This window comes from Pseudomonas sp. 910_23, from assembly GCF_052850795.1.
In genome coordinates this window covers 1-114,295 of the sequence record NZ_VXCZ01000009.1, presented here as the reverse complement: position 1 = coordinate 114,295, position 114,295 = coordinate 1, and the positions used below count along the sequence as shown (strand labels likewise).

114 protein-coding genes, 4 tRNA genes and 2 pseudogenes (1 of these 120 cut by a window edge) are annotated in these 114,295 nt (G+C 58.9%); 45 read left to right on the top strand and 75 right to left on the bottom strand.

The annotated features are described in order from the left end of the window. The 3 genes from mpl to FW800_RS13295 form a co-directional block, all read right to left on the bottom strand. Nucleotides 1–822, bottom strand: the 5' portion of a protein-coding gene (gene mpl, locus FW800_RS13305) for a UDP-N-acetylmuramate:L-alanyl-gamma-D-glutamyl-meso-diaminopimelate ligase (RefSeq protein ID WP_446437784.1). It extends 528 nt beyond the left edge of the window; 822 of the gene's 1,350 nt are visible here — the first part of the coding sequence; the start codon lies at nt 820–822; its stop codon lies beyond the left edge, outside the window. Nucleotides 823–931: 109 nt separating this feature from the next. Then, nucleotides 932–1,630: a hypothetical protein gene (locus tag FW800_RS13300; RefSeq protein ID WP_228309020.1), complete on the bottom strand. Its 699-nt coding sequence runs from the start codon at nt 1,628–1,630 to the stop codon at nt 932–934. A 651-nt stretch (nt 1,631–2,281) separates the two neighbouring features. Continuing rightward, a complete protein-coding gene (locus FW800_RS13295) occupies nt 2,282–4,192 on the bottom strand; it encodes a sigma-54-dependent Fis family transcriptional regulator (RefSeq protein ID WP_148853995.1) in 1,911 nt (636 codons plus the stop codon). A gap of 271 nt (nt 4,193–4,463) precedes the next feature. Between FW800_RS13295 and exaC the strand changes: the two genes are divergently transcribed. From exaC to FW800_RS13250, 9 genes are all read left to right on the top strand, one after another. Further along, complete coding sequence (exaC, locus tag FW800_RS13290; RefSeq protein ID WP_446437783.1) at nt 4,464–5,984, top strand: acetaldehyde dehydrogenase ExaC; 1,521 nt, start codon at nt 4,464–4,466, stop codon at nt 5,982–5,984. 207 nt (nt 5,985–6,191) lie between these two features. Beyond that, a complete protein-coding gene (eat, locus tag FW800_RS13285; RefSeq protein WP_103734866.1) occupies nt 6,192–7,625 on the top strand; it encodes an ethanolamine permease in 1,434 nt (477 codons plus the stop codon). 52 nt (nt 7,626–7,677) lie between these two features. Next, complete coding sequence (locus tag FW800_RS13280; protein ID WP_005791801.1) at nt 7,678–9,072, top strand: ethanolamine ammonia-lyase subunit EutB; 1,395 nt, start codon at nt 7,678–7,680, stop codon at nt 9,070–9,072. After that, nucleotides 9,069–9,905, top strand: coding sequence for an ethanolamine ammonia-lyase subunit EutC (gene eutC, locus FW800_RS13275; protein WP_032879275.1), 837 nt, complete (start codon nt 9,069–9,071; stop codon nt 9,903–9,905). Before FW800_RS13280 ends, eutC begins: the two co-directional genes overlap by 4 nt. A gap of 89 nt (nt 9,906–9,994) precedes the next feature. Further along, complete coding sequence (locus FW800_RS13270) at nt 9,995–10,453, top strand: GNAT family N-acetyltransferase (protein ID WP_446437782.1); 459 nt, start codon at nt 9,995–9,997, stop codon at nt 10,451–10,453. Between the two features lie 308 nt (nt 10,454–10,761). Then, the gene (locus FW800_RS13265; protein ID WP_003194521.1) at nt 10,762–11,418 is read left to right on the top strand and encodes a DedA family protein; all 657 of its coding nucleotides are present in this window, start codon (nt 10,762–10,764) and stop codon (nt 11,416–11,418) included. 6 nt (nt 11,419–11,424) lie between these two features. Next, nucleotides 11,425–12,240 carry a M90 family metallopeptidase gene (locus FW800_RS13260; RefSeq protein WP_005791808.1) on the top strand — a complete coding sequence of 272 codons (816 nt, stop codon included), beginning with the start codon at nt 11,425–11,427 and terminating at the stop codon, nt 12,238–12,240. 109 nt (nt 12,241–12,349) lie between these two features. Continuing rightward, nucleotides 12,350–12,877 carry an inorganic diphosphatase gene (gene ppa / locus FW800_RS13255; RefSeq protein ID WP_446437781.1) on the top strand — a complete coding sequence of 176 codons (528 nt, stop codon included), beginning with the start codon at nt 12,350–12,352 and terminating at the stop codon, nt 12,875–12,877. A 213-nt stretch (nt 12,878–13,090) separates the two neighbouring features. Then, entirely contained in the window at nt 13,091–13,864 is a 774-nt protein-coding gene (locus FW800_RS13250) for a LexA family transcriptional regulator (protein WP_005791812.1), read from the top strand. Between the two features lie 299 nt (nt 13,865–14,163). Here FW800_RS13250 and FW800_RS13245 read toward each other — a convergent pair whose 3' ends face one another. Then, on the bottom strand, nt 14,164–14,400 hold the full coding sequence (locus FW800_RS13245) for a hypothetical protein (RefSeq protein ID WP_078822426.1): 237 nt from the start codon (nt 14,398–14,400) through the stop codon (nt 14,164–14,166). 506 nt (nt 14,401–14,906) lie between these two features. Here FW800_RS13245 and ycaC point away from each other — a divergent pair. Further along, nucleotides 14,907–15,539: an isochorismate family cysteine hydrolase YcaC gene (gene ycaC / locus FW800_RS13240; protein WP_003194533.1), complete on the top strand. Its 633-nt coding sequence runs from the start codon at nt 14,907–14,909 to the stop codon at nt 15,537–15,539. 60 nt (nt 15,540–15,599) lie between these two features. On the opposite strand, the gene FW800_RS13235 is transcribed toward ycaC, so the two are convergent. Next, nucleotides 15,600–16,631 (bottom strand): PDDEXK nuclease domain-containing protein, encoded by a 1,032-nt coding sequence (locus FW800_RS13235; RefSeq protein WP_446437780.1) that lies wholly within the window; start codon nt 16,629–16,631, stop codon nt 15,600–15,602. Nucleotides 16,632–16,814: 183 nt separating this feature from the next. On the opposite strand from FW800_RS13235, the gene FW800_RS13230 reads away from it, so the two are divergent. The 9 genes and pseudogenes from FW800_RS13230 to FW800_RS13190 all read left to right on the top strand — a co-directional run bounded on the left by FW800_RS13230 (nt 16,815) and on the right by FW800_RS13190 (nt 28,762). Next, nucleotides 16,815–17,459: an NAD(P)H-dependent oxidoreductase gene (locus tag FW800_RS13230; RefSeq protein WP_216090362.1), complete on the top strand. Its 645-nt coding sequence runs from the start codon at nt 16,815–16,817 to the stop codon at nt 17,457–17,459. Then, complete coding sequence (locus tag FW800_RS13225) at nt 17,398–17,778, top strand: MerR family transcriptional regulator (protein ID WP_103734871.1); 381 nt, start codon at nt 17,398–17,400, stop codon at nt 17,776–17,778. The genes FW800_RS13230 and FW800_RS13225 overlap by 62 nt, the downstream gene beginning before the upstream one ends. Before the next feature lie 135 nt (nt 17,779–17,913). Beyond that, nucleotides 17,914–22,544: pseudogene (locus tag FW800_RS13220) on the top strand (RHS repeat-associated core domain-containing protein). Then, the gene (locus FW800_RS13215; protein WP_446437779.1) at nt 22,541–22,873 is read left to right on the top strand and encodes a hypothetical protein; all 333 of its coding nucleotides are present in this window, start codon (nt 22,541–22,543) and stop codon (nt 22,871–22,873) included. The pseudogene FW800_RS13220 and the gene FW800_RS13215 overlap by 4 nt, the downstream one beginning before the upstream one ends. Nucleotides 22,874–23,400: 527 nt before the next feature. Beyond that, nucleotides 23,401–23,505 (top strand): annotated as a pseudogene (locus FW800_RS13210) (hypothetical protein); the annotation flags it as partial. 74 nt (nt 23,506–23,579) lie between these two features. After that, nucleotides 23,580–23,822, top strand: a complete 243-nt coding sequence (locus tag FW800_RS13205) for an exodeoxyribonuclease VII small subunit (RefSeq protein ID WP_446437778.1) — start codon at nt 23,580–23,582, stop codon at nt 23,820–23,822. After that, a complete protein-coding gene (gene ispA / locus FW800_RS13200) occupies nt 23,819–24,706 on the top strand; it encodes a (2E,6E)-farnesyl diphosphate synthase (protein ID WP_446437777.1) in 888 nt (295 codons plus the stop codon). The genes FW800_RS13205 and ispA overlap by 4 nt, the downstream gene beginning before the upstream one ends. Nucleotides 24,707–24,816: 110 nt before the next feature. Next, complete coding sequence (gene dxs / locus FW800_RS13195; protein ID WP_148853989.1) at nt 24,817–26,715, top strand: 1-deoxy-D-xylulose-5-phosphate synthase; 1,899 nt, start codon at nt 24,817–24,819, stop codon at nt 26,713–26,715. A gap of 172 nt (nt 26,716–26,887) precedes the next feature. Further along, complete coding sequence (locus FW800_RS13190) at nt 26,888–28,762, top strand: TonB-dependent receptor domain-containing protein (RefSeq protein WP_446437776.1); 1,875 nt, start codon at nt 26,888–26,890, stop codon at nt 28,760–28,762. Between the two features lie 90 nt (nt 28,763–28,852). Here FW800_RS13190 and FW800_RS13185 read toward each other — a convergent pair whose 3' ends face one another. From FW800_RS13185 to nrdR, 11 genes are all read right to left on the bottom strand, one after another. Then, nucleotides 28,853–29,638 (bottom strand): cobalamin-binding protein, encoded by a 786-nt coding sequence (locus FW800_RS13185; protein WP_032879255.1) that lies wholly within the window; start codon nt 29,636–29,638, stop codon nt 28,853–28,855. Beyond that, nucleotides 29,635–30,054: a nuclear FMR1 interacting 1 family protein gene (locus tag FW800_RS13180; RefSeq protein WP_032879254.1), complete on the bottom strand. Its 420-nt coding sequence runs from the start codon at nt 30,052–30,054 to the stop codon at nt 29,635–29,637. The genes FW800_RS13185 and FW800_RS13180 overlap by 4 nt, the downstream gene beginning before the upstream one ends. After that, complete coding sequence (ribA, locus tag FW800_RS13175) at nt 30,051–30,668, bottom strand: GTP cyclohydrolase II (RefSeq protein ID WP_005791841.1); 618 nt, start codon at nt 30,666–30,668, stop codon at nt 30,051–30,053. The genes FW800_RS13180 and ribA overlap by 4 nt, the downstream gene beginning before the upstream one ends. Nucleotides 30,669–30,788: 120 nt before the next feature. Beyond that, the gene (locus tag FW800_RS13170; protein ID WP_446437775.1) at nt 30,789–31,523 is read right to left on the bottom strand and encodes a substrate-binding periplasmic protein; all 735 of its coding nucleotides are present in this window, start codon (nt 31,521–31,523) and stop codon (nt 30,789–30,791) included. Nucleotides 31,524–31,577: 54 nt separating this feature from the next. Then, on the bottom strand, nt 31,578–32,543 hold the full coding sequence (gene thiL / locus FW800_RS13165; RefSeq protein ID WP_446437774.1) for a thiamine-phosphate kinase: 966 nt from the start codon (nt 32,541–32,543) through the stop codon (nt 31,578–31,580). Nucleotides 32,544–32,561: 18 nt separating this feature from the next. Further along, nucleotides 32,562–33,062 (bottom strand): transcription antitermination factor NusB, encoded by a 501-nt coding sequence (gene nusB / locus FW800_RS13160; protein WP_005791846.1) that lies wholly within the window; start codon nt 33,060–33,062, stop codon nt 32,562–32,564. After that, nucleotides 33,059–33,535: a 6,7-dimethyl-8-ribityllumazine synthase gene (gene ribH / locus FW800_RS13155; RefSeq protein WP_003194576.1), complete on the bottom strand. Its 477-nt coding sequence runs from the start codon at nt 33,533–33,535 to the stop codon at nt 33,059–33,061. The genes nusB and ribH overlap by 4 nt, the downstream gene beginning before the upstream one ends. An 88-nt stretch (nt 33,536–33,623) precedes the next feature. Continuing rightward, entirely contained in the window at nt 33,624–34,715 is a 1,092-nt protein-coding gene (gene ribBA, locus FW800_RS13150) for a bifunctional 3,4-dihydroxy-2-butanone-4-phosphate synthase/GTP cyclohydrolase II (RefSeq protein ID WP_446437773.1), read from the bottom strand. Nucleotides 34,716–34,730: 15 nt separating this feature from the next. Then, a complete protein-coding gene (locus FW800_RS13145; protein ID WP_005791849.1) occupies nt 34,731–35,393 on the bottom strand; it encodes a riboflavin synthase in 663 nt (220 codons plus the stop codon). A gap of 48 nt (nt 35,394–35,441) precedes the next feature. Then, complete coding sequence (gene ribD, locus FW800_RS13140; RefSeq protein ID WP_032879247.1) at nt 35,442–36,569, bottom strand: bifunctional diaminohydroxyphosphoribosylaminopyrimidine deaminase/5-amino-6-(5-phosphoribosylamino)uracil reductase RibD; 1,128 nt, start codon at nt 36,567–36,569, stop codon at nt 35,442–35,444. After that, nucleotides 36,566–37,030, bottom strand: coding sequence for a transcriptional regulator NrdR (gene nrdR / locus FW800_RS13135; RefSeq protein WP_019818855.1), 465 nt, complete (start codon nt 37,028–37,030; stop codon nt 36,566–36,568). Before nrdR ends, ribD begins: the two co-directional genes overlap by 4 nt. Before the next feature lie 140 nt (nt 37,031–37,170). Between nrdR and FW800_RS13130 the strand changes: the two genes are divergently transcribed. From FW800_RS13130 to trxA, 4 genes are all read left to right on the top strand, one after another. Further along, entirely contained in the window at nt 37,171–37,626 is a 456-nt protein-coding gene (locus tag FW800_RS13130; protein ID WP_005791855.1) for a YbaY family lipoprotein, read from the top strand. Beyond that, the gene (locus FW800_RS13125; RefSeq protein WP_078822446.1) at nt 37,623–38,276 is read left to right on the top strand and encodes a class I SAM-dependent methyltransferase; all 654 of its coding nucleotides are present in this window, start codon (nt 37,623–37,625) and stop codon (nt 38,274–38,276) included. Before FW800_RS13130 ends, FW800_RS13125 begins: the two co-directional genes overlap by 4 nt. A gap of 509 nt (nt 38,277–38,785) precedes the next feature. Then, the gene (locus FW800_RS13120; protein ID WP_446437772.1) at nt 38,786–39,538 is read left to right on the top strand and encodes an Abi family protein; all 753 of its coding nucleotides are present in this window, start codon (nt 38,786–38,788) and stop codon (nt 39,536–39,538) included. Nucleotides 39,539–39,611: 73 nt separating this feature from the next. After that, nucleotides 39,612–40,484: a thioredoxin gene (gene trxA, locus FW800_RS13115; RefSeq protein WP_005791858.1), complete on the top strand. Its 873-nt coding sequence runs from the start codon at nt 39,612–39,614 to the stop codon at nt 40,482–40,484. Here trxA and FW800_RS13110 read toward each other — a convergent pair. Further along, complete coding sequence (locus FW800_RS13110) at nt 40,481–40,822, bottom strand: hypothetical protein (protein WP_446437771.1); 342 nt, start codon at nt 40,820–40,822, stop codon at nt 40,481–40,483. The two genes, trxA and FW800_RS13110, sit on opposite strands and share 4 nt — an antisense overlap. Before the next feature lie 128 nt (nt 40,823–40,950). On the opposite strand from FW800_RS13110, the gene FW800_RS13105 reads away from it, so the two are divergent. The 5 genes from FW800_RS13105 to FW800_RS13085 all read left to right on the top strand — a co-directional run bounded on the left by FW800_RS13105 (nt 40,951) and on the right by FW800_RS13085 (nt 45,005). Continuing rightward, nucleotides 40,951–41,550 carry a DUF2796 domain-containing protein gene (locus tag FW800_RS13105; protein ID WP_446437770.1) on the top strand — a complete coding sequence of 200 codons (600 nt, stop codon included), beginning with the start codon at nt 40,951–40,953 and terminating at the stop codon, nt 41,548–41,550. 151 nt (nt 41,551–41,701) lie between these two features. Continuing rightward, nucleotides 41,702–42,412, top strand: coding sequence for an ABC transporter ATP-binding protein (locus tag FW800_RS13100; protein WP_446437769.1), 711 nt, complete (start codon nt 41,702–41,704; stop codon nt 42,410–42,412). Nucleotide 42,413: 1 nt separating this feature from the next. Further along, nucleotides 42,414–43,679 (top strand): ABC transporter permease, encoded by a 1,266-nt coding sequence (locus FW800_RS13095; protein WP_446437768.1) that lies wholly within the window; start codon nt 42,414–42,416, stop codon nt 43,677–43,679. A gap of 11 nt (nt 43,680–43,690) precedes the next feature. Next, nucleotides 43,691–44,212 (top strand): DUF3299 domain-containing protein, encoded by a 522-nt coding sequence (locus FW800_RS13090; RefSeq protein ID WP_032803732.1) that lies wholly within the window; start codon nt 43,691–43,693, stop codon nt 44,210–44,212. Between the two features lie 94 nt (nt 44,213–44,306). Further along, complete coding sequence (locus FW800_RS13085) at nt 44,307–45,005, top strand: OmpW/AlkL family protein (protein ID WP_005791869.1); 699 nt, start codon at nt 44,307–44,309, stop codon at nt 45,003–45,005. Nucleotides 45,006–45,130: 125 nt separating this feature from the next. Here FW800_RS13085 and FW800_RS13080 read toward each other — a convergent pair whose 3' ends face one another. Further along, nucleotides 45,131–46,015 carry a sugar nucleotide-binding protein gene (locus tag FW800_RS13080; RefSeq protein WP_032879234.1) on the bottom strand — a complete coding sequence of 295 codons (885 nt, stop codon included), beginning with the start codon at nt 46,013–46,015 and terminating at the stop codon, nt 45,131–45,133. 167 nt (nt 46,016–46,182) lie between these two features. Between FW800_RS13080 and FW800_RS13075 the strand changes: the two genes are divergently transcribed. Continuing rightward, entirely contained in the window at nt 46,183–50,430 is a 4,248-nt protein-coding gene (locus tag FW800_RS13075; protein WP_446437767.1) for an Lhr family helicase, read from the top strand. Nucleotides 50,431–50,537: 107 nt separating this feature from the next. On the opposite strand, the gene FW800_RS13070 is transcribed toward FW800_RS13075, so the two are convergent. Next, nucleotides 50,538–52,616 carry a mechanosensitive ion channel family protein gene (locus FW800_RS13070; RefSeq protein ID WP_032879232.1) on the bottom strand — a complete coding sequence of 693 codons (2,079 nt, stop codon included), beginning with the start codon at nt 52,614–52,616 and terminating at the stop codon, nt 50,538–50,540. Nucleotides 52,617–52,885: 269 nt separating this feature from the next. Here FW800_RS13070 and FW800_RS13065 point away from each other — a divergent pair, with 269 nt between their 5' ends. From FW800_RS13065 to FW800_RS13050, 4 genes are read left to right on the top strand one after another with little or no spacing between them, the layout of a single operon-like run. Beyond that, on the top strand, nt 52,886–53,812 hold the full coding sequence (locus tag FW800_RS13065; RefSeq protein WP_446437766.1) for a DUF72 domain-containing protein: 927 nt from the start codon (nt 52,886–52,888) through the stop codon (nt 53,810–53,812). Beyond that, the gene (locus FW800_RS13060) at nt 53,809–54,585 is read left to right on the top strand and encodes an endonuclease/exonuclease/phosphatase family protein (RefSeq protein ID WP_032879229.1); all 777 of its coding nucleotides are present in this window, start codon (nt 53,809–53,811) and stop codon (nt 54,583–54,585) included. The genes FW800_RS13065 and FW800_RS13060 overlap by 4 nt, the downstream gene beginning before the upstream one ends. After that, nucleotides 54,582–55,844 carry a cardiolipin synthase ClsB gene (gene clsB / locus FW800_RS13055; RefSeq protein ID WP_446437765.1) on the top strand — a complete coding sequence of 421 codons (1,263 nt, stop codon included), beginning with the start codon at nt 54,582–54,584 and terminating at the stop codon, nt 55,842–55,844. The genes FW800_RS13060 and clsB overlap by 4 nt, the downstream gene beginning before the upstream one ends. Then, on the top strand, nt 55,834–56,790 hold the full coding sequence (locus tag FW800_RS13050) for a lysylphosphatidylglycerol synthase domain-containing protein (protein ID WP_005791882.1): 957 nt from the start codon (nt 55,834–55,836) through the stop codon (nt 56,788–56,790). The genes clsB and FW800_RS13050 overlap by 11 nt, the downstream gene beginning before the upstream one ends. A gap of 3 nt (nt 56,791–56,793) precedes the next feature. Here FW800_RS13050 and FW800_RS13045 read toward each other — a convergent pair whose 3' ends face one another. The 3 genes from FW800_RS13045 to FW800_RS13035 all read right to left on the bottom strand — a co-directional run bounded on the left by FW800_RS13045 (nt 56,794) and on the right by FW800_RS13035 (nt 59,791). After that, nucleotides 56,794–57,549 carry an alpha/beta hydrolase family protein gene (locus FW800_RS13045; protein ID WP_446437764.1) on the bottom strand — a complete coding sequence of 252 codons (756 nt, stop codon included), beginning with the start codon at nt 57,547–57,549 and terminating at the stop codon, nt 56,794–56,796. Further along, nucleotides 57,539–58,648, bottom strand: coding sequence for a DUF3182 family protein (locus FW800_RS13040; protein ID WP_446437763.1), 1,110 nt, complete (start codon nt 58,646–58,648; stop codon nt 57,539–57,541). The genes FW800_RS13045 and FW800_RS13040 overlap by 11 nt, the downstream gene beginning before the upstream one ends. Before the next feature lie 171 nt (nt 58,649–58,819). Continuing rightward, entirely contained in the window at nt 58,820–59,791 is a 972-nt protein-coding gene (locus FW800_RS13035; protein ID WP_446437762.1) for a GlxA family transcriptional regulator, read from the bottom strand. 96 nt (nt 59,792–59,887) lie between these two features. Between FW800_RS13035 and FW800_RS13030 the strand changes: the two genes are divergently transcribed. Continuing rightward, nucleotides 59,888–60,451, top strand: coding sequence for a cysteine hydrolase family protein (locus tag FW800_RS13030; protein WP_078822456.1), 564 nt, complete (start codon nt 59,888–59,890; stop codon nt 60,449–60,451). 21 nt (nt 60,452–60,472) lie between these two features. Here the strand turns inward: FW800_RS13030 and tam are convergent, their stop codons facing one another. Further along, complete coding sequence (tam, locus tag FW800_RS13025) at nt 60,473–61,234, bottom strand: trans-aconitate 2-methyltransferase (protein WP_446437761.1); 762 nt, start codon at nt 61,232–61,234, stop codon at nt 60,473–60,475. 86 nt (nt 61,235–61,320) lie between these two features. Beyond that, on the bottom strand, nt 61,321–62,790 hold the full coding sequence (locus FW800_RS13020) for an aminotransferase-like domain-containing protein (protein WP_078822458.1): 1,470 nt from the start codon (nt 62,788–62,790) through the stop codon (nt 61,321–61,323). Between the two features lie 316 nt (nt 62,791–63,106). Between FW800_RS13020 and FW800_RS13015 the strand changes: the two genes are divergently transcribed. The 10 genes from FW800_RS13015 (at nt 63,107) to FW800_RS12970 (ending at nt 73,662) form a co-directional block, all read left to right on the top strand. Then, nucleotides 63,107–64,114, top strand: a complete 1,008-nt coding sequence (locus FW800_RS13015; protein ID WP_446437760.1) for an SGNH/GDSL hydrolase family protein — start codon at nt 63,107–63,109, stop codon at nt 64,112–64,114. Between the two features lie 119 nt (nt 64,115–64,233). Beyond that, nucleotides 64,234–66,438 carry an iron-containing redox enzyme family protein gene (locus FW800_RS13010; protein ID WP_446437759.1) on the top strand — a complete coding sequence of 735 codons (2,205 nt, stop codon included), beginning with the start codon at nt 64,234–64,236 and terminating at the stop codon, nt 66,436–66,438. A gap of 17 nt (nt 66,439–66,455) precedes the next feature. Further along, on the top strand, nt 66,456–67,499 hold the full coding sequence (locus tag FW800_RS13005; RefSeq protein WP_446437758.1) for an inosamine-phosphate amidinotransferase 1: 1,044 nt from the start codon (nt 66,456–66,458) through the stop codon (nt 67,497–67,499). Nucleotides 67,500–67,512: 13 nt separating this feature from the next. Then, a complete protein-coding gene (locus FW800_RS13000; RefSeq protein WP_032881200.1) occupies nt 67,513–68,136 on the top strand; it encodes a LysE family translocator in 624 nt (207 codons plus the stop codon). Nucleotides 68,137–68,225: 89 nt separating this feature from the next. Further along, complete coding sequence (locus FW800_RS12995) at nt 68,226–70,067, top strand: carbamoyltransferase family protein (RefSeq protein WP_005791895.1); 1,842 nt, start codon at nt 68,226–68,228, stop codon at nt 70,065–70,067. Between the two features lie 31 nt (nt 70,068–70,098). Next, a complete protein-coding gene (locus tag FW800_RS12990; RefSeq protein WP_005791897.1) occupies nt 70,099–70,242 on the top strand; it encodes a hypothetical protein in 144 nt (47 codons plus the stop codon). 26 nt (nt 70,243–70,268) lie between these two features. Next, on the top strand, nt 70,269–71,588 hold the full coding sequence (locus tag FW800_RS12985; protein ID WP_446437757.1) for an aspartate aminotransferase family protein: 1,320 nt from the start codon (nt 70,269–70,271) through the stop codon (nt 71,586–71,588). Nucleotides 71,589–71,654: 66 nt separating this feature from the next. Next, on the top strand, nt 71,655–72,257 hold the full coding sequence (locus FW800_RS12980; RefSeq protein ID WP_005791900.1) for a formyltransferase family protein: 603 nt from the start codon (nt 71,655–71,657) through the stop codon (nt 72,255–72,257). 77 nt (nt 72,258–72,334) lie between these two features. Continuing rightward, nucleotides 72,335–72,964, top strand: coding sequence for a LysE family translocator (locus FW800_RS12975; protein WP_446437756.1), 630 nt, complete (start codon nt 72,335–72,337; stop codon nt 72,962–72,964). Between the two features lie 86 nt (nt 72,965–73,050). Further along, nucleotides 73,051–73,662: a LysE family translocator gene (locus FW800_RS12970; protein ID WP_032879215.1), complete on the top strand. Its 612-nt coding sequence runs from the start codon at nt 73,051–73,053 to the stop codon at nt 73,660–73,662. A gap of 105 nt (nt 73,663–73,767) precedes the next feature. Here FW800_RS12970 and FW800_RS12965 read toward each other — a convergent pair whose 3' ends face one another. Further along, nucleotides 73,768–74,283, bottom strand: a complete 516-nt coding sequence (locus FW800_RS12965; protein WP_005791904.1) for a single-stranded DNA-binding protein — start codon at nt 74,281–74,283, stop codon at nt 73,768–73,770. Nucleotides 74,284–74,292: 9 nt separating this feature from the next. Beyond that, nucleotides 74,293–75,687, bottom strand: a complete 1,395-nt coding sequence (locus tag FW800_RS12960; protein WP_005791905.1) for an MFS transporter — start codon at nt 75,685–75,687, stop codon at nt 74,293–74,295. A gap of 178 nt (nt 75,688–75,865) precedes the next feature. On the opposite strand from FW800_RS12960, the gene uvrA reads away from it, so the two are divergent. Then, a complete protein-coding gene (uvrA, locus tag FW800_RS12955; protein WP_032879214.1) occupies nt 75,866–78,700 on the top strand; it encodes an excinuclease ABC subunit UvrA in 2,835 nt (944 codons plus the stop codon). Nucleotides 78,701–78,766: 66 nt separating this feature from the next. On the opposite strand, the gene bfr is transcribed toward uvrA, so the two are convergent. The 49 genes from bfr to birA all read right to left on the bottom strand — a co-directional run bounded on the left by bfr (nt 78,767) and on the right by birA (nt 114,190). After that, nucleotides 78,767–79,231: a bacterioferritin gene (gene bfr, locus FW800_RS12950; protein ID WP_032879213.1), complete on the bottom strand. Its 465-nt coding sequence runs from the start codon at nt 79,229–79,231 to the stop codon at nt 78,767–78,769. A 155-nt stretch (nt 79,232–79,386) separates the two neighbouring features. After that, entirely contained in the window at nt 79,387–80,835 is a 1,449-nt protein-coding gene (locus tag FW800_RS12945) for a catalase (protein ID WP_078822462.1), read from the bottom strand. 237 nt (nt 80,836–81,072) lie between these two features. Further along, nucleotides 81,073–81,459 (bottom strand): 50S ribosomal protein L17, encoded by a 387-nt coding sequence (rplQ, locus tag FW800_RS12940; protein ID WP_003176402.1) that lies wholly within the window; start codon nt 81,457–81,459, stop codon nt 81,073–81,075. Nucleotides 81,460–81,500: 41 nt separating this feature from the next. Continuing rightward, on the bottom strand, nt 81,501–82,502 hold the full coding sequence (locus FW800_RS12935) for a DNA-directed RNA polymerase subunit alpha (protein ID WP_003176403.1): 1,002 nt from the start codon (nt 82,500–82,502) through the stop codon (nt 81,501–81,503). Nucleotides 82,503–82,524: 22 nt separating this feature from the next. Then, entirely contained in the window at nt 82,525–83,145 is a 621-nt protein-coding gene (gene rpsD / locus FW800_RS12930; protein WP_003176404.1) for a 30S ribosomal protein S4, read from the bottom strand. 18 nt (nt 83,146–83,163) lie between these two features. Further along, complete coding sequence (gene rpsK, locus FW800_RS12925; RefSeq protein ID WP_002555466.1) at nt 83,164–83,553, bottom strand: 30S ribosomal protein S11; 390 nt, start codon at nt 83,551–83,553, stop codon at nt 83,164–83,166. Between the two features lie 30 nt (nt 83,554–83,583). Beyond that, nucleotides 83,584–83,940, bottom strand: a complete 357-nt coding sequence (gene rpsM / locus FW800_RS12920) for a 30S ribosomal protein S13 (protein ID WP_003194635.1) — start codon at nt 83,938–83,940, stop codon at nt 83,584–83,586. A 129-nt stretch (nt 83,941–84,069) separates the two neighbouring features. Continuing rightward, a complete protein-coding gene (rpmJ, locus tag FW800_RS12915) occupies nt 84,070–84,186 on the bottom strand; it encodes a 50S ribosomal protein L36 (RefSeq protein WP_002555468.1) in 117 nt (38 codons plus the stop codon). A 28-nt stretch (nt 84,187–84,214) separates the two neighbouring features. Beyond that, nucleotides 84,215–85,543 carry a preprotein translocase subunit SecY gene (gene secY / locus FW800_RS12910; protein WP_003194637.1) on the bottom strand — a complete coding sequence of 443 codons (1,329 nt, stop codon included), beginning with the start codon at nt 85,541–85,543 and terminating at the stop codon, nt 84,215–84,217. Then, nucleotides 85,544–85,981 (bottom strand): 50S ribosomal protein L15, encoded by a 438-nt coding sequence (rplO, locus tag FW800_RS12905; RefSeq protein ID WP_003176407.1) that lies wholly within the window; start codon nt 85,979–85,981, stop codon nt 85,544–85,546. Between the two features lie 3 nt (nt 85,982–85,984). After that, on the bottom strand, nt 85,985–86,161 hold the full coding sequence (rpmD, locus tag FW800_RS12900) for a 50S ribosomal protein L30 (protein ID WP_003176408.1): 177 nt from the start codon (nt 86,159–86,161) through the stop codon (nt 85,985–85,987). Nucleotides 86,162–86,163: 2 nt separating this feature from the next. Further along, nucleotides 86,164–86,664, bottom strand: a complete 501-nt coding sequence (gene rpsE / locus FW800_RS12895) for a 30S ribosomal protein S5 (RefSeq protein WP_003176409.1) — start codon at nt 86,662–86,664, stop codon at nt 86,164–86,166. Nucleotides 86,665–86,667: 3 nt separating this feature from the next. Next, nucleotides 86,668–87,018 carry a 50S ribosomal protein L18 gene (gene rplR, locus FW800_RS12890; protein WP_003186037.1) on the bottom strand — a complete coding sequence of 117 codons (351 nt, stop codon included), beginning with the start codon at nt 87,016–87,018 and terminating at the stop codon, nt 86,668–86,670. Nucleotides 87,019–87,028: 10 nt separating this feature from the next. Beyond that, the gene (gene rplF, locus FW800_RS12885; RefSeq protein WP_003194640.1) at nt 87,029–87,562 is read right to left on the bottom strand and encodes a 50S ribosomal protein L6; all 534 of its coding nucleotides are present in this window, start codon (nt 87,560–87,562) and stop codon (nt 87,029–87,031) included. A gap of 12 nt (nt 87,563–87,574) precedes the next feature. Further along, entirely contained in the window at nt 87,575–87,967 is a 393-nt protein-coding gene (gene rpsH / locus FW800_RS12880; protein WP_003176413.1) for a 30S ribosomal protein S8, read from the bottom strand. A gap of 208 nt (nt 87,968–88,175) precedes the next feature. Further along, nucleotides 88,176–88,481, bottom strand: a complete 306-nt coding sequence (gene rpsN, locus FW800_RS12875) for a 30S ribosomal protein S14 (RefSeq protein ID WP_003176414.1) — start codon at nt 88,479–88,481, stop codon at nt 88,176–88,178. 13 nt (nt 88,482–88,494) lie between these two features. Beyond that, on the bottom strand, nt 88,495–89,034 hold the full coding sequence (rplE, locus tag FW800_RS12870; RefSeq protein WP_003194642.1) for a 50S ribosomal protein L5: 540 nt from the start codon (nt 89,032–89,034) through the stop codon (nt 88,495–88,497). 22 nt (nt 89,035–89,056) lie between these two features. Continuing rightward, nucleotides 89,057–89,371, bottom strand: a complete 315-nt coding sequence (rplX, locus tag FW800_RS12865; protein WP_003176416.1) for a 50S ribosomal protein L24 — start codon at nt 89,369–89,371, stop codon at nt 89,057–89,059. An 11-nt stretch (nt 89,372–89,382) separates the two neighbouring features. Continuing rightward, a complete protein-coding gene (gene rplN, locus FW800_RS12860) occupies nt 89,383–89,751 on the bottom strand; it encodes a 50S ribosomal protein L14 (protein WP_002555479.1) in 369 nt (122 codons plus the stop codon). 23 nt (nt 89,752–89,774) lie between these two features. Then, nucleotides 89,775–90,041 (bottom strand): 30S ribosomal protein S17, encoded by a 267-nt coding sequence (gene rpsQ, locus FW800_RS12855; protein ID WP_003176419.1) that lies wholly within the window; start codon nt 90,039–90,041, stop codon nt 89,775–89,777. Between the two features lie 2 nt (nt 90,042–90,043). Continuing rightward, a complete protein-coding gene (rpmC, locus tag FW800_RS12850; protein ID WP_002555481.1) occupies nt 90,044–90,235 on the bottom strand; it encodes a 50S ribosomal protein L29 in 192 nt (63 codons plus the stop codon). Next, nucleotides 90,235–90,648 (bottom strand): 50S ribosomal protein L16, encoded by a 414-nt coding sequence (gene rplP, locus FW800_RS12845; RefSeq protein ID WP_003176421.1) that lies wholly within the window; start codon nt 90,646–90,648, stop codon nt 90,235–90,237. Before rplP ends, rpmC begins: the two co-directional genes overlap by 1 nt. 12 nt (nt 90,649–90,660) lie before the next feature. Then, nucleotides 90,661–91,347 carry a 30S ribosomal protein S3 gene (gene rpsC, locus FW800_RS12840; RefSeq protein WP_003176422.1) on the bottom strand — a complete coding sequence of 229 codons (687 nt, stop codon included), beginning with the start codon at nt 91,345–91,347 and terminating at the stop codon, nt 90,661–90,663. 13 nt (nt 91,348–91,360) lie between these two features. After that, on the bottom strand, nt 91,361–91,693 hold the full coding sequence (gene rplV, locus FW800_RS12835; RefSeq protein ID WP_003103908.1) for a 50S ribosomal protein L22: 333 nt from the start codon (nt 91,691–91,693) through the stop codon (nt 91,361–91,363). Between the two features lie 11 nt (nt 91,694–91,704). After that, nucleotides 91,705–91,980: a 30S ribosomal protein S19 gene (rpsS, locus tag FW800_RS12830; RefSeq protein WP_002555486.1), complete on the bottom strand. Its 276-nt coding sequence runs from the start codon at nt 91,978–91,980 to the stop codon at nt 91,705–91,707. A 16-nt stretch (nt 91,981–91,996) separates the two neighbouring features. Further along, nucleotides 91,997–92,821: a 50S ribosomal protein L2 gene (gene rplB / locus FW800_RS12825; protein ID WP_003186055.1), complete on the bottom strand. Its 825-nt coding sequence runs from the start codon at nt 92,819–92,821 to the stop codon at nt 91,997–91,999. Between the two features lie 14 nt (nt 92,822–92,835). Continuing rightward, nucleotides 92,836–93,135 (bottom strand): 50S ribosomal protein L23, encoded by a 300-nt coding sequence (gene rplW, locus FW800_RS12820; protein WP_002555488.1) that lies wholly within the window; start codon nt 93,133–93,135, stop codon nt 92,836–92,838. Beyond that, a complete protein-coding gene (gene rplD / locus FW800_RS12815; RefSeq protein WP_003176424.1) occupies nt 93,132–93,734 on the bottom strand; it encodes a 50S ribosomal protein L4 in 603 nt (200 codons plus the stop codon). The genes rplW and rplD overlap by 4 nt, the downstream gene beginning before the upstream one ends. Nucleotides 93,735–93,746: 12 nt before the next feature. Beyond that, complete coding sequence (gene rplC, locus FW800_RS12810) at nt 93,747–94,382, bottom strand: 50S ribosomal protein L3 (RefSeq protein WP_003194649.1); 636 nt, start codon at nt 94,380–94,382, stop codon at nt 93,747–93,749. Nucleotides 94,383–94,463: 81 nt separating this feature from the next. Continuing rightward, the gene (gene rpsJ, locus FW800_RS12805) at nt 94,464–94,775 is read right to left on the bottom strand and encodes a 30S ribosomal protein S10 (protein WP_003186070.1); all 312 of its coding nucleotides are present in this window, start codon (nt 94,773–94,775) and stop codon (nt 94,464–94,466) included. A gap of 157 nt (nt 94,776–94,932) precedes the next feature. Next, nucleotides 94,933–96,126: an elongation factor Tu gene (gene tuf, locus FW800_RS12800; RefSeq protein ID WP_005791980.1), complete on the bottom strand. Its 1,194-nt coding sequence runs from the start codon at nt 96,124–96,126 to the stop codon at nt 94,933–94,935. Between the two features lie 30 nt (nt 96,127–96,156). Next, nucleotides 96,157–98,262 (bottom strand): elongation factor G, encoded by a 2,106-nt coding sequence (gene fusA, locus FW800_RS12795; RefSeq protein ID WP_005791981.1) that lies wholly within the window; start codon nt 98,260–98,262, stop codon nt 96,157–96,159. 30 nt (nt 98,263–98,292) lie between these two features. Next, nucleotides 98,293–98,763: a 30S ribosomal protein S7 gene (gene rpsG / locus FW800_RS12790; protein WP_002555493.1), complete on the bottom strand. Its 471-nt coding sequence runs from the start codon at nt 98,761–98,763 to the stop codon at nt 98,293–98,295. Nucleotides 98,764–98,881: 118 nt separating this feature from the next. Next, on the bottom strand, nt 98,882–99,253 hold the full coding sequence (gene rpsL / locus FW800_RS12785) for a 30S ribosomal protein S12 (RefSeq protein WP_002555494.1): 372 nt from the start codon (nt 99,251–99,253) through the stop codon (nt 98,882–98,884). Nucleotides 99,254–99,469: 216 nt separating this feature from the next. Then, nucleotides 99,470–103,669, bottom strand: coding sequence for a DNA-directed RNA polymerase subunit beta' (gene rpoC / locus FW800_RS12780; RefSeq protein ID WP_005791982.1), 4,200 nt, complete (start codon nt 103,667–103,669; stop codon nt 99,470–99,472). Between the two features lie 64 nt (nt 103,670–103,733). Further along, nucleotides 103,734–107,807 carry a DNA-directed RNA polymerase subunit beta gene (gene rpoB, locus FW800_RS12775; RefSeq protein ID WP_019819139.1) on the bottom strand — a complete coding sequence of 1,358 codons (4,074 nt, stop codon included), beginning with the start codon at nt 107,805–107,807 and terminating at the stop codon, nt 103,734–103,736. 219 nt (nt 107,808–108,026) lie between these two features. Further along, the gene (gene rplL, locus FW800_RS12770) at nt 108,027–108,392 is read right to left on the bottom strand and encodes a 50S ribosomal protein L7/L12 (protein ID WP_005791984.1); all 366 of its coding nucleotides are present in this window, start codon (nt 108,390–108,392) and stop codon (nt 108,027–108,029) included. A gap of 78 nt (nt 108,393–108,470) precedes the next feature. Continuing rightward, complete coding sequence (gene rplJ, locus FW800_RS12765) at nt 108,471–108,971, bottom strand: 50S ribosomal protein L10 (protein WP_003232405.1); 501 nt, start codon at nt 108,969–108,971, stop codon at nt 108,471–108,473. A gap of 199 nt (nt 108,972–109,170) precedes the next feature. Continuing rightward, nucleotides 109,171–109,866, bottom strand: a complete 696-nt coding sequence (gene rplA, locus FW800_RS12760) for a 50S ribosomal protein L1 (RefSeq protein WP_003176434.1) — start codon at nt 109,864–109,866, stop codon at nt 109,171–109,173. Next, nucleotides 109,866–110,297 carry a 50S ribosomal protein L11 gene (rplK, locus tag FW800_RS12755; RefSeq protein WP_003176435.1) on the bottom strand — a complete coding sequence of 144 codons (432 nt, stop codon included), beginning with the start codon at nt 110,295–110,297 and terminating at the stop codon, nt 109,866–109,868. The genes rplA and rplK overlap by 1 nt, the downstream gene beginning before the upstream one ends. 117 nt (nt 110,298–110,414) lie before the next feature. Then, nucleotides 110,415–110,948 (bottom strand): transcription termination/antitermination protein NusG, encoded by a 534-nt coding sequence (nusG, locus tag FW800_RS12750; RefSeq protein WP_003176436.1) that lies wholly within the window; start codon nt 110,946–110,948, stop codon nt 110,415–110,417. Between the two features lie 9 nt (nt 110,949–110,957). Continuing rightward, nucleotides 110,958–111,326, bottom strand: coding sequence for a preprotein translocase subunit SecE (gene secE, locus FW800_RS12745; RefSeq protein ID WP_005791990.1), 369 nt, complete (start codon nt 111,324–111,326; stop codon nt 110,958–110,960). Between the two features lie 45 nt (nt 111,327–111,371). Then, nucleotides 111,372–111,447 (bottom strand) — tRNA-Trp (locus tag FW800_RS12740). A gap of 163 nt (nt 111,448–111,610) precedes the next feature. Further along, a tRNA-Thr gene (locus FW800_RS12735) sits at nt 111,611–111,686 on the bottom strand. Nucleotides 111,687–111,712: 26 nt separating this feature from the next. Further along, a tRNA-Gly gene (locus FW800_RS12730) sits at nt 111,713–111,786 on the bottom strand. Between the two features lie 24 nt (nt 111,787–111,810). Next, nucleotides 111,811–111,895, bottom strand: a tRNA-Tyr gene (locus FW800_RS12725). Between the two features lie 142 nt (nt 111,896–112,037). Beyond that, nucleotides 112,038–112,484, bottom strand: a complete 447-nt coding sequence (locus FW800_RS12720) for a hypothetical protein (RefSeq protein ID WP_446437755.1) — start codon at nt 112,482–112,484, stop codon at nt 112,038–112,040. A 7-nt stretch (nt 112,485–112,491) separates the two neighbouring features. Further along, nucleotides 112,492–113,241, bottom strand: coding sequence for a pantothenate kinase (locus FW800_RS12715; RefSeq protein WP_078822464.1), 750 nt, complete (start codon nt 113,239–113,241; stop codon nt 112,492–112,494). After that, nucleotides 113,231–114,190, bottom strand: a complete 960-nt coding sequence (gene birA, locus FW800_RS12710) for a bifunctional biotin--[acetyl-CoA-carboxylase] ligase/biotin operon repressor BirA (RefSeq protein WP_032879211.1) — start codon at nt 114,188–114,190, stop codon at nt 113,231–113,233. Before birA ends, FW800_RS12715 begins: the two co-directional genes overlap by 11 nt. Nucleotides 114,191–114,295: the final 105 nt, after the last annotated feature.

Below are 114,295 nucleotides of genomic sequence, written 5' to 3'. Positions count from 1 at the left end.
ATCCCACTCCACGACGCCTTGGGCTTGGCCTTCGAACAGCACTTCAAACCGGGAGCCGTCTTCGCTGAGCAACTTGACCTGCCATTGCCCGTCCACACCGGTGGTCTGCACCGGCGTCCAGCAGCCCATGTCGATCACGCGCTGCAACGCCGGTTCAGTGGTCGGGTGGATGACCAGGCCTTCACTCGGGATGGTACGCACCAAGTGATGAAACTGCCGCTCAATAGCCGCCAGATCGGGAAAGATGTCCGCGTGATCAAACTCCAGATTATTCAGGATCGCTGTGCGCGGACGGTAGTGGACGAACTTGGAGCGCTTGTCGAAAAACGCGCTGTCGTATTCATCGGCTTCGATCACGAAAAACGGCGTATCGCCCAGGCGCGCCGACACCGAGAAATTCTGCGGCACGCCGCCGATCAGGAAGCCCGGGCTCATGCCCGCATGTTCCAGCACCCAGGCGAGCATACTGCTGGTGGTGGTCTTGCCGTGAGTGCCGGCCACCGCCAATACCCAACGACCTTGCAACACATGATCAGCCAGCCATTGAGGGCCTGAGACGTAAGGCAAACCTTTATTGAGCACGTACTCGACCGCTGGGTTGCCGCGGGACATGGCGTTGCCAATCACTACCAGATCCGGCACCGGGTCGAATTGCGAGGGGTCGTAACCTTGGGTCAGCTCGATACCTTGCGCCTGCAGCTGCGTGCTCATGGGCGGATAAACATTGGCATCGGAGCCCGTAACGTGATGGCCCAGCTCTTTGGCCAGAACCGCCATCGAACCCATGAACGTACCGCAGATACCCAGAATATGAATGTGCATAGTCGACCTCGTAAACATCGAGGCAGGTTAGCGTAGGGTGGGAAAGTTCGCACGCTTTAGCTGAGGGCGAAACGCCCGCCGGTAGGATCCGACGGGCAAAAGGGATGTCTTAAACCGTGGTGCCAGCTTTTTTAAGCTCAGCGTCTTTCAAGGTCATGATTCGTTCGGCCGCTTTTTCCATCGCGTCATACCGACGCTCTATTACGCCTAAGCGTCCCCCGGTACTGGGAGATGTTGACGACTCGATGTGAGGTTTGAAAATAACGCCGTTGTCCTCAGCCACTTGCCTCATATGGGTTTCTGAAACGCTCAGTAACTGCTCTAGGTTAGTCAAGCGTGCCCCACGCTCCTTGGGCCAGGCGTCGCCAATGGCAAGCCGGTCTGCGGTGCTGCCCGACGCCAGCGTCATGACGACATTGGCAAACTCCAGCACCACTTTCTCTACCCGATCCAGATGGCGCGTGGCTCCCGGCGCAGGCTCATCGGGTGCGGGTGGCGCAACGGTTTGCGGCATGGGCTTCTGATCGGGCTGTGCAACGCCGGGCAAATGCGGTGGCGGTGGCGCCACTGGCGACGGCACGTATTGGCCCTTGATCGCTTCCCCCGCGGCCACGGACCCGGCATACGCCCCCACATTGATCGGCGCGCTGACCATACCATTGACACCTGCATTGATGAACGCGTCCTTGACCGTCTTGCTGGTAGAGGGTGATGTAGAAATAACGCCCGCTTTGACCAGCCTGTCGGCATCCAACAGTCGCTGGGTGACATCGGCCATGCTGACCTTGGGTGAATCGTCCTGTTTCACAGGGGCGGTCCCACCGCGGGGGGGCGTCTGAGGCCCCTTGGTCAGCACGTCCTTGAGTCTACCTGCGGTTGACTGGCTTGAACTGCCCGCGGTCGCACTGGCACCAGGGGTATCGTGGCTTGTCGTCGGCTTTTTCCCACCCGCCGTGGTTTGGGGCCGGGTGGGCGAGGGACTGACCGGAGCAGGCGGCACTCTGGGCGATGGCGTGGGCGGCACGTGAGGCGTGGGGCGGGATCCTCCCCCGAACCGCCGTCCAAAAATTCCACGCTTGATGCGCACCTTCGGCGTTTGATCAGTCTCCTGCGCAGACAACTGCGTGCCAGGCTCAGGCTGAGTGGGGTCCATCGGTTCGCCCCAGCCCGCGGTTAAGGGTTGCGGTTGGGACGTGAGCGTAACGTCAAGTTGAACAGGGAGTTGTAGCACAGGAGTCGTTATTGGACTTGTAATGTTCATGTGTTGTCACCCTAGAAGTTTCAAACAACTGTGATTAAGGGCACGTGATGCTCTGCCCTTATTCCATCAGTGCTTAAAACAACGTGCAGCGTTCCGGGGCGACGTGAGTACATGGCGCGATAAAAAACCTTAAAGCCTGTGCGACAAAACTTGAGCCATCGGCAATAACTGAGTTATTCCGACAGGTGTCGCACTCCCTTAATGGGTGGAGTCCCTTGAGATTCCATGTTTGCGTAACTTGCGGTACAACGTATTGCGACTGACCCCCAACTGTTCAGCCACATGGCTCATATGCCAGCGCTGCTGCGCCAACGCACCGAGTAATGCCTGACGCTCAGCGCTTTCCAGTGGCAAGGCGTACGGCGCATCCACCCTCGCCCCCAGCGGCTGCGCCTGACGAATCAATGCCGGCAAGTCGTCAAGCCCGACTCGGCCGTCCTCACAGAGCGCCACCACCGTGCGCAACACCGTACGCAACTGTCGCAGGTTGCCGGGCCAGGGGAATGCCAACAAAGCCTGGCGCGCCGACTCGTCTAGCATCACCTGTTCGGTGCCGGCCTCTTGGGCCAAGAGGAAGTCCAACAATTGCGCCTTGTCAGTGCGTTCGCGCAACGGCGGCAGGGCGACTTCCAAGCCGCTCAAGCGGTAATACAGGTCTTCGCGAAAGCTGCCATCGGCCACACGCTCCAACAAATTACGGTGCGTCGCGCTGATGATGCGCAGGTTCACGGCTTGAGGTTCGCCGCCGATAGGCACCACCAGGCGATCCTCCAGCACCCTTAACAAGCGGGTTTGCAGCGCCAGTGGCATATCGCCGATTTCGTCGAGAAACAGCGTACCGCCGTCGGCCTGTTGCAGCTTGCCGCGCATGCCTTCTTTAAGGGCGCCGGTGAAACTGCCGGCGCGATAGCCAAACAACTCGCACTCGATCAGATTTTCCGGAATGGCCGCACAGTTCAGCGCGACAAAGGCCTTGTCGCCTCGCTGGCTGGCCTGGTGCACGGCCTTGGCGAAAGCCTCTTTACCGCAGCCGGTTTCGCCGTTGATCAGCAAGGGCACGTCGCGTTCGAATACTCGCGAGGCCTTGCGCAGCTCATTTTGCAACGCCGGATCGCCCAGGCAAATACCCAGTGGGCGTGGCGCCTGCGGCTTGACGACCGGGGCCGGCGTACTGCGGGGCTGGCCTCGCAGCGCTGCAAATAGAGGCCGACCATCGCGGGTACGCAGCGGCCAACTGGCCGTGGCATTCGCGCTGGCCCGCCCTAGCAACTGATCCAGGGAACAGTCGAAAAACGCGTCCACCGGCTGACCCACCAAGCCGCCGCGTAGCTGCCCCAACAGGTTCAGGGCGCTCTGGTTCACCGCACAAATGCGCCCTTCGCCATCGAACGCCAGCAAGCCTTCACTGAACAACCCGACCGACTCGGCCTGCAGGTGAAAACGCAGCAGCCAATGGTGTTCGAAGTGGCGCAGGAAGTAGCAACTTTCGATCATCTTGGCCGACAGGTTCACCAGCGCCATGGTGTGGAACTGGCTCTGGCGCGACACGGCTTCGCGGGCCGAGGACACATCCAGCACCGCCAGCAATTCACCGTGAGGGTCGAACACCGGGCTCGCCGAACACGTCAGCCCGGTATGGCGGCCGCGAAAATGCTCGTCACGGTGGATGGTCAGGGATTGACGCTCCACCAGGCAGGTGCCGATGCCATTGGTGCCTTCGCAAGCTTCACTCCAGTCGGCGCCCAGCCACAGCCCGGCGCGTTCGAAAATCTTGCGCTCGGACGGCGCGGTGACACAGTTGAGGATCACCCCCCGGGCATCGGTGAGCAGCACCGCATGACCGGCCCCCGAGAGTTGCTGGTGCAGGCTGTTCATTTCGTTGCCAGCGATATGCAGCACCTGGCGCAGGCGTTCGCGGCTTTCCAGCAGGCGGCCATGCTCAAGGACGGTGGGCGCAACGGTCAGCGCGGGGTCGAGGTGGTAGTCCTCAACGCAACGCAGCCAGGAACGGGCGATGGAGGGATCGCTACCCGGCCCTTGAAGCGGCTCTTGCCCCCGGGTGACGGTGAGAACCTGCTGGGCATGGCGACTGAAATGATCGTTGTGCATGTTCTTATTATTCTCCCTGCGTGAGAGCGCCCAGCATCCACCAGCCATCCGGCCATTGCAATCCCGGGCCGACCCATCGGTCACAGGCTGTACCGTTTGCGGTACAAACTGTCACCCCTCCTGTATCGCCCCGGCCACATTCATGCCTTGTAAACAAAACCAAACCCTTGATTTACCTGGCCCGCACGCACTGGCCCAACCTTTGCTCTACGCTTTATAACGCGCTTGCAGCGCTGTACTCCGATAAACATAAAAGCAGGAGATGCCCACCATGCGTTATGCACACCCCGGTACCGAAGGCGCCATCGTTTCGTTCAAGGCCAAGTACGGCAACTACATCGGCGGCGAGTTCGTTGCGCCGGTCGATGGCAACTACTTCTCCAACACCTCGCCGGTCAACGGCAAACCTATCGCCGACTTCCCGCGCTCCACCGCCAAAGACATCGACAAGGCTCTGGACGCCGCCCACGCCGCCGCTGCCGCCTGGGGCAAAACCAGCGCCCAGGACCGCTCGCTGGTACTGCTGAAAATCGCCGACCGTATCGAGCAGAACCTCGAACTGCTGGCTATCACCGAAACCTGGGACAACGGCAAGGCCGTGCGTGAAACCCTCAATGCCGACATCCCCCTGGCCGCCGACCACTTCCGCTACTTCGCAGGCTGCATTCGCGCCCAGGAAGGCAGCAGCGCCGAAATCAACGAACTCACTGCCGCCTATCACTTTCACGAACCACTGGGCGTGGTCGGCCAGATCATCCCGTGGAACTTCCCGCTGCTGATGGCCGCCTGGAAACTCGCCCCGGCCCTGGCCGCCGGCAACTGCGTGGTGCTCAAGCCCGCCGAGCAAACCCCGCTGGGCATCAGCGTACTGATGGAACTGATCGGCGACCTGTTGCCGCCAGGCGTACTGAACGTGGTGCATGGTTTCGGCAAGGAAGCCGGCGAAGCCCTGGCGACCAGCAAACGTATCGCCAAGATAGCCTTCACCGGCTCTACCCCGGTGGGCTCGCACATCATGCATGCGGCGGCCGAGAACATCATTCCGTCTACCGTTGAGCTGGGAGGCAAGTCGCCGAATATCTTCTTCGCCGACATCATGAAAGCGGAACCTGCATTCATCGAAAAAGCTGCCGAAGGCCTGGTGCTGGCGTTCTTCAACCAAGGCGAAGTGTGCACCTGCCCATCCCGCGCCCTGGTGGAGGAGTCGATCTACGACGACTTCATGAAAGTGGTGATGAAGAAGGTCGAGTCGATCAAGCGTGGCGATCCGCTGGACACCGACACCATGGTCGGCGCCCAAGCGTCCGAGCAGCAATTTGACAAGATCCTGTCCTATCTGGAAATCGCCAAGGGCGAAGGCGCGCAACTGCTGACCGGCGGCAAGGTTGAAAAGCTCACTGGCGATCTGGCCACCGGCTATTACATCCAGCCGACCCTGCTCAAGGGCACCAACGACATGCGTGTGTTCCAGGAGGAAATCTTCGGCCCGGTGGTGAGCATCACCACTTTCAAGGACGAAGCCGAAGCCCTGGCGATTGCCAACGATACCGAGTTCGGCCTGGGCGCCGGCCTGTGGACCCGCGACATCAACCGCGCCTACCGCATGGGCCGCGCGATCAAGGCCGGTCGCGTGTGGACCAACTGCTACCACCTGTACCCGGCGCACGCCGCGTTTGGCGGTTACAAGAAGTCTGGCGTAGGACGCGAAACCCACAAGATGATGTTGGATCACTACCAGCAGACCAAGAACCTGCTGGTGAGCTACGACATTAATCCGTTGGGCTTTTTCTAACCCCACCCCCCCTCCCACCTTTGAAATGCAATCAAGGGTGGGAGGGGGCTTGCTCCCGATCGGGGAGTGTCAGTGCAAGTATGAGTCACTGACCCACTGCTATCGGGAGCAAGCCCCCTCCCACATTTGGATCTTCATAAGTACTTGCGATGCGCATTCGGCACACACCGGCCGAGTTGAAAACAATAAGAATGGAAGGTACTTCCCATGCCCAGCGAACCCACGAGTTCTTCGGTCGACTTCGAAAAAGTCGGCACCGATTACTTTCAACAACGAGAATTGAAAAAAGGCGCTGCCGGCTGGGTGCTGTTAGTCGGCCTTGGCGTCGCCTACGTCATCTCCGGCGACTACGCAGGCTGGAACTTCGGCCTGGCCCAGGGTGGCTGGGGCGGCATGTTCCTCGCCACATTGCTCATGGCTACCATGTACCTGTGCATGTGCTTCTCCCTGGCCGAACTGTCTTCGATGATCCCCACCGCCGGCGGTGGCTACGGTTTTGCCCGCAGCGCCTTTGGCCCTTGGGGCGGGTTCCTCACCGGCACCGCGATCCTGATCGAGTACGCCATCGCCCCCGCCGCAATTGCGGTGTTTATCGGCGCTTACTGCGAGTCGCTGTTCGGCATTGGCGGCTGGATGATCTACCTGGCGTTCTACATCATCTTTATCGGCATCCATATTTTTGGTGTCGGCGAAGCCTTGAAGCTGATGTTTGTCATCACCGCCGTCGCCGCGATCGCTTTGGGCGTATTCCTGGTGTCGATGGTGCCGCACTTCAACGTCGCCAACCTGCTGGATATTCCGGTGACCGAGGCCAAGGGCGCCAGCAGCTTCCTGCCGTTCGGCTATGTGGGTGTGTGGGCGGCGATCCCCTATGCGATCTGGTTTTTCCTCGCGGTAGAGGGCGTACCCCTGGCCGCTGAAGAAACCAAGAACCCCAAGCGCGACCTGCCCCGTGGGCTGATCGGCGCGATTGTGGTGCTGACCAGTTTTGCCCTGTTGATCCTGGTGATCGCGCCGGGCGGTGCAGGCACGTATGCGCTGATCAAATCCGGTAACCCGTTGGTGGAAGCCCTGGCGCTGTCCTATGGCGGTTCGACCTGGATGGGCAGCTTCGTCAACCTGATTGGCCTGGCCGGTTTGATCGCAAGCTTTTTCTCGATTATCTACGCCTACTCGCGGCAGATTTTTGCCTTGTCGCGCGCTGGCTACCTGCCGCGCAAATTGTCCGAGACCAACAAGAGCAAGGCGCCAGTACTGGCATTGGTGATTCCCGGGATTATCGGTTTCGGCCTGTCGCTGACCGGCCAGGGCGATTTGCTGATATTGGTGGCGGTGTTTGGCGCAACGATTTCCTACGTGCTGATGATGGCTGCGCACATCACCCTGCGCATCCGCCGCCCTAAAATGGAGCGCCCGTACCGCACGCCGGGCGGCATCTTCACCTCGGGCGTGGCGCTGGTACTGGCCTGCGTGGCCGTGGTAGCAGGCTTTTTGGTTGACCCACGCGTGGTGATTGGCGCGGCGGTCATCTATGGAGTATTAATTGCTTACTTTGCTTTCTACAGCCGGCATCACTTGGTAGCAGGCACGCCCGAAGAAGAATTCGCGGCGATCCAGGCCGCAGAGGCCGCCCTGCACTAAGTGCCGTAAACCTCGGCGCGGGCGCCTGCTCGCGTCGTCAAGGAGACACTGTATGGCAAGTTTTTCCCACGCGGTGGGTGCACACACCTATCGCTTCGACAGCCTCAAGGATCTGATGGCCAAAGCCAGCCCGGCGCGCTCCGGCGACTTCCTGGCCGGTGTCGCTGCGCAAAATGATGGCGAACGGGTCGCCGCCCAGATGGCGCTAGCAAATACACCCCTGAAGCACTTCCTCGAAGAAGTGCTGATTCCCTATGAAAGCGACGAAGTCACCCGGCTGATCATCGACACCCACGACAAACAGGCCTTTGCCACGGTGAGCCACCTCACCGTCGGTGGCCTGCGCGACTGGCTGCTCAGTGACGCGGCTGATGAACAATCCCTACGCGCACTGGCGCCGGGGCTGACACCGGAAATGGCGGCAGCCGTGTCCAAAATCATGCGCGTACAGGACCTGGTGCTGGTGGCACAGAAGATCCGCGTGGTCACCCAGTTTCGCGGCACCATGGGCCTGCGCGGGCGCTTGTCCACGCGCTTGCAGCCTAACCACCCCACCGACGAACCAGCAGGCATTGCCGCGAGTATTCTCGACGGCCTGCTCTACGGCAACGGCGACGCCATGATCGGCATCAACCCGGCCACCGACAGCATCGCCTCGATCTGCGCCATGCTGGAAATGCTCGACGCGATCATCCAGCGCTACGAAATCCCCACCCAGGCCTGCGTACTCACCCACGTCACCACCTCCATCGAGGCGATCAACCGTGGCGTGCCGCTGGACCTGGTGTTCCAGTCGATCGCCGGCACCGAGGCCGCCAACGCCAGTTTCGGCATCAGCCTGAGTGTGCTGCAGGAAGGTTACGAGGCTGGCCTGAGTCTCAAGCGCGGCACTCTGGGGCAAAACCTGATGTATTTCGAAACCGGCCAGGGCAGTGCGCTGTCGGCCAATGCGCACTTTGGCGTCGACCAGCAAACCTGTGAAACCCGTGCCTACGCCGTGGCCCGGCACTTCAAGCCGTTCCTGGTCAATACCGTGGTCGGTTTTATCGGCCCGGAGTACCTGTACAACGGCAAGCAGATCATCCGCGCCGGTCTGGAAGACCACTTCTGCGGCAAGCTGCTCGGCGTACCCATGGGTTGTGATATCTGCTACACCAACCACGCCGAAGCCGACCAGGACGACATGGACACCCTGCTGACCCTGCTCGGCGTTGCCGGCATCAACTTCATCATGGGCATCCCCGGCTCCGACGACATCATGCTCAACTACCAGACCACCTCGTTCCACGACGCCTTGTACGCCCGGCAAACATTGGGTTTAAAACCGGCGCCGGAGTTTGAACAGTGGCTGGCGAAAATGGGCATCTTCACGCAAGAAGGCGGCAAAGTGCGCTTCGGCAACAGCCTGCCACCGGCGTTTCGCCACGCTCTGGCGCAACTGGGATGAAGGAGCCGACCGTGCAACCAGAATTGCCTGACAACCCGTGGCTGGAATTACGCCGCCTGACCCCGGCGCGCATCGCCCTGGGCCGCACCGGCACCAGCATTCCTACCAGTGCCCAGCTGGACTTCCAGTTTGCCCACGCCCAGGCGCGGGATGCGGTGCACCTGCCCTTCGACCATGCCGGGCTCAGCGGCCAATTGGCCGAACGTGGCCGCGACAGCCTGTTGCTGCGCAGCGCCGCCACGGACCGGCATATGTACCTGCAACGCCCGGACCTTGGGCGACGCTTGAGCGATGAGTCGGCCCAAACCTTGCGCGACTACGCTTCGGCGCATCCGGGTGGCGTGGATTTGGCCATCGTGGTGGCCGATGGCCTGTCGGCATTGGCGGTGCATAAGCATACGGCTCCGTTTCTGACGCGCCTGGAGGAACAGACCCACGCCGAAGGCTGGTCCTTGTCACCGGTGATACTGGTGGAACAAGGCCGCGTGGCAGTGGCCGATGAAATCGGGCAATTACTCGGCGCCAAAATGGTGGTGATCCTGATCGGCGAACGGCCGGGGCTCAGCTCGCCGGACAGCCTGGGCCTGTATTTCACCTACAACCCCAAGGTGGGCCTCACCGATGCGTATCGCAATTGCATCTCCAATGTGCGGCTGGAAGGCTTGAGCTATGGCATGGCGGCCCATCGCCTGCTGTACTTGATGCGCGAGGCGTGTCGCCGGCAACTGTCGGGGGTCAACCTCAAGGATGAGGCACAGGTTCAGACGCTTGAATCCGACGACCCGGACTTGATGAAGGGCAATTTCCTGCTCAGCCCACCGAGTGACCGATAGCGGCACGATTGCGCTTTTTTGCCGCATTAGGCAGCATCAAGTCACGGCCGCTCGCGTGGTCATACCCCATTTGGAAGTTGAGGCCTGGCATGCGGATTACTCAAGCGACCCTGGAACACCTGGACCTGTTGACCCCGTTGTTCGTCAAATACCGCGAGTTCTACGGGGCCCTGCCATTCCCGGACTCATCCCGGGCCTTCCTGGAAAAGCGCCTGCGACGCAAGGAATCGGTGATCTACCTGGCCCTGGCCGATGATGATGACAAGCGACTGCTGGGCTTTTGCCAGCTGTATCCGAGCTTTTCCTCGTTGTCGCTGAAACGGGTGTGGATCCTCAATGACATCTATGTAGCCGAGGATGCCCGCCGGCAACTGGTGGCGGACAACCTGATGCGCACGGCCAAGAAGATGGCCAAGGAAACCCAGGCCGTACGATTGCGGGTATCCACCAGCAGCGACAATGAAGTGGCGCAGAAGACCTATGAGTCCATAGGCTTTCGTGAAGACACCGAGTTCAAGAACTACGTGCTGCCGATCAACGAAGGCTGACCCCTAATCCCCCAAACACTGTAGATCTCTTGTGGGAGGGGGCTTGCTCCCGATGGCGGGGTGTCAGTTAACGAATTTGTCCCTGACCCACCGCAATCGGGAGCAAGCCCCCTCCCACAAAAAACCAGGCCCAACCGCTTCACACTTTCACGACACTCCCCGCTACAAAAGCCACACGCTTTTCACCATTCAATCCGTATAATGCGGACCTCTCAAGGTTGTAAGAACCACGACATACACTTGTAGCCTTATTACCCGTCGTCCCCGCACTGGCCCGCTGAGCCGGGCCATTCACACAGGTGCCATCCATGGATTTCAACCCGCTTGACCTTATCCTGCATCTCGACGTTTACCTCGACATGCTGGTAACCAACTACGGTCCGTGGATCTACGCCATTCTGTTCCTGGTGATTTTTTGCGAGACCGGCCTGGTGGTCATGCCATTCCTGCCGGGTGATTCGTTGCTGTTTATCGCTGGCGCCGTAGCGGCTGGCGGCGGTATGGACCCAGTGCTGCTGGCCGGCCTGCTGATGCTGGCGGCGATCCTCGGCGACAGCACCAACTACGTCATAGGACGAACGGCTGGCGAACGCTTGTTCAGCAACCCCAACTCGAAGATCTTCCGCCGCGACTACCTGCAAAAGACCCACGACTTCTACGACAAGCACGGTGGCAAGACCGTGACCCTGGCGCGCTTTCTGCCGATCCTGCGCACTTTCGCGCCGTTCGTCGCCGGCGTGGCCAAAATGCCCTATCCGCGCTTCTTCGGGTTCAGCGTACTCGGCACCATCCTCTGGGTCGGTGGCCTGGTGACCCTGGGCTACTTCTTCGGCAACGTGCCCTTCATCAAGAAAAACCTGTCGCTGCTAGTGGTGTTCATCATTCTGTTGTCCCTGGTGCCAATGATCATTGGCGTGGTGCGCAGCCGCTTTGGCCGCACGTCCTCCGAAGCCAACCCACACTGATTGCCCATGTGGTCCCTAAGCGCCTGGCGTCGCCGGCGCCTGCTGGCCAAGCACCCGATTGCCGATGACACCTGGCAACGGGTGCGCCACCACCTGACCTTCCTCGACGGCATCAGCGCCGAGCAAGACCAGTGGCTGCGCGAAGCCTGCGTGATCTTCCTCGCCGAAAAACACCTCACCGCCCTGCCCGGCGTCGACCTGCACCAGGAACAACGCCTGCTGCTCGCCGCCCAGGCGCAATTGCCGCTGATGAACCTGGGCGACCTCGACTGGTATCAGGGCTTTCATGAAATCGTGCTGTACCCCGACGACTTCCTCAGCCCGCAGCGCCATCGCGATGCCAGCGGCGTGGAGCACGAGTGGGACGGCGAACACAGCGGCGAAGCCTGGCAACAAGGCCCGGTGATCCTCGCCTGGCCTGGGGTGCTCGCCAGTGGCCAATGGGAAGGCTACAACCTGGTCATCCATGAACTGGCGCACAAACTCGACATGCTCAACGGCGACGCCAACGGCCTGCCACCGCTGCACCACGATATGCGCGTGCAGGAATGGGCCAGCGTGATGCAAAGCGCCTTCGACGACCTCAATCGCCAACTGGACGCCAACCCGGAGGCCGACACCGAGATCGACCCATACGCTGCGGAAAACCCAGCCGAATTCTTTGCCGTCACCAGCGAGTACTTTTTCAGCGCACCGGATTTACTGGTCAACCGTTATCCACAGGTGTACGCCCAACTCAGCCGCTTCTACCGCCAGGACCCACTGGCGCGCCTGACCCAACTGCAAGCCGGCGACCCACGTTATCAGCCGCAAGGCGAATGACCGTACGACGCTTGGCGCATGGCATCGGCGTCAGAATATGCCTATAATCGCCGCCACTTTTAGGCCAATCCGGCCATGTCATATGGCCAACTAACGGGGGCAACGCCCAATGAGCTACAGCAAGATTCCGGCTGGCAAAGACCTGCCGAACGACATCTACGTCGCCATCGAAATTCCGGCCAACCACGCGCCGATCAAATACGAAATCGACAAAGACAGCGACTGCCTGTTCGTTGACCGTTTCATGGCCACCCCGATGTTCTACCCGGCCAACTACGGTTTCATCCCCAACACCCTGGCTGACGACGGCGACCCCCTCGACGTGCTGGTCGTGACCCCTTACCCGGTTACCCCAGGCTCGGTTATCCGCGCCCGTCCAGTCGGCATCCTGAACATGACCGACGACGGCGGCGGCGATGCCAAAGTCATCGCAGTGCCACACGACAAGCTGTCCCAGCTGTACGTGGACGTGAAGGAATACACCGACCTGCCGCCACTGCTGCTGGAACAGATCAAGCACTTCTTCGAGAACTACAAAGACCTCGAAAAAGGCAAATGGGTGAAGATCGACGGTTGGGGCAACGCAGAAGCCGCGCGCACCGAGATCATGAAGTCGGTTGCCGCCTACAAAGGCTGATACCCGCGCCTGATTGCTTCGGCAAATAAGAAAGCCCCGTTAGTTCGGGGCTTTTTTATGGGCAAAATTAAACATCAAGTTCAATGTTTATTTTATGCTGTTTATCTAAGTTGCACACCTGAAAGATCGAGCCACAACTAAGCCAAATCCTACATATGCAATTCAACGCATGGTTTATTTGATTGGTTTTTCCCGCCAGTAAACTCTGCGTTTATGAATACATCAGGTGATCGTTTAAAAGCGCTACTCCGGGAAGTTAATCTTTCCGCCTCCGACTTCGCCAAGAACCGCGGCGTCACGCCTCAACACGTGAACAACTGGTTCAAACGCGGCGTTCCCATGGGCCGACTCAACGAGATAGCAGAACTGCTGTGCGTCTCAAGTCGCTGGTTAAGCGACGGCCGAGGCCCCAAACACCCGCCCGCCAACTACCTGCTGGAAGGCCCCGACACAAGGAAACTACTGCCCACCCGCGAAGACACCGGCAAATACCTCACAGGCCCCGCCTGCCGTCCGGAAACAACCGACGTGGAGATCCCCCTCCACCCCACATTCACCTCAAGCGAACGCATCCGCGTCTCCCGGCACAGCCTGCAAACCCTCAACGTCCATCCCGACCGCGCGGTAGGCGCTTACATGGTCGACAACAGCATGACCGACATCATCCAACAAGGCGCCACCCTTGCCATCGACCGAGGCCGCACCCAAATCATCGACGGCGAAATTTATGCGGTAGAGCACGACGGGATGCTGCGCATCAAATACCTCTACAACCGACCTGGCGGTGGGTTGCGCCTGCGCAGCCACAACGCCGCCGAACACCCGGACGAATACCTCAACCACGAAGAACGCTTCGAACAAAGCTTCAAGGTTGTCGGCTGGGTATTCTGGTGGTCCACCCTCAACAACCGCCGGCCGCCCGTGCCGCTGGATGAACATCTATTGGGCTGGGAAGGCTCTAAATCGGAACCGGAGGTGGGCAACTGAAGTGAATGTGGGTATCATGCGCCGCACATTTGGCAGGGGGATGGCTTAGCTATCTGCCCTGTCAGGCGATGCGGAGGAGTTCCCGCGGATGCCCCTACTATTCAGCCCGACGCCATGTGGGCTGAGCGATTTGAAGGCTGGTGAGGTTTGTCAAAAACAAGCTGAGGCAGTCCCCGAGAAGCCGGCCACAAGCCGGCTTTTTAATGCCTGTAAGAATACAGTTCAATTGTCCAGCAGCTGCTGGACAATTGAATCGTCAACAAAGGCGGGCAGGTATCCTACCCATCCTTCAATACGCGTTATTTAGGCTGCAAACACTCCACAGCCCTATCCGCCACCATCTTCGCCATCTCCACCAGATGCATCACCGCCCTCTGCGGCGCAGCCACTGACTCGCCGATCACCTGTGACGCAGCCAGCGCACAATGCAGCAGCTCAGCCACCTGCACCCAGGCATCCTCAAAGCTCAGTTCTTCATTGACCGTAAATGGGTTGGTAGCGTGTGAAGACGGCGAATCCGAACGAACGTTTTCCATAGCAAAACTCCTAGCAGTAAGTGAATACCACCGTCCTTTCGCGACTAAACAATCAGAGGTGGCGGCTGTACGCAGGTTAGTCGACCGGCCGCTAGGCACCGGCGCACCCGAGGGCGCCCTGCGCACAGCCACCATAAAGTGCAGGCGAGAAGACACCTGTCTTTGGGATGGCGCGTGCGCCTAGCGAGGTCCGGGCGACTAAACCCGATCACTGAATTAGCAGTGACGGTCAGCAGCCTAGTCACCCAATTCCACTGGCGCAAGCGGTTGGGATTCTCTCGGAAACGTCCTGCAAATGAAAGGGATCGTACCTGCTGGCTACTCAAAATCAGGCAATTCATTCGCGTTATGCGCATTAGTACGGCGCCCCCAATCGCTCGCTCTTTGTCTCCTTAAAGTTGACAGTAAGACTCGTCCAACCCGATTTATCCCCCGCCACCCACCCATTAATCTGTGCCCATGTTGAACGCAACGCCCAACCAACCTAAACAAAAAAGGATTCAACCATGAGCGCTCCCACCTACAACCGCTTGAACAAAGACGACGCTATCGTTCTGCTGGTCGATCACCAAACCGGCTTGATTTCCCTGGTGCAGGACTTTTCGCCCAACGAGTTCAAGAACAACGTGTTGGCCTTGGCTGACCTGGCCAAGTTCTTCAACCTGCCGACCATCCTCACTACCAGCTTCGAGCAAGGCCCCAATGGCCCGCTGGTGCCAGAGTTGAAGGAAATGTTCCCGGATGCGCCGTACATCGCCCGCCCAGGCCAGATCAACGCCTGGGACAACGAAGACTTCGTCAAGGCGATCAAGGCCACCGGGCGCAAGCAGATCATCATTGCCGGTGTGGTGACGGATGTGTGCGTGGCGTTCCCGACCTTGTCGGCGCTGGCGGAAGGCTTTGAGGTGTTTGTGGTGACGGATGCATCCGGCACGTTCAATACCACGGTGCAGCAGGCGGCGTGGAGCCGGATGACGCAGGCCGGTGCGCAGTTGATGAACTGGTTCTCGGTGGCGTGTGAGCTGCACCGCGACTGGCGCAACGATATCGAAGGCCTGGGTAACCTGTTGTCCCAGCGGATTCCCAACTATCGCAACTTGATGAACGGTTACGCGGCGCTGACAGCTCATCAGAAATAAGCAAACCCAGCGTGATAAGCCTGCCCTGAAAAGCAGGCTTTTTCCATTGCTTGCCCGCCCCTAGCCCGCCAACTCCCGTTCGATCTGCTCAATACTCGGCAAACTGGTTTGCAATTCTGCGGGCAAAGATTCCACCAATTGATATTCCGCCACGCCGATAGGTCGTTTGTTATCGCGCAGTGCATATTCAGCCACCACCTCATTTTTACCTTTGCACAACAACAGACCAATCGTCGGGCCATCCTGTGGGTGCTTTATCTCGGCATCCACAGCTGCGAGGTAGAAGCTCAGTTTGCCCAGGTGTTCGGGCTTGAACTTGCCAGCCTTGAGTTCGATCACCACGTAGCAACGCAGCTTCAAGTGATAGAACAGCAGGTCGACGAAGAATTCATCACCGCCCACATTCAGCAGCACTTGCCGGCCTACGAAGGCAAAGCCTGCGCCTAATTCCAATAAGAAGTCGGTGACATGCTTGATCAGGGCGTTTTCAATATCACGCTCTTGCGCGTTCAGGCCCAGGCTGAGGAAGTCAAAGCGGTAAGGGTCCTTGAGGGTTTCACGCGCCAGATCGGATTGGGCTTTGGGCAGATGGCTTTCAAAGTTACTGACGGCCTTGCCACTGCGTTCCAGCAGGCGGTTTTCAATGTGCATCATCAGCGTGTTGCGCGACCAGCTGTGTTTAACGGCCTGGAGAATGTACCAACGACGTGTTTCGGGGCCCGGAAGCTTATCGAGCAACACTAGGTTGTGACCCCAGGGCAATTGTGCAGCAGCTTGTTGCACAAATTCAGAATCCGGCCACGCCTCGGCAAAAGCACGCATGTACTTCAGATTGCGCGGCGAAAAACCCTTGATGTCTGGAAAGGCCGCCCGCAGATCCTGCGCAAGGCGGTCGATCACTTTGCTACCCCAGCCTTGATCGTTCTGACGGGTCAAAATATCGCGACCGATCTGCCAGTAGAGCAGCACCAGTTCACGATTGACCGCGATTGACGCACGCTGCTGTGCGTTATGGATACGGCCCTTGAGGTCTGTCAGCCAATCACTGTAGCCCTCTGGAGGTGCCGTCAACCCGATGGAGGTCTCGCTCATGCCTTTTTACTCTTGTGTTTTCAGCAGGCTAGTTAGCCCGCTGTGCCGTCACAAGCGCTCATGAGTACTCTCGGACGCGTCCTGCGTACCTTGCAGAAAGGTCCTGCTGGCACTGGCTGTGGCCCTTGACTCTCCCCTATACGGCACCCCCTACCCTGAACGCCCATTTCAGGAGCCTTCAGCATGAGTCAGCGCATCCTGGTCATTCTCGGCCATCCGTCCACCGATAGTTTTTGTTCAGCCATGGCGCAGACCTATATCCACGCTGCGAAAACGGCAGGTCACGAAGTACGCATCCTGCACCTGGGCAATCTCACATTCGACCCGATTCTTCACCACGGTTATACCCAGGCTCAAACACTGGAACCCGACTTGCTCAGCGCCCAAGCCGACATCCTTTGGGCCGAGCACCTCACATGGGTTTTCCCTGTTTGGTGGGGTGGTATCCCGGCACTGATGAAAGGCTTTATCGACCGAGTTTTCCTACCCGGCTTCGCCTTCAAATACCGCGCAGGCAAGGCATTCCCTGACAAGCTGCTCAAGGGCCGAAGCGCGCACTTGTTAGTGACCCTGGACACGCCGGCGTGGTATTACCGCTGGGTCTACCGCATGCCGGCCATCCACCAGATGCGTCGCACCACGCTGGCGCTGTGCGGCATCACACCGAGCAAGACGCTGCTGTTCGGGCCGGTGCTGGGCGCTACGCTGACGCAGCGGGCCAAGTGGCTGAAACAGGCCGGCGCATTATTTGAGAAAGGGAATTTTCATGTACATCGGCAAAGCCGCGCAGTTGTCCGGCACGACCATCAAGGCGATTCGTCACTATGAGGCGATTGGATTGATGCCCGAGCCGCAACGCCTTGGTGGCTATCGGGTTTATACGGCGCAGAGCGTAGAGCGACTGACCTTTATCAAATGCGCCCAGCAGCTCGGGTTCAAACTCAAGGAGTTGCAGGAGATTTTGCTGGGGTACGACGGTGACGCCTTTCCCTGGGACAGGGCGGACCAAGCCATCGCCAACAAGAAGCAAGCGCTGGCCGCGCAAATCACCGTGTTGCAACGGATGCAGGCGGGCTTGATTGAGTTTGAAACCCAACTGAAAGATGCCCAAGGGCACTGCTCGTCAATCAGTAGTGTCGCCATTTGAAGTAGCCCTTACGCATGAGTTGCCGCTGACTTTTGCGAGCCCCGTGTAAGGGCAATCTGATTTTCCAAACCGCTCATCCAGACGCTTTTCGTTGCGGCAGACTCCGACGCCTTGCCTTCTGCCGAGACGTCATGGATGACTCACGCCTCCCACATCGCCTCTATCGAACATGAGCTGGATGGCTTCCATCAGAGCCTGGTGGAGTACCGCCAGCAGATGGGTGCCTGGTATTCGCGTGCGCTGGATTCAGTAAGCCATGCAGCGGATATGCCGTCGTTGCTGGGCATGGACCGAGTGTTGCGGGTTGGGGATTCGCAGCGTTCGGTGAGCATTACCGATGCAGATTTCTCCACCGTGGCCCGTTGCCCGGTGGGTGGCGTGCTGGAGATCGAGAGCAAATTCGAATCAGCGTATGACGTGCCGATTGGCGACATCCCGGTTGAGGTGATCGGCCTGGATGACGGCAGCTCCACGCGGGTGATGCTCGATGAGCACGGCAAGGGCTCGCACTACTGCGCCGCTGGCGGGCGCTATGAGGTGCGGGTTCAGGGCGGTGTTTCAGCGCAGCAAGTGGAGGCCTTGTTTGCCTCCTATGCAGGGCTGACGGCGGACTTGGAACAGTGGCTTCGGTCACAGTGGAAAAACTTCAAACCCCACTGGGAACGCTCTACTGCCAGCGCGATTGGCAGCGGCGTGCTGGCGGGCAGTTGGGCGGCGATCACGGATGTGTGGGACAGCATCAAGCTGGTGCAGGCGATGCTTGAAGATCCGCTGAAGTACGTCGAGCAACTGGGTAGCGAGGCGGCCAAGTTGGCGCAGATCGCCACCGATGCGCCCAAGGTCATGGAACAGGCGATGTTGCTCGCCAGTGACGAGGCGGCGCTGTACCTGTTACTGCGCACCGCCATGATCTGGCTGGACGCGTTACCGCCCCGTGAAGTTGCGCAAGCGGCCGCAGGTTTTATGGTGTCGTTGCTGATTGACCTGGTGATTGGCGCGGTGTTGACCATCGCGTTGCCGGCAGCGGGCGTGGCGTATTTGAGCGTTCGCCTGGTCAAGCATGGCGCACAAATTCTTAAGGCTGCCGTGGGCTTCGTGAAGGGGGTGCTGGCAATTCTCACCAAGTTCATGCAAGCGGTCGACCGTTATAAAGCGGTGGCGGTTCGCGGTGTGGTCGGCTGGGTGAAACAAGGCACGATGCAGATGCGCTGGCGGGCGCGGCAGAACGCGGTGCTGACGCAGAAAGAGCGTGTGGATGATGTGCCGGTCATGGCGTCGAATCCGAAGGGAGATGCGGCGGCGCCAGCGGACAAGACGGTCACCAACGGCTGCCCGGTGTCGATGGTCACCGGGGAAGAATTGCTCACCCTCACCGATGGCGCGCTGGACGGGATTTTGCCGTTTGAGTGGACACGGCTCTATCGCACCAGTGCGGTGGAACTGGATTGCGGGTTGGGGTTTGGCTGGAGCCATGCGCTGGCGCACAGGCTTTGTGTGTCGGGCGATTCGGTGGTGTGGACCGATCATGAGAACCGCCGACCACCCTGCCCTTGCCCAGCGACTCTCGACCCGCAATCACCAATAGCCTGGCGGAAGCAGCGATCTACTTGGGCTCGGCGCCTGATGAGTTAGTGCTGGCTCAGGCGTCGCGGTTTTATCACTTTCGCGACGGTTTGCTGGTTTCTATCAGCGATTCGTATGACAACCGCCTGCGCATTTTCCGTGATCATTCCGGGCGGATTGAGCGGCTGGATAACGGTGCTGGTCGCTCGCTGCTGTTGCGTTATGAGCTGGATCGAATCGTGGCGGTGGACTACCAGGTTCATCGCGCCAAAGGGCGTGAGCCCTACGTCTGGGAAACCGAGCAGAACGTTGTTTCCTACGCCTATGACGAAGCGGGACGACTGGTTTGCGCGACCAATGCTGTCGGAGAAAGCGAGCGTTATCGGTACGACGATCAGCACGTCATTGTTGAGCGTCAGTTGGCCGGTGGGGCGAGTTTCTTCTGGGCGTGGGAACGATCTGGCAAGGCGGCGCGGTGTGTCCGCCACTGGGCAAGTTTTTCGCAGATGGACACGCGCTATGCCTGGGGCGATGACGGCCGTGTCACCGTGCATAACGCCGATGGCAGCCAGGAGGTGTATGTCCATGACGACCGGGCGCGGTTGGTGCAGCGCATCGATCCGGACGGCGCGCAGCATTTCAAATCCTACGATGCCAAGGGGCGGCTGACCGTCGAGCAGGATCCGCTGGGCGCGGTGACGGCGTATCAGTACGACGAAGCCGGACGCTTGGTGGCGTTGTTTCCCGGGGATGATGAGCCGACCTCCTACGAACATGACAACGGCTTCGTACGGGTTGTAAGGCGCGGCGAGGCTGTCTGGAAATACGAGCGTAATGAGCAAGGCGATGTTACGCGTAGGATCGATCCTGACGGCGAGGTTACCGATTACAGCTACAACAAACACGGGCAACTGACCGGAGTTTGGTACCCGGATCACAGTTGCCATCGGCTGGTGTGGAATGAGCGTGGGCAGTTGCTGGAAGAGCAATTGCCCAATGGCGGGATCAAGCGTTATCGCTATGACGATTTAGGCCGACAGATTGCCCGTGAGGATGCACACGGCGCGCAGACAGTCTATGAATGGGACAGCGTCGGTAGGTTGATTCGCCTCGCCTTGCCAGGCGGCGCCACACGAGAGTTCAGCTACAACCCCTACGGAAAAATCATCGCCGAACGCGATGAGCTCGGCCACGTCACCCGCTACGAATATGCCAATGGCCTGCACCTGATCAGCCGCCGCATCAACGCCGACGGCATCCAGGTCAAGTATCGCTACGACAATGTTCGGTTACTGCTGACCGAAATCGAAAACGAAGTCGGCGAAACCTATCAACTCGACTACCACCCCAACGGCCTGATCCAACAGGAAACCGGCTTCGACGGCCAACGCACCGCCTACGTCTACGACCTCAACGGCAACCTGCTGGAAAAGACCGAACACGGCGACGACGGCAGTCAGCTCATCACCCGCTACGAGCGCGACCACGTCGGTCGCCTCGTACGAAAAACCCTGCCCGATGACAGCGTGGTCGACTATGCCTACGACCGCCAAGGCAACCTCCTCAGCGTCGAAGACGGCCACTGGTCGTTGGCCTACGAATACGACCGCCAAAACCGCCTCACCGCCGAGCATCAAGGCTGGGGCACCCTGCGCTATGGCTACGACGCCTGCGGCCAGCTGAAAAACCTGCGCCTGCCGGACAACAACCGCCTCGTCTTCAACCACGACAAAGGCGGCCACCTCGCCACCGTCGAACTCAATGGTGAAGTGCTCACCTCGCATCTCTTCAAGAGCGGTCGCGAGCACCAACGCCAACAAGGTCAACTGCTCAGCCATTACCATTACGACGACCAGAACCGCCTACACGCACACGCCGTTACGCAGCAGCAAAACTACCTCTACCAACGCCAATACGACTACGACAAAAGCGGCACCCTCACCCGTCTGCTCGACACCCGCAAAGGCGAACATCTTTACCGCTACGACCCACTGAATCGTCTAACCCGCGCCGATCATTCCCAAGACGTCCAGGAACGCTTCGCCCACGACCCGGCGGGCAACCTGCTGATGCAAGACCGCCCCGGCCCGGACATCGTTGCCGGCAACCGCCTGATGATCCAGGGCGACCGCCATTACGACTACGACGCCTTCGGCAACCTTATCCGCGAACGGCGCGGCAAAGGCCATCAACTCGTCACCGAATATCGCTACGACTGCCAGCATCGGTTAATAAGCATCACAAAACCGAACAGCGAAACCGCTAGTTATCGCTATGACCCGTTTGGGCGACGTATCAGCAAGACCGTAGATGGCGAGACCACCGAGTTTTTTTGGCAAGGCGACAAGCTGATTGCCGAGCACCATGCGGACTGTCATCGCAGTTATATCTACGAGCCCAACAGCTTCCGCCCGCTGGCGCTGCTGGAAGGCTATGGACCGCAAGCCACAACGCCCTATCACTACCAACTCGACCACCTAGGCACCCCGCAAGAACTCACCACACCGGAAGGAGAAATCGTCTGGTCCGCCCACTACCGCGCCTACGGCCAGATCGCCCGGCTCGACGTGGGCACAACCGACAATCCGCTGCGTTTCCAAGGGCAGTATTTCGACCAAGAAAGCGGGCTGCATTACAACCGCCATCGCTACTACAATCCAGATATTGGTCGCTACCTGACGCCGGACCCGGTGAAGTTGGCGGGTGGGGTCAATGGGTACCGGTATGTACCCAATCCGACGGGATGGGTGGATCCACTAGGTCTAAATGCATGCCCCGGTGAAGATGGCTGTAAGCCCGAGATTGAAGCGCGTGAATCAGCCCAGGCAGTTCGAGTTAATGAGGGTCAACCAGAGCTACCAAAAGCAGGAGGAGCACAGCGAGCAGCCCGGTACTCGGCCAATTGGCAGACCGCTGACCTGAACGAAAATATCGTTAAATTTGCTGGGCCTGACCCGATAGTAATAACTACAGATAAAGGAAAGAAAATATACAAAAACCCTCAGAGCGGGATTGAAATAGTGGAGGACCTTAATGGTAATTACTTTAGAATTCACGACCCGTCCTTGCCGGGATCCAGGCGTTATCTTAGTTTAGCCGGAGCAATCCCCAACAACAAAACTTCCTCTTCTGGCAAACAGATGGGAAGAACACAAAGCGAATACAATGAAGTCACACATTTTAAAAAAGGAAATTCTCGATGAAATTGATTTGTACGCCCTTGACTGGCGAAGCCATGTTTTTGCTAGACCTAAATGCGTGCCCAAACGACCAGATGGAGCGTGTGGTCCTCACAAGCATAGAGCACCAACAACTCTTGAAATCGGGAATATACGAGGAGATCAATGATTCTTTAAAAAAGATCATCGATGACTATGAGGACGAACACATTAACACTTCCGAAGAGCTCAACGAAATGCTAAGAATTTTAAAAAAAAAATCCTTGCCTGAAAACCCCGAACTATTAGAAAAAATAATCCATTTAACCCAGTTAGCTATCGATAGAAAAACCGGTGTTTTTTTCTACTTCTAGGCACTAGACGTGAAATTAAAAAAAAGCACGAGCTATAGAAACCAGTATCCATATAGAAGAGGACGTAATACTGCTCATCGAGGGAGTCATCATTAATTGCTTCGTCAGCTATTCCCCACATGAGATAGAAGTCGGAAAGACGTATGACGTCGAGCTGACAATAAATCTATCTGACGATTACGAGATTGAAAGGGTTGAACCGAGAACACCACTGATTGAAAAGACAAATCCCGGATACGCTTACCTACTTTATGGAAACCTACGCGACACACAATTTCACAGCTTCGTCTCATTAAACGATGAGGACATTCACTACGACCATCCTGAATGTAACGAGCGCTTCATAAAACTAAAAGTCGACAGAATCGACGTCAGCTTCCGTTGAATATCAAACGCCCCCCTGAGAACGCACTCTGTGGCCCAGTAGCGCCTCGACGATGAGCCGAATACAAAGCACAATCAGCTCACAAAATGAGCCGAATACTCTCTCTATTCGGCTCACACGCCCCCAGGCTTCCCCTTATGAATCAACAACACGCCACCTGGCCGACCTACTGGAAAAAAACTGCCTGACACGCCTCCCCGAAGGCGGCCGCAGCACGCGTTATCAGATCAATCCCACCCACGAGTAGCCCCCTACTCATTTGCCCCCATCCCCCATGTCTGCTAGTGTCGCGCCGGTTTACCGTCTACCGGAATTGCCGCCATGGCCCGCAAAAAAGTTGCACTGGATTTCGAACAATCCCTCGCCGACCTGCAAACCCTGGTCGAGCGGCTGGAGAACGGCGAGTTGTCGCTGGAGGACTCGTTGACGGCGTTTGAGCAGGGCATCGGCCTGACCCGCGACTGCCAGAGCGCGTTGGCGCAGGCGGAGCAGAAGGTCCAGGTGTTGCTGGAGCGTGATGGGGCGTTGGCCGAAGAACCTTTCGATGCGGAACAGCCGGAATGATCGACGCGTACCAGGCCAGTAGCCAAGCCCGGGTGAATGCCGCGCTGGGGCCCTTGTTTGTTGCGCCAAGCCCGGAAATGGCGCGCCTCTATGAAGCAATGCGCTACAGCGTCATGAATGGCGGCAAGCGTGTACGCCCGTTGCTGGCCTATGCGGCCTGCGAAGCCCTGGGCGCGCCGGCGGCCGAGGCCAATGGCGCAGCGTGTGCGGTGGAGTTGATCCACGCTTACTCCCTGGTACACGACGACCTGCCGGCGATGGATGACGACGATCTGCGTCGCGGCCAGCCCACGACCCACAAAGCCTTCGATGAGGCTTACGCGATCCTGGCCGGGGATGGCTTGCAGAGCCTGGCGTTCAGCGCGTTGCTGGACCCGGCGCTAAGCAGCGTCAACGCCGAGATCCGCCTGCGCATGGTTACTGCTCTGGCCCACGCTGCTGGCCCGGCCGGAATGGTCGGCGGCCAAGCCATCGACATGGGTTCGGTCAGCCTCAAGCTGGATCAAGAAGCCCTTGAATACATGCATCGCCACAAGACCGGCGCGTTGATCGAAGCCGCCGTGCACCTGGGCGCCCTGGCCAGCGGCCGCGCCGACGCCGAGCAACTGGCGGCCCTGCAGACTTATTCCCGCGCGATCGGCCTGGCCTTCCAGGTGCAGGACGATATTCTCGACGTGGAAAGCGATACCGCCACCCTCGGCAAACGCCAAGGCGCCGATATTGCACGGGACAAGCCGACGTATCCGGCTCTGCTGGGGCTGGAAGCCGCCAAGGCATACGCCATTGAGCTGCGTGACCAGGCCCTGGATGCCCTGCGACCTTTCGACGCGGCGGCCGAGCCGCTGCGTGACCTGGCGCGGTATATCGTCGAGCGCCGCCACTGACAACCCCGGCCATTTGCGCCGCATATCGGCCAAGTTCGGCGCCCTGCGTGGGCAGTTTGCACCGCTTGAGGTAAACTGCCGCCTCTTCTATACCTATAACGATTCGCCTGATGCCCACGACGTTTCAAGAGATTCCCCGCAAACGCCCGTCCACGCCCCTGCTCGACCGCGCTGCCACGCCGGACGGCCTGCGTCGACTGGGTGAAGCCGAGCTGGAAACCCTGGCCGATGAGTTGCGCCTGGAATTGCTCTACACGGTCGGCCAGACCGGTGGGCATTTCGGCGCCGGGCTGGGCGTGATCGAGCTGACCATCGCCCTGCATTACGTGTTCGACACCCCGGACGACCGGCTGGTGTGGGACGTGGGCCATCAGGCATATCCGCATAAAATCCTCACCGGCCGTCGCGAGCGCATGGGCAGCCTGCGCCAGAAGGACGGCCTGGCCGCCTTCCCGCGCCGTTCCGAGAGCGAGTACGACACCTTTGGCGTCGGCCACTCCAGCACGTCCATCAGTGCAGCGTTGGGCATGGCGATTGCCGCCCGTCTGCAAAACAGCGATCGCAAGGCGATTGCCGTGATCGGGGATGGCGCGCTGACTGCCGGCATGGCCTTCGAAGCGCTCAACCATGCGCCAGAAGTGGATGCCAACATGTTGGTGATCCTCAACGACAACGACATGTCGATCTCGCGCAATGTCGGTGGCCTGTCCAATTACCTGGCGAAAATCCTCTCCAGCCGCACCTACGCCAGCATGCGCGAAGGCAGCAAGAAAGTGCTGTCACGTCTGCCTGGAGCGTGGGAAATCGCCCGTCGCACCGAAGAATATGCCAAGGGCATGCTGGTGCCCGGCACCCTGTTCGAAGAGCTGGGCTGGAACTACATCGGCCCTATTGATGGCCACGACCTGCCGACCCTGATCGCCACCTTGCGCAACATGCGCGACCTCAAGGGCCCGCAGTTCCTGCATATCGTCACCAAGAAGGGCAAAGGCTTCGCCCCGGCGGAAGTCGACCCGATTGGTTACCACGCAATCACCAAGCTCGAACCCCTGGACGCGCCCGCCGCCGCGCCGAAAAAGGCCAGCGGGCCGAAGTATTCCGGTGTGTTTGGCGAATGGCTGTGCGACATGGCCGCCGCCGACCCGCGCCTGGTGGGTGTTACCCCGGCGATGAAGGAAGGCTCCGATCTGGTGGCGTTCAGCGAGCGTTTCCCGTTGCGTTACTTCGACGTGGCGATTGCCGAGCAGCACGCTGTCACCTTTGCCGCCGGCATGGCCTGCGAAGGCGCCAAGCCGGTGGTGGCGATCTACTCCACCTTCCTGCAACGCGGTTATGACCAGTTGGTTCACGATGTGGCGGTGCAGAACCTCGACGTGCTGTTCGCCATCGACCGCGCCGGCCTGGTGGGCGAAGACGGCCCGACCCATGCTGGCAGCTTCGACCTGTCCTACCTGCGCTGCATCCCCGGCATACTGGTGATGACGCCCAGCGACGAAAACGAACTGCGCAAGATGCTCAGCACCGGCCACCTGTACAACGGCCCGGCCGCTGTGCGGTATCCCCGGGGCAATGGCCCGAATGCCGTGATCGAGAAAGACCTGGAGCCGATTGAAATCGGCAAAGGCGTCGTGCGTCGCCAAGGCAGCAAAACTGCATTCCTGGTGTTTGGCGTACAACTGGCCGAAGCGCTGAAAGTGGCTGAAAAGCTTGATGCCACAGTGGTGGACATGCGTTTCGTCAAACCGTTGGATGAGGCGCTGGTACGCGAAATCGCCGCCAGCCATGAGTTGTTGGTGACCGTCGAAGAGAACGCCATCATGGGCGGCGCCGGCGCGGCAGTCAGCGAGTTCCTGGCGCGGGAGAACATCCTCAAATCGGTGCTGCACCTGGGCTTGCCGGATGTGTACGTAGAGCACGCCAAGCCAGCGCAGATGCTGGCTGAGTGTGGCTTGGACGAGGCCGGCATCGAGGCTTCGGTGCGCGAGCGTTTGGCGCTTCTGGCCCTGTAGAAACCGGGACTAATTGTGGGAGGGGCGGTGCGACGATTCGACTTGCTCCCGATCGCGGTGTATCAGTACCAGATGTTCTGACTGACACACTGTAATCGGGAGCAAGTCGAATCGTCGCACCGCCCCTCCCACATTTAACTTGTATCACCTTCAAAATCGCTGTGGACAGCCCATGAAACGCCTGTGCCTCGCCCTGCTGCTTTTACCCGCCGCCGATCTGCTCGCCGACACCCGCGACCAGGCCTTGAAGCTCTCCGATGTGGTCATCAGCGCCAACCGCCAAGTGCAGGCGCGTAACGACAGCAGCGCTGCCAACACCGTCTTCACCCGCGCCGACATCGACCGCCTGCAACCCACCAGCGTCACCGACCTGCTCAGCCGCGTGCCCGGTGTGCAGGTTGCGCCGACCGGTGGGCGTGGCAGTTTGCCGGGGATCTTCATTCGAGGCACAAAGGCCGCACAAAGCCTGGTACTGGTGGACGGCCAGCGCATTGCCAACACCACCACCGGTGATAGTGGCCTGCAATATCTGAACGTCGATCAGATTGAGCGTGTAGAAGTGCTGCGCGGTTCCCGCTCGGTCATTTACGGCAGTGACGCGATTGGCGGAGTGATCCAGGTGTTTACCCGGCGCAATGCCGAGCAAGGCTTGCAGCCGCGCTTGAAGCTCGGGTTTGGCAGTAACCAGACGTGGGAACGTAGCCTGGGCTTGTCGGGCGGCGATGAACATACGCGCTTCAACCTGGGCGCAAGCCTGGATGAAACCGCAGGTATCAACGCGAGCCACGCGTCGTTCCCCAGTGACGGCGACCATGATGCCTACCGAAACCAGTCCATCAGCCTGAACCTCCGCCATTCGTTCAGCGATGAGCTGGAGGTAGGTTTCAATCTGCTGGATAACCGTGGCAAGTCGGAGTACGACAACAGTTATGGCCGCTACAACGGCGCCACCGGGCAGAGCGTCGGCCAGAAACCCTACACCGATTACACCGTCAGCAGCGCCAGCGGTTATGTCGATGCCAAGCTCAATGAGACCTGGCAGTCGCGCTTGGAGTTGGGCCACAGCGAAAACCGTGACACCAAGCGCGATACGCTCAGTGATGATTTCAGCGTGTTCAATACCTACCGCGACTCGGTCAACTGGCAGAACGACCTGACGCTGAATGAGCAGAACAACCTGATCGTCGGTGGCGACTGGTATGAAGACCGCTTCCACGGCTCCACCACCTTTACCGAAAACAGCCGCTGGAACCGCGCCGCCTTTGTGCAGCACCGCTTCCACAGCGAGTGGTTTTCCACCGAGCTTGGGCTGCGTCGCGACCAGAACCAGCAGTTCGGCGCTCAAAATAGCTGGAGCGGCACCCTGACCGTACCGGTCAACCCTGACAACGACCTACTCTTGAGCTACAGCGAAGGCTTCCGCGCGCCGACCTTCAACGACCTCTATTACCCCGACACGCAGTACAGCAACCCCAATCTGCAGCCCGAGACATCAAAGAGCTACGAGCTGCAATGGCGCAGCCAACTGACCGACAGCACACGGGTGGAAGCCTCGCTGTATCGTACCGACCTGAGCGACGCGATCATCCTTGACGCCGGCAAGCCGCAAAACGTGGCATCGGCGCGGATCAACGGCTTTGAAGCGGCGCTCAAGCAGGAAGTGTTTGGCTGGCAGGGCAACCTGAGCCTGTCGCTTATCGACCCGCGTGACCGTGACAGCGGCCACACCCTGGCACGTCGCGCTCGGCGTACATTGAACCTGGATCTGGATCGGCAGTTCAACAAGCTGGGCGTTGGCGCGAGCTGGCAGGCGATCAGCAGCAGCTACGATGATGAAGCCAACCGCAACCGTTTGGGCGGGTATGCCTTGTTGGGGCTACGCAGCAGTTGGGCGTTGAACCGAGAGGTGTCGTTGTCGCTGAAGGTGGATAACGTGCTGGACAGGTCTTATGCCCGGGCGAAGTACAGCTACCTCGGCGAGGCTCAGAATTATCGTGAAGAAGGTCGGGTGTGGATGGTTGGGCTGACATGGACGCCTGAGTTCTGAGGGACCTGCACCGACGTCATCACAGGCAAGCCAGCTCCCACAATTGAAATGCATTCCCCTGTGGGAGCTGGCTTGCCTGCGATAGCGTTGTCACAGGTTCGGCGCAATCACCTGGCACAACCGCCCCACCGCCTCCAACATCTGCCCGCTGGGCCGCTCCAGGCCCTTGTCCGGCACTAACCGTACCCGAGCAGCCATCGCCGGCCATGCCTTCCAGGCCTCCTTCTGAGCCTGATCACCCACCAGGATCACCTCGGGATCACGCGCCAGCACCGACTCGATATTGACCTGCGGCGCCGGCAACTTCAGATCATCAAACACATTACGCGCCCCGCACACACTGAGCGCATCGCTGATGATCTGCCCACCACCCACGGTGTACAGCGGTTGGTTCCACACTTGGTAAAACACCCGCAACGGCTCGGCCCGCTGATAGCGCTGGCGCAACTCGGCCAAGCGCTGGCGTAGTTGTGCAGCGAGCTGGCGCCCTGCCTCAGCTCGGCCCAATTGCTCGGCAATGGCCTGGACCTGAGTAGTCAGTTGCGCAAGGCTATGGGGCTCGGCGATATACACCGGGATATTCAACCGCTGAAGCTGCTCACGCTGGGCCGGGCCGACGCTGCCGGGCCACAGCAGGATCAGGTCGGGCTTCAGGCTGAGCAGACGCTCCATATCCAGTTGGCCGTAATGCCCGACCGACGCAACCGTTGCCAGTGCTGTTGGCCGCTCACCACCATCAAGCACACCCACCAACAGGTCGGCTGCGCCCAGCTCAACGACGATTTCAGACAGCGACGGCGCCAGGCTGACCACTCGTTCGGCTGCCATCGCCTGAACACTCAATACGAGCAGCAGTGCCAGCCAGTAGCGGCTCATCCCAGTTGACGCGGAATGCGGTAGAGGTAAAACAGCACCATGGTCGACATTGCCAGCAGGAACAGTGGCACCGCTTCCAGCCCCACGAACACCGCCAGCGCACCGATCCAGGCCGGTAGCGCGGCTACCAGCAAAGCCGTGCGCCGACGCGCCGCCAGGGTGATCCAGGCAGCAGGTTCTTCAGGGGTATCGAGGGCTTTGGAAGTAGCGATCAGCGCATGTTTATAGCCGTGAAAATAACGCAGGCTGAGAAACATCGAGGCCACGCCGGCAATGAAGAACGGCATGGCCAGCACGGGCAGCAGGGGTTCAGCGCGGCCAAACAGCAGATTGATCACAAACAGGGGCAGCAATGCCAAAGCCAGGTACTGCCACCAGTTGAAGGATAACCGCCGTTTCACCTGGCCGCGAGTCACGCGCGGTCGACCTCGCCCTGGTGCTCGTTGCCCATCATATGGTCGAGCTTGCTGGCTTTGGTCGCCAGGTAGAGCTTGTTGTGCGGATTGTGCCCGGTGTGCAGCGGCACGCGCTCGGCCACGGTGATGCCCATCTCGGTCAAGGCTTTGACCTTGCGCGGGTTGTTGGTCATCAGGCGCAGGGATTTGACCCCCAGGTGCTCAAGCATCGGCAGGCAGATGGCGTAGTCGCGCTGGTCGGCGGCAAAGCCCAGGCGCTCGTTGGCTTCCACAGTGTCGGCGCCGCCATCTTGCAGTTCGTAGGCGCGGATCTTGTTCAACAAGCCAATGCCACGGCCTTCCTGACGCAAGTACAGCAGCACGCCACGGCCCTCACGGGCGATGGCTTGCAAAGCGGCTTCCAGTTGCGAGCCGCAGTCACAGCGCTGGCTGAACAGCGCATCGCCGGTCAGGCACTCGGAATGCACACGCCCCAGCACCGGCGCGCCATCCGTGATGTCGCCGAGGCTGAGCACAACGTGCTCGCGCCCGGTGGCTTCTTCGAGAAAGCCGTTCATGGTGAACGTGGCAAAAGGGGTAGGCAGCTTGGAAGCGGCGACGAAAACGACGGGCACCGTGTGCTCCTGATTTCAGATTTCACAGAGGCGGCCATTGTAACAGCAGGTTCCTACAGACGCTTAAGCTGAATTATCGCTGATAAAGATCAATAGGTTCGATTGGCCTTCGCGTCAGTTCTATGGGCCCGGGAACGGATACGGCTGTTTCCAGCGCGCAAAAGTCGCTTTGAGCTCGCCGGTCTTGACCAGGGCGGCCAAACGCTGGTCATACACCGCCATCAACGCCCTGCCGCGTTCGGTATCGGCAAAGGCTATGTAGAGCGGCAGCTCGGCGATATGCGTAAGTTTGAACAGCGCCGGGTCTTGCGCCTGGCTGAGTACATACTTGGCTTCAGTGAGGGCATCGATATAGAAATCGGCACGACCGTACTGCAGCATCGGCAGGATACCGTCGCGCCGTTCGATCTGGTTGAAGCGGCGCACATTGGGCAGGTATTGCTCGTACTTGTAGCCACGCACCCAGGCCAGGCGGTAGTCGCCCAGCGTCGCCTGTGTCGGCGTAGGCGCAGTGGCGAGCCCAAGGGCATAAACGTGGTCGGCGTCGAAGTTCCAGCGGGGGTACAACACCCCGCTGACTTCATTGCGATAGGTGCCGACGCATCCATCCACCTCGCCACGCTGGGCCAGGCCGACCGAGCGGGTGTAGGGCTCGCTGCGGGTCTGCAGGGTGATGCCTACCGGCTCGAAGATCTGGCGCACCACGTCCCAGGCCAGGCCGCTGCCATCTTTATTGGTGTAGTCGTTCCACTCTTCGCTGGCCAGCATGACCTTGCCGGGCACCGACGCCTCATCCGCCTGAAGTACAGAGCTAAAGGCACACAGAGCGATCAACAGCCAGCAGCGCACGACCATAGTGACGGCTTCCTACGTGGTAATCATCAGATAAAGGGTAGCGCAGGACGCTGGCTACGGCGTCTCGCGAAAATGCTGATAGCCGCGCACGGCCGGCGTAATGTCCTGACCATGGGCATCGAGCAGGGTCACGCCCTGCCCCGCTTCGACCCGACCGATCACGTGAACCGGCCAGCCGCCCGCTCGCAAAGATGCCAACGCGGATATCGGCAAGGTAAATGCCAGCACGTAGTCATCGCCCCCGCTCAACGCCGCGACGCGGGCCTGATCCTCGCCGACAAATGTCAGCAAGGCGGTAGATAACGGCAACCTGTGACGTTCGATCACCAGGCTGACCGCCGAAGCCTTGGCGATATGCCCACAATCGGCCAGCAGCCCGTCGGAGATATCCATGGCCGCGCTCGCCTTGCCCCGCAATGCCAGCCCCAGGGCCAGCTGCGGTTGCGGCGACCAGTAATGTGCCAGCAGGGGCTCGGCGACTGCCGCATCCGCCGTGCGTTGGCCCAAGACCAATGGCAAAGCACCAGCGGCATTGCCCAGTTCGCCGCCCACACACAGCAGGTCACCCGGCTGCGCACCACTGCGCGTCAACGCCTGCCCGGCCGGCACGCGGCCAAATACGGTCAGGGTCAAGCTCAGTGACCCTCGGGTGGTATCGCCGCCCACCAAGCCCACGCCGCAACGTTGCGCCATGGCGTTCAGGCCTTGGGCATAGCAATGCAGCCAATCGGCATCAACGGTCGGCGTGGTCAGGGCAAGGGTAAACGCGAGGGGGTTGGCCCCCATGGCGGCCAGGTCGCTCACCGCCACGGCCAGCGAGCGCTGGCCGAGCAGGTACGGGTCACAGGGGTCGGCAAAATGCACGCCGGCCACCAGCGTATCGGTAGAGACCGCCAGTTGCTCTCCGGCGGGCAGCGCCAGCAAGGCACAGTCGTCGCCGATCCCCAGGGCAATGCCATCGCCGCCTTGCGCACAAGGCGCGGCGGCGAAGTACTTGCGGATCAGCTCGAACTCGCCCATGCGGGACTCAAGCGCAGATTAGCGCTTGTGTTCCTTTACTTCGGCTTCACGCAGGCGCGGGGCCAGCTTGTCGAGCACGCCGTTGACGAACTTGTGACCGTCGGTCGAACCGTAGACTTTCGCCAGTTCGATGCCTTCGTTGATCACCACGCGGTACGGTACGTCAACGCGCTTGAGCAGCTCCCAGGTGGACAGGCGCAGTACCGCGAGCTCAACCGGGTCCAGCTCTTCGAGGGTCAGGTCCAGGCATGGCGACAGCGCAGCATCGATCTCGGTCATGTTGGCCGGAACACCGTGCAGGATGTCGTGGAAGTAGCTCTGGTCAGCAAAGGTGAAGTCGTTATCGACGCGAAATTGCGCTTCGATCTCGTTCAGCGAAGTGCCAGCCATATGACGCTGGTACAGCGCCTGGGTGGCGAGCTGACGGGCCGCACGGCGCTTTTCGCTTTTCGAAGGCTTGCCGGCATCGGCTGGACGCTCGTCACGCGGGTTGAAACGATCGCTTTCGTCGGAAATCACTTGGCCTCCAACTGCGACAGCAGGCTGACCATTTCCAGGGCGGACAAGGCAGCTTCAGCGCCCTTGTTACCGGCCTTGGTGCCGGAACGCTCGATGGCTTGCTCGATGGAATCAACGGTCAGCACGCCGAAAGCGACTGGCACGCCGAACTCCATGGACACCTGGGCCAGGCCCTTGGTGCATTCGCCGGCTACGTATTCGAAGTGCGGGGTGCCGCCACGAATGACCGCGCCCAGGGCGATGATCGCCGCGTATTCACCCTGCTGAGCAACTTTTTGCGCAACCAGTGGAATTTCGAAGGCGCCAGGGGCGCGGATAAGGGTGATATCGCTCTCGCTCACACCGTGGCGAACCAAGGCGTCAACCGCACCGCTTACCAGGCTTTCAACCACGAAGCTGTTGAAGCGGCCAACCACCAGGGCATAGCGGCCTTTGGGGGCGATGAAGGTACCTTCGATGGTCTTCAGGGTCATTCGACAAATCTCTTAAAGAGCCGGGACGCGAAAAGTGCGTCCCTCAGTGATGATTTAACCGCGAACAAGGGGCAAAAATCGCCAGCCTTTATTCGGAGGGCACGTATTCTACAACTTCCAGGTCGAATCCGGATATCGCATTAAATTTCATCGGTGCGCTCATCAGGCGCATTTTGCGCACGCCCAGGTCGCGCAGGATCTGCGAACCGGCACCGACGATGCTGTAGGTGGTCGGTTTTTTCACCGGCACGGCGTCGGCGGTTTCGCGGATGTGCGCCAGCAATACGTCGCCGTCCAGCGGGTGACCGAGCAACAGCACCACACCGCTGCCAGCCTCGGAAACCGCAGCCATGGCGGCGCGCAGGCTCCAGCGGCCGGGTTGCTTGACCATCAACAGGTCGCGCAGAGGGTCCATGTTGTGCACCCGCACCAGGGTCGGTTCTTCGGCGCAAATGTTGCCCAGGGTCAGGGCCATATGCACGTCGCCTTCCACTGAATCACGGTAGGTCACCAAATTGAATTGGCCCAGTTCGCTGTCCAGCGGCTGCTCGGCAATCCGCTGAACGGTACGTTCGTGGATCATGCGGTAGTGGATCAGGTCGGCAATGGTGCCGATCTTGAGGTTGTGTTCGGCGGCAAAGGCTTCCAGTTCAGTGCGACGGGCCATGGTGCCGTCGTCGTTCATCACTTCGCAGATCACCCCGCTCGGCTCGAAACCGGCCATGCGCGCCAGGTCGCAGGCGGCTTCGGTGTGACCGGCGCGAGCCAGAGTGCCACCAGGTTGAGCCATCAGCGGGAAAATGTGGCCGGGGCTGACGATGTCTTCGGCCTTGGCATCTTTGGCGGAGGCGGCTTGCACGGTACGGGCGCGGTCAGCGGCGGAGATACCGGTGGTGACGCCAGTGGTGGCTTCAATCGATACCGTGAACTTGGTGCCGAAACCCGACCCATTGCGCGGCGCCATCAACGGCAGCTTGAGCAACTCGCAGCGTTCGCGGCTCATGGGCATGCAGATCAGACCACGGGCGTGCTTGGCCATGAAGTTGATGTGCTCAGGCTTGCACGCCTCGGCGGCCATGATGATGTCGCCTTCGTTCTCGCGATCTTCGTCATCCATAAGGATGACCATCTTGCCTTGGCGGATGTCTTCAACCAGTTCTTCGATGCTATTGAGCGCCACGCGGCACCCCCTTGGTCAGGATTTCAGGTAGCCGTTAGCGGCCAGAAAACTTTCGGTGATGTTGCCTGATGCAGGCTCTGCGGCCTTTTCGCCCAGCAACAGGCGCTCCAGGTAACGGGCAAGCAAGTCCACTTCCAGGTTCACCCGGCGCCCCGGCTGGTAGGAGGCCATGATGGTTTCGCTAAGGGTGTGGGGAATGATGGTCAGTTCAAATTCGGCGCCATTGACGGCGTTCACGGTCAGGCTGGTGCCATCAACGGTAATCGAACCCTTGTGGGCAATGTACTTGGCCAGCTCTTTGGGCGCACGGATGCGGAATTCCACGGCGCGTGCGTTTTCACTGCGGGCCACCACTTCGCCGACACCGTCGACATGGCCGCTGACCAGGTGACCGCCCAGGCGCGTGGTCGGCGTCAGGGCTTTTTCCAGGTTGACCGGGCTGCCGGCCTTGAGGTCGTTCATCGCGGTGCAGTCCAGGGTTTCCCGGCTGACGTCGGCGGCAAAGCCGTTGCCCGGCAGCTCAATAACGGTCAGGCACACGCCGCTGACGGCGATACTGTCACCCAGCTTGACGTCGCCGAGGTCCAGCTTGCCGGTTTCAACCAGCAGGCGCACATCGCCGCCTTTGGGGGTCATTGCACGGATGCTGCCGATGGATTCGATAATGCCGGTGAACATTTCGCTCTCCTGAAAACGAGGGGCTGACGCTTAAGCGCAGGCCGGGAATTATACGCTCGCTGTCGGGACGGGAATGGCAGTGACTCGCCAGTCGTCGCCTACAGCGCGCATGTCAGTGATCTTGAGTTGGGGCGCGTCGACCAGCTTCTCAAGCGGCCAGTCCAGCAACGGCCGGGCAGCGGAGCCGAGGAACTTGCCGGCGATGAATATGACGTACTCATCCACCAGGCCCTGCTGGGCAAACGCGCCCGCCAGGCTCGGGCCCGCTTCCACCAGCACGTCGTTGACGCCACGGGCGGCCAATGCCACCAGCGCCGAGCGCAGGTCGACCTGGCCCTCCACACCCGGTACCACCAGGCACTCTGGGCCACGGGGAAACTGGTTCTCCGGGGCCACGCAGGTGATGACCAGTGCCGGGCCTGCCTTGAAGAAGGGTGCATTGAGCGGCACGCGCAAGCGGCCGTCGATCAACACGCGCAGCGGCGGGCGCGACATGGCCAGGGCGGTGGTTTGTTCATCCAGGCCCAACTCAGCGGCGCGCACAGTCAAGCGGGCGCCGTCGGCCAGCACCGTATCGGCACCGGTCAACACCACACTCGCCTCGGCACGCAGACGTTGGACGGCGGCGCGGGCAGCGGGGCCGGTGATCCATTGGCTTTCGCCGCTGGCCATCGCCGTGCGGCCGTCCAGGCTCATGGCCAGCTTGACCCGCACGAACGGCAAACCGTGCTCCATGCGCTTGAGGAACCCCGGGTTAAGCGCCCGCGCCTCAGCTTCCAGGACACCACTGCGCACCTCGATACCCGCCTGGGCCAGACGCTGCATGCCACGCCCGGCCACTTCCGGGTTCGGGTCCTGCATACCTGCCACCACCCGCGCCACACCGGCGCTCACCAGTGCATCGGCGCACGGCGGCGTACGGCCATGGTGGCTGCACGGCTCCAGCGTCACGTACACCGTCGCGCCGCGGGCCTTTTCACCGGCGGCGCGCAGGGCATTCGGCTCGGCATGGGGCTCGCCGGTGCGCTCATGCCAGCCTTCGCCGACAATCTGCCCGTCACGCACGATCACACAGCCCACCCGTGGGTTGGGGTGGGTGGTGTACAGGCCCTTGCGCGCCAATTCGAGGGCACGCGCCATGTAATGGGCGTCGAGGACTGCCTGTTCAGACTTCATTGTTTGGAGGGCTCACGGGCCAGGCGGTCGATTTCTTCGCGGAACTCATTGAGGTCCTGGAAGCGTCGATACACCGAGGCAAAACGGATATAGGCGACTTCGTCGAGCTTTTGCAGTTCGCCCATCACCAACTCGCCGACCACCAGGCTCTTGACCTCGCGCTCGCCGGTCGCCCGCAGCTTGTGCTTGATATGCACCAGCGCCGCTTCCAGGCGCTCGACACTCACCGGGCGTTTTTCCAGGGCGCGCTGCATACCGGCACGCAGTTTTTCTTCGTCGAAAGGCTGGCGGCTGCCGTCGGACTTGATCAGACGGGGCAATACCAGTTCGGCGGTTTCGAAGGTGGTGAAACGTTCACCACAGGCCAGGCATTCGCGCCGGCGACGCACTTGATCGCCCTCGGCGACCAGACGCGAGTCAATGACCTTGGTGTCGTTGGCACCGCAGAAGGGACAGTGCATGGTTGGCAGGCAACAAAAAATGGGAGGGCCATGGTAGCGCATCCCCGTCGCAAGACAAGCCATAGCCTTTACGGTATATAGGCAGGCTTATATGTTTGATATTTTTTAAGCCACGGATTTTGTCCTTTCTGGAGCCGTACATGCAGTTACGACCACTCGTTCTACTCACGCTGTTCAGTTTTCTGGTCGCCTGCAGCAGCGAAGCCCCCAAACCGGCCGCGCCTCAACCGACACCGGCACAAGAGAAAAAAGTCCCGGGTATTGAAGACCTCGGCCCCCTGCCCGCCTATCAACGGGAAATCAGCGGCAGCCTGACCAACGTGCCCGCCGGCGCCGAAGTCGAGATGGCGCTGCTGGTGATCGACGACCGTTCGCGCCCGCAGCAACTGCTCGCCAGCAGCGTGCTGAGCGGCAATGGCAAGCCTCTGGCCTTCCGCCTGCGCTTCAACCCTGAAGCCTTCCCGGCCGGTGCACGCGTTGAATTGCGTGGCCGCGCCAGCCAGTCCGGCCAGTTGATCCTGCACCTGCCCGCCGTGCGCGTCACCCAGGCGATCACCCAGAGCACCGGCCCCCTGCAACTCGTCAAGGCGCCATGACGCCACCGCTGCACCTGCAGCGCGCCTTGAGCGAGCTGATCGGCGACGCGCAATTGGTGCCCTGCCCGCTACCGGGCACCGAATTATCGCTATGGCTGCTCGATGCCGACAATATGGACCGCGCCTTCAGCCAGGAAGAAACCCGGCGCATCCTGCATGAGCCGCCCTATTGGAGCTTTTGCTGGGCCAGCGGCCTGGCGTTGGCGCGCTACCTGGCGGCGCATCCCGAGTGGGTCGCCGGTAAACGCGTGCTGGATTTCGGCGCAGGTTCGGGCGTAGCCGGGATCGCCGCCGTAAAGGCGGGTGCCCTGGAAGTAGTGGCGTGTGACCTGGACCCGCTGGCCCTGGCGTCTTGCCGCGCCAACGCCGAACTCAATGCGGTGGAGCTGGGCTATTGCGCCGACTTCTTCGCCGAAGCCGACCGTTTTGACTTGATCCTGGTGGCCGACGTGCTTTACGACCGCGCCAACCTGCCGCTGCTGGATCAATTCCTGACCCGTGGCCGCGAAGCGCTGGTGGCCGATTCGCGGGTGCGGGACTTCCAACACCCGCGTTATCAACGGCTGGAGGTTCTGGACGCGTTGACCCTGCCGGACCTGGCCGAGCCTTGGGAGTTTCGCAAGGTGAGTCTGTACCACTCGCGGCGCTGAGCCTTCGCGTTACAAATTCCCGGCAACAGATTGGCTAAGACAGGAAAAGGCGAGGCATGGAAAATGCCATCCTTCGCTCACGGATGGAAAATTTCCTGACATGTCCTGGCAGACAGTTTCGCTAATAACTTACGACTCAACGGCCTTGCCAAACGTCAGGCACCTGCTTAATCTTTGCGGCAATACACCCGCCATGCCTCTGGTTGCATCAGTAACCAAGCACAAATTGTGCGGGTTTTTTATGCCCGGTACTTTTTGGGCATGAGGTCATTCAGCAAACCTGCCATCGACGTTCCTGCCCAGCTGGGACTCCTCAAGCGGCGCGGACTGATAATTCACAATGAAGCTCGTGCCGAGCACTTCTTGCAATCCGTCAGTTTCTTTCGACTCAGCCCTTATATGCGGCCCTTTCAACAGCCTGACGCTATTGACCATCTTTTTCGTGAAGGTAGCCAGTTCCGCCAATTAACCCGCCTATACGATTTGATAGAAGGCTTCGCTTACTGACCATGGATGCCATTGAGCGCGTCGAAATAGCCTCACGTTCGGTTATCAGTAATCACATGGGACCCGCCCATGGCAGTCATTGGTATCTCAATCCAGGGTTGTTCCACCTCAAATTTGATCATCAACGCCTGCTTGCAACACTGTCCATGAAGCAAGCCAGCGCAACCCGTGACTACCAGCGCGAATGCGAACGCATCGATAGATCACATGCCAGCGATGCACGAAAAGATCTTCTTAAACGCCAAAGGGCAAAAGAAAGTTATGCCCGTCATTACTCCGTGACCTACGTCCAGCCCGCGTTGATGCCGGGTTGGGCCATGTTGGAAGAATTGACACTGGGAGACTTATCCCATCTGTACAAAGGCTTGGCCAAGGACGCCGACAAGAAAGCGATCTCCAGGCGCCTTCTACTCCCGGCACCACTCATGCAGTCCTGGCTGCACACGCTGACCACTGTCCGAAATATCTGCGCTCACCATTCACGCATGTGGAACCGAGAATTGGGTATCCGTCCTGAGTTGCCCAAAAAAACCAGCTTTCCATGGCCGCAGTATTTGCTTCAACCGGGGACACATAGCCGCATGTTCTCCACGCTATGCATACTCAATCACCTGATGGGCCAGGTGAGCCCACATACTCGCTGGGGTCACAGCTTGCATCTGCTGATCGACGAGTTTCCCGACGTCCGTATCGAAGCAATGGGTTTTCCTCAGGACTGGTATCTGGACCCGTTTTGGCTCGCGCATGATTACTGAATGTCAGGCGGCTTCCGATAGCTAGCGCCAGCCCTTATAGTTGCCCCCATTCCCGCTTTATTCGAGACGCCCCATGAGTGAGCCCACGCCGTACATCTTCGACGTCACCACTGCCAACTTCGACCAGGCGGTGATTCAGAATTCTTTTGAAAAACCTGTGCTGGTGGACTTCTGGGCCGAATGGTGTGCGCCATGCAAGGCGCTGATGCCGATGCTGGCGCAGATTGCCGAGAGCTATCGCGGCGAGTTGCTGTTGGCCAAGGTCGATTGCGAGGCCGAACAGGACATCGTCGCGCGTTTCGGCATTCAAAGCCTGCCGACGGTGGTGCTGTTCAAGGATGGCCAGCCGGTGGACGGCTTTGCCGGTGCGCAGCCGGAGTCGGCAGTACGGGCGATGCTGGAGCCACATGTGCAGATGCCACCACCGGCTGCGGCGGATCCGCTGGAACAGGCCCAGGCGCTGTTCAGCGAAGGACGCATCAGTGAAGCTGAAGGGCTGCTGGTGGCGCTGTTGGGCGAAGACAACACTAACGCCCCCGCGTTGATCCTGTACGCACGCTGCCTGGCCGAACGCGGCGAATTGGGCGAAGCCCAGGCCGTGCTTGACGCTGTCAAAAGCGACGACCACAAGGCCGCCCTGGCCGGGGCCAAGGCGCAGATCACCTTCCTGCGCCAGGCCGCAGACTTGCCGGACACCGCCGATCTGAAGAGCCGTCTGGCACAGAACCCGCAGGACGACGAAGCGGCCTATCAGTTGGCGATCCAGCAACTGGCGCGCCAGCAGTACGATGCGGCACTGGAAGGTTTGCTCAAGTTGTTTACCCGCAACCGCAGCTACAGCGAAGGCTTGCCGCACAAGACGTTGCTGCAGGTGTTCGAATTGCTGGGCAATGAGCACCCGCTGGTCACGGTGTACCGCCGCAAATTGTTTGCCGCGTTGTACTAATCACCGCTCCAACGGTACAGCGGCGTATCCCCGCCGCTGCTCACCTTGACTTTGGCGCTATGGCGCAGGCGCACCAACAGGCGCTTGCCCGCGCCCGCATCGCCTGCCAACCCTTCCAGTTGATCGAGCAATTCCAGACCGTTGAGCTGCCCGGCCTTGCGCAGCACCTCCTGGGCGCTCTGCCATAGGTCGTCGTTCTGTTTGACCGGCGCCGCGGTTGGCGCACTGGGCGTTGGGGTGGCCTGAAGCTGTGCGCCCAAGCGCGCCCAATCGCCGTCGTCCAGTTCCAGGGTCAAGTCCACCGGCAGGTCGCCGATGGTTCCACGAATTCGCAACATCGCTGTACTCCTGCATTTTTCTGACCGTCATGCTCCCATGCAGCTTGCGCAACACCAAGCAGGCGGTCAAACTCTCGGCTCTATTGTTATAAGATCACATAACAAAACTTTCATCCTGGAGCCCTCCCATGCGCCGTTTGCTGCTTGCTTTGCCGTTCGCCCTGCTGCCACTGGCTGTTGCCCACGCTCACGAAGAGCATGACCACGGGCACGGCAGCCTCGGCGCCCATGAACATGGGGTCGGCCGTCTCAATGCCGTGCTGGATGGCAAGGCCCTTGAGCTTGAACTGGACAGCCCGGCCATGAACCTGGTGGGTTTCGAGCATGTAGCGACCAGCGCCGCCGATAAAGCCAAGGTCGCCGGTGTACGCAAACAACTGGAGAACCCGTTGGCCCTGTTCAACCTGCCCAAGGCCGCAGGGTGTGTGGTCAGCAGCCAGGAACTCAATAGCCCGCTGTTCGGTGACAAACCAGAAGCCGACCATGACGACGATGACCACGCCACCGACGGCAAAGGCGCCGCCGCTCACGAGCACCATCACGACCACAGCGAAATCCACGCCCACTACCAATTCACCTGTGCCACGCCGACGGCCTTGGGCAACCTGGACTTGAGCCAAGTGTTCAAGACCTTCCCCGCCACCAAGAAAATTCAGGTACAACTGATCGGCCCGAGCGGTCAGCAAGGTGTTGACGCGACGGCCACCGCCGCCACCCTGAAGTTCTGACTTGAAAGCACAGTCCATGTGGGAGCTGGCTTGCCTGCGATACTGGCGACGCGGTGCAGCAGCAGGCACACCGTAGCGATGCCATCGCAGGCAAGCCAGCTCCCACAGTGGATCGGCGCCATTTTCGACTACCAGGCGACACTGACTTCCCATGACTCAAGCGTTAATCGAACTGTCCGACCTGGGCTTCAACTGGCCCGGTCACCCGCAGTTGCTGGACATCCCCACGTTCCGCCTGGAACCCGGGGAAACCCTGTTCCTCAAGGGCCCGAGCGGCAGTGGCAAGACCACGCTGCTGGGGCTGTTGGGGGGCGTGCAGAAACCCTGCCAGGGCAGCATCCGCCTGCTTGGGCAGGAGTTGACCGAACTCTCGGCCGGCGCCCGTGATCGTTTCCGTGTGGACCACACCGGCTACATCTTCCAGCAGTTCAACCTGCTACCGTTTCTATCGGTGCGCGAAAACGTCGAGTTGCCTTGCCATTTTTCCAGGTTGCGCGCACAACGGGCCAAACAGCGCCACGGCAGTGTCGACCAGGCGGCTGCGACCTTGCTCGCGCACCTGGGCTTGAAGGACAAGGACTTGCTGGAGCGCCGCGCCGACTCGCTGTCCATCGGCCAGCAACAACGGGTGGCCGCTGCCCGTGCGTTGATTGGCCAACCGGAACTGGTGATCGCCGACGAGCCCACCTCGGCCCTGGACTACGACGCCCGCGAAGCGTTCATCCAGTTGCTGTTCGCTGAGTGCCGCGACGCTGGCGCCAGCCTGTTGTTTGTCAGCCATGACCAGAGCCTGGCGTCACTGTTCGACCGCAACCTGTCACTGGCCGAACTCAATCGCGCCGCCACGCCCGCAGAGGTTTGAGATGTATCTGTTTCGTCTAGCCATGGCCAGCCTGGCTAACCGCCGCTTTACTGCGATCCTCACTGCCTTCGCTATCGCGCTTTCCGTCTGCTTGTTGCTCGCGGTGGAGCGCGTACGCGTTGAGGCGCGCAACAGTTTTGCCAGCACCATCAGCGGTACCGACCTGATCGTCGGCGCCCGTTCCGGCTCGGTGAACCTGCTGCTGTACTCAGTGTTCCGCATCGGCAATGCCACCAACAACATCCGTTGGGACAGCTACGAGCACTTCGCCGCCAACCCCCAGGTGAAATGGGCGATTCCGATTTCCCTCGGCGACTCCCATCGCGGTTACCGCGTGATGGGCACCAACGGATCCTACTTCGCGCATTACCAGTACGGGCGCAAGCAAAACCTCGAACTGGCCAGCGGCCGCGCCTTCGCTACCGACCCGTTCGAAGTGGTGCTCGGCGCCGAAGTTGCCGACGCCCTGCATTACAAACTCGGCGACAAGCTGGTGCTGGCCCACGGTGTAGCGGTGGTCAGCCTGGTCAAGCACGACGACAAACCCTTCACCGTGGTCGGAATCCTCAAGCGTACCGGTACGCCGGTAGATCGCACGTTGCACATCAGCTTGGGTGGCATGGAGGCGATCCATGTCGACTGGCACAACGGTGTGCCGGCCCAGGGCAAAGGCCGCATCAGCGCCGACCAGGCGCGCAATATGGACCTGACGCCGCAAGCCATCACCGCGTTCATGCTCGGCCTGAACAACAAGATTTCCACCTTCGCGTTGCAAAGGCAGATCAATGAGTTCCGTGGCGAGCCGATGCTGGCGATCCTGCCGGGCGTGGCCCTGCAAGAGCTGTGGAGCATGATGAGCACCGCCGAGAAAGCCTTGTTCGTGATCTCGCTGTTCGTGGTGCTGACCGGCTTGATCGGCATGCTCACGGCGATCCTCACCAGCCTCAACGAGCGCCGCCGCGAGATGGCGATTCTGCGTTCGGTGGGTGCACGCCCCTGGCATATCGCGAGCCTGCTGATCTTCGAAGCCTTCGCCCTGGCCTTGTCCGGTGTGGTGGCGGGCGTGGGGTTGTTGTACCTGTGCATCGCCGTGTCACGGGGTTACTTGCAGGCCAACTACGGGCTGGACCTGCCGATGTCCTGGCCGAGCGAATATGAATGGACCCTGCTGGCAGGTATCCTCGCGGCAGCGCTGTTGATGGGCAGCGTGCCCGCGTGGCGCGCCTATCGACAATCTTTGGCCGATGGCCTGTCCATCCGTTTATGAGGAAGGCTTCGATGCGTCGTGCCCTGTTTGCCCTGTTGCTGCTGACGGCCGTGCCCGTGTGGGCGGATGAACAGCCCAAGGACCTGTCCTGGCAGGAAATGATCCCGCCGGATGCGCCACCGGAAGTGCCTAATATGAAGCCGCTGCACGACCTGTCGAACATGGCCGATGCCTTGTCCGTCGAGGCGGCGCCGGCGGCCAAGCAGGATCTGCCCAACGCGCCGGTGGTGCAGAGCCTCGACGGCCAGCACATCCGCCTGCCGGGGTATATCGTGCCGCTGGAAGTCAGCGAAGAGGGCCGCACCACCGAGTTTCTGCTGGTGCCGTATTTCGGCGCGTGCATCCACGTGCCGCCACCGCCGTCGAACCAGATCGTGCATGTGAAAAGCGAAGTCGGCGTGAAGCTCGATGAGCTGTATCAGCCGTACTGGATCGAAGGTGCGATGCAGGTCAAGCCGTCGTCGAGTGAACTGGCCGACGCCGGTTACCAGATGGATGCCGAGAAGATTTACATGTACGAGCTGCAGGAGTAGCGCTGATCACCCTTTCATTGAGCTGAGTCAAAAGACCGAACGGAACGATCTTTACCATTGGACGTACAACTTTTAAACGTCCTTTGGAGCTCCCATGAACAAGTCTCTGCTCGGCGCGTCCCTCTTCGCGCTCGCCCTCGTCGCCCCGGTCGCACACGCTCACCAGGCGGGCGATATCCTGGTGCGTGCCGGTGCAATCACCGTCAACCCGGAGGCCGACAGCGGCAAAGTCAAGGTTGACCAGGGCCCACTGGCCGGCACCAACCTGGGCGGCAAGGCGACTATGAGCAGCGACACCCAACTGGGCTTGAACTTCGCCTACATGATCACCGACCACGTCGGTATCGAATTGCTGGCCGCCACGCCCTTCGAGCATGACGTGAAACTCAAGAACACCGCACTGGGCGCCGCCAACGGCAAGCTCGGTTCGCTCAAGCACCTGCCGCCGACCCTGAGCGTCGTGTACTACCCGCTGGACAACAAGTCGGCATTCCAGCCGTACGTGGGCGCCGGTATCAACTACACCTGGATCTACGACGAACACGTCGGCGGTCGCGCTCAACAAGCCGGCTTCAGCAACTTCAAGGCCGAAAACTCCTGGGGCTGGGCCGCACAGATCGGCGCCGACTACATGATCAACGACAACTGGATGATCAACGCCCAGGCGCGCTACATCGACATCAGCACCAAGGCGACTGTGGATAACAATGCGCTGGGCCAGGGCACTCGGGCCAAGGTCAATGTGGACGTGGATCCGATGGTTTACATGGTGGGTATTGGCTACAAGTTCTAAGCAACACTGCATAACCCATGTGGGAGGGGGCTTGCTCCCGATAGCAGAGTGTCAGTCAACAGATTCATGGACTGACCCATCGCTATCGGGAGCAAGCCCCCTCCCACATTTGGTTTTGTAGCGTGTCAGCTGTGGCGGTAGAACCGGTCCAGCAACGCCGGAAGCCCCGCCCGCCATGCCCTGGGCTTGATGCCGAAGGTATGCAGGATTTTCTTGCAGGCCAGCACCGCGTGCTGCGGTTCATCCGCCGCATCCGGCCGAGCCGCGTGGGCCTGGGCAGTGGGGGATTCAATGGCCAGCGCGTGGAAGTTGCGCGCTTCGGTCAGAATCGCCTGGCCCAGCGCCAACGGTGTGGTCGCCTCATGCCCGGCGTAATGGTAGGTGCCCCACAGCGGCGCCGCGCAATCAAGCTGCTTGAGCACCGAGATAATCACCCGTGCGGCATCGTCCACCGGCGTCGGGTTGCCACGACGGTCGTCGGCCATCAGTAGTTCATCAGGTTTTTCGGCCCGGGCCAGGAACCGCCCGAGCGTGCCGTCGACACTGTCATCGAGCAACCAGCCAAATCGCAGCAGCACATGTTGTGGGCAAGTGGCGCGCACGCTCTGTTCGATACGCCACAACGCCTGGCCGCGCAGGCCCAGGGGCACCGGCTCGTCTTTTTCGCTGTAGGCGGTGGCGCGCGAACCATCGAACACCCGGTAGCTGGACGGTTGCAGCAGCGTGATGCTGTGGTGCTGGCACAATTCAGCCAGGCGTTCGATGGCGAACTCCTGAGCGGCCAAGCGGGTTTCGCTCACGGTTTCGGCCTGGAACCAGTCGAAATAGTAGGCGAGGTTGATCAATGCATCGGGACGGGTGTCGTCGAGCAATTGGGTAAGGCTCGCGGCATCCCAGCCGTCTTGGGGCGGTTTGGGGGCGAGGAAACCGATGTCTTCCTCTGCACCGAGGCGAATCAGCGCCTGCCCGAGGGCATTCCCGCCGCCCAGTAACATAAGGCGCATTCGCATAGATTGAGCAGGCCCGGTCTGTTTGGAACGATGGTTATTATCGACAGGCGTGTGCGCCTTGCCGTAGGTAGTTGCCAGAATCGTTGCATTTTGCGGGTTTGTAGCGCAACCGTCACGGATAAAGTACGTGTTTGCAACTTGTTGGAGCAGGTGGCATCAATCACTTCATGAACCTTCCCGAATCAACGGCCAGCGCACTGGACGGTTTTCACCCCGCCGTCAGTGCCTGGTTTTGCAGCACCTTCCCCTCGGTGACCGGCGCCCAGGCCCAGGCGTGGCCGCTGATCCGCCAGCGGCGGTCAACGCTGATCGCCGCGCCCACCGGCTCGGGCAAGACCTTGACGGCCTTTTTGGCGGTGCTCGACGATTTGGTCCACCAAGGCCTGGCCAACGGCGGGCAACTGCCGGACGAGACCCTGGTGGTGTATGTGTCACCGCTCAAGGCGCTGTCCAACGACATCCAGATCAACCTGCAAAACCCGCTGGCCGGCATTACCGAGCAGCTTCAAAGCCTGGGCCTGCCGCCGCTGGTGATCCGCACCGCCGTGCGCACCGGCGACACCCCGCAAAAAGACCGCGCACAGATGCGCAAGCGCGCGCCGCATATCCTGGTGACCACGCCCGAATCCCTGTATGTGCTGCTGGGTTCGGATTCCGGCCGACACATGCTCGCCAGCACGCGTACGGTGATCGTCGATGAGATCCATGCCATCGCCGCCGGCAAGCGCGGCAGCCACCTGGCCTTGAGCCTGGAGCGCCTGCAAGCGCTGTGCGCCGAACCATTGACCCGTATCGGCCTGTCAGCCACGCAAAAACCCATCGAAGCGGTCTCGCGGTTTTTGGTCGGCACCGACCGTGAGTGTGCCATCGTCGACATCGGCCATGCGCGCCCACGTGACCTGGATATCGAAGTGCCGCCAGTGCCGCTCTCGGCGGTGATGGCCAACGATGTGTGGGCCCTGGTCTACGACCGCCTCGCGCAATTGGCCCGCGAACACCGCACCACGCTGATTTTCGTCAACACCCGACGCCTGGCCGAACGCCTGGCCCGGCATCTGAGCGAGCGGCTGGGCAAGACCGCTGTGGCCGCCCACCATGGCAGCCTGGCCAAGGAACTGCGCCTGGACGCCGAGCAACGGCTCAAGGCCGGCGAACTGCAAGTGCTGATCGCCACCGCGTCCCTGGAGCTGGGCATCGATATTGGCGAGGTGGATCTGGTCTGCCAGATCGGCTCACCCGGCTCGATCAATGGCTTTTTGCAACGCGTCGGCCGCTCCGGGCACCAGGTCGGCGGTACGCCCAAAGGGCGCTTGTTTGCCACCACCCGTGACGACTTGATCGAATGCGCCGCGTTGCTCGACTGCGTACGCCGTGGCGAGCTGGATACCTTGCATATTCCAGTGGCGCCGCTGGACGTGCTGGCCCAGCAGATCATTGCCGAAGTCAGCGCCCGTGAATGGCCGGAACAGGCGCTGCTGGCGCTTGTTCGCCGCGCTGCGCCTTACGCCGAGCTGGATGAGCGCCACTACCAGGCCCTGTTGCAGATGCTCAGCGAGGGCTACAACGGCCGCCAGGGTATCCGCAGCGCCTACCTGCACCGTGACGCCGTGACCCACACCCTGCGCGGCCGCCGCGGTGCCAGGCTGACCGCCGTCACCAGCGGTGGCACCATCCCGGACAACGCCGACTACAGCGTGTTGCTGGAGCCCCAGAGCCTGAACATCGGCAGCGTCAACGAAGACTTCGCGGTGGAAAGCATCGCTGGCGACATCTTCCAACTCGGCAATACCTCTTACCGCATCCTGCGGGTCGAAGCGGGCAAGGTGCGTGTCGAGGATGCCCATGGCCAACCGCCGACCATCCCGTTCTGGCTGGGCGAAGCACCCGGGCGCAGCAACGAGTTGTCGGTGGCGGTGGCGCGCTTGCAAGGGCAAATCGACAGCTTGCTGGGTGCCACGCCCGGCGACCTGCAACCGGCCCTCGACTGGCTAACCGGCACCCTGGGCCTGCATCGCGTCAGCGCCGAACAACTGCTGGATTACCTGGCCCGGTCGCGCCAGGCCCTGAGCGCCCTGCCCTCCCGGGACACGTTGATCATGGAGCGGTTTTTCGACGCGTCCGGCGGCACCCAGTTGATCATCCACACGCCGTTTGGCAGCCGCATCAACCGCGCCTGGGGCCTGGCGTTGCGCAAGCGCTTCTGCCGCACCTTCAACTTCGAGCTGCAAGCAGCGGCCAGCGAAAACGCCATCGTGCTGTCGCTGTCCACCAGCCACAGTTTTGCCTTGGATGAGGTGTGGCGTTACCTCAACAGCAACAGTGCTGAACACCTCCTGATCCAGGCCGTGCTGGATGCGCCGCTGTTCGGCGTGCGCTGGCGCTGGAATGCCGGCGTGGCCCTGGCGTTGCCGCGCTACACCGGTGGGCGCAAGGTGGCGCCGCAGATCCAGCGCATGAAGAGCGAAGACCTGATCGCCAGCGTCTTTCCGGACCAGATCGCCTGCCTGGAAAACCTCGCCGGCGAGCGCGAAATCCCCCACCACCCACTGGTGGAACAAACCCTCGACGATTGCTTGCATGAAGCCATGGACAGTGAAGCCTGGCTGGCACTGCTGCGGCGCATGGAACGCGGGGAAGTCCGATTGATCAGCCGCGACCTGCCCGCCCCTTCGCCCATGGCTGCGGAAATTCTCAGCGCCAAGCCCTACACCTTTCTCGACGACGCCCCGCTGGAAGAGCGCCGCACCCAGGCCGTGCTCAACCGACGCTGGAGCGACCCGCAGAGCACCGACGACCTGGGCGCACTGGATGCCGAGGCTATCGCCGGCGTTCGCGAAGAAGCCTGGCCCGCGCCCAATGGCGTAGATGAAATGCATGAAGCGCTGATGAGCCTGGCGTGCATCGCAGCCCCTGAAGTTGCGCCGCAATGGGCCGCATGGCTGCACGCCTTGGCCAAGGCCGGGCGAGCCTGTCAGTTGCACAACGGCATGTGGGTCGCCGTTGAGCGCTTGAGTTGCTTGCAGGCGCTCTACCCTAACAATTTGCCACTGCTGCCCGGGTTCGACGAGCCCTGGGAGTTTGATGACGCGCTGTTAGAAGTACTGCGTGCGCGCCTCAGTGGTTTTGGCCCGTTGAACCTGGTCGAAATCGCTGCCCCCCTGGCGCTGCCCGTGGCGGCAATCACTCAGGCCCTGTCGCGCCTGGAGCAGGAAGGCTACGTGCTGCGCGGGCACTTCAGCCCCGGTGCCACGCAGGAACAATGGTGCGAACGTCACTTGCTGGCACGCATTCATCGCTACACGGTCAAGCGCCTGCGCCGAGAGATCGAGCCGGTGGCATTGCAGGATTTCATGCGCTTTCTGTTCGATTGGCAGCACCTGTCCGACAGTACCCGTGGCCAGGGCAGCGCCGTATTGCCGCAGATAGTCAGCCAACTCGAAGGTTATGCCGCCGCCACGTCGGCCTGGGACACTGACCTGCTCAGCGCGCGCATCAAGGATTATTCATCGACCTGGCTCGATGACCTGTGCCGCAGCGGCAAGCTGGTATGGACGCGCTTAAGCAACAAGGCCGGCGCCATGGCGTTGCGCAGCACCCCGGTGGTTTTGCTCCCCCGTAGCCAGGTAGCGTTGTGGAGCGGGCTGACCGAGCCCACCGACAGCACCACGCTGTCGCCCAAGGCGCAGAGAGTCCACTCGGCCCTGCGCGAACACGGCGCCTTGTTTTTTGATGAACTGGTGCACGAGGCCCACCTGCTGCGCAGCGAGCTGGAGACAGCCTTGCAGGAACTGGTAGGCGCCGGCCTGGTGAATGCCGACAGCTTCGCCGGGCTGCGCGCCCTGACCACGCCCGCCAGCAAACGCCAGGCCCGCAGCAGTCGGCGTGGGCGCGGAGCGTTTGTCGGCGGCATGGATGATGCCGGTCGCTGGGCCTTGGTGCGCCGCTCCTCGACCGCCGCCGGCGCGCATTCGGCCGAAACCCTGGAGCATGTGGCGATGACCCTGCTGCGCCGTTACGGCGTGGTGTTCTGGCGCTTGCTGGAGCGCGAGGCGGATTGGTTGCCGAGCTGGCGTGAATTGCTGCGCACCTTCCATCGGCTGGAGGCACGCGGGGAGATTCGTGGCGGGCGGTTTGTCAGTGGGTTGGCGGGCGAACAGTTTGCGTTGCCGGAGGCGATACCCTTGCTGCGCGAGGTGCGGCGGCGGGCACATGACGGGAGCTTGATCGCGGTGTGCGGGGCGGATCCATTGAACCTTGTGGGCACGCTGCTACCGGGGGCCAAAGTGCCGGCGGTGAGCGGTAATCGGATTGTATATCGCGATGGGCTGCCGGCGGCGGTGATGGTCGCCGGCAAGCAGCAGGTGTTGCTGGAGATGGATCAGCAGGCAGTGCAGGAGAAGTTGATCAGGCGCTGACCTTTAGGCCCTCATCGGGAGCAAGCCCCCTCCCACATTTGAATGTGTTCACACATCCAAATGTGGGAGGGGGCTTGCTCCCGATGGGGCCGGAACAGCCACTCTCATCATTGCGGCCTGGCTTGCTCGGCCTCTGGCTCATCCTCCTGCGCCACACGCTTGGGCAACAACACCTGCTGTGGATAAGTCTGCGCAAAATGCACCTCGTCACAGTTATCCACAAGCTTTTTCAAGCGCTGATTGAACGCTCGACTCACCGCATATTGCCCACCCGATACCGTGCGGAATTGCGCCGTGAGCACCACGCCATTGAGGTCCATCTTGTCCACGCCGAACACTTCCAGTGGCCCTTGCAGGTTGTACTTGAGGAACACGTCGTCACGAATCGACTGGCCTGCTTCACGGATCAGCTCCACGGCCTTGTCCACGTCGGTGTCGTAGGTGAACTGCACCGAGAAGAACGCATAGGCGAATTGGCGCGACTGGTTGGTGACCGCCTTGATCTGCCCGAACGGTACCGAATGCACAAAGCCCTTGCCGTCGCGCAGGCGAAGGGTGCGGATGGTCAGGCCCTCGACGGTACCGGCGTGGCCGGAATCGAGCACCACCCAGTCGCCGATGGAGAGCGTGTCTTCGATGATGATAAACAGGCCGGTGATCACGTCCTGCACCAACTGCTGGGAGCCAAAACCAATCGCCAGGCCGACCACCCCCGCACCCGCGAGCAACGGCGCGACGTTGATACCCAGATTGGCCATGGTGGTGATCGCACAGATAACCACCAGAATGATTTTCACCGCATTACGCAGCAGCGGCAGGATGGTTTTGACCCGCGTACTGGGCTGGCGGCTGGAACGTTTGTTCACCGGGGGCTTGAGCGCTTCCTGAATCGCCGTATCGAGCACCACCCAGAACAGCCACGTCATCAGCAGGATCAGGCCGATACTGCTGAGCGAATCGCTGATCGCCCGGCCCACTGAGTTGCGTTGGGCGAACTCGAACAGCGACACGCCCCAGATACGCCCCAGTATCTCGATAAAAGCGATGGCCATCACAATGCGCAATATCGCGTGCAACAGGCTGAGAAAGCGCTCCTTGTAGGCACTGCTGCGCTGTATCGCCACTTGGCTGCGCGACTTGAACAAGTGTTGCAGCACCGTGCTGAGAAATACCGTGCCGATCAGCAGGATGGTGGTCAACAAGGCGCAGCGCAGGGCCTTTTGATTATCGTCGCCGGCACCGATCAAGTTGATCGCCGAGACCAGTACCATCAACAGGATCGGCCAATACCACAGCCCGGAAAATACCCGCAGCGATTGCTGCAACGCCGGATGCTTAAGGCGCTGCGCCAACGGCCGGTTACGAATCAAATGCGCCACCGGGCGACGCAGGCGAACCACCAGCACACCGAAGATCACTGTCGCGAACAGCCCGGTAAACACCGCAACGCTGCTGGTGATGTTGCCGCCCAGCTGCCGGGCGATCTGCGGGCTGGTGAGCGCGTCGCTGAGAGCGGCAAGGAAGCCGATCAGGAACAGCGGTTTGGGGCAATAGTCGCGAATGATCTGCACCGCCGGGCGCTTGTGGCCGACATTGAACATGACGATCACGCACAGCAGCATGGAGGTGGAAAAGATGCCGCTACTGGTGGCGTAGGCAAAACACAGCGCCAGTGCCCGTCCTACGGAAGAGGCGAGAAAATGGCTGACATACAGCGTCAATGGCAGGCAGATAACCGCAGGGATGGTGTAAGGCACCACATACCCCAGCACGCCCAGCAAGCGTGCCCGCCGGCGGAAAAAGGCGCGCAGGCTCAAGCGCCGCACGATAAAGCGCCCCAGTAACGTCAGCAGCGCAAAAGCACCCACCCAAACGGCGGATAACAGCAGGAAATCCCCGGCCACACTCCACGGCGAGCGTGCGGCGGTCTGGTCGACCAGCCGCCCGACTTCATTCGCGGCCCGGTCGGCCCGCAGGCGCCACTCGTCGATAAAGTTCTGGTTCAGATCGAGCTTCTGCTGCACATCATCAATGCTGGAACTGATGGCCCCGAGCAGGCCGCCCTCCACCAGCAACTCGGGCTTGGCCGCCGCGTCGGACTCAGGCGCGGTGGCAGCAGCTTGCAATGCGCCGCTGCCGCAGAACAGCAGCGCCCCGAGCAGTAATGCAGTCTTTAAATTCAGCAAAACAGCGGGCTCCTTCAGAAGGGTCTGTAAGGAACTGACGGGTTTGAGCCTTGATCGTTCCCTGTGTTTGCGGGCATGTGATTCAAATTGCGGGAGGGGGCTTGCTCCCGATAGCAGGCTGTCAGTCAGCAACTTCATGACTGATGCACCGTTATCGGGGGCAAGTCCCCTCCCACATTTCGCACCCCGTACCGTCTGTAGGAACGTGGAAACTTTCCGCCAAATATCGCAGTCATCCCATAACGCACCCCACCTCCACAGGAGCAACCATGGCGGCGATTCATATCGGCATTTCCGGCTGGCGCTACACGCCCTGGCGCGGGGACTTCTACCCCGACGGGCTGACCCAGAAACGCGAGTTGCAGTTTGCGTCACGCGCCGTGAGCAGCATTGAAATCAACGGTTCTTTCTATGCGCTGCAAACCCCCAAGCGCTATGCGCAGTGGTACGCCGATACGCCTGAGGGATTCATGTTCAGCGTCAAGGCGCCACGCTATGTCACGCATATCCTGCGCTTGCGCGAGGTGCACAAGCCCGTGGCCAATTTCTTCGCCTCCGGGGTGCTGGAGCTCAAAGAAAAACTCGGCCCCATCCTTTGGCAGTTCCCGCCCAGCTTCAAATTCGACGCCGCACTGTTCGAAGCCTTCCTGGCCGATTTACCCACCAACACCCAACAGGCCGCCGCCCTCGCCCGCCAGCACGAGCCGCGCCTGAACGGCAAGGCAGGCATGAAAGCCTATGGCAAAAAAACCTTGCGCCATGCCGTGGAAATTCGCCACATGAGCTTTGCGGTACCGGAGTTTGTGCAGCTGCTGGACAAGTACGGTGTTGCCCTTGTAGTGGCTGACACCGCCGGCAAGTGGCCCTATATCGAAGACGTCACCGCCAACTTCATGTACCTGCGATTACACGGCGACAAGCAGCTCTACGCCAGTGGCTATACCAGTGAGGCGCTCAAACGCTGGGGTGACCGTATCGAGCGCTGGGCGCACGGCAAACAACCGGCGGATGCGCACCTTGTCGCCCCGCAGCGCAAACCCCGCGTGCGCAAACAGCGTGACGTGTTCTGCTTTTTCGACAATGACATCAAGGTGCGCGCGCCTTTCGATGCGCGCCAGTTGTTACAGCGCTTCGGGCTGGACAAGCACCTGCTCACGGCACCCGGGCAGTTGCCGGAACCGGGAGTGTTGCCATGACTCACCCCGAGCTGATCCCCGTGCCCCCCACCACCGCCATCACGCGTTTTACCGTGCTGACGGTGAATATCCATAAAGGCTTCACCGCCCTGAATCGACGCTTCATCCTGCCCGAACTGCGCGAAGCGGTGCGCAGCGTCGGTGCCGATATGGTGTTCCTGCAAGAGATCCACGGCACCCACGAGCGCCATCCCCAGCGCTATAGCGACTGGCCGAAGATGCCGCAGTACGAATTTCTCGCCGACAGCATCTGGCCGCAGTTTGCCTATGGTCGCAATGCGGTCTACCCCCATGGCGACCATGGCAACGCGCTGCTGTCAAAATTCCAGATCATTCGTTACGACAACCTCGACATCTCCCAAAGCGGCCATGAGAACCGCGGCCTGCTGCATTGCGTACTGCGCCTGCCGGGCGGCGAACGCGAGGTGCATGCCATCTGCATCCACCTGGGCTTGCGCGAGGTACATCGCCAACAGCAACTGCGCTTGCTTGAGCAGCGTATTGGCCAGATCCCGGCGGATGCACCCCTGGTGGTCGCCGGCGATTTCAATGACTGGCGGCAAAAGGCCGACCTGAGTCAAAGCGGCCTGCAGGAGGTGTTCATCCACGCCCACGGCAAGCCTGCGCGTACGTTCCCGGCACGCCTGCCGTTACTGCCGCTGGATCGCATCTATGTGCGCAACCTGACCATCCACAACCCGCGCGTGCTCACCACGCGGCCGTGGTCGCACCTGTCAGACCATGTGCCCCTGTCGGTGGAGATTGAGTTATGAGCATTGCGGTAGAACATATCGCCACCGACCAGCCGCCGGATGACAGCAAGGCCCGCGACCTGGACTACGGCTGGCAGAGCGGCAATCGTGTGCAATTGCTGGAAAATGGCGAGGCCTATTTTCCCGCGGTGTTCGAGGCCATGCGCGACGCCCAGCGGGAAATCCTGCTGGAGACCTTCATCCTCTTTGAAGACAAGGTCGGTCATGAGCTGCAAGGCATTCTCATCGAAGCCGCGCAACGCGGGGTCAAGGTGGTGGTCAGCCTTGACGGTTTCGGCTGCGGCGAACTGAGCCCGGCCTTTCTGCGCGCACTGGCTGAAGCCGGCGTGATCGTGCAGATGTTTGACCCGGCATCCAAAACCCTCGGCATTCGCACCAACTGGTTTCGTCGCCTGCACCGCAAGATCGTGGTGGTGGACGCTAGCGTGGCGTTTATCGGCGGGATCAATTTTTCCGCTGATCACCTGGGGGACTTCGGCCCCGAAGCCAAGCAGGATTACGCGGTACAGATCATCGGCCCGACAGTGGCCGACTTGCACCATTTCGCCCTCGCCCAAAGTGGCCGCCAGGTGCGCGCCCGTAGAGGTTGGCGCCGACGCCAGCAACGGCCTTCGCCATGGGCAGACGAGCACGGCGACGGGCTGGTGCGCCTGATTTATCGCGACAATATCCAGCATCGCGACGACATCGAAGAAGCGTATATCCACGCCTTGAGCCAGGCCCGGCAGCGGGTGGTAATTGCCAATGCCTATTTCTTCCCCGGCTATCGCTTGCTGCGCGAGATTCGTAACGCAGCGCGCCGGGGCGTGCAGGTGCAGTTGATCATGCAAGGCCAGCCCGACGTGCTGCTGGCCAAGCTGGCGGCGCGCATGCTCTACGACTATCTGCTCAAGGATGGCGTGGTGATTCACGAGTACTGCCAACGCCCGTTGCACGGCAAAGTGGCGCTGGTGGACGACGAATGGAGCACCGTGGGCTCAAGTAACCTCGACCCGCTGAGCTTGGCGCTGAACCTGGAAGCCAACGTGCTGATTCGTGACCGCGCCTTCAACCAGCAGCTGTACCAGAGCCTGGAAGCCCTGGCACGAGACCATTGCCAGACCATGCCCGCCAAGCGCAAGCCGCGCCTGTGGTTGTGGCGCCTGACCGTGGGGTTTCTGGTGTTCCATGTCATGCGCCACTTTCCCGCGCTGGCGAGTTGGTTGCCGGCACACAAGCCGCGTTTGAAACCCATTGAGAGTCCAGCCCATGACGTCTGAGAAAAACGGCTCACGGTTCCAGCGCTGGAAGAAGCCCCTGACCATTGCGTTCTTCCTGCTACTGATAGTGCTCTTCACCCTGCTTGCCCGGCGCATCGACTGGAGCGAAGTGCTGCAGACGTTGAGCGACTTCAAAGTCAGCACATTGCTGATCGCCGGCGCGCTGACGCTGTGCAGCTTTATCGTGTACGCCTGCTTCGATCTGATCGGACGGACCTACATTCGCCAGCCCCTGCGCTGGAAGCAGATCCTGCCGGTGGGCATTATCAGTTATGCGTTCAACCTCAATCTGAGCGCCTGGGTCGGCGGCATCGCCATGCGTTACCGGCTGTATTCGCGATTGGGGGTAAGCACCAGCAATATCGCCAAGATCCTCGGCCTGAGCCTGGCCACCAATTGGTTCGGCTATATGGCCTTGGCCGGGGTAGTGTTCAGCAGCGGGCTGGTCACCTTGCCACCGGGTTGGAAGCTCAGCACCGGCGCTCTGCAAGGTGTGGGCGTGTTGCTGGTGATCGCGAGCCTGGGTTACCTGGCGGCGTGCCGGTTTTCGAAAAAACGTGCGTGGTCGATCCGCGGCATCGAGATCAATTTGCCGTCGCTGCGCATGGCCTGCCTGCAACTGGCCCTGGGCGCCTTGAACTGGTCACTCATGGCAGCGGTTATTTTTACCTTGCTGCCCGCCAAACTCGATTACCCGCTGGTATTGGGCGTGTTGCTGATCAGCGCGATTGCCGGTGTGGTCACCCATATACCCGCCGGGCTTGGGGTGTTGGAGGCAGTGTTTATCGGGTTGTTACAGCATGAGGCGTCGCGCGGGAGTCTGCTGGCCGGGTTGATCGCGTATCGGGCAATCTACTTTATTTGCCCATTGCTGATTGCGTTGGTGATGTACCTGGGGGTGGAGGCCAAGGCCAAGGCGTTGCGGGTGAAGAAGACACCCGCTTAACGTCTATCGGGATTGGATAATGCTCAACCGCTCACCCACTACCATTTCGGTAATCCAGTCCACCAGGATCGAGGTATAGGCCTGTTGCGACACCGGGTCGCTCAAGGCATGGTCCGCGCCGTCGATGATGCGGTGGGTCAGGGAGTGAGTCTGCTGGCACGCCGCGCGATAACTCATGATGGTGGCATGGGGCACATGGTCGTCGGTTTCCGATTCCACAATCAGCACATCACCGGTAAATTGCGCGCAGGCGTGCAGGGCACGGTTGGTTTCGGCACGTACCAACGTGCCGCGGTAATCCATCAGGTCGGCTTTATCCAGCTCACGCTTGGGCTTGAGCCATTCCTGGTCGCGGTACAGCGCGGGCACCCGCAGCGCCAGCCAACGCACCGGGCGCAACGAAGTGAGAATCGCCGCCAGGTATCCGCCATAGCTGGTGCCCACCACCGCCACTGCCGAGGTGTCGATGGCCGGGTGGGACAGCAGCCGGTCGTAGGCGGCCAACAGGTCGCGCAGATTGTCTTCGCGGGTGACGTGCGATAAGGGAATGCCGGTGCCGGCGTGCCCCCGCAGGTCGAAGGTCAGGCATACACAACCCAGCCCCGCGATGCCTTTGGCGCGTTCCAGGTCGCGCTCCTGGCTGCCGCCCCAACCGTGCACAAACAATACGCCGGGCACTTTGGACTTGGGGCTGAGGAATGTCCCACTCATCTGTTCGTCATCTACATCGATACTGATGCTCTCGCTTCTAGCCGTCATAAGATTGAACCGTCACATACTTGAGAAGAAAGTCGCTGTTTTCGGCCGGGCCTCGGTACACCTCAATGGCATCCGCCGGCAGCGCTTGATCCACGTAGGTTTCCACCGAGGACACGCGGATGGCCTTGAGGCTCGGGTTGTTGATGAAACTCTGCAGCGCCGCGACTTCCGCGCTGCTGGCCCCGCCCATGCGCCAGGACTGTTCGAGCACGCCGCTACGGCGCTGGCCGTCACTGTCCAGGCCCTGGGCGATGTCGTAATTGCGCCGCGAGGCGTAGAACCCCGGGTAGGCTTCGTCGGCAGCATTATCGAAAACCCGGGCTTGCTCGATGGCTTGCCGCACATCGTCAGGCAGGGCCAATTGCAGCAAGTCTTCATAGTAGCCGGGCACGACGAGCAAGTTGGAGCCGCCGTAGACCTCCTCGCCCTGCCCGTCCCGGGTCAGGTATTGCTCGCCGCAATAGCTGAATACGTGCTCACCGATAAAGCTCTGGCCCACGCTGTGGGTAACTACGTCGTGCAGGTCTTGCTCCAGCACCACGCCGGCGCTGAACAACTTCGCGGCGTCAGGACGCGCCACTATCGCGTCGAACTCATCGAGACTGTGGATAACTTCCTGGCCCCGTCCAGCACAGGCGTGCACCGGTTTCATACGGATCGGGCCACTATAGAGCAAGCGCGCGGCGGCGGGCTTGGCGTCTTCCAGGGCGAACACACTCAAGCCATCCAACACAACGTCGCGTACGCGCTCGCAGAAGATCGGCGACCAACCTTCAGGGGCCTTTGCCTCAGGGCTCAACAGGCCGTGGCTGATCGCTTTGGTACAAATGAAATCGTGATCGACATAGCCGCCCCACAAATCTTCCGGCCCTCTGACGTCAAGCTTCAACGCCAGGGCGGGACCGACCAGAGTTTGCGTGGGTAGCAGGTACAGCTCGCGACCGGCGTGCATCTGGGGGTCGTAACTGCCACCGAACTTGAGCCCCAATATCTGCGCCAGCCAGCGGGCCAATGCGCGGTTGGTTTCAACCTCATGCAATGGTGCACCTTCGCGCGTCGAGTGTGCGACCACCAATTTGTTGCGATTTGTCGGGGTCATGCGTCCCCCTTGGCTATCCCGCCATGTGTGTGGTGGGAAAGTTGCAGGGATCAGGCCAACGCGGCTTTGTGAGGGATGTTTCTCAAATCAATGAGTTGCACTAAAAGCGATGGCAGTTAGCCTGCTCTATTCTGCACGACGATGCCCCAACCCCCCTGCGTTCTGCACGATTCAAACGCCAAACCGGGTGCGGTAGTCGCTGGGGGTCAAGCCAGTAATCTTCTTGAAGAGTGCACGAAAAGCGCTGGGGTCCTGATAACCCACGGTCCAGGCGATGTGGTCGATCGTGCCGTTGGTGAACTCCAGCATCTGCCGCGCCTTGCCGACCCGCAGATGCTGGCAGTACTCGGTGGGTTTAAGCCCCGTCGCACTGCGAAAACGGCGCAAAAACGTGCGCTCTTCCAGGTTTGCCGCCTGCGCCATCGCCGCCACCGAAACATCCACTGCGCCACTGGCTTGCAGCCAATGCTGGACCTTCAGGATCGCACTGTCGCCATGCCTGAGGATCGGCGCAAAGTTGCTTCCGCACTGGCGGGCACTGTCGCTGTGTTCGATCACCAGAAAACGCGCAGTGTCGGCGGCGACACTGGGCCCCATCAGCCGGTCGACCAGGCGCAGGCCCAGTTCGGACCAAGCCATCAGCCCGGCGGTGGTGATCAGGTCGCCGTCATCGACGATGGGCTTATCCGCTTCCAGGCGCACTGCCGGGTAACGGGCCGCGAAGGACTCCGAGGACGACCAGTGAGCGGTGGCGCTACGCCCATCCAACAGACCGCTACGCGCCAACATGATCGAGCCGATGCACACACCGCCAAGCACCGTGCCGGCAGCATGCTGCTGGCGGATCCACTCCAGCAGTACGGGCGGCGCCTGGTCTTCGGTGAACTCGCCAATCGACGGCGGTACCAGCAGAGCCATCATCGGTTGGGCCGGCGCCGGGTGGCTGTCGAACACGCGCGCAGGCGTGCCGTGGGCGTCCACCTGCCAGTGGCTGACCCGCAGCAGCGGCAATTGCGCAGATTGGTACTCGGCGGCGATGCGATTGGCGACCCCGAACAGGTCGGTCAGGCCATGCACGGCGGCCAGTTGCGCGCCCTGATAGATCAATACACCCAGTTCGAGCGTCGCGCGTTCCACGGCCATTGTCAGTTTTCCCCCTGTTATTGTCGGTGCGGCCAATTCTCAACCTCGGCGCCAGCTAAGATACTGGGCCCATCAACCCATCAGGAGGCAACATACATGGCCAAGCAAGCGCTCATCCTAATCGATATCCAGAACGACTACTTCCCTCAGGGCAAGTGGCCGCTTGACGGCGTAGAAGCCGCGGCGGACAAGGCGGCGCAGGTGCTACAGGCATTTCGACAGGCAGGCGATGCGGTGATTCACGTACGCCATGAGTTTGAAGGCGACGACGCGCCGTTCTTCACGCCCGGCTCCGACGGCGCCCGCTTGCACGACAAAGTGTTGAACGAGGGTGATGAACCGGTAGTGCTCAAGCATTTTGTGAATGCGTTTCGCCAAACCAATCTGCGCGAGTTGCTGGAGCAGCGCAGCATCACCGATCTGGTGGTGGTCGGCAGCATGAGTCATATGTGTGTGGACGCCGTGGTGCGGGCGGCGGCGGACCTGGGCTATAAGGTCACGGTGATCCATGACGCTTGTGCTACTCGCGATCAGGAATTCAACGGCCAGGTGATTCCAGCGGCGCAGGTGCATGGGGCGTACATGGCATCCTTGGCATTTGGCTATGCGGGCGTCATGTCGGCGCAGGAATACTTGCAGACGCAAACGGCGGCCGCGTGACCGCCACTTACGCCGATCACGTTAGCGTGTCGCGATGATGAACAGGCGCGGAAAGGGCAGCAACACAGTGCCATCGGCCAGGGCTGGATAAGCCAGGGCAATTCGCGCCTGATATTGCTGCAGGAAGGCGGCCTTTTCATCGTCGGTCAACGGCGCAAGAAAGGGCCGCAATGCCGACGCCTTGAACCACTCCACCACCGCCGCATGATCTGCCAACGGGTGCTGATAGGTGGTGCGCCACACATCCACCGTACTGCAGTGCTTGCTTAGCAACTCGTAGTAGTAACTCGCGGTGTGCCGCTCATAGTGTTTGACCGCGCCGATCTTCGCCGACCATGGGCCGTCGGCCGCCACTTCGCGGGCCAACCGGTGGGCGGGCTCGTCGAGATTGTCCGGGGTTTGCACCGCCAGCGTACCGCCAGGGTTCAGTTGTTTGACCAAGTGCGGGTATAGCGCGGCGTGGTCGGGCAGCCATTGCAGTGAGGCATTGGCCAGAATCACATCGAATTTTTGTGCTGGATTCCAGGCGCCGATATCTGCCAGTTCGAAGCTCAACGCCGGCAAGCGCTCGCGGGCGTCGGCCAGCATGTCGTCGGAGCTGTCCATGCCGGTGACTCGCGCTTGGGGAAAGCGCTCGGCCAGTACCGCTGTGGAGTTGCCCGGCCCGCAGCCCAAGTCGACGGCAGTGCGCACGTCGGTTTCGGGAATCGCCGCCACCAGGTCACGGACCGGGCGAGTGCGCTGTTGTTCGAACAGGGTGTACTGCTTGGCAGACCAGGTCATCGCTGCTTTCCTTCTTGTCAAAGAGGGCTACAGCCTAAATCTTGTGATCCTTGAGAACAAATGCCGCCAAGTGAGCACGCAACCGATCAAAACGCAGAGGGCTGAGGCTGCCATTGTTGCGCGGTGAGGGGGTTGTCCAGCTCCATCTGTATCAACTGGCCAACGGTTTGCCCGACCTTTTGCACGGCCATCTCGACCTTGCGGGTGGGTGGGTTGGCGAAGTTCAGCCGGATGCAATTACGGTATTTTCCCGCTGCCGAGAAAATATTGCCGTTGGCCACCTGCACATCCTGCGCTTCCAACAGTCGGTTGAGGGCGTAGGTATCGAACTCCCCGGGCAATTCGACCCACAGCGTAAAGCCGCCCTGAGGCTGGCTGACGCGGGTCCCCGCCGGAAAATAGCGCTTGACCCACTCACTCATCAGATCGCCGTTGCGCTTGTATTGCTTGCGCATACGCCGCAGGTGCAACTGGTAATTACCCTTGGCGATAAATTCGGCCACGGCCAATTGCGGTTGGGTGACGGTGGCGCCAGAGCCGATGAACTTCATATGCAGCACCTGGGGCAGGTAACGCCCCGGAGCGATCCAGCCGACGCGCAGGCCAGGGGCCACGGTCTTGGAAAACGAACTGCACAACACCACGCGGTTGTCTTCATCGAAGGACTTGAGCGAGCGTGGCCGCGGATAGCGATGCGACAGATCACCGTAGATATCGTCTTCGATGATCGGCACGTCAAAGCGTTGGGCCATGCGGATCAGCTTGAGCTTGCGCTCGTCGGGCATGATGTAGCCCATGGGGTTGTTACAGTTGGCGGTCAATTGGATGACCTTGATCGGCCACTGCTCCAGGGCCATCTCAAGGGCTTCCAGGTTGATGCCGGTCACGGGGTCGCTGGGGATCTCCAGCGCCTTGAGACCGGCCGCCTTGAGGATCTGCATCATCCCGTAATAGCTCGGCGAGGCGATCGCCACGATATCGCCGGGCGCGCAAATCGCACGGATTGCGGTAGACAGGGCTTCCTGACAGCCACTGGTGACAATCAGGTCGGCCGGGGTCAGGCGAACACCCGCATCGATGGACAGCCGGGCGATCTGTTCGCGCAAGGCCAATACACCCTGGATGTGGCTGTATTGCAGGCTGGTGTTGTCGCTGCGCCGGCTGATACGGGCCATGGCGGTCAGCAGCGGCTTGAGGGTCGGCACGCTGATGTCCGGCATACCGCACCCCAGTTGCACGATACCGGCGCCTTGATCGAGGCGTATCAGTTCCTGGACCATGTCCCACTGGGAAATGTCCACCGGCCGCAGGATGGGTCGGCCCATCTGTGGCAAAGGCGCCACGCGCCGGTCCGACGGCACGAAATAACCCGACTTGGGACGCGATACCGCCAACCCCGAACATTCCAATACACGGTAGGCCTGTTGCACGGTCGTCAGGCTGACGCCGTGCTCATGGCTGAGGGTGCGTACAGATGGCAACCGCTCACCGGGCCCGTACAGGCCCTGCTCGATGCGGCTGCTGATGAATTCGGCGAGGTTCAGGTATAGAGTCATAGGCCCGACTGTAGCTTCTGATCTGTCGCTTAAGAAGTTACAGATTGGCCTTTTTTTGAAAAATTTTCAGCATAAAACCCCAATCTGTATTCAAAAGATTGAGTTCTGCTGTATCTGCAATACACGTCGTCGCCTTGGGATGATAGGTCCCATAACAGTGCACGAGACCTTGGACAAGGTTGGTACAAATGTAGTTACAAAGTAGTAAAGCAGCACTGTACGCACCAAATTTTCAGAAATGCCCTACAAAGCAAGCACCTGACAAACCAACCAGGTGTTTGAATCTGCCCAGCGAATACCAAATGGATCAAGCGCTATGACGACAAGGACGACGCTCACACCGCAGATGGCCGAGTACGAACAGAAATTCACCGATGCCGGTGAAGTTCGATGGCTGCCCTATTTGATGTACTTCCACCCCACTGACCATGCTTCCCCCGTGGTCAATACCGATTCATCCGGCTTTCGCTACTCCGAGTCATTGGGTACCCGCTATTCGGTGGTCGATGGTGTCAAGGGCAATGGCCCGGTACGCCTGTTGGCGGGCAGCTCCACCGTGTTCGGCATTGGCGCCAGCGCCGACAGCTGGACCCTTGCTTCGCGCCTCACGAAGAACGATCCCCGTGGCCAGCGCTGGGTCAATTTCGGCGGCCGCAGCTTCAACTCTACCCAAGAGCTGGTGCTGTTCACCCTCAACCGGCACCACCTGCCCAAGGTGGATGAAATCGTGCTGTTCTCCGGTTTCAACAACCTTGGCCTGGCACGTCAGCCTCACGCCTATCGGGGCGAGCACGGCGCGTTTTTCAACTGCCATCAGTTTTTCGATGCCTTGACGCCACAGCAGCCGACCGCCAGCAACTGGAGCCTGTCGAATCTGTTCGGCAAGCCTCAGGAGCCCGAGCAACCCACGCCGCCGTCGATGCAGGAACAGATCGACTACGCCGCCAACCTGACCTTGCAGCACCTGGATATCTGGCGCGCCCTGGCCACCGACATGGGTGCGAAGCTGACGTTCATCCTGCAACCGCTCGCCGGCTGGGTCCGCGAGACCGGCAGCCATGAGGAAGAGCAACTGTTTGCCGAACTCGACCAACTCGGCAATTTCACCGAGGTGTATGGCGACATCCTGCAAACCTCGGTGCGCGAAGCCTACGCCCAGCGCTTGCGCGACGGGGCGCGGGCCATGGGGGTGGAGTTTGTCGACATCACGCCATTGCTGGCTGAGGCACTGGGCCCGCAAGACTGGCAGTTCGTCGACCGCATCCATTTCACCGATGCCGGCAACGACCTGGTTTCAAAACTTATTCTCGATGTCACCCGCTAAAAGGACTTGCACATGAAATCCATCAAGAAGTTTTTCCAACGCCTGTTTGGAAAAAAGAAGAAGAAACCTGACTCCTCCATTTATCCGATGTTCTGACGCGGCACTGGAAGGTAATGGCTATGGATGGCTCGATTCCAACACGCATCCCCGCAGACGACAGGTGGCGCGAACTCTATCGTTTGGCGCTGGAGCCTGAATGTTTCCTGGATACGGAGTACCTCGACACCCTGCTGGGCAAAGACGTCGAGCCGGTGCAGCTGCCGCTGCTGTCACAGCGGATCGATGCGTGGCAGTCGGAACAGGCGTCGGCGTATGCCGGCGCCGCCACCGCCGCCGTCGAACAGCACAACGCCCGCGCTTTTGCCCAGGCATTGGCGGTTTATTCGGCACCGATGGCCTCGGTGCTCGGCTGCTGGCTGCAGGGCCTGAGCGCACCCGGGGTATTTGAAGACCCCGCGCAGCTGCGCCTGATGCAACTGTTTGCCCATGACATCGGCGTCGGCTACCCGAACGCCTCCCGCGGCCATCACTTCAACGCGTTGTTGGGCCAGCTACAGCTGACCACCTACGCCTTGGCGCCGGCGCAATTGGCGACCCTGCCGGACCTGCATGACGACGAGTTCGAACTGCCCGCGCTGTTGCTTGCCCTCAGCCGGCGCAGCGATGCCTACGGTGATGAACTCTGCGGTGTCGATTGGGCCTTGCGCGCCGTCGGGCTTTGCCCGGGCTGGGCAGCCATGGGCCAGCTTGAAGGGCTGGCGCTGGAACTCGGCCGGCTGGATCTGAGCGCGTCATTCCCCGGCCTGGAACCGGCTTCGTTGCGCCATATCAGCCAATGGGTCGCGCACCGCATCATCGAGCAGGGCGAAGAGCGCCAGGCCCGTCTGCTACGCGGCGCCAACTGGCTGTTCGGCGCGCTGCAACGCTGGAATGCGCGGCTGTATAACGCCTCGCTGACGGCCACTTCGCCCCAACAGGCCATGGCGCATTTGATGCAGCGTCTGGCGCGGGTGGGCGCGGTGTATCACCAGAATTACCTGATTGAAGGGCGCAGCCTGGCGCTGTGGATCGAAGAAGCGCAGCGCGACCCGTTGCCCCTGCTGGATGTGCTGTCGCGCAGCCGTTTGATCGTGCCGGGGAACTCGAAAAAAAGCCTGCTGGTCACCAGCCTGGTGGCGCCGACCGGGCGCATGTTCCGCATCTTCAGCGAGGCAGACTTGAGCGTGATTCGCCAGTGGATCGACTGGTTGCCCCAGGCTGGCGCCACGCCGCAACTGCCACGCCAGCCAGTCGACAGCGCCGCCACGGTGCCCCGCCCTGACTCAGCCAGCCCCGACGACACCGGGCACTGGCCCAAGAGCCTGCGCGAAGCCTATTTTGTCTTGCAGGGGCGTGCGCTGCAGCCGGCCACCCGCCAGTTTGCCCATGCCTATGTGAGCCGTTGGCTTGAGCGTTCGCGCCAGTCGCTGAAGACGTCCGAGCGCCAATTGCCCGACCAGTGGGGCCCCAATGTGCTGCGCGCCTGGTTGCTGGACAAGCATGACCAGAACGGCCAACAGTTCGATGACAGCGACCCGGCGCAAATGCCCAGCCGTGAAGAAATCATCGAGTCGACCCTGCAACTGGCGCCGCTGACGCTGATCGACGGTGCGTGGCTGCAAGGCTTTACCGACCTGGGGCTGGCGTCTTCCCACGTGGGCTACACCCTGTTCCAGACCTATTGGGATGAATTGGGCAACGGCATCGAGGCGCTCAATCATCCGAAAATTTATCGCGATGGCCTGCGTGACATGGATTTCGAACTGGCCCCCACCGGTAGCCGTGAATTCGCCGAAGACCCGCGCCTGGACGAAGACTCCTTCCGCCTGCCCGTGTATTGGCTGTGCCTGGGCAAACTGCCGGTGACGTTCATGCCCGAAGTGCTCGGCATGAACCTGGCGATGGAGCTGTCCGGCGTGGGCGGCAGCTATCGTTCGGCGCGGCGCTTTTTACGGCACTACGGGTTCAGCACGGCGTTCGTCGACCTGCACAACACCATTGATAACGTGTCCACCGGACATTCGGCCTGGGCTGCCGATGCGATCGACGCGTACATGCGTGCGTTGACCAGTGCCGAGCAGGTCGCCGCGCAATGGCAGCGCGTGCGCGTGGGCTATGAGTCCCTGGCGCCGATGCCAGGCAAATGGGCCTCGATGTTGCGTCGCTTGCGCCTCTCATCGGCCGACCATGTACTCCCGCGCCCAACCCGCACAGCGGCTTCAAAAGGCTATCTGCATCACTTGCCGATCACGCGGCAGGTATTGCTGCAAACCCACGAACAATAACGCCACGAGGAGCAATTATGTCTTTGGTAGAAGTGCATAACGAATGGGACCCCCTCGAGGAAATGATCGTGGGTATTGCCCATGGCGCACGCGTGCCGCGGCCGGACAAGGGCCTGTTCGCCCTCGACTACAGCGAGCACCACGACTCGCCCAATGAGATTCCGTCAGGGCCTTACCCCGAACAACTGGTTGAAGAAGCACAGGAAGACCTGGACGCCTTTGCCGCCTTCCTGGTCGGCCATGGGGTGACCGTGCGCCGGCCCAAAGAGACTTATCACGCGGCACTGTTCGGCACCGGCGACTGGAAGACCGACGGCGAATACAACTACTGCCCAAGGGACGTTCTGCTGCCGATCGGCAAATCCATCATTGAAGCGCCGATGGCCTTGCGCAGCCGTTACTTCGAACCTTTTGCCTACCGCGAACACCTGCAGGCGTACTTCGCCAGCGGCGCCAACTGGATTTCCGCGCCCAAGCCGGAACTGCCCGACAGTACCTACCGGGTCAACCCGCGCGAGGGCTCGATCATCGCCAACGATGAGCCGATTTTCGATGCCGCCAACGTGCTGCGCATGGGCCGCGACATTCTTTACCTGGTGTCGCGCAGCGGTAACCGCATGGGCTACGAGTGGCTCAAGCGCGTGCTCGGCGACCAATATCGCGTGCACGCCCTCAGCGGGTTCTACGACGGTACGCACCTGGACACCACCATCACCCTGGTGCGTCCAGGGCTGGTGGTGTTGAACCCCGAACGCATCGGCAAGGATCAGGTGCCCGAAGTGTTCAAGCACTGGGACATCATCTGGGCCCCCGACATGGTGGACACCGGTTACTGCTGGTCGTACCCGCGTGCCTCTATCTGGCAGGGCATGAACTTCATCATGGTCAACCCGTCGCTGGCGGTGATCAATGACCAGCAAGTGCCGCTGATTCGCGCACTGGAAAAACACGGCATCGATGTGGCACCGCTGAAGATGCGCCACGCGCGCAGTCTGAGCGGCGGTTTCCATTGTGTGTCCGTGGACATTCGTCGACAGGGCACGCTGGAAGATTACCGTTGAGCAGGGCATGACCATGCAGGCACTGGATTACTACTCGATCGTGCTGTTCGTGATTGCCACCTGTGTCACGCCAGGCCCGAACAACGTGATGTTGATGTCGTCCGGGGCCAATTTCGGCATCGGCCGTACCTTGCGCCATGTGGCCGGTATCAACATCGGCTTTCCGCTGATGCTGGTGGCGGTCGGGTTGGGGGCCGGGGCGGTGTTCCGCCAGTACCCGTGGTTGCATGACGGCTTGCAGGTGGTCGGCGCGTTGTACCTGTTGTTCCTGGCGTATCAAATTGCCAGTGCCCCCACCACCGATCTGGGTGACCAATCAGGCAAGCCTTTGGGGTTCACCGCTGCGGCGCTGTTCCAGTGGGTCAACCCGAAAGCCTGGGTGATGGCGGTGGGCGCAGTGCTGGCCTACACCTCGCCCTTGGGCTCGTACACGGTGCAGGTGTTTCTGATTGCGCTGTTGTTTTTTGTATTCGGTTCACCGTGTTCGATGGTCTGGGTGTTTTTCGGGCAGTACCTGCGGCGCTTCCTGACCCAGCCACAACGTTTGAAGGCGTTCAATATCACCATGAGCCTGGTGCTCGTGGTGTCCTTGATCCCGGTTCTACGAAGCCTGCCATTCGCGCAATGGTGGTCTTGATACGCAGAGAAGGTTGCCTACACGCCAGCAGTTCGATTGGCGCAGGCGACTCCATGGATTGGCGGAATGTGATGAGGATGCACAGTTAAATGGCTAATTATGTTTTAGGGATTTCTGCCTTCTACCACGACAGTGCTGCCGCCCTGGTCAAGGACGGCGTGCCCGTCGCTGCCGCCCAGGAAGAGCGCTTCACTCGCGTGCGCCATGACCCGGCGTTCCCGGCCCAGGCGATTGCCTATTGCCTGGACGCCGAGGGCATCAGCCTGGATGACCTGGAGGCGGTGGTTTATTACGAAGACCCCCAGGAAAAATTCTCCCGGGTGATTTCGTCGTTTGCCAGCGGCGGCATCGGCGGCGCACGTACGTTCATCAATGCGATGCCGGAATGGATTCGCTGGAAGTGGAACGTGCTCAAGTTCGTCGACGAGCAACTCGAAATCCTGGGCCGGGGCAAGGCGCCGCGCACCCAGGCCTCCCAGCATCACCGCTCCCACGCGGCGGCGGCGTTTTACCCGTCACCGTTCAAGAACGCGGCGGTGTTGTGCATCGACGGCATCGGCGAATGGCATTCGACCACGATCTGGCACGGCCAGGGCACCAATCTTGAACTGAAAAACTCGATTTCCTACCCACATTCGGTGGGTTTGCTGTATTCGGCCATGACCTACTATTGCGGGTTCAAGGTCGACTCAGGGGAATACAAGCTGATGGGCCTGGCGCCCTATGGCCAGCCGATCTACGCCGACAAGATTCGCGACGAGCTGATCAATATCCGCGAGGACGGCTCGTTCACCCTGAACATGAAGTACTTCGAGTACCTGCGCGGTGAGCGCATGGTCGGCGAAGCTTTTGAAGAGTTGTTCGGTGGGCCGATCCGTCAACCCGAAAGCCCGATCTCACAGCGCGAGTGCGACCTGGCCGCGTCGATTCAAAAAGTCACCGAGGAAGTGGTGCTGGGCCTGGCCACTGCCGCGGTCAAGCAGACCGGCGAGCGCAATCTGTGCCTGGCCGGTGGCGTAGCCTTGAACTGCGTGGCCAACGGCGTGCTCAGCCGCTCGGGGCGCTTTGATTCGATCTGGATCCAGCCGGCGGCCGGTGATGCCGGTTGCGCCCTGGGGGCGGCGTTGGACTTTGCCGTCAAGCACAGCGGTCGCCCGCACCTGGAAGGTGGCAAGTCTGATGCCATGAGCGGCAGCCTGCTGGGGCCGGGCTTTGGCGACGAAGAAATCGCCCGCTTCCTGCTGGAAAACCACTACCCCTTCACCCGCTATGACGACGCCGGGCTGTATGACCAGGTTGCCAGTCGCCTGGCCGAGGGCGCGGTGGTGGGCTGGTTCCAGGGGCGCATGGAGTTTGGCCCACGAGCCTTGGGCGCGCGTTCGATTCTCGGCGATGCACGCAACCCCGAGATGCAGCGCACCATGAACCTGAAGATCAAATACCGCGAGTCGTTCCGCCCGTTTGCCCCGGCCGTGCTGGCCGAGGACGCCGGCAACTATTTCGATATCTGCGAAAAAAGCCCTTACATGCTGATGGTCGCGCCGGTCACCGACTCGATCAAATCCCAGCAGTCGCGGCAAGAAGGCGGCCCGGAGCGCGGGCTGGGCAGTATCAACAATATCCGCTCGCAATTGCCGGCGGTGACCCACGTCGACCTGTCGGCACGGGTGCAAACGGTGACCGAGGAAAACAACGCACCGTTCACCTACCTGCTGCGCAGTTTCAAGGAACGCACGGGGTGCTCGGTGCTGGTCAATACCTCGTTCAACGTGCGCGGTGAGCCCATCGTATGCAAACCCGAGGAAGCGTACGCCTGCTTCATGCGCACCGAAATGGACGTACTGGTCCTGGGCCGTTACGTGCTGGAACGCCCCGGCCAACCGGCCTTCGTCGAGGCTGTGGACTGGCGCAGCGAGATCCCGCTGGATTGATCCTTACCTTTAACTCAATGGAGCTTCTACCGTGCTGAGATTTCTTGCGTTTTTGATGTTTATCGTCGTGTTGCTGCCCATCGGGCTGACGCGTTCGGTGTTTCACTCTTCCCGTTTCGGCCGGCGCTTTCACCAGGCGCCGACAGCCTGGGATCACGCGGTGAGTAAACGGTAACGCCTATTGCCTGAGGAACTGCGCCCATGTCAAAAGTGATCTACAAAAACCTCAACAGCTCACCGATCCTGGCGGTCGGCGGGAGCGGGGTTTGGCTTGAGGATGCAACGGGCAAACGCTACCTCGACACCTGCGGCGGTGTCGCAGTGTCGAGCCTGGGCCATGGGCACCCGCGGATCGCCGCGGCATTCGAGCGCGAAGCGAAGAAACTGGCCTGGGCCCATGCTGGCAGCTTCACCACCGCTGCCGCCGAGGAGCTCGCTGAGCGCCTGGTGGCAGCCAGTGGCGGCCTGGCGCGTGCGCAGTTCTTGTCCGGCGGCTCGGAGGTGATGGAGCTGGCGATGAAAATCGCTTACCAGTACCAGTGCGAGCGCGGCTTGCCCGACAAATCAGTGTTCATTTCCCGCCAACAGAGCTATCACGGCAGCACACTGGGCACCTTGAGCATCTCCGGCAACCCGCAGCGCCAGTCGGTATTTGGTCGACTATTTGCACCCGCCGAGTTCGTCTCCCCCTGCTACGCCTACCGTGATCAACGGCCCGACGAAAGCCAGGAGCAGTACGCCACACGCCTGGCCGATGAACTGGACGCCAAGATTCGTAGCCTGGGCAGTGAAAACGTCGCGGCGTTCTTTGCCGAGACCGTAGTGGGCTCCACCAACGGCGCGGTGCCTGCGGTGCCCGGTTATTTTCGCAAGATCAAGGCGGTGTGCGAGCGCCACGATGTGCTGCTGATCCTTGATGAGGTGATGGCCGGCATGGGGCGTACCGGGCAGCTGTTCGCCTATACCGACGACGGCATCGTGCCCGACATGGTCGCGGTCGGCAAAGGCCTGGCGGCGGGTTACATGCCGATCTCGGCGCTGTTGATCAGTGACCGGGTGCATTCGGTGATGGCCCGTGGCTCGGGTGTACTGGGCAACGGCCAAACCCATGTCAACCACCCGCTGGCCTGCGCCATTGCCCTGGAGGTACAGCAAGTCATCGTCGAAGAAGACCTGCTGACGCAAGTGCGCCAACGGGGTGAGCAACTGCGCACCTGGCTCAGGGAAAGCCTGGCTGACCTGGATATCGTTGGCGATGTGCGCGGGCGCGGATTGTTCGTGGGCGTCGAGTTTGTCGAGAGCCGTTCCACCAAGGCGCCATTCAGAGGCGGCGGCGCCTATGCCGCGGCCCTCAAGCACGAGGCGCTGCAACGCGGCCTGCTGATTTATCCCGGCAGCGGCACAGTGCAAGGCACACAAGGCAATCATGTGCTGTTCGCACCGCCGTTTATCACCAGCGAAGGGGAACTGGGGCAAATGGTCGAGCGCTTCAATGCAGTGGTCAGGGCTGTCGCGTACTAGCGATCGAGCGGGCTTACCGGGGGACGGTCGTTGTCACCCACATTAGCTGGAAAGGGAGAAATGAAGATGCAGACGATCGAACCATGCAAGGACAAAGTCCTGCTGTCGGTGTGCACTATGGACTGGTGTGATCACGGCGTGGAATTCGCCAAGACCGTGTTCTCCAACCTCGAGGTGTTTTGCTGGGACCCGGGCGATCCCTACCCTTATCACCTGGATGATTGGGAAGGCGACTGGATCATCTCCTACCGTGGCGACTTCATCTTCCCGCAGAGCATCTACAAGAATGCCCGCAAAGGCGCGATCAACCTGCACCCGGCGCCCCCCAAATATCGGGGCCTGGGCAGCCAGCATTACGCGATCTACTACAACGATGAAACCTACGGTTCGACCTGCCATCACCTGGCCCCTTCGGTGGACAGCGGGCAGATCATCGATGTGGCGCGCTTCAACGTCGCGCCCGCCGAGACGGCTTCCTCGCTGCGCCTGCACGTGGGCGCCTATTGCCTGCAGCAGTTCATTCACCTGCTCACCGACTACATCCTGCAGGGGCGGCCATTGCCGGTTTCGCCGGAAAATTGGGGCGAGCGCCTGTACAAGCAATCGGAACTCAAGCCCTGGATGGAGAAGATTCGCGCCCAAGAGCCGGATCATCGTTGCTTCAAGTAGCTTTTTTGACCATCACTTCAAGCCGCGGTGGCTTGGGGTGCTCACTGCGCGCTGGCGCCACGGGTATGAGTGCACCTATGTTTGAGTTTTCAAGTTTTGCAGCGGCACTGGGGGTCTACGTGATCGGCACCGCCAGCCCGGGCCCAGGCAACCTGGCCATCGCCAACACCTCCTTGAACTACGGGCGCACACCGGGCCTGGCGCTGGCGGCGGGGGTCATTTCCGGGTCGTTGTGCTGGGGCGCGATGACCGCTGCCGGCGTGTCGGCGCTGTTAATGTCCAACACCCAGATCATCCTGTGGCTGAAGTTGTTCGGCGCCTGCTACCTGTTCTTCCTGGCCTGGAAGTCGGTGCGCAGTGCGCTGGCGCAGAACGCCACGACGGTGGCCAAAGCGCGAGCAAAACAGACGCGCAACCTGGGCTTCTATCTACAAGGGTTGGGCATTCACCTGACCAACCCCAAGGCGGCCTTGACCTGGTTCACCGTGACCACCGTGGGGCTGAGCGTCAACGCACCGGCATGGGCGAGTTTTGTGCTGGTGGCGGCCTGTGCGTTGTTGGGTTTCCTGATTTTCTGCACCTACGCCCTGGCGTTTTCCGCCCATTCGGCAGAACCTTTTTTTGCCCGGACCCGCAAGTCCTTCGGGCTGATTTGCGCAGCGTTCTACTCGATGGTTGCCATCGGCTTTCTCAGTTCGTTGCTCTGACTCCAACTTTAAGTGGCCTCCGTACACCTGTAACCGCGAAACCCGAGTGGCAGGTGACGTGCTAAGGCCCGTTCCAGGAAAAAACCATGTCCTTGTCGTTTGATTTGATGCTGGCGTTTGCTTTATTTGCGTTTGTCACGTCCGTCACCCCGGGCCCCAATAACGCCATGCTGCTGGCCTCAGGGGTTAATTTCGGCTTCCAGCGCACCATCCCGCATATCCTGGGCATCAGCTCCGGATTCCTGGTGCTGGTATTGGCGGTGGGGCTTGGGCTGGGCGCGGCGTTTACCGCCTATCCGGTGCTCTACACCATCCTGCGCTACGCGGGCGCGGCTTACTTGCTGTACCTGGCGTGGAACATCGCCCGTTCGGGCCCGGCATCCGAAGACACTGAAGGTAAAGGCAAGCCTCTGGGGTTCTGGGGCGCGGCGGCGTTTCAATGGGTCAATCCCAAGGCGTGGGTGATGGCAATCGGTGCAATCAGCACCTACACACCGTTGCAGGGCTACACCATGAACGTGGTGATCATCGCTACGGTGTTCGCCCTGATCAATGCGCCGAGCGTGGGGGTTTGGGCAGGATTCGGCAGTGTGTTGCGCAACGTGCTACGCAACCCGCGCTGGTTACGCGTGTTCAACTTCGGCATGGCGGCGTTGCTGGTGATATCGCTGTATCCGTTGCTGCAGCAGACGAGCTGAGTTCCGGCGCTGTATTTTTTGCACCACCAAGATCTGCGCTCATAAAAAAAGCGAAGCCAAATCAATGGCTTCGCTTTTTTGGATTACGTTCTGAAAAGCTGAGGGTCAGAACGGAATATCGTCATCAAAGCTGTCGAAATCCTGAGCCGGTTGCGGCGCAGCCTGTTGTGGCGCTGGACGCGACTCACGCTGTGGCTGCTGGGTTGGCTGTGGACGCGACTGCTGTGGACGCGGTGCCGAGTTGGACATGCCGCCCTGGCCCTGTTGGTCGCCCTGTGGACGGCCGCCCAGCAATTGCATGGTGCCTTGCATGTCGACCACGATTTCGGTGGTGTAACGCTTGATGCCGTCTTTTTCCCACTCGCGGGTTTGCAGTTTGCCTTCGATGTAGACCTGCGAACCTTTGCGCAGGTATTCACCGGCAATCTCAGCGACCTTGCCGAACATCGACACGCGGTGCCATTCGGTTTTCTCGACCTTCTGGCCGGTCTGCTTGTCGGTCCACTGTTCGCTGGTCGCCAGACTCAGGTTGGTCACGGCATTACCGTTAGGCAAGTAGCGAACTTCGGGATCCTGGCCGCAAGTACCGACCAATATGACTTTGTTAACCCCACGGGCCATAACGTTCTCCTAGGCTGGGCGCGCTGTCGGCACTGGGTTGACCAGTTGCTCGAGCGTCGCGCGATCCAATAATTCGGTGTCCAATTTGATGTAAATGGCCGCCTCTTCAGCGACCACGACTGCATCCGTTACCCCTACGACGGCCTTCAGGCGCTCTACCAGACCAGCCTCGCGGATCGCCTCGGGCGATAGCGGCAAACGCAGACTTGTGACGTAGGGAGGTTCGCGCATGGTAACAGCAAAGACCAGCCAAAGTGCAGCCAGCCCGGCGCATCCGAGGAAGACAACCGACAAACCGCCATGCTGGAACATCCAGCCACCCATGATGCCGCCCAACGCCGAGCCAAGGAACTGGCTGGTGGAGTACACCCCCATCGCCGTGCCCTTGCCGCCAGCCGGTGAAACTTTACTGATCAGCGACGGCAGCGAAGCTTCCAGCAGGTTGAACGCGGTGAAAAACACCACCGTGCCGATGACCAGTGCCCGCAGGCTATCGCCGAACTGCCAGAAGAATAGTTCAGTGAGCATCAATGTCGCGACGGCGCCGAGTAAAACTCGTTTCATTTTGCGTTTCTTCTCGCCATAGATGATGAACGGGATCATGGCGAAGAACGAAATCAGCAGCGCGGTGAGGTAGACCCACCAATGCTGCTCCTTGGGCAGGCCGGCTTTTTCCACCAGGGCCAGGGGCAAGGCGACGAAGCTGCACATCAGCATTGCGTGTAATACGAAGATACCTAAATCCAGGCGCAGCAGGTCCGGGTGCTTGAGCGTCGGCAGCAGCGCCTGACGTGCGACGCCCGATTCTCGGTGCTGCAGCGTGCCGGTAGAGCGCGGCACCATAAAGGCTACGATCACAATCCCGACCAGGGCCAGGCCGCCAGTGGCCAGAAACAACCCGTGCAGACCAAAAGCGCTCGTCAGCAACGGGCCGACCACCATGGCCACAGCGAACGACAGACCGATGGTCATGCCGATCATGGCCATGGCCTTGGTGCGGTGCTGTTCGCGGGTCAGGTCCGACAGCAACGCCATCACCGCGGCGGAAATCGCCCCGGCGCCTTGCAGGATGCGTCCGGCAATCACGCCCCAGATTGAATCGGACTGGGCCGCAAGCACACTGCCAAGGGCGAACACGATCAAGCCAAGATAAATCACCGGGCGACGGCCAATGCGGTCGGAAATAATCCCGAACGGGATCTGAAAAATCGCCTGGGTCAGGCCATAGGCGCCAATCGCCAGGCCGATCAACGCGGGGGTAGCGCCTGCGAGATCCATTCCATAGGTCGCCAGCACCGGCAACACCATAAACATGCCCAGCATACGGAAAGCGAACACCAGGGCCAGACCGCTTGCCGCTCGGGTCTCGCCGCTACTCATGCGTTCGCTGTGGGGATCGTGCATGGAAAAACCTCGTGTGAACCGGCGGCGATTCTACCAGTCCCATCGATTGAGAGGGTATATGCGGCGCTTTGCCGCGCAGCTTTCATCTAAGGCTGCAAGCGGCCTTTTGACAGTGTATATTCATCCAGTCTTTAGCCGTATACTCCGGCATTATTTACGCCCGCCGTGCGAGGCCATCTTGGACAAGATCCTGATTCGTGGGGCTAGAACCCACAACCTGAAGAACATCGACCTGACCCTGCCCCGGGACAAACTGATCGTCATCACCGGCTTGTCCGGCTCCGGCAAGTCGTCCCTGGCGTTCGACACGCTGTATGCCGAAGGTCAGCGTCGCTATGTGGAATCCCTGTCGGCCTATGCCCGGCAATTCCTGTCGATGATGGAAAAGCCCGACGTCGACACCATCGAAGGCTTGTCGCCGGCCATTTCCATCGAGCAGAAGTCGACCTCCCACAACCCGCGTTCCACCGTGGGCACCATTACCGAAATCTACGACTACCTGCGCCTGCTGTATGCGCGCGTGGGTATTCCGCGCTGCCCGGACCACGATATTCCCCTGGAAGCCCAGACCGTCAGCCAGATGGTCGACCTGGTACTGGCCCAGCCGGAAGGCGCCAAGCTGATGCTGCTGGCGCCCGTCATCCGCGAGCGCAAGGGCGAACACCTTTCGGTCTTCGAAGAACTGCGTGCCCAGGGTTTTGTACGTGCGCGCATCAACGGCAAGCTCTATGAACTGGATGAAGCGCCCAAGCTCGACAAGCAGAAAAAGCATTCCATTGATGTAGTGGTCGACCGCTTCAAGGTACGCGCCGACCTGCAGCAGCGTTTGGCGGAATCGTTCGAGACCGCGCTGAAGCTGGCCGACGGCATTGCCCTGGTGGCGCCGATGGATGACGAGCCGGGCGAAGAGATCATCTTCTCCGCGCGCTTCGCCTGCCCAATCTGTGGGCACGCCATCAGCGAACTGGAGCCCAAGCTGTTTTCCTTCAACAACCCAGCCGGCGCCTGCCCGACGTGCGATGGCCTGGGCGTGAAGCAGTTCTTCGATATCAAGCGCCTGGTCAATGGCGACCTGACCCTGGCCGAGGGGGCGATACGCGGCTGGGACCGGCGTAACGTCTACTATTTCCAGATGCTCGGGTCATTGGCCTCGCACTACAAGTTCAGCCTGGAAGTGCCGTTCAACCAGCTGCCGGCAGACCAGCAGAAGGTCATTCTGCATGGCAGCGGCTCGCAGAATGTCGACTTCAAGTACCTGAACGACCGTGGCGACATCGTCAAGCGCTCCCACCCGTTCGAAGGCATCGTGCCGAACCTGGAACGTCGCTACCGCGAGACCGAATCGGCAAGTGTGCGTGAAGAACTGGCAAAGTTCCTCAGCACCCAGCCTTGCCCGGACTGCCGTGGCACACGCCTGCGCCGTGAAGCGCGGCATGTGTGGGTGGGCGAAAAAACGTTGCCGGCAGTGACTAACCTGCCAATCGGCGATGCGTGTGAATATTTTGGTGTCCTCAAGCTCACCGGGCGTCGTGGGGAAATTGCCGACAAGATCCTCAAGGAAATTCGCGAGCGCCTGCAGTTCCTGGTCAACGTTGGCCTGGACTATCTGTCACTGGACCGCAGCGCCGATACCTTGTCGGGCGGTGAAGCACAGCGGATCCGGCTGGCCAGCCAGATCGGTGCGGGCCTTGTTGGCGTGCTGTATATCCTCGACGAACCGTCGATTGGCTTGCACCAACGGGATAACGATCGCCTGCTCGGCACGTTGAAACACCTGCGGGACATCGGCAATACCGTGATTGTGGTCGAGCACGATGAAGATGCCATCCGCCTGGCGGACTACGTGGTCGATATCGGCCCGGGTGCAGGTGTGCATGGCGGACATATCGTTGCCGAGGGCACGCCTGCCGAAGTGATGGCACATCCTGATTCGTTGACCGGCAAGTACCTGTCTGGCCGGGTGAAGATCGAAGTGCCCGCCAAGCGTACGCCGCGTAACAAAAAGATGGCACTGCATCTCAAGGGCGCGCGCGGCAACAACCTGCGCAATGTCGACCTGGAGATTCCGCTGGGCCTGCTGACCTGTGTGACGGGTGTTTCCGGTTCGGGCAAGTCGACGCTGATCAACAACACGCTGTTCCCACTCAGTGCCACCGCGCTGAACGGCGCGACCACCCTGGAAGCGGCGGCGCACGACAGCATCAAGGGCCTGGAGCACCTGGACAAGGTGGTCGATATCGACCAAAGCCCGATTGGGCGTACCCCACGCTCCAACCCGGCCACCTACACCGGGCTGTTTACACCGATCCGTGAGCTGTTCGCGGGTGTACCCGAGTCCCGCTCGCGCGGCTATGGACCTGGGCGGTTCTCGTTCAACGTCAAGGGCGGGCGCTGTGAGGCCTGCCAGGGCGATGGCTTGATCAAGGTGGAGATGCATTTTCTGCCGGACATCTACGTGCCGTGCGACGTGTGCAAAAGCAAGCGCTACAACCGCGAAACCCTTGAGATCAAGTACAAGGGCAAGAGCATCCATGAAACCCTGGAGATGACCATCGAGGAAGCTCGCGAGTTCTTCGACGCGGTGCCGGCGTTGGCGCGCAAGCTGCAAACGCTGATGGATGTGGGCTTGTCGTACATCAAGCTGGGGCAATCGGCGACTACGCTGTCAGGTGGCGAGGCACAACGGGTCAAGCTGTCTCGCGAGCTGTCCAAGCGCGATACCGGCAAAACCTTGTACATCCTCGATGAACCGACCACCGGTCTGCACTTCGCGGATATCCAGCAATTGCTGGACGTGCTGCACCGCCTGCGAGACCACGGCAATACCGTGGTGGTGATCGAGCACAACCTTGATGTGATCAAGACCGCTGACTGGCTGGTGGACCTTGGGCCGGAAGGTGGTTCCAAGGGTGGCCAGATCATCGCAGTGGGTACGCCGGAGCAAGTTTGCGAAATGCCACAGTCGCACACCGGTTACTACTTGAAACCGTTGCTGGCGCGCGACCGGGCCTGACTTTTTCTAGCCCAATAAAAAGCCCCTGTCACTTTGCGGTGACGGGGGCTTTTTTACAGCTGGGAATCAGAACTGCGATTGCAGGTAATTCTCCAGGCCAATCAACTTGATCAGGCCCAACTGTTTTTCCAACCAGTAGGTGTGATCTTCTTCGGTGTCGGCCAACTGCACGCGCAGAATTTCCCGGGTGACGTAGTCGTTGTGCAGCTCGCAAAGTTCGATGCCCTTGCAGAGCGCAGCACGAACTTTGTACTCGAGGCGAAGGTCGGCAGCGAGCATGTCCGGTACCGTGGTCCCCACATCGAGATCATCAGGACGCATACGCGGCGTGCCTTCGAGCATCAGGATACGGCGCATCAGTGCGTCGGCGTGCTGTGCCTCTTCTTCCATCTCATGGTTGATACGCTCGTAGAGCTCGGTAAAGCCCCAGTCTTCGTACATGCGCGAATGGATGAAATATTGGTCACGAGCTGCCAGTTCGCCCGTCAGCAACGTGTTGAGGTAATCGATTACGTCGGGGTGACCTTGCATCGCCCTACATCTCCCTGCTTGAAAGACTGTAGTTTGAACCATGATGACTTGAAGGTCACGGGATCAACGGCAGAAAAGTGAAGATTTCCGTAGAAAAGTAGCTGAAATAACGCAAAAACCGCCCAAATGAGGGCGGTTCTGCTTATCGTTTAGAGTCAGTTAAGCGATACACCCAGTGCCTTTGCGATTGCTTCTCCATAAGCCGGGTCGGCCTTGTAGAAGTGCTGCAATTGACGCTGGACCACATCGCTGGAAACGCTAGCCATCGCACCGGCAATGTTATTGGTCAGCAGGGCTTTCTGCTCATCATTCATCAAGCGGAACAGCGCGCCCGCATGGCTGTAGTAGTCCGTATCTTCGCGGTGATCGTAACGATCAGCAGCGCCGCTCAGGGCCAGTGCCGGCTCTGCGTACTGCGGGGCTTGCTTGGGCGCATCGGCATAGCTGTTTGGCTCGTAGTTGGGAGCCGCACCGCCATTACTGCCGAAGGCCATAGAACCGTCACGCTGGTAACTGTTAACCGGGTTGCGCGGCGCGTTTACGGGCAGTTGCTGGTGGTTAGTGCCGACACGGTAGCGGTGGGCATCTGCGTAGGCAAACACTCGACCTTGCAACATACGATCGGGTGACAGGCCAACGCCTGGAACCATGTTGCTCGGACCAAATGCAGCCTGCTCCACTTCAGCGAAGTAGTTCTGCGGATTACGGTTGAGCTCAAGCTCGCCCACTTCGATCAGCGGGAACTCTTTTTGCGACCAGGTCTTGGTCACGTCAAACGGGTTCTCATAATGAGCGTTTGCTTGAGCCTCAGTCATGATCTGGATGCAGACGCGCCATTTCGGAAAATCACCGCGCTCGATAGCACCAAACAGATCACGCTGGGCATAGTCAGGGTCGGTACCCGCCAGGCGTGCAGCCTCGGCCGGGGCCAGGTTCTTGATGCCTTGCTTGGTCTTGTAGTGCCACTTCACCCAGTGGCGTTCGCCCTTGGCGTTGATCAGACTGTACGTGTGACTGCCGAAGCCGTGCATGTGGCGATAGCCGTCTGGAATGCCACGGTCCGAAAACAGAATGGTGACCTGATGCAGCGCCTCTGGAGAGTGCGACCAGAAGTCCCACATCATCTGCGCGCTTTTCAGGTTGCTCTGCGGCAGGCGTTTCTGGGTGTGGATAAAGTCCGGGAATTTCAGCGGATCCCGGATGAAGAACACAGGGGTGTTGTTGCCCACGATGTCCCAGTTGCCCTCTTCGGTATAGAACTTCAGGGCAAAACCACGTGGATCACGCTCAGTGTCAGCAGACCCGCGCTCACCACCCACAGTGGAGAATCGCAGGAATGTAGGCGTTTGCTTGCCAACAGATTCGAACAGCTTGGCACTGGTGTACTGGGTGATGTCTTGGGTAACGGTGAACGTACCGTAGGCACCCGATCCTTTGGCATGCACGCGCCGCTCAGGAATGTTTTCACGGTTGAAGTGAGCGAGCTTCTCGATCAGATGGAAATCGTCGAGCAACAACGGGCCACGAGGGCCTGCGGAACGGGAGTTCTGGTTATCCGCAACAGGAGCCCCGCTGGCGGTGGTAAGGACTTTATTCTGGCTCATGCGCAATCTTCCTCAGGTCGGACTTTGAACTGCCGGCTAAGCGGCTTGGAGGGAGTATTGATCATCAACACTACGCCTACAAATTCATTAAATCGTATGCGTCGATAGAAAATAACTAACAAGACTCCGCTCGCTATAGTGCAGCGCACTGTCTATGGAAGCTTGTATAAGTTGCGCTTTTGTTACGCGCACAAAAAACCGGGCGCGAGGCCCGGTTTTTTGTTGCAGCTTGTCGTCTTACTCGGCGCTTACAGCTTCGCCGGCAGTAGCACGATCAACCAACTCGACGTACGCCATAGGCGCGTTGTCGCCAGCGCGGAAACCGCACTTGAGGATGCGCAGGTAGCCACCCTCACGGGTAGCGTAACGCTTGCCCAGGTCGTTGAAGAGCTTACCAACGATAGCTTTCGAACGAGTACGGTCGAAAGCCAGACGGCGGTTAGCCAGGCTGTCTGTCTTGGCCAAAGTGATCAGCGGCTCAGCAACGCGACGCAGTTCTTTAGCTTTCGGCAGTGTAGTTTTGATCAGCTCGTGCTCGAACAGCGACACCGCCATGTTTTGGAACATGGCCTTGCGGTGCGAGCTGGTACGGCTCAGGTGACGACCACTTTTACGATGACGCATGGTTCATTCCTTACCAAACTCACGTTCGGTGATTACGACGATCAGGCAGTCGCCTTGTCGTCCTTCTTAAGACTTGCAGGCGGCCAGTTGTCGAGGCGCATGCCGAGGGACAGACCGCGGGAGGCCAGAACGTCCTTGATTTCAGTCAAGGATTTCTTGCCCAGGTTCGGAGTCTTCAACAGTTCTACTTCGGTACGCTGAATCAGGTCGCCGATGTAGTAAATGTTTTCCGCCTTAAGGCAGTTAGCCGAACGTACAGTCAGTTCCAGATCGTCAACCGGGCGAAGCAGGATCGGATCGATCTCGTCTTCCTGCTCGATTACCACTGGTTCGCTGTCACCTTTGAGGTCGACGAACGCAGCCAACTGCTGTTGCAGAATGGTTGCAGCGCGGCGGATAGCCTCTTCAGGATCCAGGGTACCGTTGGTTTCCAGATCAATAACCAGCTTGTCCAGGTTAGTACGCTGCTCGACACGGGCGTTTTCCACCACGTATGCGATACGGCGAACCGGGCTGAACGAAGAGTCAAGCTGCAAGCGACCAATGCTGCGGCTTTCGTCTTCATCGCTCTGACGCGAGTCGGCCGGTTCATAACCACGACCACGAGCTACAGTGAGCTTCATGTTCAGGGCGCCGTTAGACGCCAGGTTAGCGATTACGTGATCGGGGTTAACGATCTCGACATCATGATCCAGCTGAATATCGGCAGCGGTAACCACCCCCGAACCCTTCTTCGACAAGGTCAGCGTAACTTCGTCACGGCCGTGCAGCTTGATAGCCAGACCTTTAAGGTTCAACAGGATTTCAATTACGTCTTCCTGTACACCTTCGATGGCGCTGTACTCGTGGAGCACACCGTCAATCTCGGCCTCGACTACTGCACAGCCGGGCATTGAGGACAACAGGATGCGGCGCAGCGCGTTGCCCAGGGTGTGGCCAAAACCACGCTCGAGAGGCTCGAGAGTAATTTTGGCGCGGGTTGGACTGACAACCTGCACATCAATGTGGCGGGGTGTCAGGAACTCATTTACCGAAATCTGCATGGATGCACCTATTTTCTAGCCCTTACTTGGAGTAGAGCTCGACAATCAGGCTTTCGTTGATGTCGGCGGACAGATCACTGCGAGCAGGAACGTTCTTGAAAACGCCCGACTTCTTCTCAGTGTCTACTTCTACCCATTCTACGCGGCCACGTTGGGCACACAGATCGAGAGCTTGGACAATGCGAAGTTGGTTTTTAGCTTTCTCGCGAACTGCGACCACGTCACCAGCACGAACCTGGTAAGACGGAACGTTTACGGTCTGACCGTTAACGCTGATCGACTTGTGCGATACCAGCTGACGGGATTCGGCACGAGTCGAACCAAAGCCCATACGGTATACAACGTTGTCCAGACGGCATTCGAGCAGTTGCAGCAGGTTTTCACCGGTTGCACCTTTCTTGCCAGCAGCTTCTTTGTAGTAGCCGCTGAACTGACGCTCGAGAACGCCGTAAATACGACGGACCTTCTGCTTTTCACGCAGTTGGGTGCCGTAATCGGACTGGCGACCGCGGCGTTGGCCGTGGATACCAGGTGCTGCTTCAATGTTGCACTTCGATTCGATCGCGCGCACGCCGCTCTTCAGGAAGAGATCGGTGCCTTCGCGACGAGCGAGTTTGCATTTTGGACCAATGTAACGAGCCATTCTTTACAATCTCCTGGATTACACGCGGCGCTTCTTCGGCGGACGGCACCCGTTGTGCGGGATTGGCGTCACGTCGGTGATGCTGGCGATCTTATAGCCACAGCCGTTCAAAGCACGGACAGCAGACTCACGACCTGGACCTGGACCTTTGACGTTAACGTCGAGGTTTTTCAGGCCGTATTCCAGCGCAGCTTGACCAGCACGTTCAGCAGCTACTTGAGCGGCAAACGGGGTGGACTTGCGGGAACCGCGGAAACCCGAACCACCGGAGGTAGCCCAAGAAAGCGCGTTACCTTGACGGTCGGTGATGGTCACGATTGTGTTGTTAAAAGATGCATGGATGTGGGCGATGCCATCAACCACTGTCTTTTTAACTTTTTTACGAGGACGAGCAGCAGGTTTTGCCATGATAATTTTCCTGTCGATTCGCTGGGGCGATTACTTGCGGATCGGCTTACGCGGACCTTTACGGGTACGCGCGTTAGTCTTGGTACGCTGACCGCGTACTGGAAGACCACGACGATGACGCAGACCGCGATAGCAACCGAGGTCCATCAAACGCTTGATTTTCATGTTGATTTCGCGACGCAGGTCACCTTCAGTGGTGAACTTCGCCACTTCGCCACGCAGCTGTTCAATCTGCTCGTCGCTCAGATCCTTGATCTTAGCGGCTGGGTTTACCCCAGCAACTGCGCAAATTTTCTGCGCAGTAGTGCGACCAACACCATAGATGTAGGTCAGCGAGATAACAGTGTGCTTGTTATCTGGAATGTTAACGCCTGCAATACGGGCCATTCAGTGGGACTCCAATTGACAGCTACCTACGCCCCGGAAGCCAAGAAATAGGGCGCGAGATAATATCGCTGTAATAACAAATAATCAACCCGGCAGCGCACTAGCTGCCGGGCTTCAAGCGGATCACACTCAGCCTTGGCGCTGTTTGTGACGCGGTTCCGCGCTGCAAATTACTCGAACAACACCTTCGCGGCGAATAATCTTGCAGTTACGGCACAGCTTTTTCACCGATGCACGAACTTTCATCACCAACTCCTCGAACCTTATGGGGTACTCAGCGCAACATGCCGCTGCCGTAGCCCTTCAGGTTGGCTTTCTTCATCAGGGATTCGTACTGGTGCGAAACGAGGTGCGATTGTACTTGGGACATGAAGTCCATCACAACCACGACCACGATCAGCAACGAGGTCCCGCCAAGGTAGAACGGAACGTTTGCTGCAACCACCAGGAACTGGGGCAACAGACACACGGCCGTCATATATAGAGCACCGAACAGGGTCAAACGAGTCAGAACGCCATCAATGTAGCGTGCCGACTGCTCACCTGGACGGATACCCGGAATAAAGGCACCGGACTTCTTCAGGTTTTCCGCTACGTCTTTCGGATTGAACATCAACGCCGTATAGAAGAAGCAGAAGAAAATAATCCCTGCACTAAACAGCAGAATATTCAACGGCTGACCAGGAGCGATCGACTGAGAGAGGTCCTGCAGCCAGCCCATATTTTCAGACTGACCAAACCAGGTACCCAACGAAGCCGGAAACAGCAAGATGCTGCTCGCGAAAATTGCCGGAATAACACCGGCCATATTCACTTTCAGCGGCAAGTGGCTGGTCTGCGCAGCAAAAACCTTACGGCCCTGCTGACGCTTGGCGTAGTGAACAGCAATACGACGCTGGCCACGCTCAATGAACACCACAAAACCGATAATCGCTACTGCCAGCAAACCGATAGCAACCAGGGCGAAGATATTGATATCACCCTGACGCGCAGACTCGAAAGACTGCCCGATTGCTCTCGGAAGACCGGCGACGATACCTGCGAAAATCAACATCGAGATACCGTTACCAACACCACGCTCAGTAATCTGCTCACCCAGCCACATCATGAACATCGCACCAGCCACAAACGTGGATACCGCGACGAAATGGAAGCCAAAGTCACCAGTGAACGCAACGCCCTGCCCTGCCAGGCCAACGGACATGCCGATAGCTTGAACCAGGGCGAGGACTACAGTGCCGTAGCGGGTGTACTGGCTAATCTTGCGACGGCCAGCTTCACCTTCCTTCTTCAACTGCTCCAGCTGCGGGCTGACGGCTGTCATCAGTTGCATGATGATCGACGCCGAAATGTACGGCATGATCCCCAGTGCAAAGATGCTCATCCGCTCCAGCGCACCGCCGGAAAACATGTTGAACAAGCTAAGAATGGTCCCCTCATTCTGTCGAAACAGGTCTGCGAGTCGGTCCGGGTTGATACCTGGAACCGGGATGTGTGCGCCTATTCGGTAGACGATAATCGCCAGGAACAGAAAACGCAGACGAGCCCAAAGTTCAGACATACCGCCTTTGCCGAGCGCTGAGAGAGCACCTTGCTTAGCCATTTATTCCTCGAACTTGCCGCCAGCTGCTTCGATAGCCGAACGCGCACCTTTGGTGGCGCCGATTCCCTTGCCGATAGTGACAGCGCGAGTCACTTCACCGGACAGCATGATTTTCACACGCTGTACGTTGACGTTGATCACGTTGGCATCTTTCAGGGTCTGCACAGTAACGATGTCGCCTTCCACTTTAGCCAGCTCGGACAGACGCACTTCTGCGCGGTCCATGGCTTTCAGGGATACGAAACCGAACTTAGGCAGGCGACGATGCAGCGGCTGTTGACCGCCTTCAAAGCCTGGAGCGATGGTGCCACCGGAGCGGGAGGTTTGACCTTTGTGGCCACGGCCACCAGTCTTACCCAAACCGCTACCGATACCACGGCCCGGACGATGCTTTTCGCGACGGGAACCCGGCGCTGGACTCAGATCATTGAGTTTCATCGATTAACCCTCTACACGCAGCATGTAGTAAGCCTTGTTGATCATCCCGCGATTCTCGGGAGTATCCTGGACTTCTACAGTGTGACCGATGCGACGCAGACCCAAACCTTTAACACACAGTTTGTGGTTAGGGATGCGGCCGGTCATGCTTTTGATCAGCGTTACTTTAACGGTAGCCATGATCAGAAGATCTCCTTGACAGTCAGACCACGCTTGGCAGCGATGGACTCAGGAGATTGCATAGCTTTCAGACCCTTGAAAGTGGCGTGAACCACGTTTACCGGGTTAGTCGAGCCGTAGCACTTGGCCAGAACGTTCTGAACGCCAGCAACTTCGAGGACAGCACGCATAGCGCCGCCAGCGATGATACCGGTACCTTCAGAAGCAGGCTGCATGTACACCTTCGAAGCGCCGTGAGCGGACTTCATTGCGTACTGCAGAGTAGTGCCGTTCAGATCAACTTGGATCATGTTGCGACGAGCAGCTTCCATTGCCTTCTGGATCGCGGCAGGCACTTCACGTGACTTGCCACGGCCGAAGCCAACACGCCCTTTACCATCACCCACCACGGTCAACGCGGTGAAAGTGAAGATACGGCCGCCTTTAACGGTTTTGGCTACGCGGTTAACTTGAACCAGCTTCTCAATGTAGCCTTCGTCGCGCTTTTGGTCGTTATTTGACATAACTTAGAACTCCAGCCCAGCTTCACGAGCAGCATCAGCCAGCGCTTTCACGCGACCGTGGTACTTGAAGCCAGAGCGGTCGAAAGCCACTTGCGAGACGCCAGCGGCCTTAGCACGCGTAGCGACCAGCTGGCCAACCTTTGTGGCCGCGTCGATGTTGCCAGTGGCACCATCACGCAGTTCTTTATCCAAAGTCGAGGCGCTTGCCAGGACTTTGTTGCCGTCGGCCGAGATGACCTGGGCGTAGATGTGCTGCGACGAGCGGAACACGCAGAGACGCACGACTTCGAGTTCGTGCATTTTCAGGCGTGCTTTGCGAGCGCGACGCAGTCGAGTAACTTTTTTGTCGGTCATTTGCTATGCCCTACTTCTTCTTGGCTTCTTTACGACGGACGACTTCGTCCGCGTAGCGCACACCTTTGCCTTTGTACGGCTCTGGTGGACGGAAGTCGCGGATCTCAGCGGCCACTTGACCTACCAGCTGCTTGTCGATGCCCTTGATCAGGATATCGGTCTGGCTAGGAGTCTCAGCAGTGATGCCCGCTGGCAGTTCGTAATCCACTGGGTGCGAGAAGCCAAGGGCAAGGTTCAAAACCGTGCCTTTTGCTTGCGCTTTGTAACCAACACCGACCAGCTGGAGCTTGCGCTCGAAGCCTTGGCTTACGCCTTGGACCATGTTGTTTACCAACGCACGCGTGGTACCGGCCATTGCGCGAGTTTGTTGATCGCCATTGCGAGCAGCGAAACGCAGCTCACCAGCTTCTTCAACGATCTCAACGGACGAATGGATGTTCAGTTCAAGAGTACCCTTGGCACCCTTCACCGAAAGCTGTTGGCCTGCGAATTTGACTTCGACACCGGCTGGCAGCTTAACGGGGTTCTTAGCGACGCGAGACATGCTTATCCCCCCTTAGAACACAGTGCAAAGAACTTCGCCGCCGACACCGGCAGCGCGCGCAGCACGATCCGTCATCACACCTTTGTTGGTGGAGACGATAGACACGCCCAGACCGCCACGAACTTTCGGCAGATCTTCAGCGGACTTGTACTGACGCAGGCCTGGACGGCTAACGCGCTTCACTTCCTCGATGACCGAACGGCCTTCGAAGTACTTCAGCTCGATGGACAGCAGTGGTTTGATTTCGCTGCTGATCTGATAACCCGCAATGTAGCCTTCGTCTTTCAGGACTTTGGCAACAGCTACCTTCAACTTGGAAGATGGCATGCTTACGACGGACTTTTCAGCCATCTGGGCATTACGGATACGAGTTAGCATGTCCGCTAACGGGTCCTGCATACTCATGGGCTAGACGCTCCTAATACAAAAAAATTAGCCTTGCGGCTACATATGTCGCCGAGAATCTCCGAGCACAAAAAACACGGGCTCAGGCGAGCCGCGTATTTTAGACACACTCCAGAAATGAAACAAGCCCCAAAAGGGGCTTGATCCAGATTCAAGGTCACCGGCGGTCAGTATCTTGCGATTCCGACCACCTGGACGTTGAAAGTACTTACCAGCTGGCTTTAACCAGACCTGGTACGTCACCACGCATTGCCGCTTCACGCAGTTTGTTACGGCCGAGGCCGAACTTGCGGTAAACGCCGTGTGGACGACCGGTCAGGCGGCAGCGGTTACGCATGCGCGAAGCGCTTGCGTCACGTGGCTGCTTCTGCAGAGCAACTGTAGCTTCCCAACGCGCTTCTGGACTTGCGTTCAGATCAACGATGATTGCTTTCAGTGCTGCACGCTTCTTGGCGTACTTGGCAACCGTGAGCTGACGCTTCAGCTCGCGGTTTTTCATGCTCATCTTGGCCATGGTCCTACTCCAATCAGTTGCGGAACGGGAATTTGAAAGCACGCAACAGGGCGCGACCTTCATCATCGTTCTTGGCAGTGGTGGTCAGGGTGATGTCCAGACCGCGGAGAGCATCGATCTTGTCGTAGTCGATTTCCGGGAAGATGATCTGCTCTTTCACGCCCATGCTGTAGTTACCACGACCATCGAAGGACTTGGCATTCAGGCCGCGGAAGTCGCGGACCCGAGGCAGGGAGATCGACAGCAGACGATCCAGGAATTCGTACATACGCTCACGGCGCAGAGTCACTTTGACGCCGATCGGCCAACCTTCACGGACTTTAAAGCCAGCGATGGATTTCCGAGCGTAAGTCACAACGACTTTTTGACCGGTGATCTTTTCCAGGTCGGCAACAGCGTGCTCGATGACTTTTTTGTCGCCGATCGCTTCGCCCAGACCCATGTTCAGGGTGATTTTGGTGACGCGCGGAACTTCCATCACGTTCCCGAGCTTAAGTTCTTCCTTAAGCTTAGGGGCGATTTCCTTCCGGTAAATCTCTTGTAGTCGTGCCATGGTCTAATCTACCTAGCAGTGTTCAAGCATCAACCGCTTTTTGGGTCGACTTGAAGACACGAATTTTCTTACCGTCTTCTACTTTGAAACCAACGCGGTCAGCCTTGTTGGTTTCGCCATTGAAGATGGCGACGTTAGAAGCGTCCAGCGGAGCTTCTTTCTCGACGATACCGCCCTGCACGCCCGACATCGGGTTAGGCTTGGTATGACGCTTGACCAGGTTCAGACCACCGATAACCAGACGGTTATTAGCGAGAACCTTAAGCACCTTACCGCGCTTACCTTTGTCTTTGCCGGCGATCACGATGATCTCGTCGTCACGACGAATCTTTTGCATGTCGGATCTCCTTACAGCACTTCTGGGGCGAGCGAGACGATCTTCATGAACTTCTCAGTACGAAGTTCACGGGTCACTGGCCCAAAGATACGGGTGCCGATCGGCTCTTGCTTGTTGTTCAGAAGAACAGCAGCGTTGCCATCAAAGCGGATAATGGAGCCATCAGCACGACGTACGCCGTGACGAGTGCGGACTACAACAGCAGTCATCACTTGGCCTTTTTTCACCTTACCGCGAGGAATTGCTTCCTTGACGGTAACTTTGATGATGTCACCGATACCAGCGTAACGACGATGGGAGCCACCCAGCACCTTGATGCACATAACACGGCGAGCGCCGCTGTTATCGGCCACATCGAGCATGGATTGAGTCTGAATCATATAATTTCTCCGACCCCTAGTCCTTAGACTTCCACAGCGCGTTCGAGAACATCAACCAGCGCCCAAGACTTGGTCTTGGCCAGCGGACGAGTTTCACGAATAGTGACTTTGTCGCCGATGTGGCACTGATTGGTTTCGTCGTGCGCGTGCAGCTTAGTCGAACGCTTAACATATTTACCGTAGATCGGGTGCTTAACGCGACGCTCGATCAAAACGGTGATGGTTTTGTCCATCTTGTCGCTGACAACACGGCCAGTCAGCGTACGGACAGTCTTTTCGGCTTCAGCCATGATCACTTACCTGCCTGCTGGTTGAGCACAGTCTTCACGCGAGCGATGTCACGCTTAACTTGCGAGAGCAGATGAGACTGCCCCAACTGGCCAGTTGCTTTCTGCATACGCAGATTGAACTGGTCGCGCAGCAGGCCGAGCAGTTGCTCGTTCAGCTGCTGTGCGGATTTTTCACGAAGTTCATTCGCTTTCATCACATCACCGTCCGTTTAACAAAGGAGGTGGCGAGCGGCAGCTTTGCAGCAGCCAGGGCGAAAGCCTCACGCGCCAGCTCTTCAGAAACACCCTCGATTTCATACAGGACTTTGCCTGGCTGAATCTGGGCAACCCAGTATTCCACGTTACCCTTACCTTTACCCATCCGAACCTCGAGAGGTTTTTTGGAGATCGGCTTGTCCGGGAATACACGGATCCAGATCTTGCCGCCACGTTTTACGTGACGGGTCAGAGCACGACGCGCTGACTCGATCTGACGAGCGGTGAGACGACCACGAGCTACAGACTTCAGCGCGAACTCGCCGAAGCTGACTTTGCTACCGCGCTGAGCCAGACCACGGTTGTGGCCTGTCATCTGCTTGCGGAACTTCGTACGCTTAGGTTGCAACATTTGGCGTACCCCTTACTTAGCAGCTTTTTTACGAGGCGCTGGTGCTTGTGGTTTCAGTTCTTCTTGGCGACCACCAATTACTTCGCCTTTGAAGATCCAAACCTTTACACCGATCACACCGTAAGTGGTGTGAGCTTCGTAGTTGGCATAGTCGATGTCGGCACGCAGGGTGTGCAGTGGCACACGACCTTCGCGATACCATTCAGTACGTGCGATTTCAGCACCGCCGAGACGACCGCTCACTTGGATTTTGATGCCTTTGGCACCAATGCGCATGGCGTTCTGTACGGCGCGCTTCATAGCGCGACGGAACATTACGCGACGCTCCAGCTGCTGAGCTACGCTCTGCGCAACCAGCATACCGTCGAGCTCCGGCTTGCGGATCTCTTCGATATTGATGTGCACAGGCACACCCATTTGCTTGGTCAGGTCCTGACGCAGTTTCTCAACATCTTCACCTTTCTTCCCGATAACGATACCTGGACGAGCGGTGTGGATGGTGATACGTGCAGTTTGGGCCGGACGATGGATATCGATACGGCTTACGGACGCGCTTTTTAGTTTGTCTTGGAGATACTCACGCACCTTCAGATCAGCGAACAAATAGTCCGCATAAGTCCGACCGTCTGCGTACCAGACGGAGGTGTGCTCCTTGACGATTCCCAGGCGAATGCCAATGGGATGTACTTTCTGACCCATCTCTTCGACTCCGTTACTTGTCAGCAACCTTGACAGTGATATGGCAAGACCGCTTGACGATGCGATCAGCACGGCCTTTGGCACGTGGCATGATGCGCTTCAGCGAACGCCCTTCGTTGACGAAAACGGTGCTGACCTTCAGGTCATCAACGTCTGCGCCTTCGTTATGCTCGGCGTTGGCTACGGCCGACTCCAGCACTTTCTTCATGATCTCGGCGGCTTTCTTACTGCTGAAAGCCAACAGGTTGAGCGCTTCGCCCACCTTCTTCCCGCGGATCTGGTCGGCGACCAAGCGGGCTTTCTGGGCGGAGATTCGAGCGCCCGACAACTTAGCGGCTACTTCCATTTCCTAACCCCTTAACGCTTGGCTTTCTTGTCTGCCACGTGCCCACGATAAGTGCGGGTACCGGCAAACTCGCCCAGTTTGTGGCCGACCATGTCTTCGTTAACGAGAACTGGGACGTGTTGACGACCGTTGTGTACTGCGATGGTCAGACCGACCATTTGTGGCAGGATCATCGAACGACGCGACCAGGTCTTAACTGGTTTGCGATCGTTCTTTTCCGCCGCCACTTCGATCTTCTTCAGTAGGTGAAGATCAATAAAAGGACCTTTTTTCAGAGAACGTGGCACTGTCGTATCCCTCTATTTACTTGCGACGACGGACGATCATTTTGTCGGTACGCTTATTACCACGAGTCTTCGCGCCCTTAGTCGGGAAGCCCCATGGCGATACCGGATGACGACCACCAGAGGTACGACCTTCACCACCACCGTGTGGGTGGTCAACCGGGTTCATGGCAACACCACGAACGGTTGGGCGAACGCCACGCCAGCGTTTGGCACCAGCTTTACCCAACGAACGCAGGCTGTGCTCGGAGTTCGAGACTTCGCCCAGGGTCGCACGGCATTCAGCCAGTACTTTACGCATCTCACCAGAACGCAGACGCAGGGTCACGTAGACACCTTCACGAGCGATCAGCTGAGCCGAAGCACCAGCGGAACGAGCGATTTGCGCGCCTTTACCTGGCTTCAATTCGATGCCGTGTACGGTGCTACCAACTGGAATGTTACGCAGTTGCAGAGCGTTGCCCGGCTTGATCGGCGCCAGAGCACCTGCGATCAGCTGGTCACCAGCACTCACGCCTTTAGGGGCGATGATGTAGCGACGCTCGCCATCTGCGTACAGCAGCAGAGCGATGTGAGCAGTACGGTTTGGATCGTATTCAATACGCTCGACAGTGGCAGCGATGCCATCTTTGTCGTTGCGACGGAAATCGACCAGACGATAATGCTGCTTATGGCCACCACCGATATGACGAGTGGTAATGCGACCATTGTTGTTACGACCACCAGACTTCGATTTTTTCTCGAGCAGCGGTGCGTGAGGAGCGCCTTTATGCAGCTCCTGGTTGACCACCTTGACCACAAAACGGCGGCCAGGGGAAGTCGGTTTGCATTTAACGATTGCCATGATGCACCCCTTCCTTACTCAGCACTGCTGCTGAAATCGAGATCTTGGCCTGGCTGAAGGGAGATAACTGCCTTCTTCCAGTCATTACGCTTGCCCAGACCGCGAGCAGTGCGCTTGCTCTTACCCAGAACATTCAGGGTAGTAACACGCTCTACTTTCACGCTGAACAGGCTTTCGACGGCCTTCTTGATTTCCAGCTTGGTTGCGTCAGTTGCAACCTTGAAAACGAACTGGCCTTTCTTGTCAGCCAGAACCGTAGCCTTTTCGGAAACGTGCGGGCCAAGCAGAACTTTAAATACGCGTTCCTGGTTCATCCCAGCAGCTCCTCGAATTTCTTCACGGCCGACACGGTGATCAACACCTTGTCGTATGCGATCAGACTAACTGGATCGGAACCTTGCACGTCACGTACATCAACGTGTGGCAGGTTGCGAGCAGCCAGGTACAGGTTCTGATCAACAGCTTCAGACACGATCAAAACGTCGGTCAGGCTCATGTTGTTCAGTTTGCCCAGCAGATCTTTGGTTTTTGGACTTTCGACAGCGAAGTCCTGAACCACGACCAGACGATCAGTACGCACGAGTTCAGCAAGGATGGAGCGCAGAGCTGCGCGGTACATCTTCTTGTTGAGCTTCTGAGAGTGATCCTGTGGACGAGCTGCGAAAGTGGTACCGCCGCCACGCCAGATTGGGCTACGGATAGTACCGGCACGAGCACGGCCAGTGCCTTTCTGACGCCAAGGGCGCTTACCGCCACCACGTACGTCGGAACGGGTCTTTTGCTGCTTGCTACCTTGACGGCCGCCGGCCATGTAGGCCACGACTGCTTGGTGAACGAGCGTCTCGTTGAATTCGCCGCCAAATGTCAGTTCGGAAACTTCGATCGCTTGAGCGTCATTTACATTTAATTGCATGTCAGCTTCCCCTTAACCGCGAGCCTTGGCCGCTGGACGTACAACCAGGTTGCCGCCAGTAGCGCCAGGAACAGCACCCTTGACCAACAACAGATTGCGTTCAGCGTCGACGCGCACTACTTCGAGGGACTGCACGGTCACGCGCTCAGCGCCCATATGACCGGACATTTTTTTGCCCTTGAATACACGACCAGGAGTCTGGCACTGGCCAATAGAGCCCGGAACGCGGTGGGAAACGGAGTTACCGTGAGTGTTGTCTTGACCACGGAAATTCCAACGCTTGATCGTACCCTGGAAGCCTTTACCTTTGGACTGACCGGTTACATCAACCAGTTGACCAGCGGCGAAGATTTCAGCGTTGATCAGATCGCCAGCCTGGTAGTCGCCGTCTTCAAGACGGAACTCCATAACAGTACGACCAGCTGCAACGTTTGCTTTAGCGAAGTGACCTGCTTGAGCAGCAGTCACGCGCGAAGCACGACGCTCGCCGACAGTGACTTGCACTGCACGATAGCCATCGGTTTCTTCAGTTTTGAACTGGGTGACGCGATTCGGTTCGATCTCAATGACCGTGACCGGAATGGAGACACCTTCTTCGGTGAAAATACGGGTCATACCGCATTTACGACCGACTACACCAATAGTCATGTTGTAAACCTCATGAGTGTACGGGGCTTTCACCCGCTATGGCCGCCCATTTCAGAGCGTTACACGACTAAGACCCAAGTCTTAGCCGAGGCTGATCTGTACTTCCACACCGGCCGCCAGATCGAGCTTCATAAGTGCATCAACGGTTTTATCCGTTGGCTGGACGATGTCCAGTACGCGCTTATGAGTACGGATCTCGTACTGGTCACGCGCGTCTTTGTTGACGTGCGGGGAGACCAGAACGGTGAACCGCTCTTTACGGGTAGGCAGTGGAATTGGACCACGCACTTGAGCACCAGTACGTTTCGCGGTTTCCACGATTTCCTGGGTGGATTGGTCGATCAGGCGATGGTCAAAAGCCTTCAACCTGATACGGATTTGCTGATTTTGCATTGGATTTCAGACTCCGGCTGCTATTCCCACCGGGCGCAATACGCCCGTTAAAAGGAGGCGCAATTCTATAGACGCCCTAGATAGGTGTCAACCCAATAAAAAAGCCCCCGCTAAGCGGGGGCTTTCTCAAAACATCAAAGCTCACTCAAAAGAGAGATTACTCGATGATTTTAGCTACAACGCCAGCACCAACGGTACGGCCGCCTTCACGGATTGCGAAGCGCAGACCGTCTTCCATTGCGATGGTTTTGATCAGGGTAACAGTCATTTGAATGTTGTCACCTGGCATTACCATTTCAACGCCTTCTGGCAATTCGCAGTTACCGGTCACGTCAGTAGTACGGAAGTAGAACTGTGGACGGTAGCCTTTGAAGAACGGAGTATGACGGCCGCCTTCTTCTTTGCTCAGAACATAAACTTCTGCGGTGAACTTGGTGTGCGGCTTGACCGAACCTGGCTTAACCAGAACCTGGCCACGCTCAACGTCGTCACGCTTGGTACCACGCAGCAGAACGCCGCAGTTCTCGCCAGCACGACCTTCGTCGAGCAGCTTGCGGAACATTTCAACACCGGTGCAGGTGGTGACGGTAGTGTCACGCAGACCAACGATTTCCAGTGGATCCTGAACGCGAACGATACCGCGCTCGATACGACCAGTCACAACAGTACCGCGACCGGAGATCGAGAATACGTCTTCGATTGGCATCAGGAACGGCTTGTCGGTCAGACGAACTGGTTCTGGGATGTAGCTGTCCAGAGTTTCAACCAGTTTACGAACGGCAGTGGTGCCCATTTCGTTTTCGTCGTTGCCTTCCAGAGCCATACGAGCAGAACCGATGATGATCGGAGTGTCGTCACCTGGGAAGTCGTAAGTGCTCAGCAGATCGCGCACTTCCATCTCAACCAGTTCCAGCAGCTCAGCGTCGTCTACCAGGTCAGCCTTGTTCAGGAAAACCACGATGTACGGAACGCCAACCTGGCGGGACAGCAGGATGTGCTCACGGGTTTGTGGCATCGGACCATCAGCGGCCGAGCAAACCAGGATCGCGCCGTCCATCTGGGCAGCACCAGTGATCATGTTCTTCACATAGTCAGCGTGACCTGGGCAGTCAACGTGAGCGTAGTGACGAATAGTCGAGTTGTACTCAACGTGCGCGGTGTTGATGGTGATACCACGAGCTTTTTCTTCTGGTGCGCTGTCGATCTTGTCGAAGTCAACACGAGCCGAACCGAAAACTTCGGAGCAGACGCGAGTCAGAGCAGCGGTCAGAGTGGTTTTACCGTGGTCAACGTGGCCGATGGTGCCAACGTTTACGTGCGGTAGGGAACGATCAAATTTTTCTTTAGCCACGACAATTAACTCCTTGCCTAAAGGACTGAATCAGCCTTGTTTTTTGGATACAGTTTCAGCGATGTGCGCCGGAGCTGTGTTGTATTTTTTGAATTCCATAGAGTAGCTTGCGCGACCCTGGGACATGGAGCGAACGTCGGTCGCATAACCGAACATCTCACCCAACGGAACCTCGGCGCGAATCACTTTGCCGGAAACCGTGTCTTCCATACCCAAGATCATGCCGCGACGACGGTTAAGGTCGCCCATGACATCACCCATATAGTCTTCAGGTGTAACAACTTCTACCGCCATGATTGGCTCAAGCAACTCACCACCGCCCTTCTGGGCCAGTTGCTTGGTTGCCATGGAAGCAGCCACCTTAAACGCCATCTCGTTGGAGTCGACGTCGTGGTAAGAACCGTCAAAAACGGTTGCTTTCAGGCCGATCAGCGGATAGCCGGCAACAACACCGTTCTTCATCTGCTCTTCGATACCCTTCTGGATAGCAGGGATGTATTCCTTAGGAACCACACCACCTACTACTTCGTTCACGAATTGCAGACCTTCCTGACCTTCGTCAGCAGGAGCAAAACGGATCCAGCAGTGACCGAACTGACCACGACCGCCGGATTGACGAACGAACTTGCCTTCGATTTCACAGTTCTTCGTGATGCGCTCACGATAGGAAACCTGAGGCTTACCGATGTTGGCTTCGACGTTGAACTCACGGCGCATCCGGTCAACCAGGATGTCCAGGTGCAGCTCGCCCATGCCAGAGATGATCGTTTGACCAGTCTCTTCATCAGTCTTGACGCGGAAAGATGGATCTTCCTGAGCAAGCTTGCCCAGAGCGATACCCATTTTTTCCTGGTCATCCTTGGTCTTAGGCTCTACGGCAACCGAGATAACCGGCTCCGGGAAGTCCATGCGAACCAGGATGATTGGCTTGGCAGCGTCGCACAAAGTCTCACCAGTGGTGACGTCCTTCATGCCGATCAGGGCCGCGATGTCACCAGCGCGTACTTCCTTGATCTCTTCGCGAGCGTTTGCGTGCATTTGCACCATACGGCCCACGCGCTCTTTCTTGCCTTTAACCGAGTTGATCACGCCGTCGCCGGAGGCCAACACGCCCGAGTAAACGCGAACGAAGGTCAAAGTACCCACGAATGGGTCTGTAGCGATCTTGAACGCCAGAGCCGAGAACGGCTCGTTGTCGTCAGCATGACGCTCCATCTCTTCTTCCTCGTTATCAGGGTTGGTACCCTTGATAGCAGGAATGTCGGTTGGAGCAGGCAGGTAGTCGATAACGGCGTCGAGAACCAGGGGAACACCCTTGTTCTTGAAGGAAGAACCGCAAACAGCCAAGACGATCTCACCAGCGATAGTACGCTGACGCAGAGCGGCCTTGATTTCCACGTTGGTGAGTTCTTCACCTTCGAGGTACTTGTTCATCAGCTCTTCGCTGGCTTCAGCCGCAGCCTCAACCATGTTGTTGCGCCACTCGTCAGCCAGTTCCTGAAGCTCTTCAGGGATAGGCTTGCGAACAGGAACCATACCTTTATCGGAATCGTTCCAGTAGACAGCTTCCATATTGATCAGATCAATCTGACCCTGGAAGTTATCTTCAGAACCGATCGCCAACTGGATAGGCACCGGAGTGTGACCCAGACGCTGCTTGATCTGACCGATCACGCGCAGGAAGTTGGCGCCAGCACGGTCCATCTTGTTTACATAAACAAGACGTGGAACACCGTACTTGTTGGCTTGACGCCATACGGTTTCCGACTGAGGCTCAACACCCGAGGTGCCGCAGAACACAACGACAGCGCCGTCGAGTACACGCAGGGAACGCTCAACTTCAATAGTGAAGTCTACGTGGCCCGGGGTATCGATTACGTTGAAGCGATGCTCGTCTTTGTACTGCTTCTCGGAACCTTTCCAGAAGGCGGTAATAGCAGCAGAAGTAATGGTAATACCACGCTCCTGCTCCTGAACCATCCAGTCTGTGGTCGCGGCGCCGTCATGCACCTCGCCCATTTTGTGACTTTTGCCGGTGTAAAACAGTACGCGCTCGGTGGTGGTGGTTTTACCAGCATCCACGTGAGCGACGATACCGATGTTACGGTAGCGGCTAATCGGAGTAGTACGAGCCATAAAGCCCTCGCAAAATTAGTGAAGCTAAAATTAGAAGCGGTAGTGCGAGAAAGCTTTGTTAGCTTCAGCCATACGGTGCACGTCTTCACGCTTCTTAACAGCAGCACCTTTACCTTCAGCAGCGTCCAACAGTTCGCCGGCCAAACGCAGAGCCATAGACTTCTCGCCGCGCTTACGGGCGAAGTCTACCAACCAGCGCATTGCCAGAGCGTTACGACGGGACGGGCGAACTTCAACCGGAACCTGGTAAGTAGCACCGCCTACACGGCGCGACTTCACTTCGACCAGCGGAGCGATGGCGTCGAGAGCTTTCTCGAAGATTTCCAGGGGGTCGCTGTTCTTGCGTTCTTTAACCTTTTCCAGCGCGCCATAAACGATACGCTCGGCAACGGCTTTTTTGCCGCTTTCCATCACGTGGTTCATGAACTTGGCCAGAATTTGGCTTCCGTATTTTGGATCGTCAAGCACTTCGCGCTTGGCTGCTACGCGTCTTCTTGGCATGGATAAGCCCTCAAACGGTCTTCAGGTTCGCTCGGAATCGGTGCCCTTTCGGGACGCCTCCGACCTTACTCTTATCGACTCAGAAAATAAGATGATTCAGGTTTACAAAAAGCCGCTACTACTTAGGCTTCTTGGTACCGTACTTCGAACGACCCTGGTTACGACCTTTAACGCCGGAAGTATCCAAGGAGCCGCGTACGGTGTGATAACGAACACCTGGCAAGTCTTTTACACGACCGCCGCGGATCAGTACCACGCTGTGCTCTTGCAGGTTGTGGCCTTCACCGCCGATGTACGAGGAAACCTCGAAACCGTTGGTCAGACGCACACGGCATACTTTACGCAGTGCCGAGTTAGGTTTTTTCGGCGTGGTGGTATACACACGGGTGCATACGCCACGACGTTGCGGGCAGTTCTGCAGCGCAGGTACGTCGGATTTCTCGACGATACGCTTACGCGGCTGACGTACCAGCTGGTTGATAGTTGCCATCTACTAGCTCCACTGTTGTCTTGCGACGCTATTGTCTTGCAAGAAAAGCAAAATGGCAGGAACGAATTCCCGCCAAATTTAGGGGTACAAGAGTCTAAAGAGGATCTTGTCCCCAGTCAAGGCAAGGCCCCGACCTCCCCTCGCGCCGAACCGGGGCAAAAATGCCTCGATCCGACGAACGGGAGTGTCAGGGCCCAGACTCATCTATCGCAGAACTCAGTTACCGCTTGAGTTCAGTGCTTCGGTCAGTGCAGCTTCCACTTCACTGGCGCTCACGCGCAGCGGCTTGTCAGCATCACGGCGACGCTTACGCTCGCTGTGGTAAGCCAAACCGGTACCCGCCGGGATCAGACGACCCACGACCACGTTTTCTTTCAGGCCGCGCAGGTAATCGCGCTTGCCGGTTACCGCTGCTTCGGTCAGTACGCGAGTGGTCTCCTGGAAGGAGGCCGCCGAGATGAACGACTCAGTGGACAACGACGCCTTGGTGATACCCAGCAGCACGCGAGTGAACTTGGAAACGAATTTCTCTTCGTTCGCCAGGCGCTCGTTTTCTACCAGTACGTGAGTCAGTTCCATCTGGTCGCCCTTGATGAAACTGGAATCGCCGGATTCAGCGATTTCAACTTTACGCAGCATCTGACGCAGGATGGTCTCGATGTGCTTGTCGTTGATCTTCACGCCTTGCAGACGGTAAACGTCCTGGATCTCGTTAACGATGTACTTGGCCAGAGCACTCACACCCAGCAGACGCAGGATGTCGTGCGGATCGCTCGGGCCGTCGGAGATAACTTCGCCGCGGTTTACCTGTTCGCCTTCGAACACGTTCAGGTGACGCCACTTCGGAATCAGCTCTTCATACGGATCGCTACCGTCGTTCGGAGTAATGACCAGACGGCGCTTGCCTTTGGTTTCTTTACCGAACGCGATGGTGCCGCTGACTTCAGCCAGAATCGACGCTTCTTTCGGACGACGAGCTTCGAACAAGTCGGCAACACGCGGCAGACCACCGGTGATGTCACGGGTCTTCGAAGTTTCTTGCGGGATACGCGCGATAACATCACCGATCGCGATCTTCGCACCATCCGCTACACCGACCAGGGCGTTGGCTGGCAGGAAGTACTGAGCGATTACGTCAGTGCCTGGCAGCAACAGATCCTTGCCGTTGTCATCAACCATCTTCACGGCAGGACGGATGTCTTTACCGGCAGCTGGACGATCTTTGGCGTCGAGTACTTCAATGTTGGTCATACCGGTCAATTCGTCAGTCTGACGCTTGATCGTGATGCCTTCTTCCATGCCCACGTAGGTCACGGTACCTTTCATTTCGGTAACGATTGGGTGAGTGTGCGGATCCCACTTGGCCACGATTGCGCCAGCGTCGACCTTGTCACCTTCTTTAACCGAAATCACAGCACCGTACGGCAGCTTGTAACGCTCGCGCTCACGACCGTAATCATCAGCGATTGCCAGCTCACCGGAACGGGACACAGCAACCAGGTGGCCATCCACTCGCTCAACGTGCTTGAGGTTGTGCAGGCGGACGGTACCGCCATTCTTCACCTGAACACTGTCGGCTGCGGAGGTCCGGCTTGCCGCACCACCGATGTGGAACGTACGCATGGTCAGCTGGGTACCCGGCTCACCGATGGACTGGGCAGCGATAACGCCGACCGCTTCACCGATGTTTACCTGGTGACCACGAGCCAAGTCACGGCCGTAGCACTTGGCGCAAATGCCATAGCGGGTTTCGCAGCTGATCGGCGAGCGAACGATCACTTCGTCGATGCTGTTGAGTTCGATGAACTCGACCCACTTTTCGTCAACCAGGGTGCCAGCAGGAACGATAACTTCCTCGGTACCTGGCTTGAACACGTCACGGGCAATCACACGACCCAATACGCGCTCACCCAGCGGCTCTACAACGTCACCGCCTTCAATGTGCGGAGTCATCAGCAGGCCGTGCTCGGTGCCGCAATCGATCTCGGTTACAACCAGATCTTGTGCAACGTCTACCAGACGGCGAGTCAGGTAACCGGAGTTAGCGGTTTTCAACGCGGTATCCGCAAGACCCTTACGAGCACCGTGAGTGGAGATGAAGTACTGAAGTACGCTCAAACCTTCACGGAAGTTCGCAGTGATCGGCGTTTCGATGATGGAGCCATCCGGCTTGGCCATCAGGCCACGCATACCGGCGAGCTGACGGATCTGCGCAGCAGAACCCCGTGCGCCCGAGTCGGCCATCATGTACATCGAGTTGAAGGACTCCTGGTCAACTTCGTCGCCGTGACGGTCGATGACTTTCTCTTTCGAGAGGTTGGCCATCATCGCCTTGGAAACTTCGTCGTTCGCCTTGGACCAAAGGTCGATCACCTTGTTGTACTTCTCGCCCTGGGTTACCAGGCCGGAGGCGTACTGGCTCTCGATCTCTTTCACTTCGTCAGTGGCGGCACTGATGATGCGAGCTTTTTCATCCGGGATAACGAAGTCGTTAACACCGATGGAAACGCCGGAGATAGTGGAGTAAGCGAAACCTGTGTACATCAACTGGTCAGCGAAGATAACGGTCTCTTTCAAACCAACCACGCGGTAGCACTGGTTGATCAGCTTGGAGATCGCCTTCTTCTTCATCGGCAGGTTGACGACATCGTACGACAGACCTTTTGGCACAACCTGGTACAACAGCGCACGGCCGACAGTGGTGTCGACGATACGGGTGTTGCTCACGCTGCCGCCGTCACGGTCATTGACGGTTTCGTTGATCCGCACTTTGACCTTGGCGTGCAGTGCGGCTTCGCCGGCACGGAACACACGGTCAACTTCCTGCAGGTCAGCGAACACACGACCTTCGCCCTTGGCATTGATCGCTTCACGGGTCATGTAGTACAGACCCAATACAACGTCCTGCGACGGAACGATGATTGGCTCACCGTTGGCTGGCGACAGAATGTTGTTGGTCGACATCATCAACGCGCGCGCTTCCAACTGGGCTTCCAGTGTCAGCGGTACGTGCACGGCCATTTGGTCGCCGTCGAAGTCGGCGTTGTACGCAGCACAGACCAGCGGGTGCAGCTGAATAGCCTTACCTTCGATCAGTACTGGTTCAAACGCCTGGATACCCAGACGGTGAAGGGTCGGTGCACGGTTGAGGAGAACCGGGTGTTCGCGGATCACCTCGGCGAGAACGTCCCAAACCTCTGGCAGTTCGCGCTCGACCATTTTCTTGGCCGCTTTGATGGTGGTCGCGAGACCGCGCATTTCCAGCTTGCCGAAGATGAATGGCTTGAACAGCTCAAGTGCCATCTTCTTGGGCAGACCGCACTGGTGCAGACGCAGGGTCGGGCCTACGGTAATTACCGAACGACCGGAGTAGTCAACACGCTTACCGAGCAAGTTCTGACGGAAACGACCTTGCTTACCCTTGATCATGTCAGCCAAGGATTTCAGAGGACGCTTGTTGGAACCGGTGATAGCGCGGCCACGACGACCGTTGTCGAGCAAGGCATCGACAGCTTCCTGCAACATACGCTTTTCGTTGCGCACGATGATGTCCGGAGCGGACAGGTCAAGCAGGCGCTTCAAGCGGTTGTTACGGTTGATCACGCGGCGATACAGGTCGTTGAGGTCGGACGTCGCGAAACGACCACCGTCCAGCGGTACCAGCGGACGCAGGTCTGGCGGCAGAACCGGCAGAACGGTCAGCACCATCCACTCTGGCAAGTTGCCGGAACCCTGGAAGGCTTCCATCAACTTCAGACGCTTGGACAGCTTCTTGATCTTGGTTTCGGAGTTGGTTTGCGGAATTTCTTCGCGCAGACGGCCAATCTCGTGCTCCAGGTCGATAGCGTGCAGCAGCTCGCGGACAGCTTCGGCACCCATACGGGCATCGAAATCATCACCGAACTCTTCCAGCGCTTCGAAGTACTGCTCGTCGTTCAGCAGCTGACCTTTTTCAAGGGTGGTCATACCTGGATCGATAACGACATAGCTCTCGAAGTAGAGAACGCGTTCGATATCACGCAGAGTCATGTCCATCAGCAAGCCGATACGGGACGGCAGCGATTTCAGGAACCAGATGTGGGCAACCGGCGAAGCCAGTTCGATGTGCGCCATACGCTCACGACGAACCTTGGCCAGTGCGACTTCAACGCCGCACTTCTCGCAGATCACACCACGGTGCTTCAAGCGCTTGTACTTACCGCACAGGCACTCGTAATCCTTTACCGGGCCAAAGATCTTGGCGCAGAACAGGCCGTCACGCTCAGGTTTGAACGTACGGTAGTTGATGGTTTCCGGCTTTTTAACTTCACCGAACGACCACGAACGGATCATCTCAGGCGATGCCAATCCAATACGGATGGCGTCGAACTCTTCGACTTGACCCTGGTTTTTCAGCAAATTCAGTAGGTCTTTCAAGGCCTTTCCTCCTGGCGGAGCAGAGAGCGGACCAAACGGCCACGCTCTCGATTCGCGTCACGTGTTATTCGGTTTCCAGATCGATATCGATGCCGAGGGAACGAATTTCTTTGATCAACACGTTGAAGGACTCGGGCATGCCCGGCTCCATACGGTGATCGCCGTCCACGATGTTTTTGTACATCTTGGTACGACCGTTCACATCGTCCGACTTCACTGTGAGCATTTCTTGCAGAGTGTATGCAGCACCGTATGCTTCCAGTGCCCAGACCTCCATCTCCCCGAAACGCTGACCACCGAACTGAGCCTTACCACCCAGCGGCTGCTGGGTAACCAGGCTGTACGAACCAGTAGAACGAGCGTGCATCTTGTCGTCTACCAAGTGGTTCAGCTTCAGCATGTACATGTAGCCAACAGTAACCGGGCGCTCGAACTTGTTGCCGGTACGACCGTCGAACAGCTGCATCTGGCCGCTTTCCGGCAGGTCTGCCAGTTTCAGCATGGCCTTGATTTCGCTTTCCTTGGCACCGTCGAACACCGGGGTAGCCATTGGAACGCCGCCGCGCAGGTTCTTCGCCAGATCCAGGATTTCCTGGTCGGAGAAGGTATCCAGCTCTTCGTTGCGACCGCCGATCTCGTTGTAGATCTCGTGCAGGAACTTGCGCAGGTCTGCGACCTTGCGCTGCTCTTCGATCATACGGTTGATCTTCTCGCCCAGACCTTTGGCCGCGAGGCCCAGGTGGGTTTCAAGGATCTGACCAACGTTCATACGCGAAGGTACGCCCAACGGGTTGAGGACGACGTCGACCGGGGTGCCATTGGCATCGTGCGGCATGTCTTCAACCGGCATGATCACGGAGACCACACCTTTGTTACCGTGACGACCGGCCATCTTGTCGCCCGGCTGGATGCGGCGACGGATTGCCAGGTAAACCTTGACGATTTTCAGCACGCCTGGAGCCAGGTCATCGCCCTGCTGCAGTTTGCGCTTCTTGTCTTCGAACTTGTCGTCCAGCAGACGGCGGCGATCAACGATGTAGGCCTGGGCCTTCTCGAGCTGCTCGTTCAGAGCGTCTTCAGCCATGCGCAGTTTGAACCACTGGCCGTGCTCAAGACCGTCGAGAATTTCGTCGGTGATGTCCTGACCTTTCTTCAGACCTGCGCCGCCTTCGGCCTTGTGGCCTACCAGAGCGGAGCGCAGACGTTCGAAGGTCGCGCCTTCAACGATACGGAACTCTTCGTTCAGATCCTTGCGGATCTCGTCGAGCTGGGTCTTCTCGATGGACAGTGCACGAGCATCACGCTCAACGCCGTCACGGGTGAAGACTTGTACGTCGATGACAGTACCTTTGGTACCGGTAGGTACACGCAGGGAGGTGTCTTTAACGTCGCTGGCTTTTTCACCGAAGATGGCACGCAGCAGCTTCTCTTCCGGAGTCAGTTGGGTCTCGCCTTTCGGAGTGACCTTACCCACCAGGATGTCGCCTGCGCCAACTTCAGCACCTACGTAAACGATACCGGCTTCGTCCAGCTTGTTCAGTGCAGCTTCACCCACGTTCGGGATGTCTGCAGTGATTTCCTCAGGCCCAAGCTTGGTGTCACGTGCCACACAGGTCAGTTCCTGGATGTGGATCGTGGTGAAGCGGTCTTCTTGAACCACACGCTCGGACAGGCAGATGGAGTCTTCGAAGTTGAAGCCGTTCCATGCCATGAACGCGATGCGCATGTTCTGACCCAGAGCCAGTTCACCCATATCGGTGGACGGGCCATCGGCCATGATGTCGCTACGCTGAACGCGATCACCCTTGCTCACCAGCGGACGCTGGTTGATGCAGGTGTTCTGGTTCGAGCGGGTGTATTTGGTCAGGTTGTAGATGTCGACACCGGCTTCGCCAGTTTCTACTTCGTCATCGGCAACACGAACCACGATACGGCTGGCATCAACAGAGTCGATAACGCCGCCACGACGAGCCACGACGCAAACGCCGGAGTCACGGGCTACGTTACGCTCCATGCCGGTACCTACCAGCGGCTTGTCAGCACGCAGGGTCGGTACAGCTTGACGCTGCATGTTGGAACCCATCAATGCACGGTTGGCGTCATCGTGCTCCAGGAACGGGATCAGCGACGCTGCAACCGAAACTACCTGCTTCGGAGAAACGTCCATCAAGGTGACGTCTTCCGGCGCCTTGACGGTGAACTCGTTCAAGTGACGAACAGCTACCAGCTCGTCGATCAGGACTTTCTTGTCGTTCATCGTGGCCGAAGCCTGAGCGATCACGTGATCAGCTTCTTCGATGGCGGACAGGAACACGATCTCGTCGGTGACCAGAGCGTCTTTCACCACACGGTACGGGCTCTCGAGGAAGCCATACTGGTTGGTACGCGCATAAGCGGCCAGGGAGTTGATCAGACCGATGTTCGGACCTTCCGGCGTTTCGATCGGGCAAACACGACCGTAGTGCGTCGGGTGTACGTCACGAACTTCGAAGCCAGCACGCTCACGGGTCAGACCGCCCGGGCCCAGTGCGGATACACGGCGCTTGTGGGTGATCTCGGACAGCGGGTTGTTCTGGTCCATGAACTGGGAAAGCTGGCTGGAACCGAAGAACTCTTTCACCGCCGCAGCCACTGGCTTGGCGTTGATCAGGTCTTGCGGCATCAGGCCTTCGCTTTCAGCCATCGACAGACGCTCTTTGACCGCACGCTCAACACGCACCAGGCCAACGCGGAACTGGTTCTCGGCCATTTCGCCTACGCAGCGAACACGACGGTTACCCAGGTGGTCGATGTCATCGACGATGCCTTTGCCGTTACGGATGTCGACCAGCGTCTTCAGTACCGCGACGATGTCTTCCTTGCACAGCACGCCCGAACCTTCGATCTCGGTACGACCGATACGACGGTTGAACTTCATCCGGCCGACCGCAGACAGGTCATAGCGCTCAGGGCTGAAGAACAGGTTGTTGAACAGGGTTTCGGCAGCGTCTTTGGTTGGTGGCTCACCAGGACGCATCATGCGATAGATCTCGACCAGCGCTTCCAATTGGTTGCTGGTGGAGTCGATCTTCAGAGTGTCGGAGATGAACGGACCGCAGTCGATGTCGTTGGTGTACAGGGTCTCGATGCGAACAACCTGGGCCTTGGCGATTTTCGCCAGGATCTCGGTGTTCAGCTCGGTATTGCACTCAGCCAGGATTTCGCCTGTAGCCGGGTGAACGATGACCTTGGCGGTCGTGCGACCCAGAACGTAGTCCAGAGGCACTTCCAGCTCTTTGATACCAGCCTTTTCGATCTGGTTGATGTGGCGCGCAGTGATACGACGGCCAGCCTCAACGATGACCTTGCCTTTCTCATCCTGGATGTCCAGGACAGCAATTTCACCACGCAGACGCGAAGCGATCAGCTCCAGCTTGAGGGTTTCATCCTTCAGGCTGAATACGTTGGTGGTATAGAAAGCGTCCAGCACTTGCTCAGTAGTATAGCCGAGCGCGCGCAGCAGTACCGAGGCCGGCAGCTTGCGACGACGGTCGATACGCACGAACACGCAGTCTTTCGGGTCGAACTCGAAGTCCAACCACGAACCGCGGTACGGAATGATCCGCGCGGAGTACAGGAGTTTGCCGGAGCTGTGCGTCTTGCCGCGGTCGTGGTCGAAGAACACGCCCGGGGAACGGTGCAGCTGGGAAACGATTACACGCTCGGTACCGTTGATAACGAAGGTACCGTTTTCAGTCATCAATGGGATTTCGCCCATGTAGACTTCTTGCTCTTTGATGTCCTTGATCGCTTTGTTCGACGATTCTTTGTCGAAAATGATCAGACGGACTTTTACCCGCAAAGGTACGGCGTACGTAACGCCACGCAACACGCATTCTTTGACATCAAATGCCGGTTCGCCCAGGCGATAACCGACGTACTCCAGCGCAGCATTGCCGGAGTAGCTGATGATCGGGAAAACGGATTTGAAGGCCGCATGCAGGCCCACGTCGCGGAACTGATCTTTGGTCGCTCCCGCCTGCAAGAATTCACGATACGAATCCAGCTGGATAGCCAGAAGGTACGGGACATCCATGACGTCCGGCAACTTGCTAAAGTCCTTGCGGATACGTTTTTTCTCAGTATATGAGTAAGCCATCAGCGTTCCCCAGCTTGGTCACCTGCTTGTTTGGCCCCTCCGACGGGAGCAGCCAGAAAATCTTGCAAACCCCATGGTTTGCACCACCGCTTCGGGTGGCTACAGCGCGTTAATGGCGGCGACCGAGTCGACAGCCAAGAACGGAAAAAGGCCGGTGGCAAGAGCCACCAGCCATCAGCCTTCAGCTTAACGCTTGGGCTGGAGACGCAAGGTCGATGCTTACTTCAGCTCGACTTTAGCGCCTGCTTCTTCCAGAGTAGCTTTGGCTTTGTCAGCTGCGTCTTTGGCAACAGCTTCCAGAACCATGGCAGGAGCGCCGTCAACTACAGCCTTGGCTTCTTTCAGGCCCAGACCGGTCAGTTCACGTACTGCCTTGATCACGTTTACTTTCTTCTCGCCAGCTTCGGTCAGCATGACGTTGAATTCGGTTTGCTCTTCAACAACGGCAGCAGCAGCAGCTGGGCCAGCGGAAGCAGCGGCAGCGGAAACGCCGAATTTTTCTTCGAAAGCTTTGATCAGCTCAACAACCTGCAGAACCGACATTTCAGCTACGGCGTTGAGGATATCGTCTTGGGAGATAGACATTGCTGTATTTCCTGAATTGGGGGACGGCCTACGCGGCCATCGAAATAAACAAAAATACGCGAGAGAAGTTGCTCAGCCTTAGGCTGCGGCAGCTTCTTTTTGCTCGCGAACTGCAGCCAGAGTACGAGCCAGCTTGCTGGTAGCGCCTTGAATCACGCTCATCAGCTGCGAAATGGCTTCGTCGCGGGTCGGCAGTGTTGCCAGTACGTCGATTTGGTTAGCTGCGAGGAACTTGCCCTCGAACGCAGCTGCCTTGATCTCGAACTTATCCTGACTCTTGGCGAACTCTTTGAACAAACGGGCAGCAGCGCCTGGATGGTCCTTGGAGAACGCGATCAGAGTCGGGCCAGTGAACACGTCGTTGAGAACACTGTATTCAGTGTCAGCAACAGCGCGCTTGAGCAGGGTGTTACGTACAACACGTACGTATACGCCAGCTTCACGAGCCTCTTTACGGAGTCCGGTCATAGCGCCTACTGTCACACCACGGGCATCAGCCACGACAGCGGACAGAGCAGCTTTGGCAGCCTCGTTGACTTCAGCGACGATGGCCTTCTTGTCTTCGAGATTAATTGCCACGGGTTTAACTCCTGCTTGTTACCGTTTCATCTGGCCGAGGCCGGATGTCGTTTTGGTGTCTGATTCGGTAAGGAACCGGGAGCACCATCTGCGTAGGCTTGTTGGTTTAAGACTTGCGTCGCCTACGGTCTTGGATAGCCCCCGCCAGGCAGGGACCCCAATCTTTCAATTGGCGCAATCGCTTGCGCCAATTTGTGTCTTATACGTCCAGCGAGCCTTGGTCGATGACCAGACCTGGGCCCATAGTGGTGCTCAGGGTAACGCGCTTGACGTAGATGCCTTTCGAGGAAGCTGGCTTGATACGCTTCAGATCAGCGATCAGGGCTTCAACGTTTTCCTTCAGCTTGACGGCGTCGAAGCCAACCTTGCCAACGGAGGTGTGAATGATGCCGTTTTTGTCGGTGCGATAACGAACCTGACCAGCCTTGGCGTTTTTAACCGCGGTAGCTACGTCTGGCGTTACGGTGCCGACTTTAGGGTTAGGCATCAGGCCACGTGGACCCAGGATCTGACCCAACTGACCTACAACGCGCATTGCATCCGGGGAAGCAATAACGACGTCATAGTTCAGATCGCCGCCTTTCATTTCGGCAGCCAGATCGTCCATACCAACGCGATCAGCGCCGGCAGCCAGAGCAGCTTCAGCCGCCGGGCCCTGAGTGAAGACAGCAACACGTACAGTCTTGCCAGTACCGTGTGGCAGCACAGTAGCGCTACGAACGACCTGGTCGGATTTACGCGGGTCAACACCCAGGTTCACAGCAACGTCAACAGACTCGCTGAACTTGACAGTCGACAGCTCGGTCAGCAGAGCAGCAGCGTCTACGAAGTTGTAGGACTTGCCTGCTTCGATTTTGCCGGCGATAGCCTTTTGGCGCTTGGTCAGCTTAGCCATTACACACCCTCCACGTTAAGGCCCATGCTACGAGCAGAACCGGCGATGGTACGCACGGCTGCATCCATATCAGCTGCAGTCAGATCCGCGTTTTTGGTTTTCGCGATTTCTTCCAGCTGAGCACGAGTTACGGTGCCAACCTTAACGGTGTTCGGACGAGCGGAACCGCTAGTCAGACCAGCAGCTTTCTTCAACAAAACCGAAGCCGGGGTCGACTTGGTTTCGAAAGTAAAGCTACGGTCGCTGTATACAGTGATGATCACTGGAGTCGGCAGACCTGGCTCAAGACCCTGAGTACGGGCGTTGAAGGCCTTGCAGAATTCCATGATGTTCACGCCGTGCTGACCCAGAGCTGGACCGACGGGTGGGCTAGGGTTGGCCTGAGCGGCCTTCACTTGCAGCTTGATGTAAGCGGTAATCTTCTTGGCCATGAGGCACTCCAATTACGGGTTCAAACGCCTAGAAAGGCTCCCCGGTTACTTGCGCGTTTATCCCAGTGACGACAAAACCCCACAGCCTAAGGCTGCGGGGTTGGGATGCTTTTTCAGCTAGACCTTCTCGACCTGGCTGAACTCCAACTCTACCGGAGTAGAGCGACCGAAAATGAGCACTGCCACTTGGATCCGGCTCTTTTCGTAGTTAACTTCTTCGACGGTGCCATTGAAATCAGCGAAAGGACCATCTGTAACACGAACAACCTCACCCGGCTCGAACAATGTCTTCGGCTTGGGCTTGTCGCTACCGTCAGCAACACGACGCAGAATTGCTTCTGCCTCCTTGTCAGTGATCGGAGCAGGCTTATCAGCAGTACCGCCAATGAAACCCATGACACGAGGAGTATCCTTGACCAAGTGCCAAGTACCTTCGTTCATGTCCATCTGTACCAGCACGTAGCCAGGGAAGAACTTGCGCTCACTCTTGCGCTTCTGGCCATTCCGCATTTCAACCACTTCTTCAGTGGGAACCAGAATTTCGCCGAAGCCATCTTCCATGCCTGCCAGCTTTACGCGCTCCAGCAAAGAGCGCATAACATGCTTCTCGTAACCCGAGTAAGCATGCACAACGTACCAACGCTTAGCCACGGGACACCCTTAGCCAACAATCAAGGAAACAAGCCAGCCGAGCAGGGAATCGAGCCCCCACAACAGCAACGCCATAACCAGAACAACAGCCACAACAATCAATGTGGTCTGCGTGGTTTCTTGGCGAGTCGGCCAAACGACTTTACGAATTTCGGTGCGAGCTTCCTTTACCAGGACCGCGAAAGACTTGCCTTTAGCAGTCTGCAGGCCTACAAAGGCAGCTACAGCAGCGAGGGCGAGCAATGCGAGGACACGGTACAGGATCGGCGAAGCAGAATAGTACTGATTGCCAACAACGCCTACGACCACCAAGGCAACTACAGCGAGCCACTTGAACAGATCGAAACGAGAGCTTTGAGCTTCAGCCTTAGGAGTCATCTATGAAGATCCTGTGAAAAGAAAGCCAGACACACCACGTGAATCTGGCAGGTCAGGAGGGAATCGAACCCCCAACCTACGGTTTTGGAGACCGTCGCTCTGCCAATTGAGCTACTGACCTAAAACAAAATCAGGCCGACCATTATGCAGGCCTGAAAAAGACTTTACAACAACCAACCCCAACAGACTTGAAATCACCTGACAATCACAGCCAGACATAACACGATACAAGCCGAGGCAGCTGTTAAAACAAAGGCAGATATTTTCATATCTGCCTTGTTATATGGAGCTCTTGAGCGGATTTGAACCGCTGACCTCACCCTTACCAAGGGTGTGCTCTACCAACTGAGCTACAAGAGCAAAACACCTTGCACAACCTGCAAACTTGGAGCGGGTAGCGGGAATCGAACCCGCATCATCAGCTTGGAAGGCTGAGGTTCTACCACTAAACTATACCCGCGGAGCTTGCAGCTCACGCTAAAAATGGTGGAGGGGGAAGGATTCGAACCTTCGAAGTCGTAGACGTCAGATTTACAGTCTGATCCCTTTGGCCGCTCGGGAACCCCTCCTAAGCGAGCCGGCATTCTACATCACGCCGGCCTTCTGTCAAGCATTTTCTCATTAAAAATATGAGGTTAGCTGCTTTGACCTTCGTTTCACCTTGAAGCCCTTAAAGGTCTTCACTGCGAAGCGGGCGCCATTCTATGCAAACTATTCGAGAGTTGCAATGCCTTCGCACAGCATTATTTTATGTTTTAACTCATTGAATTCATTAGCAAGGCTTTCAAAGGGCAGATCGTCAGCCAAGCGCCTACTCTCAGGGGCTACTCGCAACCAGTAACCCGAGGCTTCAGGCGCGCTCAACAATTGAAGCCTGACCCTTATGTCCAAGCTTGTCAGCCGCTGCTCGAGAGAGAGCGACTGGTGACGATCCGAGAAACCACCAATGTACAGACAGGTGCTTTGTGCATCAGCCCCCCTTGCTCGATCACGCCGCGCCACCGTGTCGGCAGACTCACTCAGGAGCCGAATATCTTGCTGCGTTCCACGATAGAGACTCAATGGTGTGACGTCCTTGGCACGCAATGGAGCTTCTTGCTGATGCCAGACGTAGTAGAAAACATTGAGGACAAGTAAAAGCAAAAACAGCCAGCGCATAATCACCTCAAGACAAAGGACACGCCATTGCCAAACCAACAAACACAAGGTCCGGGACCAAACAAGCCTGAGGTGCAGCATCCCTGACCAGGTCGGCATCCCCCCCCGTCAGGAAGACAGTGAAATCCTCGCCCCAATAGCTTCTCGCCAATTCAAGCTGGGTCAACACGAACCCTCTTAGCATAAGCGTACAACCGCGCTCGACAGCCTCTACGGTCGTCCGCCCAGGAGAGAGACGCTCAAGAGCTCTCTCAGCCGCGGCATCGTCATAACGTATCTTGCGCGTATGGGTTCGCAACTGATTGCGCATAAGTGGCAAGCCCGGGCAAATAAACCCACCCAAGTGCTCACCATCAACATCAATAAAGTCTGCGGTCGCCGCCGTACCAAAATCGAGCACTACGCATGCGCCGGACGCTAACTTATATGCACCCAGCATCGCCAACCAACGATCCAGCCCAAGCCGCTCGAACTCTTCGTAGCCATTGTGCACACCGGCCATTTGTCGCGCGGAACCCGCACAGGAAACGGTAACGCCAAATGCCTTCACCAACGCCGCTACCAGCTTGTCGGTTTCCTCAAGCGCTCGAACACTCACTAACCGACAACGCGTGAGCAGAAGGCCAGGAAGCGCTATCAGGCTCTCAATCAACGCATCATCCGAACCCACCACGCCTTCGGCGGAGACACTTGCATCACTCGCCTCAAGCACGCGCCACTTTATGAAGCTGTTCCCACAGTCGAGCTCAAGAATCATCACGCAACCTCAGGCTTAACTCACCACCGCTGTATATTTTCTCGACGCCATCGACATTCAAGCGCAACGCGCCCTGATGATCCACGCCCAACACCACCCCATCAATCTGGGTAACACCAGCAACGAGAGACACAGGCTTGCCCTGCCACAAGTGATGCCGCTCCCACTCATCTTGCAGCCCGGCAAAACCGGCAGTCTTATGTCGATCCAGATAGCCTTGCAACTGCATCCCCAGACGCGCCACCAATTGGTTGCGATCAATAGCAGAACCGGTCTCGAGCTGAATTGAAGTCCATTGCTGATCCACATCATCGGCTTTCTGCATATTCACATTGATGCCTATCCCTAGGACAACGTGACAGATATCCGCAGGATCCCCCACCAGCTCCAGCAAGATGCCAGAAATTTTCTTGCTCCCGACCAAGACGTCGTTTGGCCATTTCAAAGCCGCGCCCTGTACACCGGTCTCACGCAACGCCTGCATAACGGCTAAGCCAACTACGAGACTCAACCCCTCCAACTGTCGCAGACCACCTTCAATGCGCAGCACGAGGCTGTAGTAGACATTTTGCGCAAACGGACTGACCCATTTTCGACCACGCCTTCCCCTACCAGCCGTCTGCTGCTCCGACAGTACGACAAAGGGGGCTGCGCACCCTGAGTCAACGAGACGCAAAGCTTCGGCGTTAGTGGAGTCGATGGAATCGAAAATATGAACTGGCCAGGTTAAAGAGGCCGCATTCAGGGAAATTTGCTCTGCACTCAAGAACACCAACGGCGCAGCCAATTGATACCCACGACCTCGGACCTTATGAATGGGCAGCCCTAACTCTGCCTCAAGATGCTGAAGCTGCTTCCACACAGCGCTGCGACTGACGCCCAGGGCGGCGCCAAGCGCTTCTCCAGAATGGAATCGACCGTCTTTCAGTAGTTTCAACAACATCAGCATGCAAATATCGCCTCACAATGAGGCACGCATAATAGCCATGCGTAAGGTCATTGCATAGAAACGCAGGGCGTTTGCACTCAGGACATGAGCGATGGTTTTTTAGTT

Bases quoted from the DNA above. Each gene is read 5' to 3' on its own strand.
- FW800_RS13295 (WP_148853995.1), bottom strand. From the start codon at position 4,192: ATGCACAACGATCATTTCAGTCGCCATGCCCAGCAGGTTCTCACCGTC.
- exaC (WP_446437783.1), top strand. From the start codon at position 4,464: ATGCGTTATGCACACCCCGGTACCGAAGGCGCCATCGTTTCGTTCAAG.
- eat (WP_103734866.1), top strand. From the start codon at position 6,192: ATGCCCAGCGAACCCACGAGTTCTTCGGTCGACTTCGAAAAAGTCGGC.
- FW800_RS13280 (WP_005791801.1), top strand. From the start codon at position 7,678: ATGGCAAGTTTTTCCCACGCGGTGGGTGCACACACCTATCGCTTCGAC.
- eutC (WP_032879275.1), top strand. From the start codon at position 9,069: ATGAAGGAGCCGACCGTGCAACCAGAATTGCCTGACAACCCGTGGCTG.
- FW800_RS13270 (WP_446437782.1), top strand. From the start codon at position 9,995: ATGCGGATTACTCAAGCGACCCTGGAACACCTGGACCTGTTGACCCCG.
- FW800_RS13265 (WP_003194521.1), top strand. From the start codon at position 10,762: ATGGATTTCAACCCGCTTGACCTTATCCTGCATCTCGACGTTTACCTC.
- FW800_RS13260 (WP_005791808.1), top strand. From the start codon at position 11,425: ATGTGGTCCCTAAGCGCCTGGCGTCGCCGGCGCCTGCTGGCCAAGCAC.
- ppa (WP_446437781.1), top strand. From the start codon at position 12,350: ATGAGCTACAGCAAGATTCCGGCTGGCAAAGACCTGCCGAACGACATC.
- FW800_RS13250 (WP_005791812.1), top strand. From the start codon at position 13,091: ATGAATACATCAGGTGATCGTTTAAAAGCGCTACTCCGGGAAGTTAAT.
- FW800_RS13245 (WP_078822426.1), bottom strand. From the start codon at position 14,400: ATGGAAAACGTTCGTTCGGATTCGCCGTCTTCACACGCTACCAACCCA.
- ycaC (WP_003194533.1), top strand. From the start codon at position 14,907: ATGAGCGCTCCCACCTACAACCGCTTGAACAAAGACGACGCTATCGTT.
- FW800_RS13235 (WP_446437780.1), bottom strand. From the start codon at position 16,631: ATGAGCGAGACCTCCATCGGGTTGACGGCACCTCCAGAGGGCTACAGT.
- FW800_RS13230 (WP_216090362.1), top strand. From the start codon at position 16,815: ATGAGTCAGCGCATCCTGGTCATTCTCGGCCATCCGTCCACCGATAGT.
- FW800_RS13225 (WP_103734871.1), top strand. From the start codon at position 17,398: ATGTACATCGGCAAAGCCGCGCAGTTGTCCGGCACGACCATCAAGGCG.
- FW800_RS13215 (WP_446437779.1), top strand. From the start codon at position 22,541: ATGAAATTGATTTGTACGCCCTTGACTGGCGAAGCCATGTTTTTGCTA.
- FW800_RS13205 (WP_446437778.1), top strand. From the start codon at position 23,580: ATGGCCCGCAAAAAAGTTGCACTGGATTTCGAACAATCCCTCGCCGAC.
- ispA (WP_446437777.1), top strand. From the start codon at position 23,819: ATGATCGACGCGTACCAGGCCAGTAGCCAAGCCCGGGTGAATGCCGCG.
- dxs (WP_148853989.1), top strand. From the start codon at position 24,817: ATGCCCACGACGTTTCAAGAGATTCCCCGCAAACGCCCGTCCACGCCC.
- FW800_RS13190 (WP_446437776.1), top strand. From the start codon at position 26,888: ATGAAACGCCTGTGCCTCGCCCTGCTGCTTTTACCCGCCGCCGATCTG.
- FW800_RS13185 (WP_032879255.1), bottom strand. From the start codon at position 29,638: ATGAGCCGCTACTGGCTGGCACTGCTGCTCGTATTGAGTGTTCAGGCG.
- FW800_RS13170 (WP_446437775.1), bottom strand. From the start codon at position 31,523: ATGGTCGTGCGCTGCTGGCTGTTGATCGCTCTGTGTGCCTTTAGCTCT.
- thiL (WP_446437774.1), bottom strand. From the start codon at position 32,543: ATGGGCGAGTTCGAGCTGATCCGCAAGTACTTCGCCGCCGCGCCTTGT.
- ribH (WP_003194576.1), bottom strand. From the start codon at position 33,535: ATGACCCTGAAGACCATCGAAGGTACCTTCATCGCCCCCAAAGGCCGC.
- FW800_RS13145 (WP_005791849.1), bottom strand. From the start codon at position 35,393: ATGTTCACCGGCATTATCGAATCCATCGGCAGCATCCGTGCAATGACC.
- ribD (WP_032879247.1), bottom strand. From the start codon at position 36,569: ATGAAGTCTGAACAGGCAGTCCTCGACGCCCATTACATGGCGCGTGCC.
- nrdR (WP_019818855.1), bottom strand. From the start codon at position 37,030: ATGCACTGTCCCTTCTGCGGTGCCAACGACACCAAGGTCATTGACTCG.
- FW800_RS13130 (WP_005791855.1), top strand. From the start codon at position 37,171: ATGCAGTTACGACCACTCGTTCTACTCACGCTGTTCAGTTTTCTGGTC.
- FW800_RS13125 (WP_078822446.1), top strand. From the start codon at position 37,623: ATGACGCCACCGCTGCACCTGCAGCGCGCCTTGAGCGAGCTGATCGGC.
- FW800_RS13120 (WP_446437772.1), top strand. From the start codon at position 38,786: ATGGATGCCATTGAGCGCGTCGAAATAGCCTCACGTTCGGTTATCAGT.
- trxA (WP_005791858.1), top strand. From the start codon at position 39,612: ATGAGTGAGCCCACGCCGTACATCTTCGACGTCACCACTGCCAACTTC.
- FW800_RS13110 (WP_446437771.1), bottom strand. From the start codon at position 40,822: ATGTTGCGAATTCGTGGAACCATCGGCGACCTGCCGGTGGACTTGACC.
- FW800_RS13105 (WP_446437770.1), top strand. From the start codon at position 40,951: ATGCGCCGTTTGCTGCTTGCTTTGCCGTTCGCCCTGCTGCCACTGGCT.
- FW800_RS13100 (WP_446437769.1), top strand. From the start codon at position 41,702: ATGACTCAAGCGTTAATCGAACTGTCCGACCTGGGCTTCAACTGGCCC.
- FW800_RS13095 (WP_446437768.1), top strand. From the start codon at position 42,414: ATGTATCTGTTTCGTCTAGCCATGGCCAGCCTGGCTAACCGCCGCTTT.
- FW800_RS13090 (WP_032803732.1), top strand. From the start codon at position 43,691: ATGCGTCGTGCCCTGTTTGCCCTGTTGCTGCTGACGGCCGTGCCCGTG.
- FW800_RS13085 (WP_005791869.1), top strand. From the start codon at position 44,307: ATGAACAAGTCTCTGCTCGGCGCGTCCCTCTTCGCGCTCGCCCTCGTC.
- FW800_RS13080 (WP_032879234.1), bottom strand. From the start codon at position 46,015: ATGCGAATGCGCCTTATGTTACTGGGCGGCGGGAATGCCCTCGGGCAG.
- FW800_RS13075 (WP_446437767.1), top strand. From the start codon at position 46,183: ATGAACCTTCCCGAATCAACGGCCAGCGCACTGGACGGTTTTCACCCC.
- FW800_RS13065 (WP_446437766.1), top strand. From the start codon at position 52,886: ATGGCGGCGATTCATATCGGCATTTCCGGCTGGCGCTACACGCCCTGG.
- FW800_RS13060 (WP_032879229.1), top strand. From the start codon at position 53,809: ATGACTCACCCCGAGCTGATCCCCGTGCCCCCCACCACCGCCATCACG.
- clsB (WP_446437765.1), top strand. From the start codon at position 54,582: ATGAGCATTGCGGTAGAACATATCGCCACCGACCAGCCGCCGGATGAC.
- FW800_RS13050 (WP_005791882.1), top strand. From the start codon at position 55,834: ATGACGTCTGAGAAAAACGGCTCACGGTTCCAGCGCTGGAAGAAGCCC.
- FW800_RS13045 (WP_446437764.1), bottom strand. From the start codon at position 57,549: ATGACGGCTAGAAGCGAGAGCATCAGTATCGATGTAGATGACGAACAG.
- FW800_RS13040 (WP_446437763.1), bottom strand. From the start codon at position 58,648: ATGACCCCGACAAATCGCAACAAATTGGTGGTCGCACACTCGACGCGC.
- FW800_RS13035 (WP_446437762.1), bottom strand. From the start codon at position 59,791: ATGGCCGTGGAACGCGCGACGCTCGAACTGGGTGTATTGATCTATCAG.
- FW800_RS13030 (WP_078822456.1), top strand. From the start codon at position 59,888: ATGGCCAAGCAAGCGCTCATCCTAATCGATATCCAGAACGACTACTTC.
- tam (WP_446437761.1), bottom strand. From the start codon at position 61,234: ATGACCTGGTCTGCCAAGCAGTACACCCTGTTCGAACAACAGCGCACT.
- FW800_RS13020 (WP_078822458.1), bottom strand. From the start codon at position 62,790: ATGACTCTATACCTGAACCTCGCCGAATTCATCAGCAGCCGCATCGAG.
- FW800_RS13015 (WP_446437760.1), top strand. From the start codon at position 63,107: ATGACGACAAGGACGACGCTCACACCGCAGATGGCCGAGTACGAACAG.
- FW800_RS13010 (WP_446437759.1), top strand. From the start codon at position 64,234: ATGGATGGCTCGATTCCAACACGCATCCCCGCAGACGACAGGTGGCGC.
- FW800_RS13005 (WP_446437758.1), top strand. From the start codon at position 66,456: ATGTCTTTGGTAGAAGTGCATAACGAATGGGACCCCCTCGAGGAAATG.
- FW800_RS13000 (WP_032881200.1), top strand. From the start codon at position 67,513: ATGCAGGCACTGGATTACTACTCGATCGTGCTGTTCGTGATTGCCACC.
- FW800_RS12995 (WP_005791895.1), top strand. From the start codon at position 68,226: ATGGCTAATTATGTTTTAGGGATTTCTGCCTTCTACCACGACAGTGCT.
- FW800_RS12985 (WP_446437757.1), top strand. From the start codon at position 70,269: ATGTCAAAAGTGATCTACAAAAACCTCAACAGCTCACCGATCCTGGCG.
- FW800_RS12980 (WP_005791900.1), top strand. From the start codon at position 71,655: ATGCAGACGATCGAACCATGCAAGGACAAAGTCCTGCTGTCGGTGTGC.
- FW800_RS12975 (WP_446437756.1), top strand. From the start codon at position 72,335: ATGTTTGAGTTTTCAAGTTTTGCAGCGGCACTGGGGGTCTACGTGATC.
- FW800_RS12970 (WP_032879215.1), top strand. From the start codon at position 73,051: ATGTCCTTGTCGTTTGATTTGATGCTGGCGTTTGCTTTATTTGCGTTT.
- FW800_RS12965 (WP_005791904.1), bottom strand. From the start codon at position 74,283: ATGGCCCGTGGGGTTAACAAAGTCATATTGGTCGGTACTTGCGGCCAG.
- FW800_RS12960 (WP_005791905.1), bottom strand. From the start codon at position 75,687: ATGCACGATCCCCACAGCGAACGCATGAGTAGCGGCGAGACCCGAGCG.
- bfr (WP_032879213.1), bottom strand. From the start codon at position 79,231: ATGCAAGGTCACCCCGACGTAATCGATTACCTCAACACGTTGCTGACG.
- FW800_RS12945 (WP_078822462.1), bottom strand. From the start codon at position 80,835: ATGAGCCAGAATAAAGTCCTTACCACCGCCAGCGGGGCTCCTGTTGCG.
- rplQ (WP_003176402.1), bottom strand. From the start codon at position 81,459: ATGCGTCATCGTAAAAGTGGTCGTCACCTGAGCCGTACCAGCTCGCAC.
- FW800_RS12935 (WP_003176403.1), bottom strand. From the start codon at position 82,502: ATGCAGATTTCGGTAAATGAGTTCCTGACACCCCGCCACATTGATGTG.
- rpsD (WP_003176404.1), bottom strand. From the start codon at position 83,145: ATGGCTCGTTACATTGGTCCAAAATGCAAACTCGCTCGTCGCGAAGGC.
- rpsK (WP_002555466.1), bottom strand. From the start codon at position 83,553: ATGGCAAAACCTGCTGCTCGTCCTCGTAAAAAAGTTAAAAAGACAGTG.
- rpsM (WP_003194635.1), bottom strand. From the start codon at position 83,940: ATGGCCCGTATTGCAGGCGTTAACATTCCAGATAACAAGCACACTGTT.
- rpmJ (WP_002555468.1), bottom strand. From the start codon at position 84,186: ATGAAAGTTCGTGCATCGGTGAAAAAGCTGTGCCGTAACTGCAAGATT.
- secY (WP_003194637.1), bottom strand. From the start codon at position 85,543: ATGGCTAAGCAAGGTGCTCTCTCAGCGCTCGGCAAAGGCGGTATGTCT.
- rplO (WP_003176407.1), bottom strand. From the start codon at position 85,981: ATGAAACTCAATGATCTGAGTCCAGCGCCGGGTTCCCGTCGCGAAAAG.
- rpmD (WP_003176408.1), bottom strand. From the start codon at position 86,161: ATGGCTACCGTTAAAGTAACGCTGATCAAAAGCATGACCGGCCGCATC.
- rpsE (WP_003176409.1), bottom strand. From the start codon at position 86,664: ATGTCAAATAACGACCAAAAGCGCGACGAAGGCTACATTGAGAAGCTG.
- rplR (WP_003186037.1), bottom strand. From the start codon at position 87,018: ATGACCGACAAAAAAGTTACTCGACTGCGTCGCGCTCGCAAAGCACGC.
- rplF (WP_003194640.1), bottom strand. From the start codon at position 87,562: ATGTCTCGCGTCGCTAAGAACCCCGTTAAGCTGCCAGCCGGTGTCGAA.
- rpsH (WP_003176413.1), bottom strand. From the start codon at position 87,967: ATGAGTATGCAGGACCCGTTAGCGGACATGCTAACTCGTATCCGTAAT.
- rpsN (WP_003176414.1), bottom strand. From the start codon at position 88,481: ATGGCCAAGATGAGCATGAAAAACCGCGAGCTGAAGCGTCAGCTCACG.
- rplE (WP_003194642.1), bottom strand. From the start codon at position 89,034: ATGGCACGACTACAAGAGATTTACCGGAAGGAAATCGCCCCTAAGCTT.
- rplX (WP_003176416.1), bottom strand. From the start codon at position 89,371: ATGCAAAAGATTCGTCGTGACGACGAGATCATCGTGATCGCCGGCAAA.
- rplN (WP_002555479.1), bottom strand. From the start codon at position 89,751: ATGATTCAGACTCAATCCATGCTCGATGTGGCCGATAACAGCGGCGCT.
- rpsQ (WP_003176419.1), bottom strand. From the start codon at position 90,041: ATGGCTGAAGCCGAAAAGACTGTCCGTACGCTGACTGGCCGTGTTGTC.
- rpmC (WP_002555481.1), bottom strand. From the start codon at position 90,235: ATGAAAGCGAATGAACTTCGTGAAAAATCCGCACAGCAGCTGAACGAG.
- rplP (WP_003176421.1), bottom strand. From the start codon at position 90,648: ATGTTGCAACCTAAGCGTACGAAGTTCCGCAAGCAGATGACAGGCCAC.
- rpsC (WP_003176422.1), bottom strand. From the start codon at position 91,347: ATGGGTCAGAAAGTACATCCCATTGGCATTCGCCTGGGAATCGTCAAG.
- rplV (WP_003103908.1), bottom strand. From the start codon at position 91,693: ATGGAAGTAGCCGCTAAGTTGTCGGGCGCTCGAATCTCCGCCCAGAAA.
- rplB (WP_003186055.1), bottom strand. From the start codon at position 92,821: ATGGCAATCGTTAAATGCAAACCGACTTCCCCTGGCCGCCGTTTTGTG.
- rplW (WP_002555488.1), bottom strand. From the start codon at position 93,135: ATGAACCAGGAACGCGTATTTAAAGTTCTGCTTGGCCCGCACGTTTCC.
- rplD (WP_003176424.1), bottom strand. From the start codon at position 93,734: ATGCAATTAAATGTAAATGACGCTCAAGCGATCGAAGTTTCCGAACTG.
- rplC (WP_003194649.1), bottom strand. From the start codon at position 94,382: ATGACTATTGGTGTAGTCGGTCGTAAATGCGGTATGACCCGTATTTTC.
- rpsJ (WP_003186070.1), bottom strand. From the start codon at position 94,775: ATGCAAAATCAGCAAATCCGTATCAGGTTGAAGGCTTTTGACCATCGC.
- fusA (WP_005791981.1), bottom strand. From the start codon at position 98,262: ATGGCTCGTACTACTCCGATTAGCCGCTACCGTAACATCGGTATCGTC.
- rpsG (WP_002555493.1), bottom strand. From the start codon at position 98,763: ATGCCAAGAAGACGCGTAGCAGCCAAGCGCGAAGTGCTTGACGATCCA.
- rpsL (WP_002555494.1), bottom strand. From the start codon at position 99,253: ATGGCAACTATCAACCAGCTGGTACGTCAGCCGCGTAAGCGTATCGTC.
- rpoB (WP_019819139.1), bottom strand. From the start codon at position 107,807: ATGGCTTACTCATATACTGAGAAAAAACGTATCCGCAAGGACTTTAGC.
- rplL (WP_005791984.1), bottom strand. From the start codon at position 108,392: ATGTCTATCTCCCAAGACGATATCCTCAACGCCGTAGCTGAAATGTCG.
- rplA (WP_003176434.1), bottom strand. From the start codon at position 109,866: ATGGCTAAGCTGACCAAGCGCCAAAAGGCTATCGCCGGCAAAATCGAA.
- rplK (WP_003176435.1), bottom strand. From the start codon at position 110,297: ATGGCCAAGAAGATTACCGCTTACATCAAGCTGCAAGTGAAGGCCGCT.
- secE (WP_005791990.1), bottom strand. From the start codon at position 111,326: ATGACTCCTAAGGCTGAAGCTCAAAGCTCTCGTTTCGATCTGTTCAAG.
- FW800_RS12720 (WP_446437755.1), bottom strand. From the start codon at position 112,484: ATGCGCTGGCTGTTTTTGCTTTTACTTGTCCTCAATGTTTTCTACTAC.
- FW800_RS12715 (WP_078822464.1), bottom strand. From the start codon at position 113,241: ATGATTCTTGAGCTCGACTGTGGGAACAGCTTCATAAAGTGGCGCGTG.
- birA (WP_032879211.1), bottom strand. From the start codon at position 114,190: ATGCTGATGTTGTTGAAACTACTGAAAGACGGTCGATTCCATTCTGGA.